The following is a 115,343-nucleotide window of genomic DNA, read 5'->3' as shown; positions in this document are numbered from 1 at the left end:
TAACGGACGTCCTTCGGACAGGGTCTTAAACCTTATAAACTTTATGAACCTTATGAACTTTATAAACTTTAATTATTATCTTTGCAGTTCAAAAGTAAATATAACCCTTAAAAGTATATAAGAATGAGTCTTGCAGAATTAAGCGAACAGGAAATTATTCGCCGGAACTCTTTGAACGAGTTGAAGAATTTGGGAATTAATGCCTATCCGGCACCGGAATTTAAAGTAACTCACCTTTCTAAAGAGATTCTTGATAAATTTGAAAAATCACCGGAGGAATTGCAGGAAGTTGTGATTGCCGGGCGAATGATGAGTCGACGCATCATGGGTAAGGCTTCATTTTTTGAATTACAAGACGCCGAGGGTAGGATTCAAGTCTACGTGAGTCGGGATGATGTGAGTCGGGATGATGTGAGTCGGGATGAAGCTTGCACGATGTATAACACGGTATTCAAAAAGTTGATGGATATCGGGGATATCGTTGGAGTGAAAGGGTTTGCGTTCCGCACGAATATGGGAGAGATTTCCGTGCACGCGAAAGAGCTGGTGATGTTGTCCAAGTCCTTGCGTCCGCTTCCGATCGTGAAAGAGAAAGACGGGAAGGTTTTTGATGCTTTTACCGATCCGGAATTGCGTTATCGTCAACGTTATTTGGATTTAATCGTGAACCCGCAGGTGAAGGATGTTTTTATCAAGCGGACGAAGATGATCAACGCTATCCGGCAGTTCTACACGGAAATGGGATGTCTGGAGGTGGAAACTCCCGTGTTGCAAGCGATACCGGGCGGTGCTTCAGCACGTCCTTTTATCACGCATCATAATGCATTGGATATCCCGTTTTATTTGAGAATCGCCAACGAGTTGTACTTGAAACGTCTGATTGTGGGGGGATTTAACGGCGTGTTCGAGTTTTCGCGGAATTTCCGGAATGAAGGTATGGACCGTACACATAACCCGGAATTTACTTGTATGGAGGTGTACGTGCCTTATAAGGATTATTTATGGATGATGGATTCCACGGAGCGCATGATTGAAGCTGCCGCTATTGCCGTGAACGGAACTACAAAAGCCGTTTTCGGGGAGAATGAAGTGGATTTCAAACCACCTTTCAAGCGGGTGAAGATGTCCGAGGCAATCATGGAATATACCGGGTTTGATATTACCGGCAAGAGCGAGGACGAGATACGTGAGTTTTGTTTGTCTATCGGTTTAAAGGTAGACGAAACCATGGGGAAAGGAAAATTGATTGACGAGATATTCGGGGAGAAGTGCGAAGGGCATTATATCCAACCGACGTTTATTTATGACTATCCGGTAGAGATGTCCCCGTTGACTAAAATGCATCGTAATGATCCGGGATTGACGGAACGTTTCGAGTTGTTCGTGAACGGGAAAGAGGTGGCTAATGCTTATTCCGAGTTGAATGACCCGATCGACCAGTTGAATCGGTTCAAGGATCAGTTGGCTCTTCAAGAGAGAGGGGACGACGAGGCGATGTTCATCGATTATGATTTCGTGCGTGCGCTGGAATACGGGATGCCGCCGACTTCCGGCATGGGTATCGGTATCGACCGTTTGTGCATGTTCTTGACCAATAGCCTGTCTATCCAAGATGTGTTGCTTTTCCCGCAGATGAAGCCGGAAAAGGTGGTTGTGAACGATCCGGACGAGAAGTTTATCGAGTTGGGTATTCCTGCCGACTGGGTACAAGTGGTGCGCAAGGCCGGATTCCAGACCGTAGAGGCTTTGAAAACGGTGGAAAATCCGAACAAGTTGCATCAAGAGTTGAGCGGCTTGAACAAGAAGATGAAATTAGGATTGAAGACTTTGTCGCAGGACGAAGTAAAGGATTGGTTCAAATAAGTTCATAAAGTTTATAAGGTTCATAAGGTCTATAAAGTTTTTGTTTTTACCTTATGAACTTTATGAACTTTAAAAACTTTATAAACTATATGATATGGAAATAGTGGATAAACCGCGGATTGGTGTTGTGGGCGGAGGTAGTTGGGCTACTGCGATCGCGAAAATGCTGACAGAAAATAACGGGCATATCAATTGGTTCATGCGAAATATTGAATCGATTAAAGCCTTTAAAGTATTAAAACACAACCCGAGATATTTGTGTGAAGCCGAATTCGACTTGGACAAGATTACCTTCACGGATGATTTGGATAAATTGGTAATGAATTCCGATGTGATCGTGTTTGCCATCCCTAGTGCATTCGTGAAAAATGTCGTTACTACCAGATTGCACCTTCCGTTGAAAGATAAGGTGGTCGTTTCGGCTATTAAAGGGTTGATCCCGGAAGAGAATCTGACTATCGGGGAGTTTCTGCATCAACAATACGAGGTGCCCTTGGAACAGATTGTGATTATATCCGGGCCTTGCCACTCGGAGGAGATTGCCTTGGAGCGTTTGTCATATCTCACTTTTGCCAGTCAAGATTTGAAAGTTGCCCGTGCTGTGGCGCAATTGTTCGAATGCTTTTACGTGAAGACCACGATATCCGATGATATTTACGGGACGGAGTACGGAGCCGTGTTGAAGAACGTGTTTGCTATCGCGGCGGGTATTTGTCACGGTTTACGTTACGGGGATAATTTTCAAGCCGTGCTGATATCCAATGCTATTCAGGAGATGGAACGTTTCGTGAACACGGTACATCCCATGCAGCGGGACATTAAGTTTTCGGCTTATCTGGGGGATTTACTCGTGACATCCTATTCGCAGTTTAGCCGGAACCGGACGTTCGGAACGATGATCGGGAAGGGCTATTCCGTGAAATCGGCTCAAATGGAGATGTTAATGATTGCCGAGGGATATTTCGGAGTGAAAGGTATTCACGAGATAAACGAAGAATTCAAGGTGCATATGCCGATCACCAATGCCGTGTATAACATTCTCTACGAGCGTATCAGTCCCACGATGGAGATCCGTTTGCTGACAGATGAACTGAGATAATTTTCAATTGTATGAGGTTTTGGAAGTGTGTACGAAAGGCCGTGCCCGTGGCAATGAAGACATCGATGTGGTTTTTGAAAATCATGTTGCCGGTTTCTTTGTTCGTGACATTGCTTTCGTATTTTAACATCCTGCCTTATATATCTTCTTTTGCGGCTCCCCTGTTCACGTTGATCGGATTGCCGGGAGATGCGGCTTTGGTTTTTGTGACCAGTATATTCACGAATATATACACGGTGATAGCGTTGCTTGCCACGTTGGATTTTTCCGTGAGGGAAAGCCTTATTATGGCGACCATGTGCTTGATCTCGCACAACTTTATCGTGGAAACCTTGGTGTTGCAGAAAACGGGATCTTCGGCAAGGGGAATGATATTCCTTCGCGTAGCGGGAAGTTTCGTGGCGGCTATCGTGTTAAATTGGATATTGCCGGAGATGGGTGGTCAGATGATGGCGGAAATGGCAGTTGCGATGAACTTGGGTGATACTTTAATCCATTGGTTGGAGAGTAGTTTGATGTTGTGCGTGAAGATCGTGTTGATGATTACCGGGTTGATGATATTGCAGCGGGTTTTGGAGGAATTTGGGGTGTTGAAGATTCTTTCCTCGATGTTGTCGCCGTTGATGCGGGTGTTCGGGTTAAAACCGGATGTGGCATTCCTGTGGCTCGTGGGTAACACGGTTGGTCTGGCTTACGGTTCGGCAATTATGCTGGAATATGCTAAAGAAGGAAAACTGGCGCATCAGGAAGCGGATTTGTTGAATTATCATTTGGCGATTTCCCATTCACAATTGGAAGATCCTTTGTTGTTTATGGTGATGGGGTTGCCTATAGGCTGGTTGATATTTCCCCGTGTCGTGTTGGCGATAATCGTGGTATGGATTAGGCGGGGAATTTATGGTTTGCGGTCGCACGTGCATCCGGCTGTAAAAGTAGAAAATGTTAGTATATAAATATATGAAATATACCATAGAAGAGGTTTTAAACGAAAAGCAGGCAAAAGAATTTCTGGTTTTGCCGGTAGCCTTGTATAAGGATGACAAGAATTGGGTACGACCTTTGGATAGTGATATCACGAAAGTATTTGATAAGGATAAGAATCCTTTCTTTAAACACGGCGAATGTACTCGTTGGTTGCTTCGGGATGAAAGCGGGAAATGTGTCGGACGTGTGGCGTCGTTTATCGACGAGGATACTTGCCGGTTAGATTCCTATACCGTGGGGGGGATGGGTTTTTTCGAATGTATTAACGATCAGGAAGCTGCTTTTATGTTGTTCGATCGTTGCCGTGCTTGGTTGGAAGAACGGGGGATGGAAGCTATGGAGGGACCGGAGAATTTCGGGGAACGTAATGAATGGTGGGGATTGTTGGTGGATGGTTTTAAACCGCCAGTATTCCAGATGCCGTACACGCACCCGTATTATGTACCGTTTTTCGAGAATTACGGGTTTCGCGATTACTTCAAGCAATATATTTATCGTACGCCGATGGTGATGGAGAGCCTCTCCGAAGTGGTGATTTGGAAATCCGAAAGGTTGTTGAAAAACGGAGATTATCGGATTATATCTTACCGGGAGATGACACCGGAACAAGCGAAATCTTCTTTTCTTACCATTTATAACAAGGCATGGAATATGGACGTGCATGGTGTGGCAGGCATGGAGAAAGAGCAAGTGGACGTGTTGTTCAAAACATTGAAGCCTGTATTGGATCCGGATTTGCTTTATTTCGCTCATTACAAAGGTGAACCGATAGGATTTTTTATCACGATTCCCGAATTGAATTATATCGTGAAGCACGTGAACGGGAAAATTAGCGGTCTAGGTATTTTAAAATTCTTGTATTATCGCTATCTAAAACCGGGACGTGTCGCCTTGGGATTGATATTCGGGGTTGCCGCGGAGTATCAAGGACGCGGGGTGGAGGCTGCCATGATTTATGCTTTCTGTAAAAGAATGATAGAGGATAAAAAACGATATGATTGGTTGGACTTGAGTTGGGTCGGTGATTTCAATCCCCAAATGATGCATTTGATGCACTACATCGGGGCGAAGCAATCCCAAACGTACATCACGTACCGGAAATTGTTCAGGGATGATATAGAATTTCATCGGTCAGCAGATAAAAAACAAATGAAATCATAAATCATAAATCATAAATCGTAAATCATAAATCGTAAATCATAAATCGATATGTCTTGGTTAGGTGACTTGTTTTTCGGGCAAGGGGTTGCACATTCTGTTTTGATGTTCGCGATCGTTATCGCCTTGGGAATCGTGTTGGGCAAGGTGAAGGTTTGGGGAATTTCTTTGGGTATCACGTGGATTCTTTTCGTGGGAATTATCTGTAGTCATTTTGGAATGCAGGTAGACGGGCATATTTTGCATTTCGTACAGGAGTTCGGGTTAATCCTGTTCGTGTATTCGGTCGGGCTGCAAGTGGGACCGGGATTCTTTTCTTCTTTCCGGAAAGGAGGAATGACGTTAAACATGTTAGCGACGGGAATCGTGTTGCTGGGTGTTGTCACTACCTATATTATTCATGTTGTCACGGGACTGCCTATCACGACGATGGTTGGAGTCCTGTCCGGAGCCGTGACGAATACCCCGGGACTGGGAGCCGCGCAGCAGGCTTACATGGATGCTTCCGGGATGGAAGACCCGACGATTGCGTTGGGATATGCCGTTGCCTATCCGTTGGGTGTGGTCGGAATTATCTGTTCGATTATGTTGATGAGGGTGCTTTTCCGGGTGAATCTGGAAAAGGAAAATGAGGCGTTGGAACGGGAAGATACGGACAAAGGAAGCAATGCGCAACAGTTTTCCGTGCGGGTGACCAATCCTGCCTTGTTTGGAAAAGATTTGAAGGAAGTAACTCGTTTGATAAACCGGAAGTTTGTATTTTCCCGGGTTTATCACGAAGATGATAGTATTGAACTTGGTTCTTCCGAAACTTGTTTGAGTGCCGGGGATAAATTACTCGTGGTGGCGGCCTTGCAAGATATTGATGCTATCACGGCATTCTTGGGCGAAAGAGTTGAAGTCGAATGGGAGAAATTGGATAAAAAACTTGTATCCCGACGTATCGCTATCACGAAAGCCGCGGTGAACGGGAAAATGTTGGGTGAGATGAAGTTGAGGAATTGTTTCGGGGTGAACGTGACACGGGTGAATCGTGCGGGAGTGGATTTGGTGGCAAGACCGAATCTGCAATTGCAGATTGGTGACCGTTTGACGGTGGTGGGACCGGAGGCGGCTGTCAATAACGTGGCAAAGGTGTTGGGTAACTCTCTACGCCGTTTGCGCGAACCGAATTTGGTACCTATCTTCTTGGGTATATTTTTAGGTATTGTACTGGGAAGTATTCCGTTTACGTTCCCCGGAATCCCGCAACCCGTGAAACTGGGATTGGCGGGAGGTCCTTTGATTATTGCTATTCTGGTTAGCCGTTTCGGGCCTCAATACGGGTTGGTGACTTATACCACCATGAGTGCGAACCTGATGTTGCGTGAAGTGGGTATCGCTTTATTCCTTGCCAGCGTGGGATTGCGTGCGGGAAACGGTTTCGTGGAAACGATTATCAATCAAGGTGGTTATGCTTGGATAGGTTATGGTGTTATCATCACGCTGGTTCCTTTGATTATCATCGGAATCATAGCGCGAGCCGTGTATAAAGTCAACTATTTCACTTTAATGGGATTGATTGCCGGAAGTATGACAGACCCGCCAGCCTTGGCATATTCTAACGGTGTGGCGGGGAATGATGCGCCTTCGGTGAGTTATGCTACCGTGTACCCGCTCACGATGTTCTTGCGGGTATTGACGGCACAATTACTGATATTGCTGTTCGCTTAGGATTCCGCCCCCGATAACCCTATCGTCCCGGTAGAACGCCACGGGTTGTCCCGGGGCAACCGCCCACGCGGGAGAGGAGAGTTGCACGAGAAGCGTGTTGTCGGGGAGCGAGGAAATTTGAGCGTAGCCTTGTGGGTTTAGCCCTAATCCCCGTACTTTTACCTCAATGTCATTCGCCTTGATTTCTTCGGGGCAGATGAAATGAGAGTCTTTCACGACTAGGCGCGTACAATCGAGGGAAGATTTATCACCCGCGATAATCCGGTTTTCGAGGGGATTGATTCGTGCCACGTACTGGGGGCGACCGTCTTTCAACGGGATGCCTCTCTTTTGCCCAATCGTGTAGTTGCCGATGCCGTTATGTTCTCCTACTATTTGCCCCGTGTTGTCCATGATTATGCCGGGGGTGAAGCAGGCCGCGGAACCGGGTTGACGGGCAATAAAATCCCTGTAATCGCTCCCTTCGAGAAAGCAAATGCTCATGCTTTCCCGTTTATCTGCCATTTGCCGGAAATCGTGTTGTTGGGCGTATTCCTTCACTTCGGCTTTCGTGTAATCTCCTAATGGTGTAAGGGCACGGGAAAGGATGTCTTCCCGGACACCCCATAAAAAATAGGATTGGTCTTTGTTGGGATCAACCCCTTTGTGCACGTAATAATGTTTATCGTGAGGAAGAATTTTCACGTAATGCCCTGTCGCGATATGGTGAACTTGTAGTTCATCCGCGAATGAACGCAAAAGTTCCCATTTGACAAAACTGTTGCAGATAGCGCAGGGATTCGGGGTAACACCGGAGAGGTATCCGCGGATAAATGGTGTGACAACCGTGTCTTGGAAGAGTTTCCGACCGTCAATCCGGTATAATTTTATTCCGGTTCGGGAGCAAAGTTCGTTTAGACTCTCCTCTTGTGACGGTTGTACCTGTGCATCCCATAACCGAAGATGAATACCAATCACTTCAAAACCTTGTTGTTGTAACAGGAGTGCGGTCACGAAGCTATCCACTCCACCACTCAGACCAACGATTATTTTTGTCATGCTTTCTTTGTTTATTGCACAAAAATAATCATTCTCCTGTTGTTTTTCTCGATTAATTTCTCTTATTTTGCAGCACGAAACACGGGAGTGGCTCAGTTGGTAGAGCATCGGTCTCCAAAACCGAGGGTCGGGAGTTCGAACCTCTCCTCCCGTGCAAAGAGGATGCCTTTTGAAGGTATCCTTTTTTAATGGTATGATTTTTATGCGGCTACGCCGATTTCATATAAAAATTCAGGTGCGAGATCTGCCCCATTAGCCCATTCTATCGTTACACGGGTTAAGCCGTATTGAACAAATTTATCTTTATCCAATAATTCTCCAAAAACTTCCCCCGTGAGATAAGGCTTTAAATTCACGATTTTTTTACTCCCGTCATTGAAAGTTATAAAAAGTTCGTAATCTTTGATATAATCCACGTCTATAACTCGTAACATGATGCTCTTTATTTTAAAGGTTCTATTTTATCAATTTTTTCTCCTCTTTGGGCTTTTCCCCATAAAGTGAGTATTTCTGTTTCATGCAAATCAAGCCATTCGTTTACTTTGGCGATAACTTTAGCCGGAGCTTGACCATCTACAATTCTATCCAAAATACTAATGGAGCATTCGTAATTCCCATAGGTAAAATGAATATGGGGTGGGTTATGATCTTTCCAATAAAGGAATATAATAATACCGAAGAATCTGCAAATTTCAGGCATACTTGCTGTTTTATAGGTTAATACTACAAAGATACGCGTAAAAATTCTTGTCTGTGATATTTTATAAATTATTTTGTTGTCTTGTTTTTATCTCTCGATCCCTTTTGTGTACTTTTGTCATTCATTAGTAATGGAGAAAAGAATATGATAAAATTGGTGATTTTTGATCTGGACGGAACATTGTTGAATTCATTGGAAGATTTAGCCGCGAGTACGAATTATGCTTTGCGGCAGCATGGATATCCGGAGCATGAGTTACCGGCTTATCGTCATTTCGTGGGAAACGGGATAAATAAATTGTTGGAAAGAGCTTTGCCCGAAGCCGTTCGTACGGTAGAAAACGTGATGAAAATACGGGAAGACTTTGTGGCTTATTACTCTATTCATAAGGCAGATTTCACGGCTCCTTATGCCGGGATAGTCGATTTGCTGGGGGAGTTAAAACTGCGGGGTATGTTATTGGCTGTGGCTTCCAATAAGTATCATGCGGCGACGGTTGAGTTGATTCCCGAATATTTCGGGAAAGGAGTTTTCGATTTTGTATTCGGACAACGGGAGGGGATTCCCATTAAACCGGACCCGACAATAGTGTTTGATATTATTAAAGCGGCAGGAGTAAATAAAGATGAAGTACTTTATGTAGGTGATTCCGGGGTGGATATGCAAACGGCAGTGAATAGCGGCGTGACGTCCGTCGGTGTAACTTGGGGATTTCGGGATCGGAAAGAATTACTGGAAAACGGGGCTTGTCATATCGCGGATCGGCCTTCGGATATATTGGAGATAATGAAATAGTGTTTGTGTATTATTTGTTGCAGAGAGAAAATTTGTTTTTTGGAATGTCCGGAATATTTTCGGGCATTCTTTTATGATTAAAACTCAGCCCGGTAATTGCGGGCGATGAAATACTCCCGTAGCTTACGGATAGCTCCGTACTTGAGAGTGCGTACGGTGTTGATGGAAACACCGATGAGTTCGGCAATTTCCTTGACATTATTTCCGGCGAGGGTCAGATGGATAATACGTTCGCTTTGCGGGGGCAATTGCCGGATTGCATGAATTAATATTTGGTTGGCCTCTTCCTCTATGATTTTATCCAGTATATCGGAATCATCTTGTTCGCCCGTGTATATTTGTTTGTAGCGGTCATTTTCTCTTTTTACACTTCGGATGTAGTTGAGGGATTCGTTTCTTGTCATGATAAACAAGAAATTTTCGACGGAATCAAGTGTTTTATATTGTTTACGATTCTCCCAAAATTTCACAATAACATCTTGCGCAATGTCTCGGGCAATGTCGGAGGAGCCGACAAATTTCAAGGCAATTGTACAAATCGTTGTATAATGTCTTTGTATAAATTGTTCTAATTCAATAGAATTGCTCATCGGTTAGTTCGTGTTGAAGATCAATTTTACAAGTACAGGAAATCTATGCAAGTATAGTTATTTTTTTTCATTCCAAATAAATTTTGAAAAAAAATCGTGTTTCCATTCATACAAATCGGATACCCTTGGTGTCTTTAGATAAAATGAACCAAGGAATGGATTATAATAAAGAAAAAATATTAGCAGAGCTTATCTTGAAAATCCGCTTCGGGACAGCCACGGAAGACGAGAAACGTAGGGTTGAGGCGTGGGTGACGGAAAAAGAGGAACATCGATTTTTGTACGAGAAGATTGTTTCGGGAAGAAGTGTTAGCGAATATTTGGAGAAAGAAACGACAGTAAAGGCTGATATCGACGTGAAGATGATTTCTGCCCGGGTACAGGAACAGATTCAAAAGAATAAGTTCCGGAAGCAACGCCGATTCCGGAGGTGGTACGGGATGGTTGGTGCCGCTTGTCTGGCAGGTATCATTCTTACCGGTTTCTTTTTCTTGAATTCCGGGAAAGATGAACCGATTCCTGTGGCAGGGATTCAGCCGGGACAACACGGGAACGAGAAAGTGATGTTGATGCTTGCCAACGGGGAAATGATAGGACTCACCCGACAGGGGAACGATAGTATATATATTGGACAGGCCACGATTATTAAAAAGAATGATCAATTGGCATACGAAAAGAATCGAGATTCTTTGGGGGGATACGTTGAAGAAGAGCGTAACCGGATTATCACGACAGTCGGGGGAGATTATTTTTTCATCCTAAGTGACGGAACGAAAGTGTGGCTGAATGCCGAGTCGGAGTTAGATTTTCCGGTAGATTTTATTAGTAAGGAACGGGTAGTGAAATTGAAGGGAGAGGCGTATTTTGAGGTGAAGTCGGATGCCGCACGTCCTTTTGTCGTCGAGACGAAAGAGGTACGGACTCGTGTATTAGGTACTTCTTTCAATATAAAGGCGTATGATAACGAGGAATGTGTGTTCACGACGCTATTAACTGGAAAAGTAGAAGTGTCTGCTGTTGAAGAGAAAGGAGAATCCGTGGTGCTGACTCCCGGTATGCAATGTGAATGGCAAAAAGAAGAACATGATTTAAGCGTGAAAAGGGTAAATGCCGAGAACTATATAGCATGGAAGCAAGGTGCATTTATGTTTGATAACGAAGATATTAGAGTCGTGACCAGAGTGCTGGAAAGATGGTATGGTGTGAAATTTATTTATAATAAGGAGAACACTCGCGAGCATACTTTTAGCGGATGCTTGAGTAAAGATGAATCTTTGGAGTCTATATTGGAAACATTGACTTACACGGGTGGTCCTCGATTTAAAGTAGAAAAAGATGTAGTACACGTGAAAGATAAAAACTAAAAATTTAAGACTGATGTTGAAAACAAAAAATGGAGCGGTTTCGCGGACCACTCCATTTTAAAAGACCTTGTGTGGAAACAAGGATAGTGTTTCATTTTAATTTACAAATCTATGAAAAAAGAACTAAACAAAAAGTTTTTTTCCAACTTTCGTGTTTGGTGGAGGTATTGTTTAACATTGTCATGTATGTTATTAACAACTATTTCACTCACGACAAGTTCTGCTTTCGGGCAAGAGAGGGCGAAAAAAATGATTTCTTTGAAATTGGAGAACGTGACCGTGTTGCAGGCATTGGAAGAAATCAATCGATTGAGCCAGAATAATGTTATTTTCAAGCGGGAAGAAGTGACTCGTGAAACGAAGAGAATTACTGTTGACCTGAAGGACGTGACAGTACTTCAAGCTGTGCAGGAATGTATCAAAGGAACCCGATTGGCTTGTACGGAGCGTAATGGCAGAGTTGCCGTGGGACCCGATACAGAGGTCAAATCGGTTCGTATATCCGGTACGGTGAGGGATGAAAGAGGGGAGATATTGCCCGGTGTAACTATTATTGTCAAAGGCTTGGCGATGGGGACAAGTACTGATAATAAGGGACAATACTCGATAAATCTTCCTCGGACGGATAACCTGTCACTTCTCTTTTCTTTTATCGGAATGGAAACCGAGGAAGTGAAATACACGGGGAAAGATACAATTAATGTGGTAATGAAGGAAACAGTGTCTGAATTGGAGGAGGTCGTGGTGAACACGGGATATGCCAGAATTGATGCTCGCAAAAACACGAGCGCAGTGACCACGATTAAAGCGGAAGATATTATCACTCCCGGCTTGCAGACGATTGACCAGATGTTGGAAGGGCATGTACCGGGAATGATCTTTATGCAGAACACGGGACAGATTGGGGCTGCTCCTCGTTTGCGTATCCGCGGAACTTCTACGATGTTGGGATCGCAGGAGCCGCTTTGGGTGGTAGATGGTGTTGTCATGGAAGACCCTGTAAATGTAGATCCCGCGAATATTAATGATTTGGACTTCGTGAATTTGCTCGGTAACGCTATTTCCGGCTTGAATCCGGAGGATATCGAACAGATCGATGTGTTGAAAGATGCTGCAGCCACGGCTATTTATGGTAAAAAAGCCGCGAATGGAGTCATCGTGATTACCACGAAGGCAGGTAAACAAGGTCCGCCTTCTGTGACTTATTCGGTAGCTGGGTCTTTTACCCAGCGTCCGAGATATAGTGACAGAAGCGTAAACGTGATGAATTCTAAAGAGCGTATCGCTTTTTCACGCGAGATGATTGAGAATCGGTTAGCTTATCCGGAGATCACCTCTTGGGTGGGTTATGAGGCTGCTTATAAAGACTATATCGAAGGTAAGACCGGATATAACGAATATAAATCGTTGGTGGATAAGTACGAAACGATGAATACCGATTGGTTTGATATTTTAATGCAGGATGCTTTTTCGCATAAGCATACATTAAGTCTAGCCGGAGGTTCTTCTGTTTTGAGATATTATGCTTCTCTTGGTATGAATGACGTTTCGGGAAGTGTAAAAGGAGAGAATAACCGGGTGTATTCAACGAATGTCAATTTAACGGGTAATTTTGACAAATTTACGGTACGTTTCGGATTACAGGGCAGTGTTTCTAAGAAAAAATATATTCCTGATGACGTGGGAGTGACAGAGTTTGCTTACAATACGAGTCGGGCGATACCTGCACGGAATGATGATGGTAGCTATTGGTATTATCAAGTAGAAAAAGAAATAGATGGGGAAACTTACTATTACCCCAAGAATATTTTGGAAGATATGGCAAACTCTTCAACCCAGATTAGGCAAAACTCTTTGACTTTTCAGGCTAATGTGGGTTATGAGATATTGCCGTCATTGAAAGCTCAAGTGTTATTGTCCTACAGTTTTTCAAATTCAAAATCAGAAACGTGGCATGGAGAAGATTCTTTTTATTGTCGCAGTTTGAATAAGTCTTATGGGGCGACAACCGAAGCTTGGTGGAAAACAAATACATTATTACCTTGGGGAGGAGAACAGAAGGATAGTCATGTAGATCGTAACGCTTATACGGTTCGTTTTCAACTGGATTACAATCAGGCTGTAGATAGAGATGAATTCCATATTATAAATGGGAGTGCGGGGTTTGAGGCAAAATCCAATAAATATAATACTTACGCCAAGACCACTCGCGGAATTTTCCGAGATCGGGGAAATGCGATACAGGCTATTCCGACGGATGATTTGAAGAATTACACGTATCAAAAGTATATTCAGTGGACCCAGACTTCTGCAGCTTTAGGGACATATACCGAGCAACTGACAAATGATGTTTCTGCATACTTGACCCTTGGTTATGGTTACAAGAATATTTATAATTTTAGTTTAAATGCCCGGGTGGATTTTTCTAATGAATTTGGTAGTCGGGCAAATGAGAAGTTTTTTCCGATTTGGGCGGTTGCCGGACGTTGGAATCTTACGGAGAATGTTTTGAAAGGAGTTCGTTGGATTAATGATTTGTCATTGAAAGCGTCATTCGGGTACCAAGGGAATGTACCTAATGTTTCGTCGAAATTAGTGATTCAAAAGTCTACCATATCCAGTAATCTATTCGATGAATTTTATTCTACGGTGTCCAAATATCCCAATCCTGATTTAAAATGGGAAAAAACGGCGAATACTAACGTGAGCCTTGATTTCTCTTTATTCAAGAGAAAGGTATCCGGTTCCGTGAGTTATTATTACAGGAAGACAATTGATGCTTATATGTCTAAATCCGTATCAGAAGTGAATGGTGTGACAGGGTATACGGTGAATCAGGGAACTGTGGTAAACCAAGGATATGAATTGACGTTAAATTTTATCCCTATAAATACAGTCGGAGCGGATGGCAAAGGATTTCGTTGGAGATTTGACCCGCAGTTAGGGCAAGTAATCAATAAGTTGATTGATAAAGCAACTTCTTCGACAGACAAGAGCTTGCGGGATGATGACGATCTCACGTATTCGGATTATTTGAATGGAAGTGTTCAGACTGTAAATCGTTCATTGAATGGTTTCTATTCTTATAGATTTTTGGGGCTGGATCCGGCAGACGGGCGTCCGATGTTTCCGAATCTGGAGCAAAAAATCATGGTAAATGGTGAAGAGGTCGACTATGGAGAACAATTTAAATTAATGACTAACGAGGAACGATATATGTCAGTGATGAAGTATTCCGGTAATCGGGTTCCCACGTTACAAGGTAGTTTAATCAATACTTTCTCGTACAATCGTTTCACGTTGTCCATAAACATGTCTTATAGCCTAGGCTCTAAAATCCGTTTATTGAAATTGTATCCGAATATAAGTTCGGCTGATGGAACAATGGCTCCTAATCCCATGCAGAATATGCGTTCGGAATTTTCGAATCGTTGGAAACGTCCCGGGGATGAGAAATATACAAATATTCCTAGTATTCTTGGTAATGATATATTTAAAGAAACTATGGATACGAATCCATGGTGGAAGAAATCCGCTTATAATGGTACTGTAAATCGTAAATTGATAGCTGAGAATATATGGCAAATGTATGATTACTCGACAGCTCGTGTTGTAAGCGGTAATTATTTGAAAATTCAAAATATAGCTTTACGTTATAATGTACCGGATAAGATATGTAAAAAAATATACATGAAATCTGCGTATATTTCTTTAACAGGTACGAATCTGTATACATTCAGTAGTAAGAAATTGAAGGGACAAGATCCAACCACGCAATCAGGTAGTTCCTCTACAATTACACAGTCGATACGTCCGACGTATTCATTTAGTTTGAATGTAACTTTTTAAGGAAGAATATTATGAGAAAGATACAAATATTATTTGTGATTGTGTTATTGGGATGTTTCTCTTGCAGTGACTTCTTGGAAGAGGATTCTCAAACACTATCTTATGTGACTGGTATTGACGACTTGGACGAGTTGTTAGTCGGAAGTGGGTATTTGCAGAATGCAACGGGTACATATTATACGATGGCATGGTTGGAAGTGATGGATGATGATACCCGACAAAAAGTAACGGGAACGCTTTCGTCGTCTAGTTCATTCAATTATTTAAATTTGTTTTATAAATGGTCGGATTATCCTTGGGATGACGATTATCCGAATCGTATGGGAGGAAATCGAGTTTGGGCCAGATTGTACGAGTCTATCGAGGTTGCCAATTTAATTTTGGGGGATATAGATCGTTTCGAGAGAGAAGACGGCTATGAGAGAGTGAAAGGTGAGGCTTATTTTATTCGGGCTTTTTGTTACTTTTATTTAGTGAATATGTGGGGACATCCTTATGCAGCCTCAACTTCTAAAGAGAAATTGGGAGTTCCGATTAAATTAACTGATTACGTGGAGGATAAAGGATTCACTAGAAATAGCGTGGAAGAGTGTTATCAACAAATTTTGTCTGATGTCCGGCAAGCGATACACTATTTGAAAGGGATAACCCCGACTACAACTTATCGGGCAGGAGAGAATGCGGCGCGAGCTTTGTTGGCTAAAACGGCTTTATATATGTGTGATTGGAATGAGGTCGTGAGTCAGTGTGATTCGATTTTTGCATCTCCAAAGGGACTTGCTTTGATTGATTTTAATACAACAACACAAAATGTTTATTCCGGAGTCGGTTCATTTAATGCATTACTTCGTTCGCACACGAGTAGTGAGGCCATGTTTGCCGGAGGTTTTTTGAGTAGTCAAGTATGTCAGATAACGTCAACGGTGTCATTTGCCGCTTCGGAAGAATTATTGAGTTTGTATGAAGCGAATGATTTGCGATATGTAACCGGAAAGAACTCTCATTTTTTTATACATAGTAACGGGTATTATGGACCGTACCGATTGTATAGTGCGTCTAAATTGACCGGGAATAGTTTGCAATTCTCTGAAGTATATTTAAATAAGGCAGAAGCATTGGCTTTACTGGGACGTGAATCTGAAGCAATTGCAACAGTCCAACTATTAAGGGATAAGCGAATGAGTGATGCCGGAACCATAAATGAAACGGGAGAAAATCTGGTGAAATTTATTCGGGATGAACGTCGTCGAGAGCTCTGTTTTGCGGGACAACGTTGGTTTGACTTGCGTCGTTATGCTGTACATCCAACTCTTCCGGAGGCAAAAAGTATTGAGCATGCTTATTATGAATGGAGTAATAATACTGCGGTATTAGTGAAAACGTATGTGTTGGGTAAATACCCTGATGACGGCGGTTGGTTAATGCCTATGCCTTCTTATGCTTTGGAATCGAATAAAGGGGAATTGGAAGACAATGTTCGCCCGGATAGAGAAAATGAATAACAATATAATAAGTATAGTATGAGGACAAAATTATTATATATTATTGGATTATGGGGATTCTTATCTTTGGTTGCTTGTAGCGACGATGATACTCTTTCTCCCTCAGACTTGGATGGGGATTGGTATGTATTGACAGATTCGGATGATGCGTTGGATCATTTGCGATATACGATTTACGAAACGTATAATGTACCGATCTTTTATAATGACACGATAGGACATCAAATACGAGGAACGGATAATGCGGGAGAAGCTATTATTTATTATGAGGTATTAAACCCGAATTATTCTATCTTGAGTTCCGATGAATATGCTAAATATGAATTATCTTATAATCGGGATGCGATAACCGTGGGTGTTGAATTTATTCGGGATAAGGTTTTTCCAAAATTGATATCTGATAAACTATATCCCCGTTCATTTTTACTGGTGAAGTCTTTGACGTTAAATGCAATGAAGACGAGTTCGTACCCGTATGCAGCGAATTCCTATCGGGGAATGATGACATCTTGTGTCGGTAGTATAGAGGAAATGGAGGGGATGACAGAGGTAGAATTGAAACGTTTGGGATGTGAGGTAGCCGCTCAGGAATATACTACTTATTTAACAGAGAGTGCATCATCATTATTAGAAGCTTTTCTGAATGTATCTCGTGCCGAGATTTATAGTGCAAATTTGTATGGATTGAGTTTGACTTCATCTTCGACACCGCCTTATGTCGCTGATTTAGAAGAATACGGATTCTTGTCCTATAATAAAGGTGCTCAGTATAATGAAACGAGTAAACGAGTAACAACTGTTAATGAATATGCAGACGTTCTGGATTATGTAACCGAGGTGCTAATGGATGATGACGAGGCTTTTGAAGTGAAGTATGGAACCTACGAATGGGTAATGAAGAAATACGAATTGATGAAGACTGCAATGGAGAACTTGAAAGCGACGTTGAAATAGCTGTATAAAATGTGTTTTAGTGTTTGCTCTTACTTCAGGATGAAGGTTTTTAAAGCCTTCATCCTGAAGACAGGGAGCCGTATTGTCTGGAAACAGGGGTTTTAGTATAATTTAAAATAGTATGTATGAACAAATGGATTGTATGTAGTCTGACCTTGTTGTGGATTCTACCGACAGTGTTTTCCGTGGAAGCTTCCGGGAGGAAGAAGAAAAAGAAAGAGGCGGATAAGGTGGAATTGAGCAGGTATGACAAGTTGTTTAAAGGGAAAAAGAGTGAAACGGCGAGGGGTGGTTTCGTGACGGTGCATAAGGTGGATGGGAAAGTGTATCTCGAATATCCTTTGCGGTATATGGGGCGGGAGTTGTTGCTTGCGGCAACGTCGACGGCATCCACGGATAATAGCGTTTGCACGAACGGGTACAAGGAAAATACCCCGATGCATATTCGGTTTACACTGGAGGATAGCACCGTGCGGATGAGAAGGGTGAATGTCGTGATAGCAACCAGATCTACGGGAGAACGGATAGATCGGATTATAGAACAGAATTTCGGAGATCCAATAATGGCGCAATACAAGGTGTTGGCTTATTCACCGGATAGTTCTGCCGTGGTGTTTGACATGACGGGGATATTCTTGGATGAAGAGGCGGCATTGTCGCCCGTGCCGAAAGGAGGCGGGTTGACCGATATAACCAAATCACTGATGAAAGATTTATCTTCTATCCGGGAGGTAAAGGCGTTTGAGGATAATATGTCCGTGAAATCTCAATTGGTTTATAAATATAGCATTACTTACAACAAAGCGAAAGTGGTGACCGATCAGCCGTTGACCGTGCTGGCTACCCGGTCATTACTTTTGTTACCGGAGAAAAAAATGCCCCCTCGTGTTTCAGACAGGCGCATCGGGGTATTTTTGACTTCGAAATCTTATATTTCTGACAAGGGTATTCCCACGGAGAGGTATTCGTATGCTAACCGTTGGTGGGTAGAACCGGATGATGCGGAGGCTCATCGTAGGGGGGAATTGACGGAACCCGTGAAACCGATTGTCTTTTACGTGGATACTTTGTTTCCCGAATCATGGAAGCAACCCATTCGGGAAGGAATATTACGGTGGAACCGGGCTTTCGAGAAGATTGGTTTCAAGAATGTAATGCAGGTACGTGATTTCCCGAAAGATGATCCGACTTTTGACCCCGATAACTTGAAATATTCCTGCGTGCGCTATGTGCCGACAGGAGTGGCAAATGCGATGGGCCCCTCGTGGGTAGACCCGACAACGGGAGAGATTTTGAATGCCAGCGTGTTGGTCTACAACAACGTGATTCAGATGTTGAGGAATTGGCGTTTCGTGCAAACGGCTCAAATTGATCCGACGGTGAGAAACAAGGATTTACCGGAAGCATTGATAAATGAATCGCTGGCTTACGTGATTGCCCACGAGATCGGGCATTGTCTTGGACTGATGCACAATATGTCAGCTTCTGCCGCGTACCCCGTGGATTCGCTTCGTTCGGCAAGTTTTACGCGGGAATACGGGACAACCCCCTCGATTATGGATTATGCCCGTTTCAATTACGTGGCGCAACCGGAAGATCGGGGTGTGCGATTGACTCCGCCCGATTTGGGGGTATATGACGAATTCGTGATTCATTGGTTATATTCTCCGGTTTACGGTGTATCCTCGATATGGGAAGAGGCTAAGATATTGGAGACGTGGGTTGACGAGAAAACGGGTGAAAACCCGATGTTGCGCTACGGGCGGCAGCAGATTGCCGGACGCTATGATCCGACCGCTTTGGAAGAAGACCTTGGTGACGATGCGATGAAAGCGGGGGATTACGGGATTAAGAACTTGAAATATATCTTGTCTCATTTGGACGAATGGATCACGGATGACCCGGAAGTCACGAGCCGTCGGGCATTGTACGTGCAAATGATTAACCAGTATTATCGTTATATCCGGAATGTGATGTATAATATCGGGGGAATTTATCTCTCGGACGCGAAAGAGGGAACCGTGAGCGAACGTTACCGTCCGGTGGAACGGGAAATACAAAAAGCTTCTGTGGTTTGGGTGATGAATCAGTTGCGGGATTGCGAATGGCTGGATAATCAAGTATTATTGAAAAAGTTTCCTTTGGGTATCATGTCTTCCCCGGTTGTGGTCGAGGCCGTCGGCAAACAATTGATGACGGCGGCCCGGCGGGTGGCATTGGCGGCATCCTTGGCGGATGAGCCTTATACGACAGAAGAATATTTCGATGATTTGTATCGGGGTATTTGGTCGAGTGCCATCGAGAACCGGAAATTAACCACGGGGGATATGATTTTGCAACGTCTGTTACTGGATCAATTGAATGAGCAGATGCGCAAGATCGGGGGAAATCGTATCGGACTTACTTCCGGTGATCCCGACGTGTTGCTGGATGAACTTTATGCACCTTCGGTTCTTGACGCGGAGTGTTACGGGGTGGATAAACTCGTTCTGACCACGAGTTTCGGTTCCGGCTACGGTTGGCAAAGATCGTTGGATGTGGCAAATATCGATGAGTCGGCAACATACTACTTCGAGATGGTGTTGCGGATTATAGATTTGTTGGAGTCTAAGATGAAAAGTTTTGACGCCGAAGACCTGCCGCATTACGAGGCAATGCTTTTCGCGATGAAACAGATGGTGGGTAAACAGGCACAAATCAAATAAAACAAGATATATGAGAAAATGGATAATACCGAATATGGTTTTCATTTTGCTGTTGTCGGGATTCTGCTCCTTGGGAAGCGAGAGAAAAGCAAAGAAAAACAAGCAGGAAGAGAAGCGACCGGGCAAGTATGAACAACTGTTTAAAGGTAAAACGTGCACGACGGTTTCGAGTGACTTTATGACCTTACATAAGGTAGACGGGAAACTCTATTTCGAGATGCCGTTGCGTGTTTTGGGACGGGAGATGTTGTTGGCTTCCACTGTCGCAAAGACCAGTAATAATATGGCGGCGGTTTGTGGCTCGACTCCGAACGCTATGCATATTCGTTTCGTGTTGGAGGACAGTACCGTGCAATTGCGCACGGTGGCTTCGACCATGACCGCGAACTTGGAGAACGAGCGAATGAAACAAGTGATGAAACAAGGATACGGTGATCCGATTCTGTTCGGCTATAAGGTACTAGCCTATACACCTGACAGCTCTGCCGTGGTGTTCGACGTGACCAGTCTGTTTCACACGGATATAGCACAATTGTCGCCCCTTGCCAAGATGACCGGGCGCTATGACGTGCAGGGACATATGAAGCCCGCGCAATCCCGGCTCGGTGAGATAAAGGCTTTTGATGATAATGTTTCGATTCGCTCCACGTTGTTATACACGGTGAACGTGTGGTATTCTATCATACCCGTGTTACGACAAGTGGCGGTGACTTTGGAAGCAAACCGGACATTGATGCTTTTGCCTGAAGAGAAAATGCATCCCCGGTTGTCGGATTCCCGCGTGGGTACTTTCCTCACGGATAAACGTTATATCCCGGAAGAAGGAAATGACATTCGTTCCTATTCTTACATACATCGCTGGCGGGTGGAACCGAAAGACGTGGAGGCTTACCGGCAGGGGGTATTGACGGAACCCGTTAAGCCGATCGTGATGTACGTGGATACGGATTTCCCGGAAAGTTGGAAGGAGCCGATCAAGAAAGGAATATTGAGGTGGAACAAGGCTTTCGAGAAAATCGGGTTCAAGAATGCGATTCGGGTAGAGGATTTCCCGACCGATGACCCCGGTTTTGATCCGGATAACTTGAAATATTCTTGCGTGCGCTATGTGCCTTACACGCACGAGAATGCAGAGGCGATTGTTCGGGTTGATCCCATGACGGGAGAAATTCTGAATGTGGGGATATTTGTTTATAACAATGTCACGTGGGCGTTGAATAACTGGCGTCTTCTTCAGACGGCGCAACTCGATCCGTCCGTGAGGACAAAGAAAATGCCCGACGATATTATGAGTGAATCGCTGGAATACGTGATTGCGCACGAGATGGGGCATTGTTTGGGATTGATGCACAATATGGCAGCTTCCAGTGCGTTTCCCGTGGATTCCTTGCGTTCGGTGTCATTTACGCGAAAATACGGCACGACTCCCTCGATCATGGATTACGCCCGTTTCAATTACGTGGCTCAACCCGGTGACAAAGGTGTGAAGTTGACTCCGCCCGATTTGGGCGTGTATGACGAGTACGTGATTAAATGGATGTATACCCCGTTTCCGGATGTGTCTTCCGTTCAGGAAGAGGCGAAGATACTGGAGGCTTGGGTGGACGAGAAAGCCGGAGACCCCATGTATCGTTACGGGAGAGAGCAGGATAGGAATCGTTATGATCCCTCTGCATTGGAAGAAGATTTGGGGGATGATGCCTTGAAAGCGGGTGACTACGGGATTGCCAATTTGAAATATATTATTGAAAATATAAATGACTGGATAGAGGAAGATGTTTCGGCAGAGCACCGCAAGCAGTTATACTCGAATCTAACCAAACAATACGAGCGTTACTTGATGAACGTGTTGTATAATATCGGGGGAATTTACTTGAATCAAGTGAAAGAAGGGACTCCCGGAGAGAAGTTCAGACCTGTGCCGAGAGAGGTGCAGAAAGCTTCCGTGAACTGGTTGCTTCGGCAATTGAGAGAGGGGGCGTGGTTGGATAACCGGGATTTGGTAGACCGTTTCGGGTTAGGGATTCCGGCATCATGGCGGGTGAGGACTTCGGTGTTGAATGCTTTGTTTAATCGTGCGGCTTGCGTCACGCTGTCATCTCACCTTTCCGATGATCCTTACACGATGAATGAATTTGCCGAGGATGTTTACCGGGGAATTTGGGCGAGCGCCTTGGAAGGTCGGGCATCGACAAGAACCGACCGGTTGATGCAGAGAACTTGGTTGAGCAAATCCAGAATGCCGGTGTCGTATGTCGGCGGGAATCGCTTCAGCCTGCAATCGGCAGCCTCGGCTTATGCCGTTACTCCCGAAGAAAGTTGGGTGTATAATCTGGAACAAGGCCATTTGACAGAGGAAATCATGGAACGGTTGTGGGAACAGGGACTGGAAAACATACCCCATGTACGGCAGCCGGAAGCGGAGTGGACAAATTTCGGGCACGGCTACGGCTGGCAGGGAGAAGTCAATAGCAAAGTGCTGAATAACGAGGATGTCTATTTTTATAAAATGGTGCGGGAATGCCGGGATATGCTGGAGAAAAAAGTGCTGACGGCTCCCGAGGAGGATCGTCCCCATTATCGGGCAATGCTTTTAATGGCACAAAAGATATTGATAGAAAGAAAGTAGTATGAATGTAATAAAATATGGTATGAAAAATTGGATTGTATTGTTAATCACTGTGTTTATGGTGAATGCCTGTTTGCTGACGGTAGAGGCTGCGGAAAGGAAGAAAAAAACGACGAAAAAAGAGGAAACGGTTGCGAAGCCTCCCGTGAAGAAACTCAGTAAGTACGAGAGGTTGTTCAAGGGAAAATCGCACGAGATGGCAAAGGGTGGTTTTATGACGCTTCATAAAGTGGACGGAAAATTATATTTCGAGATGCCGCTTGCCGTGATGGGAAAAGATATGTTACTGGCTTCTACGACCACGGAAACCAGTGATAACTCGGTTTCCACGAACGGGTATAAAGTCAAGGAGCCCATGCATATCTGTTTCACGCTGGCGGATAGTATGGTACATATGCGAAAAGTTAATTCCTACGTGAGTTATGACAAAAAAGACCCTCGTATTCAACGGGTGATTGATCAGAATTTTATCAACCCGATTATAGAGGGATACAAGGTGTTGGCTTACAATGCCGACAGTACGGCGGTGGTTTTCGAGATGACGGCGTTATTTACCGGTGGTGATGCTGCCGTGACTCCTATGGTGGATGAGGCTTTCCCGCTGGCATTCCGCAATTCGATTAACAAATCTTTGTCGATGATAGATGGTATAAAAGCGTTCGAGGACAATGTTTCTATCAAATCAGCACTTTCCTACAACGTGAGTGCCAAGTACTTGAACACGATCCTCTACGAGAATCGTCCCGTGTCAATCAAAGTTACCCGTACTCTCTTGCTTTTACCGGAAGACCGGATGCGTCCCCGTATTTCGGATTCTCGTATCGGTATCTTCTTGACAAACAAGCAATATATCGCTAATGACGCCGACCAGTTGCAACGTTATTCACTGGCACATCGCTGGCGCTTGGAGCCTAAAGATATGGAAGCTTACAAGCGGGGAGAACTGGTGGAACCCGTGAAACCGATCGTGTTCTATCTGGATAATCTTTTCCCGGAGGAGTGGAAACAACCTATCCGCACGGGGGTGTTGAGATGGAACAGGGCTTTCGAGAAAATCGGTTTCAAGAACGTGGTGCAAGTGTTGGACTTTCCGACTAATGATCCCGATTTCGACCCCGATAATTTGAAATATTCCTGTATCCGCTACGTGCCTTCCAGCACGCAGAATGCCATGGGGCCTTCTTGGGTAGACCCGATGACCGGGGAGATATTGAATGCTTCAATCTTGGTTTACAACGATATCGTGAAGATGTTGAATTATTGGCGTTTCGTGCAAACAGCACAGATAGATCCGAGAGTGCGAGGCAAAAAATTACCGAAAGACGTGTTGGAAGAGTCAATGGCCTACGTGTTGGCGCACGAGATGGGGCACTGCCTCGGACTGATGCACAATATGTCCGCTTCCGCCGCTTATCCCGTGGATTCGTTGCGTTCTGCCGCGTTCACTCAAAAATATGGAACAACGCCCTCTATCATGGATTATGCGCGTTTCAATTACGTGGCGCAACCGAATGATAAAGGGGTAAGACTTACCCCGCCCGATTTGGGCGTGTATGATTTGTATGCTATCAAATGGTTGTACACTCCCGTTCCGGAAGCTAAAGATATTTTCGAGGAAGCTAAAATTACGGAATCATGGATAGATGAAAAAGCCGGCGATCCTTTGTATCGTTACGGGAAACAACAGATGTCCAGTCGTTATGACCCGAGTGCCTTGGAAGAAGATTTGGGTGATGACCCGATTAAAGCAGGGGATTATGGTATCAAGAACTTGAAATATATCCTCAAGAATTTGAATAACTGGATACAGGATGACGAATCGGCTGAACATCGGCAGGAACTTTACAGCCAGATCGTGAAACAATACGGTCGTTATTTGCAAAATGCGGTTTATTGTATCGGGGGAATCTACTTGACGGAAGCCAAAGACGGCAGCGTTGACAAGCGATTCCGTTCTGTACCTCGTGAAAGGCAGAAGGCAGCCATGAAATGGGTGACCAGGCAATTGCAGGATAACGATTGGTTGGATAGCCGGGAAGTTTGCTCGAAGTTCAAACTCAGCACGAAAGCCTCTTCCGAACTCAATGCTTCTGTTGCCGGAATTTTGACTAAAATATACATGAACGTGACCTTATCCTCTTATTTGGCGGAGAAAAACCCTTATACGTTGCGGGAATTCTTTGACGATTTCTATACCGGGGCATGGGATGCCGCTATCCGTAACCGGAAACTCACGCATGGGGATAAAATCATGCAAAAGGCCATGCTGGACATGATGTCCCGTTCCGTGTCCTCTATCGGGGGAAACAAAATCGGATTGGTGAGTGCCAACAATATTTCGGCAGAAGTAGCTTATGCTCCCACGATTGATGAGATATGCCTGTACGGGTTGGACGAGAGCGGTATGATTGATAAGTATGCCCAAGACTTGAAAGAAGTGGAACAGCGGGAAGGGAAGGCTTATCTGGTCGGGTTGATGAAACAAACCGGTTTCGGTTATGGTTACGGGTGGCAGAACTGGGTTCGCTCGACTGCCATTGACGAATCTGCCGTTTATTATTACGAAACGGCGACCAAAATCGCTTCTTTGTTGCAACGTCGTGTTGCTTCTGCAAATGCAACCGACAAACCGCATTATCAAGCCATGCTGTTCGCCGTGAAACAGATGCTGGGGAATAAATAAAAATGAGTTCATAAAGTTTGTATTTCAGCTCCTCCTCTGTTTATAGAGGAGGTGGCTGCGAAGCAGACGGAGGAGTTTGTTGCAATACTTACTTTTCACAAGAAAAGATCCGGATATCACGAGTACTTCAACGAACTCCCTCCCCCCCCTTCGGGGTACTCCCTCTATAAACAGAGGGAGAGCTAGTTACTCTCTCCGATTCGGGAAACTTTTCATTCATATTATCTGAAAATTAATAACCTCTTCTAATGTAAAAAAGCATGAAACATACAAGATTTATTCTTCTGGGGGTGGTTTGGTTCATTGTTGTATTCGGTTGTGCGGGTAAGACGGGGCAGACAAAAGCGAAATACGTGTTTTATTTTATCGGTGACGGAATGGGTGTGAACCAAGTGATTGGGACAGAGATGTATTTGGCGGAGTTAGAGGGACGTGTCGGAACGAAAGTGCTCTCTTTTACTACTTTCCCGGTTCGCAATTACGTGACCACTTATTCCGGTACAAATTCGGTGACTTGTTCGGCTGCCGCCGGAACGGCTCTGGCGACCGGGGTAAAAACACAAAACGGGCATATCGGGATGGATCGGGAACGCAATCCGTTATCCAGTATCGCGTGGAAGGCGAAACAAGCCGGGAAGCGGGTGGGGGTTACCACGAGTGTGGCGATCAATCATGCCACGCCTGCCGTCTTTTACGCTTGTCAGCCGGATCGGAAGATGTATTACGAGATTGGGACAGATGCCGCTAAAGCCGGATTTGATTTTTACGGTGGTGCCGGATTGAAGCAGGTCTTTTCCCCCTGTGATTCTTCGGCTGTCGATCTCTATTCTTTGTTACGTGATTCCGGTTACGTGATTATTGACCATACGCGGGATTTTCAAGCATTATCCGGTGGGGCGAAGAAAGTGGTTTACGTGCAACCGGAGGATTGTGCCAACCCGTCGAGTTTGCCTGCCGTACTTGACCGGACGAGTGGTGATCTTACACTTTCGGATATTACCGAAAAGGCGATTCAGTTTTTGTCGGGGCGAAATGACGACGGTTTTTTCCTCATGGTGGAGGGAGGTATCATTGATTGGCTCTGCCATGCCAATGACGGGGCGGCAGCTTTTCACGAAGTTGTCGATTTTTCGGAGGCGATAGGGAAAGCTCTTGATTTTTACAAGGCGTATCCCGATGAAACCTTGATTGTCGTGACTGCTGACCACGAAACCGGAGGATTGGCTTTGGGGAACGGTCCTTATGAATTGAATCTGAAAGTTTTGGCAAATCAAAAAAGTTCGATTATCGGTTTAACCCGGAAACTGAAGCAATTGCAAGAAAACAAAGGGAATACACTAACTTACCGTGATTTGCGGGAATTATTGAATAAAGAGTGTGGTTTCGGTGGTGCGGTCGAGTTATCCCCGGATGAGGAACAATTATTGAAAACTGCTTGCATGAGCTCCTTTACTCCCGAGGGAATGCGGCTTTTGCGGAGCGAACACGCTTTAGTAAATCCCGTGGCACAGACCGCCGTGGAAATACTGAACCGTAAAGCTATGATTCAATGGTCAAGCGGCGGGCATTCGGCAGGGGCTGTTCCTGTTTATGCGATTGGTGTCGGGGCGGAACAATTCGGCAGTATCTCGGATAACACGGAAATCTATGGTGTGATAAAGCGGGTGGCGGGATATTAGTCCTATAGAGAACCCACTGTAATTATACCCAAGACCTAGGGAAATAAGTAAAAAGGAACGTAGTCCGGACAGTTTCGCTCTATTGATTCTATATGAAAGATTATAGGATGTCCAGAGGATAAACGGAGGAAGAACGAAAGAGGGGTATGACTTGGGTATAACTTCTTTGGGATTACAGTGGGTCTTGTATGAATCAGCCCCGGTTTCTTTTGAAAAAGACCGGGGCTGAATATATTTAATATTTGAAGGAACTTCCACCCAGAAATTCTCGAAGAATCGAGGTCGGCGGGATTTCCCGGGTCGGTACGGCTTGCACGTACGAGAAGAATTTCAGCAAGCGGGTTGCTTTAGAGTGTTCCGGGTATTTTACCAGAACTTCTTCCAACAGGGGAACGGCTTGTTGTTTCAACGCACCGAGTTCGTACGCCAATGCCGAGTTGAACATGACATCTGCTTCTTCCTGATAGGGAACGATGTGTTTTTGTTCCCCGGAAAGGACGCTTTCCCATCTTTTCAGTGTATCCAGAGCCGAGTAACCGCGGTATTTGTGATCTCTGACCATGCGGCGAATCAAGCGATTGTCCGACGGGTTAATGATATTGTGATCATCGATAGAGATAGCGGTCAGAGCCGAGATAAATATCTTGAACAGACTCTCTTGCGGGAGATATTCGGTTAATTTAGGGTTCAACCCGTGGATTCCTTCCACGATAATCACGTTGTTCTTGGATATTTTTAATTTTTCACCATCATAGAAGCGTTGTCCAGTTTCGAACGAGAACTTGGGGATTTCGACTTCCTCGCCTCGCAACAGTCGGACGATATTGTCATTAAACGTGCTGATATCTAACGCGTCAATGGTTTCAAAATCATATTCGCCTTTTTCATCTTTAGGAGTTTGTTCCCGGTTCACGAAATAATTATCCAACGAGAGATTGACCGGCTTGATACCGTTTACCAGAAGTTGGATAGCCAGTCGTTTGCCGAAAGTCGTTTTCCCGGATGAAGAGGGACCGGCGATTAATATTACTTTTAGTTTTTTCCTTCTTTTCCGGATCATGTCGGCGATCAAAGAAATTTTCTTCTCGTGAAGCGCTTCGCTGACTTTAATCATTTCGCCGGCATGGCGGTGTTCGATGGCTTGATTCAAGTGCCCGATTTGCGAGACTTCCAGTACTTTACCCCAGCGCTTGAATTCGCTGAACGTGTTATATAGTTTTTCCTGCGGGTAATATGGAAGTATCTCGGTCGGGTTCATCCGATCGGGAAGCAAAAGCAACATTCCGTCTTTATAGTCCATCAGATCGAATACTTTCAGGCATCCGGTAGAGGGAGCCAATGTCCCGTAGAAATAGTCGCACGTGCCGTCTATTGAATAAACAGAGGTGAATAGTTTACCCCGGGATGAAAGTAAGAGTTCCTTGTCTTTCAGTCCTTGGCGTTTAAATAATTTGATGGCTTCTTCCGTCGGGTATTCCGTTCGCGTGATTTCGTAGTCATGCTCAATGATGCGTTGCATTTCCGCTTTGATCGTGTCGATCCGTTCACCCGTGAGGATGATGTCCTTGTTTGCCAGACGGCAGAATACCCCGTTGGAGAGTTGATACTCCACGATTAGGGTTTTCTTCCCGAAAAGATTGATTACCGCCTTGTAAAGTACGAACAACAGCGACCGCGTATACACGCTGTACCCGTCCAATGTAGTTACGTCTACAAAGTTGACGTATTTCGGGTTATATATTTCATAATGAAGGTCACGCACCTCGTTGTTGACCAAGGCACCCAATATGTTTTGGTGATTATCGGGGAACACGATTTTTTTGAATTCTTTCAAGCTGGAGCCTGTCGGAATCTGATAGGCTTCCTGTGTATTTTCACAAAATACAATTATTTTATTTTTTTCCATGTTTCGAGTCATTTATGTAATTCACATTGACAAAGATTGCAAATAACGTGCCGCAAACTTTATTTATATGCTTCCTTGTTTTCCGGGATCAATATATAGTAAGTTTTATGTTTTCCGTTTTTTAATGATGTTTGTCTGAGCCATGGGTTGAATCGTTTCAACGTTTTGTACGTGATCCCGTGTTCTTGGGCAAAGTCCGCCAAGTCCTTGATTGATTTGGTTACCTTGACTTGTGTTGTCGGCTCGATGGGGTATTTGATCCCCACGTGGAAGTTGTACAAGTGAGGGTTTTCCATGATCTGTTTCAGCGCCATCATGCGGTAGACGTAGCGACCCGTTTCTTCCCCCATCAGCAGGTCGTAGAAGTACTTCTCTTTCTGGCGGTCTATTTGTTTGGAGAGCATATTCATCCCCCCGTTGTAGGATGCGGCAGCCGCTGTCCACGAACCGAATTTCTCGTGTGCTTTTTTTAGGTAGGCACAAGCGGCACGGGTGGCCTTTTCGATATGGTAGCGTTCGTCCACGTCGTTCGTGACTTCAAGCCCGAGTTCTTTTGCCGTGCCGCTCATCAATTGCCATATCCCGACGGCTCCCGCGTAAGATACCGCTAAGGGGTTGAGGCTGCTTTCAATGACGGCGAGGTATTTGAAATCGTTCGGTATGCCCTCTTCTTTTAAGATAGGTTCTATGATATGGAAATAGCGGGGGGCATTTTTAATTACCTGTATCGTGTGTGAATGAAGATTCGTGTTGACGATCAATTCTTTCTTGAATGCTTCAATCACGTCGATTCTTTCCAAGGGGACCCGTTCCCCCGCCAGATAGAATGTGTCGGGACAAAATACGTCTGACGGCAATAAGAAATGCGGTATATATTCCTCTTCTTCCGGTGCCTCAAACTCCTGTTTGTAGACGTAATATCCGATTATGGCGCTGTTTATTAAGACTAGTATAGTCAAGAATGTTATTATAATATTTTTTTGCACGGCTAATGAATTTATATTTTTCGAATATACGGGTTTTTCCCTACTTTTTGTTGCAAAAATAGAGAAAAAGAGTTTATAAATCCTTTTACAGTTTTTTCTGTTGCCATTTCACGTATCTCAAGTAAAACCAAGAAACGATACCGATAAGCATGCCATAGGTGACCTCGACAGTCCACACGAATTCCACGTTAGCGTGCACGACGGTGGTAAGCAGCCATGTCTGGAAAGTGTAGAACACGAGTACGAATGATTCGAGTATCAAGGCATGAGTCGTGTTACCCGTTCCGGATATGGCTTCAAAGAACGTGATCCCGAAGCAGAAGCTGAGTGCGGCTAATCCGACCACGTAAAGGGAAGGCATGGAGGCGGTAATCAGATCACTGCTGTTGGAGTAGATAGATAACACCTGTTGCGGGAAGATATAGCATATCAATAACACCGGAAGCACGCTTAGCATGGCGAGTTTCATGATCCGCCGCAAGGTAGGCATGATCTCCGGTTGCCGTTGTTCCCCGATGAGTCGGCTGGTAAGGGTATTGGCTGTCGCCCCGTAACCGAAGACGGGGATAAGTATCAGCATATAAACGCTACGGACGACGATCGTGATGGCGATAGGACGTTCGCCCATGTGCTCGATGAGCATGAAAAAGATGTACCATGTCCCGAAAGACAGTAGTTTTTGCAACATGGTGGGGAACGCTGTTTTAAGCACGGTCAGCATGAGCCATCCTTCCAGTTTGTGGAAGGAGAATAAGGCGTACTGTTTGATGGGGAGTTTCAGCAACGTGTAGAAAATAAAAATCAAGAACGCCGATATTTCAGCCATGACGGAGGCTAGGGCGGCTCCGCCGACTCCCATCTCGGGGAAACCGAATTTACCGAAGATCAACAGATAATTGAATACCACGTTGATCGTTGCCATAGCGGCAGTGGAGTAGCCTATGATTTTCGTGTTGGAGAGCCCGATATATAAAGCCCTGAACAAGAAGTTGAAGCACACGAATATAATCCCGTAATGGCGGTATGACATGTATTCCATCGCCGCCTCGTAGATATTGGGCGACTGTATGGAAGCTCCCAAGAGTACATCACTGAAATATCGTTGAATGAGGAATAGCGACGTGGATAGCAGAAACACGAAACATAACCCGTGCTCGAAAACAACCCCGATCCGGTTCAGACGTCCTTCTCCCAACCGCCGTGCCACGATGATCTGGATCCCGATGGAAAATCCCCATGCCAGTGTGGAAAACACGTAATAGTAGATTCCTGCCATGGCGGAAGCACCTAGGGCGATCTCGCTGACACGCCCCAGAAAGGCGGTGTCCGTTAAGGTAATGAGTGTTTGTGCCAAACTTCCAAGGATAATAGGGTAGGCTATATTCCAAACTGTTTTGTTCGTGATGACCGTCTTCATGTGTTCTTGTTTTGGCTGCAAAATTAACGGATAATCTTTATAAATTGCAGAATAAATCGTAACTTCGTGGGTTATAAATTTAAATTCAAGCAAAAATGACAATAGAAGAGCAAGTTAGTAAGGGCATCATGGCAGCCATGAAAGCGAAAGATACGATCCGCCTTGAGGTTTTAAGAAATATAAAGAAGGTCTTCATCGAGGCTAAATCCGTGGCAGGAGCCCCGGAGCAGATTGCCGACAGCGAAAGTATCAAGATCATCCAGAAATTGGCAAAACAAGGACGGGAGTCTGCCGAAATTTACAAGCAACAGGGGCGTGAGGATTTGTACGCTCATGAAATGGCTCAAGTGGAGGTGATGAACGAGTTTTTGCCGAAACAGTTGAGTGAAGATGAATTGCGTGTTGCCTTGAAAGGAATTATCGAGAAAACGGGTGCAACTTCAGCCAAAGAAATGGGAAAAGTGATGGGTGTTGCTACCAAAGAGTTGGCCGGAATAGCTGACGGCAAAATGATTTCCGCTATTGTAAAAGAGTTGTTGGCGTAATCACGTGCTAATAAGTCCGCGTAAGATCGGGGTATTTTATTGATTCCGTCTATGACGTGATTGAAAATAAGTATCAGGAATGGGGAGGAATTGAGTAAATAATTCCGATCTTTGTATAAGATTAGTAAAATTCATAAGGCCAAGCGTTAATGGTGTAGCCGGAGGTTTTTCCGGGGGAGATGAACCTTATGAACCGATATACTGTATGGACTTTAGGAACTAATAAATGAAAGAAATGGCTACTGTGAAAGATTGGACTGCTCATGTTATTAAACAGGCAGAGATTGATAAGTATCTGGTTGACGGGAAAGATTTTATTGACGAGGAAAAGATATTTGAAGAGATCGAAAAGGGCAAGAACCCCGATAAGCAACGAGTGCGCGATATTTTACAAAAATCGCTGGAAATAAAAATATTGACGCCTGACGAGACGGCTACTTTGTTGAACGTGGAAGACCCTGAACTCTTTCACGAGATGCAAGAGGCTGCCTTGGAGGTGAAGAAAAGAGTGTATGATAACCGTATCGTTTTCTTTGCCCCGTTATACTTGTCGAATTTGTGCGTGAATAGTTGTAAATACTGTGGTTTCCGGGCAGAAAATAAAGAGGAGATTCGCCACGTGTTGTCGATGGACGAGGTGCGGGAGGAAACGGCCGCGGTGATCGACGAGGGACACAAGCGAATGATTGCCGTGTATGGCGAGCACCCGAAAAACGGGGCTGACTATATAGCCGAATCTATCTCCACGATTTATTCGGTGAGACGGGAAACTCCTACCGGGAACGGTTTTAATAATATCCGACGGGTGAACGTGAACGCGGCACCCATGGAGATTGCCGATTTGAAGAAATTGTGGAGAGCGGGTATCGGTACGTTCCAAGTGTTCCAAGAAACTTATCACCGGGAGAGATACGCGGAATTGCACCCGGCCAACACGGTGAAAGGGAATTACCGTTGGCGTCTTTACGCGATGCATCGTGCCATGGAGGCGGGAATCGACGATGTGGCTATTGGGGCGCTGTTCGGGTTGTACGACTGGAAGTTTGAAGTGATGGGATTGTTGCATCATGCTTTGGATTTGGAACGCCAGTTCGGTATCGGACCGCACACGGTGTCTTTCCCGCGCATGCAACCGGCCCCGGGGTCTTTCTTGAGCGAGAATTCTCCTTATCTGGTCAGCAATGACGCCATGAGGCGGGTGGTTGCGGTGTTGCGTCTGGCGATCCCGTATAGCGGGTTGATCGTGACGGCACGCGAGGAACCGAACTTGAAACGGGATTTACTGACTCATTTCGGGTGCACGCAAACCGACGCTTCTTCAAAATTGGGTATCGGGGCTTACGCCAAAAAATTGAAACAGGAGGAGAATATCGAGAAAGTCCAATTTATGTTGGGTGACCAGCGTTCTCTCGATGAAGTGATACGGGAATTGGCTAACGACGGGATGATTACCTCTTTCTGTACTGCCGGCTATCGTTGCGGGCGTACAGGAGATAAGATCATGACCCTGTTGGAAAAAGGAGTCGAGGGTAAGTTTTGTAAGTTAAACGCTGTTTTGACCTTCCGGGAGTACTTGAATGACTATGCTTCTCCCGCGACCCGTGAGATCGGCGAGAAACTGATCGAGCAGGAATTAAGAGAGATCGAGGCTACCCCCTTCTTTAGTAAGAATAAATTACTCCCGACCTTCCGTTCATATTACGACCGGATCGCGAGAGGGGAAAGAGATTTATACATGTAATTTACAATTTTAGATTTTAAATTTTAGATTGAAATAATCCATGAAATTTAAAATCTAAAATCCATAAATTTAAAATTAAAACGGAAGTTTGAGCGTAATTCGTTCGGCTTCCTTTTTTCTTTTTATTTCTTCCCGTTCACCTTTGCGGAACACGTAGACAAGTCCGAAGCGTTCGCATTTTTGGCGGCGTTCTTCTTCGTCGTCTATATCGGCGTAATGTGCCTCAATTTCGTTCCACAGGGAAAGAATGTATTCGTCTGCTTCACTCCGGTATTGCGCTACTTCGGCACTACAGCGGGCAGAGTTTTGTTGGAATTGTTTTTGAGAAGCGTAGGCTTGCTTGAAGTTTTCGTAATTTACTTTAACCAAAGCGATAGAGGGACTATATATCGGATTTCCGCCCCCTTTACGGGTGCGTTCCTGTTCTCCGGCTATTATTTTTGCACCCCATTCCAACAAATCTTGGTCGGAAACGAGTGAAGGAAGTTTGGTATCATCTTCCGCTATATCGTAAAATGTACGCGCGATAGGTTTTAACTCTCCTCGTGCAATAGTAAAATTCAGCACTTGCAAAAAGTGCGATATATATAGTTTGGCTTTTTTAGTGTATTCCCCGTATTTCCGGCTATTTACCATTTGTTTTTCTCTGGCACATTGTGAATTTGTGATTGCCGTTTTGAATTTCGGTAAAAAGAATTCAATTTTTTGCCTTAGGCTCAAAGAAAACGGTAAATTATTGATATCAGAGAAATCCTCTTTGTTCAAGGCCGTTTCCAATGCCCTTATCCTCGCTGCATCTGTATTCGGTAATCTTCTGTAAGGCATGTCTTTAATAATTAATAAAATGATGATCGAAACTCTGATGCGAAGGTATGAAAAAAATAAAAGTAAATCAATATTCGCCTGAGGTATTTTTAGATTTACGATTTATGATTTTAGATTGAATGATTCTTTAACCACGAAATCGTAAATCATAAATCGTAAATCATCTTGGGATGGTATTTCTATAATGGGTATAGTTTTCGATGATGTTATTCACGAAGTTGAAGGTTTGTTTGCCGTCGCAATAGCCGTTGCGGGACAGGGTGTCCCGGTATATTTCGGGGCGGGATTTGTAACGGATGAAGTAATCTACATTATTATTCCAGATGTTCGGGTTTTTCCCGTAGGATTCGGCTAATCTCATGGCGTCGAACACGTGTCCCGCTCCGGCATTGTACGCGGCTAAAGTAAATTTGATCCGGTTTAAGGTGTCGAGGTCATATTTGGTAAACATTTTTTCAAGGTATTGGAGATAGTAACTTCCTACTTTGATGTTATCTTCCGGCTCTATGTAATCTTCGAAACCGAGTTGCAACGCGGTTTCCGGCATCACTTGCATTAATCCGACAGCCCCGTAATTGGATGTCGCTTCCGGGTCGAATCCGGATTCTTGGAAAATTATGGCAGCCAGCAAACGCCAATCCCAACCTATTTTGGCGGCTTCTTTTTTGATGATCGGGTCAAAGCTGGATATAATCCCGTTTTTTAATTTGTAGTATTTCGAGTTGTGGAGCGAAGTGACGTAACTGCTTTTGTAATAGCGGTTGTAAAGTACTGGAAACTTTTCCCTTTTCTTCATGGCACCCAACCATTGGTTTACTTCATGGAGCAGGTATTTTGCTTTTCCGGCTACTGCCCACGCCACGGGTTCCGCTCCCGATAATTCCAGAGAGTAATCTATGTGTGTCATGTATTGGGCCGCGATCTGCGCGATATTTTTATCTATCACGGTAAGTGGAAGTTCACCTTTCTCTACTTGTAGGAGGATATCTTCATAAGTAAGATATTCTACTTCCGTGATCTTTAAATTCAGTTGAAGAGAATCACTCAATTCCCGGAGAAAACTTTTGTATGTAGTACCCTCTTGAACGAAAATTTCTTTTCCACGTAAATCTTGTATGTCCCGTATTAAAGAATCTTGTTTCTTGTTTTGTACCAGTACGTTACTCGTGTAGAATAACGGGTCCGTGAAGCTGATTTGTTCTTTCCTGCCGTCCGTAACCGAAAGACTCATGGCTACCAGATCGTATTTCCCCTCGTTTAATTCCCGAAGACAATCTTCCACGTTGGAATTGACCTCGATATGTAATTTAACATCGAGAAAATCGGCGAGAGCTTTAACCAGATCGTAATGAAAACCTTTCGGGATGCCTTTATACACGTAGTAGTCTGTCGTGTTGTAATAAGTACATACATTTAAGACGCCTCGTCGCTCGATTTTTTCCAGCGTCCCGGCATCGGGTATAATAAATGGTTCTTCTTCGCGTTTTGTCTCGCAGGCCGATAAACAAAACCAGAATAACCAAGTGTATGTAATAACTCTTATTATATACATGGTGCAAAGATACGAAATAAAATGGAAATCGTGTAGTTGTTGATTTCGAGAGGTCTATTCGAGAAATAACATTGTTACCCTTGCTCTATTCTTGCTCTACCCATTCGCTACCTCATGAACGTATCATGAACGTATCATCTTCGTAGCATAGACGCTCACGAGTGTTTATGCTGCGAAAGAGTAGGGTTTTTGATATGAGTACGGGCGAGCGAATCCCTAGAGAACGGTCAAATGAACCTCGGCGGACGTTTTAATCAAAGAAATTCCAACGGATGCCGAATTTTACTTTGGCGGGGTTGATCGGGTAGGTGTAGGCGGAAAAGTAATCCCGACTTCCTAAGCGCTCGTTGGCATGCTCGTATTTCACGAACAAGTCGGCACGTTTGATGTTCAGCGTGAGGAACACGTCGAGTTTTGGGTAGTTGCCGGTCTTCTCGATATCTTGGTTGTAGAACTGCATGATACTCGGGTCGTAGGCGTTGGAATAGAACGAGGTGTTGTAGAACAAGTCTATACCGATTTGCAGTCCCAATACTTTTTTAAATAGACGGTTTTGGTAGTAATTGTGGGAGTATAGCGCAACTTTGGGAAGTTGCAATATTTCGTCCTTGTTACAGATCTGGTAGTACACTTTTTGATCGAAGTAGAATTTACCTAATCTGAAAATTTGTTTTGCCCATGCCGTGAATACGACTAGATTACCGTCATACTGACGGGGATAGGCCGTAGTGTCGAAATAGATATAGTTTTTCGTGTTGTTCAGAGCGATTCCGACTTCGGTACGGAGGCGTTTGTTGTTATAGTGTCCTTTGATGTTGTAGGCATGGATTTTGGAGAAATTCGTTTCCCATTGGTTGTGATTTCCCGTGTATTGGTCATAATAGCGGTTGGGGGTGGTTGTTTCCAATAGGGCATACGCCGTCACGGATGAATTTCTGTTTCGGCTTAGGTATTGGACGATTTTTCCCTCTAAGGAATAGTCGGCAGAATACTCCCCGGCAAGGCAGAAACTGCCCCAGATATCAAAATTGAACATGGTGGTCGAGTCCATGTTGAACGTTCCCGCGGTGAGGTAGGTTCCGGTGTATTTGTTTGTTGCCCGGTTGTTGATTGTGTCCGAAGATACACGTTGGTCGTATTTCAGGTATTTGAATTTTAACCCGGCGTACACGCCCGGCAGGTATTTGTATTTTGGATGTTCGTTTAGTATGAACTTGGCGTCTATTTCGTATTTTTGGTTGTTGGTGATGTCTTGGTTGGACTGGGTGTTTAAGTAGGTCGTGTCCCAAAAATTGGTTTCAACGCTTTCTTCTCTGAAACGGTAACGATTGTCCTCGACTTTCAAGGCGAGTGCAAATTTCATCGGGTAAGTGTACGTGGTATCCATGTTGATGGAGTCCACGGGTGTGATGATTTCTTTGGCATTTCCGAGGTTGTATTGTGCCAGCGTGCTGAGATTGAAGTTGGCTATGTTGTTTCGGGGTTCCATGACTAGCTTCGTTCCGATTATTTTTGGATCAAGCACGGTATCCCGGACTTCAGCCAAAACTTCAATACCGCCGTTCTCCGCATAATGTCCCACGTTCTGGTTCAGAAAGAAGGATACTGTCACTCTTTCTTTCTCGTATGAACTGAAAACGGAGAAGTTGTATGTTTTTGATTTCTGGTACGAGTATGCCCCGTCCGCAGACATGAGGTTGTACCGGAATCCCGCATTCCAGAACGGGTTGATGTTTTGCATGTACCATACGTCTACCCGGTCTTCTGTTTTTCCTCGTCCCCCCCCGTTAAAATAGCTGATTTGGGCGAAAGCGGTAGAGGTGTTGTAATCCAAGGCGTCCTCGGGACGGAAAAGGTAATCCCGTACCCTGTCGAGCGGAAGAAAATCTTCTCCGCGGGGGCGAAGGATGAAAACATTGGAAATATAAGGTGAGGGTAGGTTGCCGAGGTAGGTGTTAGACACGCTGTGTTTGAATATGGGGTTCGTGTTGTGTATCCCGTCGGTCAGGGTGTCCGTCATGGACATATATTGTTTGTACACGCCGTCGTGCATCCATTTCCACGCCACTCGTTGCGGTTTCACGTATCGTTGTTCTCCTCTCGTGCTATCTTGGTCAAAAGCGCTACGCCGGGGATCCTCCTCGTCCGGATGCCCGTAATCAAAATCGCTCTGCGCTAAAGACGTGAGCGACATTAAGCAGCATAATATGGTGTAAAATATATATTTCATGGCGTGCAAATATACGGAAACTTTTAAAACTCTCATAAATTAATTACCTTTGCGGTCGAATATGTTATAAAATTTTCAGTATGGATAAGAATTATCTCGTGGAAGAAGAAGGTGAAGGCAAATCGTTGAACTTCATCGAACAGATTATTGAGGAGGAGTTGGCCGAGGGGAAGAACGGCGGTCGGGTACATACGCGTTTCCCGCCCGAGCCGAACGGTTATTTGCATATCGGTCATGCAACTTCTATTTGCTTGAATTTCGGATTGGCTGCCAAGTACAACGGTAAGTGCAATCTGCGTTTTGATGACACGAATCCTTCTAAAGAGGATGTCGAGTATATTGATTCCATACAACAAGATATTCAATGGTTAGGTTTCCAGTGGGAAGGGGAAACTCATTACGCCTCCGATTATTTCCAGCAATTGTATGATTGGGCGGAGAAGTTGATCGCGGAGGGAAAAGCTTACGTGGATGACCAACCGGCAGAGGTGATCAGCGCGCAACGTATGAACCCGATGGAACCGGGAGTGAACAGTCCTTACCGGGATAGGACTCCAGAAGAAAATCTGGATTTATTCCGGCGGATGAAGGCAGGGGAGTTTCAAGCCGGGGAGAAAGTATTGCGGGCTAAAATAGATATGGCCTCGTCCAACATGTTGATGCGTGACCCTATTTTGTACCGGATCATGCACGTGGCGCATCACCGCACGGGTGATAAATGGTGTATCTACCCGATGTATGATTTCACGCACGGGCAAAGTGATTATATTGAGGGGATTACTCATTCTATTTGTACTTTAGAGTTCGAGGTGCATCGCCCGTTATACAATTGGTTTTTGGATCAGTTGTTCGACACGGAATACCGTCCTCGTCAGATCGAGTTTGCCCGTCGTAATTTGAGTTACACGGTGATGAGTAAACGCCGTTTGTTGGAACTGGTGCAGAAAGGTATTGTTGCCGGGTGGGATGATCCCCGGATGCCTACAATCACGGCTTTGCGTCGCGCGGGATACACGCCCGAGTCTATTCGTGCTTTTGCCGAAAAAGTGGGGGTGGCACGCCGGGAGATCGTGGTCGATATGGCGTTGTTGGAGTTTTGCGTGCGGGAACATTTGAACAAGGTGGCTCCCCGTGTAATGGCGGTACTTGATCCGGTGCGGGTGGTGATAGATAACTATCCGGAAGGACAGACCGAAGTGGTTGAGATCGAGAATAACCCGGAAGATGAGGCTGCCGGAACGAGAATGGTGCCGTTCTCCCGTGAGTTGTTTATCGAGCGGGATGATTTCATGGAAGACGCCCCGAAGAAGTTCTTCCGGATGACGATCGGCAACGAAGTACGGTTGAAAGGTGCGTATATCGTGAAATGCGAGAGCGTGGAGAAAGATGCGGAAGGAAATGTTACGACAATCCATTGCACGTACGATGCCGAAACGCGTAGTGGTACCGGTGCTGCGAGCAACCGGAAGGTAAAGGGAACACTTCACTGGGTTTCCGCACCCGACGCGATAGAGGCGGAGGTACGTTTATACGATCGTTTGTTTAAAGATCCGGATCCTGCCGGGCACAAGGATATCGATTTCAAAGAGTTCTTGAACGAGAATTCGTTGAGAGTGTTGACCGGGTGCAAGTTGGAACCGAGTTTGAAAGATGCCAAGGAAGGCGATCGTTTCCAGTTCCAGCGTTTGGGGTATTTCTGCGTGGATAAAGATTCCAAACCGAGGGCACTGGTGTTTAATCGTACCGTGGGATTAAAGGATACGTGGGCAAAACAAAACAATTAATACAATGAAAGTTACGAGGGATAAGTTTGCAAGAGAAGCGCGGGCGTACTTGTTGATTACGTTCGGTTTGCTGATCTATACTTTTGCCGTTACCGCGTTTTTGGCGCCGCATCGTATGGTGGGCGGTGGTGTGACCGGTATTTCGACAATTATTTATTTTCTTTCCGGGGAGGTGATTCCTATAGGGTATAGCTATTTCGTGATTAACTTTTTGCTGGTGGCAATAGCAATTAAGGTGCTCGGGCCCCGGTTCGGTTTCAAGACGATATATGCTATTTTCATGAGTTCGTTCCTGTTGAGTTTGTTACAGAATCTGATTCATGAGCCGCTGTTGGAGGACAAATTCATGTGCGCGGTACTTTCCGGTATCATGTGTGGTGCGGGTATCGGGATTTCGCTTGCCAATGGAGGCAGTACGGCGGGTACGGATATCGTGGCAATGATGATTAACAAGTACCGGAATATCAGTCCCGGTAAGATTATCATGTATATAGATGTGTTTATTATCGGTTGTAGTTATTTTATCGGGGAAAACACGACAGTCGATCCGACGGCAAAGATTGCCACGATTATCTACGGTTACGTGGTCATGGGTGTGAACTCGTACACGATTGACCTCGTGTTCACGGGACAGATGCAATCCGTGCAGTTCTTTATTTTTTCGTTAAAATACAAGGAGGTTGCCGATCTGATTACTCATGATTTGAAACGGGGTGTAACCGTCGTGGATTGTCAAGGCTGGTACACGGGTGAGGCACGCAAAATGTTAATTGTGGTAGCCCGCAAGAGTGAGATGCAGAATATTATGCGTGTGACGAAATTGGCTGATCCGGACGCGTTCCTCACGATGAATACGGTCATGGGTGTGTACGGTAGGGGATTTGATACGCTGCGGACTTAGGGAGTTCGTAAAGTTTATAAGGTTCATAAGGTTTATAAAGTTGCCATTCCTCACGAGGGGCTTCTTTATAAACCTTATTTTTTTGATAAAACACACTAATTTATAATGACGTTGTGTCTTTATGGAATTGAGTGGCACGGTGTTTGATAATTAAAAGGATTGATATGAGGTCATTAAAAAAGCATAGGAGACACATGGTAATTTGGAGTGTATTAGGCGTTGTCGCGGTGATTGCCGTGATAGCGGTTGTTTTCGTGAATCAACGAAGTTTTGGCAGACTTCCCCGGGGGGAGCGAATGGAGCGTGTGAAGCGTTCGCCTCATTACAGGGACGGACGGTTTCAAAATTTGCATGAAACCGTGATGATTGCTTCTGACAAGGGGCGTGTCGGGACTATGATTGATTTTTTATTCAGAAAAACAGAAAGGCTGCGACCGGAGACGGCAGTGCCTGTCATTAAGACAGATTTGCGGAGTATCCCCTTGGACGAGGAGGTGGTCGTGTGGTTCGGGCATTCATCCTATCTGATCCAAACGGGAGGAAAAAGAATACTGGTCGATCCGGTATTTTGCATGGCTTCCCCGGTATCATTTGTCAATAAGCCTTTCAAGGGAACGGATGTTTATAAGCCGGAAGATATGCCGGATATCGATTATCTGGTGATTTCCCATGACCATTGGGATCATTTGGACTACGGAACCGTGACTGCATTGAAGAATCGGGTTGGCAAGGTTATATGCGGATTGGGAGTCGGGGAACATTTCGAGTATTGGGGATTTGACAAGGAACGTGTCGTGGAATTGGATTGGTTTGAAGACTCCGTGCTGGATGATGGTTTTGCCGTTTATTGTTTGCCGGTGCGTCACTTCTCGGGACGGGGATTGTCTGCCAACCGGACATTGTGGGCTTCTTTTCTCGTGGAGAGTCCCTCGAGGAAGATATATATAGGTGGTGATGGGGGGTATGACACGCATTTCGCCGAGATTGGCAAGCGTTTCCCGGGTATTGATCTTGCGGTCATCGAGAACGGGCAATATAATGAAGATTGGAAGTATATTCACGTGATGCCGGATTACTTGGAACAGATCGCGAAGGATTTGGGCGCGAAAAGAGTTTTGACGGTGCATCATTCGAAATATGCTTTGGCAAGGCATCCTTGGGATGAGCCGTTGAAGAATGCGTTGAAGATGAGAGAAGATGTCCCTTTTGAAGTACTTGTACCTACTATCGGGGAAATAGTTCGGAATGAGAAGGTGGAACAATGAGGTTTTTTTCTCGTTCTCGCGATTTTATGTTATTTTTGTCTGAATAAAATGCATGATAGATGAAGATAAAAGTATTTGTTAATAATCCATGGCAGGAGAACACGATTGTGTTGTACGATGAAACGGGGGAAGCCGTGGTGATTGATTGCGGTTGTTTTTCGAAAGACGAAGAGCGACGTTTGATAGATTTTCTGGCGGAAAATCATTTGAAACCGGTAGCGTTGTTGAATACGCACTTGCATATAGATCATATTTTCGGGAATAATTTTATGCTGGACGAATACGGGTTGTCTGCCCGGGCGCATGAAGCGGATTCGTTTTGGGTGGAAGACGCGGAGAAGTATGCGGCGATGTTGGGAATACGGGGAATTACACCGCCTCCGGCATTGGGAGAATATTTGCATGACGGGGATGTCGTGAAATTCGGACATTCGGAATTGAAGGTGATCCATGTACCGGGACATTCTCCGGGGGGACTTTGTTTCTATAGCGAACAGGATAAATTGCTTGTTGCCGGGGATGTGTTGTTCCAAGGGAGTATCGGACGCGCAGATTTACCCGGGGGAGATATGAGTCAGTTGATAGACGGAATCCGGGAAAAATTGTTCGTGTTGCCGGATGATGTGCGGGTAATACCGGGACACGGCGGGTTTACCACGATAGGAGAAGAGAAACGTATGAATCCATTTTTTCAATAAAAAAAGATGAAGAAGATCGGTATAATTGTAGCCATGACTTCGGAATACGGTCTGGTGAAATCTTTACTTGACGGGGGAAAGGAACGTTTGGTTCGGGGAATCCCCTTTATCGAGGGGCGTATGGGAGAAGTTGACGTCGTGTTGGCCAAAAGCGGGATCGGTAAGGTTTGTGCGGCGGTAGGGACGTTGGAAATGATCCGGCAATATGCCCCGGAGGTGATTGTAAACACGGGTGTTGCCGGGGGAATAGACCCGTTGACACAAGTTATGGATATCGTGATCGGGGAGAACATGGTTTATCATGACGTGTGGTGTGGCGAGGGAAACGAGTACGGGCAGATTCAAGGATTGCCGGCTCGTTTTGTTTCGGATAAGAAATTGTATGAACAGGCTTTGTCCGTGAAACATGACGGGAATGTATACGGGGGATTGATTTGCAGCGGTGATCGTTTCGTGACGGAGAAAGAGGAGTTGACCGAGATCAAAAAGCGTTTTCCCGAAGGCTTGGCGGTTGATATGGAATCGACCGCTATCGCGCAAGTATGCTACTTGTGTGGCGTACCTTTCTTGAGTTATCGTATTATTAGCGATACCCCGGGAGTGAAAGATCATTACAATCAATATTTGAATTTCTGGGAAGAGGCTCCCAAACGCTCTTTCGAGATGATTAGAAAGTTAATCACTGTTTTATCAGAAGAATAAAGATGAAAAAAATACCTAGTTTTACCATAGATCATCTTCGCCTGTCGCGGGGAATCTACGTGTCCCGTAAAGATTATGTAGGAGAAGAGGTGATCACGACGTTTGATATACGTATGAAGGAGCCTAACCGAGAGCCCGTGTTGGGACAGGGGGAATTGCACACGATAGAACATCTCGCGGCGACTTATTTAAGAAATCACGAGACGTGGGGCGACAAGATTATTTTCTGGGGACCGATGGGGTGCTGCACGGGAAATTATTTTTTGATGCGGGGTGATTTGACTTCTCGTGATATCGTGGAATTGATGCGGGAAACATTCCGTTTTATTCGTGATTTTGAAGGTGAAGTTCCCGGTGTTGCTGCAAAAGATTGTGGTAATTATCTATTACATAATCTGCCGATGGCGAAATACGAGGCTGCTAAATATCTGGCGGAAGTGCTGGACGTGATCGAGGAAAAGAATCTGATATATCCGGGCGAATGAGAATAGGAATCATTTTAATGTTGGTTGCCTTGCTTTGGGCTTGTGATGAAAACAAGGATCGGGAGAAGACGATCAGCGTGAGTATCTTGCCTCAACGTTATTTCGTGGAGCGTATCGCGGGGGATTACGTGAAGGTGAACGTGATGATTCCGCCGGGGGCTAATCCTGCCGTGAGTGATTTAAGTACCGAACAGTTGAAAGCGTTGCATAATAGTTCTATCTATTTTGCTGTGGGGTATCTGCCTTTCGAGATTAGTAATTTGTATCCTTTTCTGGAAAAACAGGAGAAGCATATACAACTCGTGAAGCAATCCGAGGGGATGGAGTTGGAAGAGGGAACGTGTGATTGCGGGCATCATCATACACACCCCGGTAATTTTGACCCTCACGTGTGGATGTCTCCAAGATACGCGGGTATGATGGCGCAAACGATATGTAAGGTGTTATCTGAAAAGTTCCCGGAGAAGAAGACCGAGTTCGAGCAGAATTTCAAGCAGTTCAAACAGGAGATTGACAGTATCGATGCGGAAGCCCGAAGGATTATTCCCGCGAAGCAGAACAAGACTTTCTTGATTTATCATCCGGCTTTGACTTATCTGGCGAAAGATTACGGTATGGAACAGATCGCGATCGAGGACGAGGGAAAAGAACCCAATCCGTCACATATCAAGGCGGTGGTCGATACTTGTCGGGCAAAAGGTATAAAGATTGTATTTATCCAGAACCAGTTTGACGTGATGAATGCCAAAGCTATAGCCCGGGAGATCGACGGCGAGGTTATTGCCATTGATCCGTTGAGTGCGGACTGGAAAAAGGAAATGGAATCGTTGCTTCAGATTATAGAACAAAAAATGGAATAACCGGATGAAAGAGATTTTGGAGTTGAAGGATATTTCGGCAGGTTACGAGCAGACGACCGTGTTGCAAGGAGTGAACTTGACCATACGGGAGAATGATTTTGTTGGAATTATCGGGCCGAACGGGGGGGGGAAAACGACTTTGTTAAAGGTTATATTAGGGTTGATAAAGCCTTTCTCCGGGAAGATCATTTATCACACGTCCAAGCAATCGTTGTTCGGGTATTTGCCTCAAAACAGTAAGTTCGACGCTCGTTTCCCGATCAGTGTAAAGGAAGTAGTGTTATCCGGATTGATGTCCGAGAAAGGGATATTTCATTCTTACACGAAAGCTGACCGAGGGAAGGTGGATGAGATATTGGAAAAGTATGGCATGCTCAGATATAAAAATCGTCCAATCGGAGAGCTTTCCGGGGGACAGATGCAGCGGGTATTTTTGTGTCGGGCTATCATATCCTCCCCGAAAATACTGATTCTGGATGAACCGTCCACTTACGTGGATTCGAATTTCGAGATTGAGTTTTATTCTTTGTTGAAAGAGTTGAACGAGAAAATGAGTATCGTGATGGTTTCACACGATTTGGGAACTATTTGTTCCTACGTGAAGACTATTGCTTGCGTGAACGGGGGATTGCATTATCACGAATCGAACTTGATTACACCGGAACAGTTGAAGTTGTATAACTGTCCGATCGAGTTGATTTCCCACGGAACCGTACCGCATCGGGTGTTGTTGGATCACGACAAGGCAATTGAAAATTGAAAAAACACTGTCCTTGCGCGGTGGGAATCTAAAATCATAAATCATAAATCTAAAATTACCAAGGTGTTTGAATTATTAAGATACGGTTTTTTCCAGAACGCAATTTTGTGCACGATATTGATCGGCGTGAGTTGTGGGTTAATCGGGACATATATTGTTGCCAAACGAATGGTTTTTATTAGCGGGGGGATCACGCATGCTTCTTTCGGGGGATTGGGATTGGCTTATTTTTTAGGTTTGTCACCTCTTTTCGGGGCTGCCGTGTTTGCCTTGGCAGCGGCATTTTGTATTTTATACCTTTCGGATAATAAGCGGTTTAAGGAAGATTCTTTGATTGGTATCTTTTGGTCGGCGGGTATGGCGATAGGAGTGTTGTTTATTTATCTGACTCCGGGATACGCGCCTAATTTATTGTCTTATCTGTTCGGGAATATTCTTACGGTCACGGGGGAACAGGTGATTCTGTCGGGAGTGTTGTGTCTGGCAATTATCTTGTTTTTCGCGAAGTTTTATCGTCCGTTGTTTTATATCGCTTTTGACAAGGAGTACAGTCGGACGCATTTTGTCGCTTTAAACGGGTTGGAGATTGGTATTACCGTGCTGATAGCCTTGTGTATCGTGCTGTGTATGAAGTTGGCGGGAATTATTTTGGTGATTTCTTACCTGACGATGCCTCAAGCAATAGCGGGTATGTTTTACAAGAACTTCACGAAACAATTGGTTTTATCCACGATTATTAGTTGCGTGGGTTCTGTTATCGGGCTTTTCGCGTCAGCAGCATTGAAGCTCCCGTCCGGGGCAACGATTGTGCTTTGTTTTTTGCTGATATTTATTGTTTGTTATTTATTACGCCGCCGTAAATGAAAAGTCGAGCATTCGGCTTAAGCAGGGAGGTGTGTCAAAACACACCTCTAGTCTATAAAGTTCATAAAGTCGAGCCTTCGGCTCCTAAGGTCTATAACGTCTATAATCCAATAAATTAATGATATTCAATATAATGATACGCATACCACCCGCACGTTTGACCTTACGACCTTATGGACTTTTAGACTTTATGGACGAGAGTGCGTGTTTTGACACGCACTCCTGTTCTTATCTGTGGTGGAATTTTTTCTTTTATTCTTTGTTTATCCTGTAACTCAACGCTCCGGAGGGACATTTATTGATTTGTGCTATTAATTCGTCTGTCGTTGCATTCTCGATCTTTATCCAAGGACGTTCTTGCGGGTTATATACCTTAGGTAACATTTTTACGCAAATCCCTGCGTGTTGGCAGATTGAGGGTTGCCAGATAATGGTCAGTTCTCCGTTCGTGTATTCATACTTCTTTTCCATGATGTTCTGTTTTTATTTGATGTTTATACCTCGCATAACAATGCGCCGCCATTCGGGATGCCTCTTTATATAGGCGGCCACGAAAGGACAAAGCGGTACTAGACGCAGTCCTTGACGCTCGATATCCTTTAGCGTTTTTTCGACGAGTTGTGAACCTATTCCACGACCTTCCAGTTCCGGCGGAACTTCCGTGTGTGTAAGGTAGATTTCTCCGTTGATTGATTTTATATACTCGATTTTGGGTGTATAATTACCGATGCGGAACTCGTACTGTTGACGATGTACATCATCTTTTAATTCATAATCCTCTGTCATAACCTTAAATTTTAATGTCTATTGTAAATTAAACGTTCAGAATATGAATTTTGTTTTGATTTTGTCCTGTTATTATTTTTAAAGAAATGGGATATATATATAAAAAATCCCCTCCGTGTGACGGGAGGGGATTGGTTAGGGCTATGCCCTGTTATTGATTCGATTATTTAATGTAGTTTTGAGCGAATGCACGTCCGGCACGTAATGCTTTGAGGTTCATTTCGACAACATCGCTTCCTTTGCGTTCGAAAATGGCAGTAATACCTTTTTCGAGGTATTCGAAAGGAATTTCGATGAAGGGAGAAGCAGCTCCCAACATCACGAAGTTGCTGGCACGTACGTTTCCGGCAGCTTCTTTGGCGATGCTATCGGCGTCGATAATTACTTGATGAGGCAGAGCCTTTAAGGTTGCCATCAAAGTAGCTTCTTCCGGGTAGTTCGGGATGTTGATGAACGGGGTTGCGTTGGTTACCACGTATCCGCCTTGTTTCAAGAAAGGAAGATAGCGTAATGCTTCCATGGGTTCTACCGAGAGAATGATGTCTGCCGTTCCCTTTGCGATCAAGTCAGAGAATATCGGTTTGTCAGAGATTCTCATGAATGACTGTACGTCACCTCCGCGTTGGCTCATGCCGTGAGTTTCCGCTTGTTTCATGTACAGGTTATTGTTGAGGGCGGCAGAACCCAGTGCTGCTGCAATGGAAAGGATACCTTGTCCGCCTACGCCCGCTAATATAATGTCTGTCTTCATAATTTTAAATTTTAAATTTTAGATTTTAAATTGAATCGATTATGAGTCAATTTATTTTTTCTTTTTCTTGGCGTCTCTGGCGGCTTTCTGGATACATACTCTTCGCGGGATGATTACAGATACCCCCTTGTACTCGATCTCGTCACGGATGATCTTGCACAATTCGTCATGATTCTTCGGTACGGGAAGTAATACGCGGATGTGTTCCGGGTCAACACCGATACCTTTACAGATAGCTTCCAGATGTCCCAGTGCGGATGATTCCTGTCCTCCTGTCATAGAGATAGATTCGTTATCTGAAATGATAATCGTGATATTCGCTTTCTCGTTGACAGCATCCAACAAGCCGGTCATTCCGGAGTGAGTGAATGTAGAATCCCCGATAACCGATACTGCCGGGAATAATCCGGCGTCAGCCGCACCCTTTGCCATGGTGATAGAAGCACCCATGTCAACGCAAGAGTTGATAGCTTGGAAAGGAGGAAGTGCTCCTAAGGTATAACAGCCGATATCGGAGAATACGCGAGCGTTCGGGTACTCTGCCACTACCGCGTTCAACGCGGCGTACACGTCTCTGTGGCTACATCCCACGCAAAGAGCGGGCGGACGGGGTGCCACGATTTCAGGTACGGGAGCACCTTCAACGGACGGAAGTCCGAATGCTTTTGCCACGTGGTCGGGATTTAATTCCCCGTCTCTCGGGAGAGTACCATCCAAACGTCCGTGAACGTTTTCTTTTTCGAGGTAACCTTTCAAGGCTTCCTCGATAACGGGATAACCTTCTTCAAGAACGAGTAATTTCTCCGTGCTTTCGGCTAATTTGGTAATCATTTTTCTCGGGAGCGGGTATTGGCTTATTTTCACTACCGGGTAAGGGCAATTACCGCCGAATACTTCCATCAGGTAGTTGTAACCGATTCCGCAGGCGATGATACCCATGGATTTGTCTGCTCCGTCGATGTATTTGTTATATGGTGAATTGTCAGACTCTTCCTCGAAAGCGATTTGTTTGTCCAACAATAATCTATATCTTTTCTTGGCAATAGCGGGAAGGAGCACGAATTGGCGTTTGTCTTCCGGCAGGCGCATTTCATTTTCGGCCTTTGCCTCACGTGGTTCAACACCGGCACGGGAGTGAGCCAGACGGGTCGTGATTCTCAATAATACAGGGGTTCCCAATTTCTCCGACAAGTCGAAGCCATAGCGAGTCATATCGTATGCTTCTTGTTGGTTGGAGGGCTCCAGTATCGGAATTAAAGCAAATTTGCCGTACACGCGGGAATCCTGCTCGTTTTGAGAAGAGTGCATGGACGGGTCATCGGCAGCGATGATTACCATACCCCCGTTAGCCCCGGTGATAGCGGCATTCATGAAACAGTCGGCAGCCACGTTCATACCCACGTGTTTCATGCATACTAAGGCTCTTTTGCCTGCATAAGACATACCCAGTGCGGTTTCCATAGCCGTTTTTTCATTGGCTGACCACATCCGGTGAACGTTGCGGGCGATTGCCTGTTTCGATTCTTGAATGTACTCCGTGATCTCAGTTGAAGGGGTTCCCGGGTAGGCAAATACGCCGGATATACCTCCGTCTATGGCACCTTGTGCAATAGCTTCAACACCTAGTAATAGTTGTTTTTGCATAGTTGAAAGATTATTGATTTTAAGTTATTTATCTTTTTAGCTGGATGCAACTGTACGTTGCTGAGAGAAATTATCGGGAATAATCATTCCCGGGCGAGTTTTTATAGTCCCCCGAACAATTTTAACACTCCCACGATATAGGCCAAAACGAAATAATATTCTGATGGATCGTACATCACACTAATTTTTAAAACGTTTTCGTCTTTAATTTGCGACGAAGTTAGCATTAATATTTAATAAGAACAAATTTTTTAAACAGAAGTCTGTGATAAATTATTTTTCTATTTTTGCACGATGGAATACTAGTTTTCTTATGTTTGTTTTATGTTTTTTTGTATATTAGTGCCCTTGAATTGCTTTTAATAGAGGGTAGTTATCAATTGACGATAAATTATGTTTGCACGATATAATAAATCTTTCTCCGCGAAATTAAGTTTCTATGTAATTTCTTTTATTACAGTGTTATCCGTTATACTTTTCGGGATATTTTATCATTACTCCACGAAAACGTTATCGAAGGAGGCGGAAGATAAAATTGAAACAATGGCGGAGATCGCTAATCTGAAAGTGAGTGCTTTGTTGAGTAAGGTGGAAAAGATTCCGGATAACTTGGGTTGGATGATTGTGGCATACGTGGAAGATCCGGATTCCTTGTTTTCAATAACCAGCCGGATCGTGAAAGAGAATGAAGAGATATTCGGATGCGCTATCGCTTTCGAGCCTTATTATTTTCCGTCGAAAGGTCATTATTTCGCTCCCTATTCTTTCATGAGTGGGGATACGGTGAAGACTATGCAGGTTGGGAGTGAGGATTATAATTATTTCGAGAAGGGATGGTATAAAGGAGCCCGGGAAACCAGATACTGGAGTAAGCCTTATCGGGATGCCGGGGATCCGGACGTGATAACTACTTCATACGCCGTGCCGATCCATGGGAAAGATGGGGAACTGATTGCTGTATTGTCGGTCGATTTGACGAATAAATGGTTGAGGGATTTGGCTAATTCGATGAAACCTTACGAGGGGAGTTACACGGTGATTATCGACAAGCAAGGACGATATATCATGCGTAAAGAAGGGGAAACGACTATCGGGAAAAATATGTTCCAGACAGCGGAAGAGGCTTCGGATCCCAATGTTGCCAGACTTGTTCGTGAAATGGCGGCGGGCAAAAGCGGAAGTCTGGTAGTGAAGGATGAAAAGACATTGTCATACGTTTATTATACCGGAGTCTTTGCCACGGACTGGTATATGGCGGTCGTGTGCCCTTATGCTCAGGTATTCGGGAAGTTGAATAAGTTTAACATGTATATGTTAATCGGTTTCCTGCTGTTGTTAGTGTTTGTTTATATCATGTGCTTTGTAGCCGTGCGACGGATCACGAAACCGTTGACCCGTTTCTCCATGTCGGCAAGAAATATTGCCGGGGGAGATTTTAACACGCCTCTGCCGATTATTCGTTCTAAAGACGAGTTGGGTGAGTTGTACGAATCTTTCCAGTTTATGCAACACCAATTGACGGAATACGTGGAACAATTGCGGAATACCACGACTGCCAACGAGAAGATTCAGAGTGAATTGCGTATCGCCCATGACATACAGTTGGGAATGGTGCCGAAGCAATTTATTCCTCCTTCAGGCAGAGAAACAATAGATATACATGCGGTGTTGCGTCCGGCGAAACAAGTAGGTGGTGATTTGTACGATTATTTCATGCTTAACGAGGACGAGTTCGGGTTTGCCATCGGCGACGTTTCCGGGAAAGGTGTTCCGGCGGCCTTGTTTATGTCGACCACGATTAGTCAGATGCGTTCCGTGGCGATGTTAGATACTTCTTTGAATTACATCGTAAATGTTATCAATCGCAGCCTTATTCGGAATGGTAACACGAGTATGTTTGTTACTTTTTTTGCCGGAGTACTGAATCTGAATACCCGGCGATTGAGATTCTGTAACGCGGGACATCCTTACCCGATAATTATTAAGCCGGATGGAACGGTGGAAATGTTTAAGACTGCCGATAATTTGCCTTTGGGCGTGTCTTCCGATTATGAATACGAGGAACAGGAGTGTTATTTCGCTTCGGGTTCTCAATTGCTTCTTTATTCGGATGGGGTAACGGAAGCCCAGAACGAGGATGCTAAATTCTATAAAATAGATCGGTTGTTTCAATTTATTGAAGAAAACAAGAATTTGTCTTCAAAAGAGTTGGTTGAGAAGATTATTGCTCATGTTGATGCTTACGCCGGAAAAGCGGAACAGTCGGATGATTTAACTGTCATGAGTTTGCGGTACGAGAAACAGAAAGGGGTAAGATGGTTGTAAATTTGGAAGGGGATTATTTTTCAACAATCCCCTTTGGTACACACGCGCACTACTTATTATTTTGACCGTATTACAATGTCCACGCATGTTGCTGATCCGAAGAACTTTTTGGCAACCTCGTGTACTATCTTGGCATTCAGTTTTTCAATCGGTTTCTCGAACATCACGGGAGAGTCGATATCTTTTCCCGTTTCCGCGTAATATCGTAAGGCTTCCTGCCAGTGGGTGTTCCCCCGGCTTTCAAGTACTTGCGCACGTCCTTTTTTCATCATTAATACCATATCCTCCACGTCTTCTTCGCTTACACCCTCGGCGACGAGTTTGTCAATCTGCTCGTGGACGATGGCACGCATCCGGTCGCCTTGCTCCGTGTTGCTCTGGAAGTTGACGGCAATGGCTTGTGTGTGTTTCGGGTACGCGGTATAGGATGCGGCAACGTTTACCCCGTAGGCTCCGCCCTCGTCTTCTCGGATGATATCCTGGTAACGGTTCGAGAGCACGAAACGAATCACGTCGATAGCCAGATCCTCCACGGGTTTTAACTTCAGCGTGTTCGTGAACTCGATGTTCGTCATGTATTTGTTATCCGGGATATTAGCAGTGATGGTTTCCGTGATGGAACCTTCTTTTTTCAAGTCATGTTGTACGGCTTTCTCAACCCGGTGAATGGACGGGATGGCTCCCAGGTATTTTGCCACTAGTTTTTGTGCTTCTTCCCGTTGGATATTTCCTACCAGGTAAAAGGTAAAGTCCGAGGCATCTTGGAAACGGTCGTGATAGATGGCGACCATTTTGTCGTAATTCATGGCATCGTAGAATTTGGCATCCTGTTTCCACAAGCGGGGAGAATCTTTTATCCGTAATTTCTGCATCTGTTCCGCTATCGTGTCATTTACCGTGCGGGGTGTATTTTCCGCTTGTAGCCTGTTCAGGTACACGAACTTGTCAAAATCGTTCCGGTCGAACCGGGGATGCTCGAAGAACAAATAAATGATCTGGAGTAGCATTTCCGTTTCGTTGCTATCACATACGCCGCTCACGCCCTCGAATGTTTCCCCGAGCGTGATATTGGGCTGCACGTGATGTCCTTTCAGTATCTCTTGCATCATCTGCACGTCGTGTCTGTACAACCCGGAATACATGGCTAAGGTAGATAATGCCGAGGCTGACGGCAAGTCTTCTGCCGGGAGCAATGACATCCCGCCGGAACTTTCGCCCAGCAGGCTTACCTTGATGCCGTTTTGATCGCTGAACTTGTAGTACACCTTGCAGCCGTTCGATAACGTCCATTCCTCGGCATCCAGCATTTTGATCGGTTTCGTTTTCACGATCTCCCCGCCTTTCACCTCGTAATCCAACAAGGGAACCGCCTTGATTTCTTGGGTAGCCTCGGCGGCTTCAACATCCTTGGCTGCTTGCATGATATTCACGATTTCCTCTTTTGTCGGGAAATCATAATCCGGGTCGTTGCCCTGCATGATAAATACCCAGTTTTTGCTATCGTTGTTCCACGAGGCAATCCAATCTTGTATATCTCGTGCCGTGATTCCCGGTAATATTTCCCGTGACAGGGCGATGTCTTCCTCGATGCTCGTGATCGGTTTCCCTTCCAGGAAATTGTTCTGGTACATTTGCACGTACACCTCGTTCGGGAACTTGTCCTTGTTTTTTTCCGTTTCGTCCAATCCCGAGAGATACGCGGTAATCTGTTCCTTCACCTCCTTGTCGTTTATCCCATAGCGGTGGATGCGTTCCAGTTCTTCCATCAAATCTTTCAAGGCTTGCCGTTCCTTGTGCGGGTAAGCCTGCACGTAGATATTCCATCGGTCGTAATTCCGCACCAGCCCGTTGAAGCCGACCATGGTCTGCACGAACGCGGGGTCTTGGGTTTCGATATACTTTTGCAGGTATTTCTCCACGATCTGGTTGTAGAACAAGTTTATCAGATTCTCTTTCATCATCTCTTTCAGCGAGGCGGGCGGTGTTTGCCGTACCCGTTTGAGCAGTGTCATGGAAGATTCCGTCATTTCCTTGTCGAATACTTTCGTGTAAAACGGTTCGCTATTGTCCGGAATCTCGTACACCAACCGGGGTTTCGGGTTCTCCCGTTTCGGGATGGGGTTGAAAAGACGTTGTATTTCTGTTTCTATCTTGGCGGCATCGATGTCTCCGACAATGATCACTGCCTGCTGGTCCGGGCGGTAGAAGTCGTTGTAGTAAGCCCGTAGTTCTTCGGGAGTGAAATTGTTTATGATTTCTTCGCTGCCAATGACGTTACGAGTAGCGTATTTGCTGTTATTGAAGACGAAAGCGTCCGTTTGTTCTTTTACGCGGGCACCCAAGTTGCGGCGCATCCGGCGTTCTTCCCGGATAACTCCTCGCTCTTTATCAATCTCGTCCGGCTTGAGCAACAGGAAACCCGACCAGTCCTTCATCACGAGGATGCAGGAATCCAGCAGTTCCGTGTCGTTCGTGGGAATCCCCGTCATGTAGTACACCGTTTCGTCCTGTCCCGTTTGCGCGTTAAAGCGTGTCACTCCCCGCCGTTTCAGGAAATTGGGAATCCCTTCTTTGAAACTCTCGCTCCCGTTGAATGCCATGTGTTCCAGGAAATGGGCAAGCCCGTTCTGGTTGTCTTCTTCCATGAGTGCACCCACGTTCTGCACGAGGTAAAAGTCTGCTTTGCCCGGCTGCATGGACGTGTGGCGCACGTAGTAAGTTAACCCGTTGTGTAGTTTCCCGTGGCGGAAGATATTCGAGTCGCCCTCTTGGGCGTGTAGCATTCCCGAAACGAAAAAGCTAACCATGCATATTAATAATACTCTTTTCATAGACCTTGTAACGCTTGTTGGATGGCTTGTTGAAGTTGTTGCATCTCCATTTTGTTCTCGATTTGTGCGCTTGCTAAAAATGCCTGGTTATAAGATTGCTTTGCTTTGGCATTATCGCCCGTGTTTTTCAAGCAGTCACCCATCATCACCAGCAGGCGGGTACGGTTTGACGCTCCCACGTTATCGAATGTCAGGGCTTTGGCGATCCAGTTGATGCATTTCCGGTAAGCGTTTTCCGACAATTTTCCCTCGTACACGCTGGCGATGTCTTGCAGGGGTTGGAAATAATCGTTTAACACTGCCTTGTCGCCTTTTCCGGCAAGATAGGAGTTCATCTTCTCGAAGAACGTATTCTCGTCATGGCGGTAAAGGCTGTACGTGGCATCGGCAAGTAATGTCATGGCGTCCAGCACGGAAAGGTCGCCGAAAGAAAATTCGGAATAAACGTCTTTCAAGTCCCCATTCACCCGTTCGAGCCGTTTCTTGTAGTTCAAGTCCCCTTTCTTGCAGAGTTGAATGATATACGTGTTGTTCAAAGAAACCAAGTAACGTGCCACGTTGTCCTTCCCGATCTCCTTGACAAATTTGGAGTAGTTCTGTGCGATGTAATCGAAAATGGGGTCTTCCTTGGAAGTCGTGCGATGGTACATGGTCAGTACTAGAAAGTCTGCCCCGTTAGCCATGTTCTCGATTTTTTTGTTTTTCAGGTATTCAGGGAACAGGCTCTCGATACGGGTTCCCCATTTCTGTTGATTATAACCCTGTTGCATGGCTATAAATACCGGAGCCTCGATCAATAATTGTTGTTGTACGTCCAGATCATTTTTCTTCTTCTTGTATTTCTCGTACAATTGCTCGAAACTCAATTCCTCGCCCGCGGCAATTTTTGCTTCTTTAATAAACGATTCGGCAGGAACGGCTCCTTGTACCCGGCGTATTTCTTTGCCCTCCCGGTTGATAAACACCATGGTCGGCAACGCCGTCACGTTGTATTTCTTCGCGATGTCCTTATTCTCTTGAGCATCCACGTCCACCTGCACGCACACGAAATGCGGGTTGAAAAAATCCCCGACTTCCTTTTGTGTGAATATTTCGCTTGCCATCATTTTGCAAGGTCCGCACCATTCGGCGAAGAAATCCACGAACAAATCCTTTTTCTCTTGTTGTGCTTTCTTCAAAGCCTCGTCAAATGTACCTTTAAACAGTGTCATTTGAGCCGATAAGTTTCCCAGTACTCCTAGTGTTAGGAATACCATTAAATAAAATGTCTTTTTCATATTGAGTAAATTAAATAATAAGGTGAAAAGATTGCGACAAAATTTTGTCGCAATCTTTTAAATTATTCGCCCGGTATAGGAATGGGGGCTTCTTCCGGGACATCTTTTAAGATTACCGTGAATACATCTTCGATAATCTTCGATCTTCCTTCATTCTCTACTTCAAGGGTTAGGAGATACGTTCCGGCAGGTACTTCCGGATTATATTTTACGTTAATTTGTCCTTTCCCTTTTACCTCGACGTAATCCATAAACTTGGCTGCGTTTTCCGAATTATCGCTTTTCACGTTGATGACGCGGAAATATAAAATGTCTGTTCCCAGAACTCCGTCGATTGAGGATGAAAGATACGGGAGTTTATAATCAACCTTGTTTTGCCATGTTTCGATATCGTTTCTCAGAATGTCTAAAGAGCCAAAACCCATTTCGGTTGCGAGATTCTTCAAGTTTAAATCTAATTCATCAAGCTCTGTTTGGAGTGGGGTGATCCCGTATTCATCATCTAGTCTGGCTACTAGTTTATCGTAGGCGTCGGGATCGAACCAGTCAAAGTCGGGATCATCCATAGCCTCGTCTAGTTTGTCCCAGTAGTCCGAGTTGTTTTGGATATCATAAATTTGGTCTTGAAGTTCTTCCATTTTGTCTTGTATTTCCTGACTTTCCAGGTAAAATGACGCATCTATATTTTTCAATCTTTGTAACTCGTTTTCCGCTTTCGTGATAACAATCATTGTATCTAGGGGGTAGCCTGCCGTTTCGTCGACAATCAAGTAACCCACTGTGATATCGTGGCATGAGGATAATAATCCCGTGACAACGAATACTAATAAATAGATCAATTTTTTCATCGTTCTTTCAATTTAAAAGTTTCCCATTGTGAAGCCGTAATCCATCGAGTTCACGACCCCGGTAGTTGTCTGGATATCGGTAGAGGCAATGCGATAATTGGATGAGGTGTTCCGTCGCCGGGCAATCCAAAGGACTTTGGCTCCGGCATCCTCTAGGTCTCCATAGTCTTCGGGTACCATCCATGTAAAAATCTCATCACCATACAACGTGGTAAATGGTTTGCCGCCGCTTTCTTTATATTTACCGTTAAATACTAATCGGTTGCCTTGCGGTATGTCTTTTAACATGATTCGTTGTTCGGGCACGATTAATTTTTTCAATATAGCGGCACAAGAATCCGCCGGCATATCTTTCACTCTGTGCCAGTAGGCATTCTCGTCCACGGGTAGTCCCATGTCTTGCTTGGAGTCCAGTTCGCTGTTATGTTGCAATATAAACCTGGCAATGGTTATATCGGTAATGCCGAAAAAGGTGATCTGCTTGTATTGTCCGCTACCGTCGAAATAAGATTTCATTCCGGCGTGTTCGATCATAACCATCGTGGAATCCCAATCTTGGGCTTGATTTTCGAAATATTCCCACATTGTACAATCATGTACTCCGTTTGCTAATCCGCCGTCAATATAATTATAGTCGGTACAAGAGTATAGGCTGACCAGTAATAGGAACGCCACTCCTTTAAGTGTATTTATTATTTTGTTATCCATGTTGCCCAGTATTTATTTTGTTTCATTAATGGGTTCTTTGTAAATGCGCTTTCACTGACAGGTAAGTAAAGGGCTCCGTTTTTAATATCTTCCTCTTTCAAGGTGAGATAATTCCCGTGCAACTCTTCTCGGATATATCCATTTCTCACGATATCGTAATAGCGGCAAGTCTCTCCGAATAATTCCCGGTCTCGTTCGTTAAAAATCTCTCTCAGAAGGATTTCTTTCTCCCTAGAGCCTTTGTATCCTTCAAGCCCGGCTCGGTCGCGGATGCGATCCAAGTCATTCACGGCTTCCGGCATCATACCTAAATGAGTCCGGCATTCTGCCCGTAACAAGATCAAGTCTGCTAATCTCCAGTACACTCGGTTTCCTTCCATGCCGATTGTTAACGAGCCTTTATCGGTAAACTCAGGATTAACCGAATTAATAGGTTCTCGCCATTTGTTTAGATAGGCGTATACGGGAATACGTTCTTTATCGACGTTTACTGCATTCTCGGGGAACGGGTTCTCGCCTAGTTTTAACCAATATTCTTTACGGCGTAAGTCTTTTTCTTCCGGATACAATGCTTTCACGTCTTCCACGCTAATCCGGGTACCGGTGAATGAACCATCTTCGATATCCCACGGGTTTGTGTTTGTAGCGATATGGGGATAATTGATTAATTCAAATCCCGGGTAACGTTTTTCAAACCATGCGATGTTGTAAGTATCTTCATCTTGACTATTTATTTCTATGGCGAAAATGACTTCTGTCACGTCACGCACTTTCCCGAATGTTTTCCCGATGAGGTCTTCCATGCTTACCAAATCATAGGAGCCAACCTTGCCGTCAATCACGAGAGAGGCTTCTTCTTCGGCTTTTTTCCAGTATTTGTCCTCCTTGTATAGACCGCCCATCCATGCATAGATATTGGCGAGCAACGTGTGGACTGATCCGGAACTGGCGTATTGCCTGCTTTGGACCAAAGTACCTTGTGCATCCGTCAGTTGATCGTGTGTCGGTAAAATCAAGGCTGTTTCTGCCGCACGGATAGCATACGCGAGGATTGTGTCCACCGGACTTTTAGCTTTGGCAGTGGCATCTTCCGTCCTGGGGGCAACCGGGGCATCTCCCCACTGCCGGGCAATTTCGAAATACATGAGTCCCTTGACAAAATTTGCCTGTGCTATCCAGTAATCCGCACGTTCTTCAGAAATATTCTTGAAACGATGTCTGTTATCTTCCAGCATATTCGCCAAGTATATAGTTCCATAGTAATTCATCCAATCTTTAGGATTGACTAGATGTGCCCGTTGGTCAAAAGACCAGATTCCGTTATTACCTATACTGATATCGGTACATTTGAGACTAACTACGTCGGGTGCTGATAGAAAAGAGTTCGCTAAAAGCAGTCTTTCATAACCAAGCATGGTAATGAAAATATCTTCAACATCTTGTTCGCTTTGGAAATAATTGCGATAGGTTACGGAAACCTCCGATTCCACGTTCAACCAATCGTTGCACGAGAACAAGGGGAAAAATAGAATGAGAATTAATAATTTTTTCATAATCTAAAGATTTAAAAGTTAACAGTTAGCCCGACTGTAAATTTGCGCGGTAGCGGATAGCCGGACAGGTTATCAATCCCCGATGCTAAATCTACGATTTCCGGGTCAAGCCCCTTGTAGTTCGTGAGTAAGAATAAATTCTCTCCCGTGATGAATACGCGTGCCCCTCTTAGACCGATTTTTTTGGCGAAACGGTCGTGCAGGTTGTAGCCCAACGTGAGTTGTTTCAGGCGTAACATATTTACGTTCTCTATGTCGCAATCATATCGTCCGGTGAATTGCGAATCTTCGGTGTACATTATTAAGCGGGGATAATCCGGATTTTTACTGTCCGGACCGGTCCATGACGTCACTTTGCGGATATCAAGATTTAATGCTCCCCCGGTCGTGCCGGGTTGGATTTCACTGTCATCGTATATTCTCAATATATGTCTTCCCAGGGAATAAATGAAAAAGATGTTTATATCGAATTGTTTCCATTTGATTTCGTTGATAAATCCCCCGTGTGCGAGTGGGAGAGGACTGGCGGCAAAATACATATCACTACTAATGATTACCCCGTCGTTATTTAGATCTAATATTTTTCGTGTACCGGGAGTAAATATACCTTTCAGCCCTCTAATCGGTTGGGGCAAACCCCATGACTGGGCGTAAACGGGAATTTCGTCCATTGTATTATAGTAACCATTTGTTTTATATGCTTTTATGTTGTATAATGGTTTCCCTATAATATTCTCTTGGAAATCAAACCCGTCACTGCTTTTCTTGAAACGGTTCCAGTTGCGGGAAGTGTTAAACTTCATTCGCCATTTCACGGCTGTTTCCCGGAAGATGTCGGCTGTTAATTCCAATTCCAATCCTTCGTTCGATACGCCTAGTGCGTTTTGCCATTGGAAACTCTGGTAATTCAAATCTCCCGGTAGGGTGACCTGTTGCAATTGCCCTTTGGTATCTCGATAGTAATAGTCGAGGGTGAACTTTAGCCTGTAATCGAGAAAACTGAGATCCAATCCGATGTCGTATTGGTCGGTTTTTTCCCAACTTAATTTTTTGTTTAATAATCCTGCGGTGATATCCGGTTGCATACCCTCGTTACCTAAAAACATTTGAGTCGAACCGGAGATGATCCCGTGAGCGAGGTAAGGTTGTGAGAACTTCTGCCCGGAACGTCCCCAGCTTACCCGGATTTTACCGAAACTCAACCAATAGAGTGGTTTCATGAATGATTCGTCGGAAAACGCCCAACCCACGGCGACAGAGGGAAAAGTAGCCCAACGCACGTCTTCGCCAAATACAGATGAACCGTCACGGCGAATGGTAGCTTCGAGCATGTATTTTTCCTTGTAATCATATCTCAAACGTCCGAAATAACTATTCATACGTTCTTCTGTCAGGCTGGATTTGTATTTGAAGGCACCTCCCCATGTCGGGTTGGTTGCTTTGTCGTCTCCCGGGTTGAGATTTATAACGTCGTTGATTCCTCCCCATGTCCCTTCGGCGTAATGAACATAATCGTTCGGTCCGTTCTTAGCTTCTCCCTGGTTTAAATAATTTTGGTCTTTTTGGAAAGAGAGTCCTAGCAGGAGGTTAAAATGATGATCTTGTTTAATTTTAAAATCGTAAGTCAATAGGTTCTCGTTCAAGATGGAAATATTCTTCGTGATGGTTCCTTTGGTATAGGAGCGGTGGAAATTTTTGTCCAGTGTGCTCGGTTCAAAATTATTCTGGTTTTGTTGATTGTAATCGATTCCGCCGGATACGCGTAAGTTTAAACCGCGAATAATACTATAATCTAATACAAGATTGTAACGGAGAGAGTAACTCTGGTTTTTTTCGATTTTTGCGTTTAGATCTTTTATCATATAGTTGCTAATGTAATCTTTCCCGGGTAATAATGAGGATTGTCTTTGGTATTCGACAGTGATTCCCTCTATTTTTTCCCCGCCTGTACCTTTGCCACCACGACTCCGGTCGCTATAAGAAAGAGAAAGTTGGTTGTTGATCTGAAGGCGCTTCGCGGGATTCGCTTGAAGATTTGTGATCACGTTTATCCGTTCAAATCCGCTTGACAACATGATACCTTCTTCCTTGTAATAGCCCGCCCCGATCATGTAGTTCATGGTTTCACTTCCGCCACTTGCCTGCAGGTTTGCGTTATACACGTTGGACGTGCGGAAAGAATACCGCCACCAGTCCGTGGAATTGTTATAAAATTCATTCAGACTGTCTTGTAATGGATATGCGCTACCTGCGCCTAACGGGGTCCCGAAGAAATAATTATACATGGGATAGTTCTGATCTTTTTTGTATTTATATACTTCTTCGTATGAAGTTGGTATAACCCATTTTCCCTCGTCGTTTTCGTAAGGGTTCACCGAGTTGCGGAGAGCGTTTATGTGGTAGTTGCGGACTAAGTTCCCGCCGCTATGGTCTATCGCTTCCGGTAACCATGAAGCGGAGTACGAGGCATTGGCGGTAAATTGGGCTTTCCCTTGGCGTCCTTTTTTCGTGGTAATCAAAATAACCCCGTTGCCTGCACGTGAACCGTAAATGGCTGCTGATGCAGCATCTTTCAAAACCTCGATAGATTCAATCATGGAAGGATCGAGATCGGAAAGTGTGTTCGTACCTGTGATCGGAGAGGTGAATGCCTGCATGGGTACGCCGTCAATCACATAAAGTGGTGTGCCATACTTGCGGTCTCCGCCTTCTCCTTCCACGAAGAACGAGTTGTAACCCCGGATAGCCACGATAGAACCGCCACCACCGGGAGCACCGGAAAGGTTATTGACTTCCACACCTGCCATATGACCTTGCAACAGGCTTTCCAAGCTATGTGTCGGGAGTTCTTTCATCTCGTCGGCTTTTAGCGTGGAGATAGAACTGACAAGTGTCCGTTTTTTCTGAGAACCGTATGCCACCACTTGTACTTCTTGCAAACCGGAAACATCTTCCTGCATCTTCACCACGATTTGTTTCCCCTCGGTGTATTTCACTTTTTGGGTTTTGAAACCGATGAACGAGAATACAAGTGTTCCCTTGGGCATTGGCAAGGGCAACACGAAGTGTCCGGCAGTATCCGTGGCAGTTCCTACGGTAGTGCTGTCGAGCATGACGGTTACTCCCGGCATGGGCAGGTTCTTTTCGTCCATGACCTTTCCCTCGATGATGTACGATTTCTTTTTGTCGTCTTTCGCCTGTTCCTTGAAAAGGATGATTGTCTTGTCGAGAACCCGGAAGCCGAATCCCGTGCCTTGCAGGCAAGAGGTCAGCACTTCCTCGATGGTAGCCCCTTTGAGGTCTAGCGTGATATTCGAGATTTTTTTCACGGCGACGTCGTCGAAGAAAAAGCTATACTCCGATTGCGAGCGGATGGAATTCATCACGTTCTCCAGAGAGGCGTTTTTTACCTTCAAGTCCAGTTTTACACCCTGCGAGTAGGTGGCTGCAGAGATATGCATCACGCCGATAAATGTAAAAATAAGGCACAATTTCATAATTCTAAATTCTTTTTGCCATAATCCTCCCGAGGAATGGCCATTACTGTTCATTTTTTTCATACATTTGTAATGTTTTAAATGGAAACTAAAACAATTTTTATAGGGCATCCGGTGCGCTAACACCGGATGCTCTCGTTTTTACTACTTCAGTTGTACTGATACTGTTCTCTTGTTCACGTTGAATGTTACTCTCTCGTTGTTTTCTATTATTTTTAATATTGCGTTAAAATCTTCGGTTTTGTTGATGTCCCCCGTGAACCGGATGTCTTTCGCTTCCGGGTTGAGGTAGAACACGTGCAGGTCGTACCACCGGGACAGAATGTTGAACAGGTCTTCCAAGCGGGTATTCCGGAAAGCAAAACGTCCGTCTTTCCATGCCGTGTAGAGGTACGTGTTGACTTCTTGTTTATAAAGTTTCCCGGTTTCTATTTCGAGGGTTCCTTGTTCCCCGGGAACCAGCTTTACTTGCTGTTTGTATCTTGACGATTGCATGATAACCGAACCCTCGACCAGTGTGGTCTGTACGTTCTCTTCATCCGGGTAAGCCCGGAAGTTGAATCCGGTTCCCAGCACGGTAACCGAGGCTTTCGGCGACACGACAACGAAGGGTTTCTCCTTGTTCGGGGTCACCGTGAGGAAGGCTTCTCCCTCGAGAAATATTTCCCGTTTATCCCTCGTGAAGCGTACCGGGTAGCGGATTTCAGATTCGGCGTTCAGCCATACTTGCGTGCCGTCGGAAAGTGTCAGAAAATATTCTCCTCCCCGGGGTACTTGCAAAGTGTTGTATATCGGGGTGGCTTCACTAATCAAGGTATCTGTCGGGGTCAGATAGGATACGTTACTATTTTGTATCTTGACAATCATCCCGTTCTGTTCCTGCAACGGGGTGAACGTGCTATCGGATAGTATGATGCGTTCTCCGCCTCCCATGGTCAGTATCGCTTTGTGGCTTCCGGGTGTGATTACCTCCGATATGGCAAGCACGGGTTCCGGTTGTTTTTCACGCAACAACAAGACGAGGGCTAATCCCAAGGGCAGGATAAGGATCGCCGCATAGCGAACGAATGTTTTGATGGAAAAACGGGTTCGCTTACGACGTGTCGTGATGAATCGCTCGTAATCGCCGAGTTTGTTGACTGCGTTGTAATCCGATAGTTTTTGTCCCAGATAGCCGCCTTGCTTGAATCCCTCGTATATTTTCCTATTTTTCTTCGAGGCGGCGAGCCATTGTTCCAGTATATCCCGCTCTTCTTCACAGGCAACCCCTCGCAGGGAATTCGTGATGGCACGGGACAGGCGGAATATGTTTTTCTCTTTTTGAGTCATTTGGGTTGTTCTTTCTTGTAAAACCCCCGAGTGAGAAAAAGAGTGAGTGAAAATATGATTTTTTTTGAAATATTTTTTAGGACATGGAATATCAGTTGTTTACAAACCCATTTTTTCCAATATGAAAAGAAGAATGCTTCTTTCCACGATATGTACAAGGCGATCGTGGAGTATCTTTTTGCCGCTTTGTTTATGCGATTTGACCGTTTCAATGCTGATGTGTAAATCCGTGGCGATTTCCGGGTTCGTTTTTCCTTCCAGTATCAACTTGAATACCTTCCGGCATTGGTCGGGCAAAAGTTCGATTTCCTGCACGAGCAGCGAGTAACAAACTTCCTCTTCCAACACTCGGTTGAAGTAGGTTTCTTCTTCCGAGGGTTCATCCCGATGGGTGTCGGAATATTCCTGTTTCACTTTCTCGTGGCGCAGGTGTTTCAAGCATTTGTTTTTGACGGCAGTATAGAGGTAGGCTTTTAGCTCGTCGGGCGTCCCGAATGTTTTGGCTGATTCGATCAAAGCGAGGAATATTTCTTGAACGATATCCTTGTCTGCTTCCATGTCGGGGACATAATTTCTCGCAAACAAGACTAGCGGGGTGTAGTGCTGCTCGAATAATTCCCGAATTGTGTCACGTTCACTTGGGGAAAATGTGTTTGATATTCCTCCGTTTGATTGTTTGTTATCCATATTTTGCCGTTCCTGTTTGTTGATAGATATTCCCTATCTAGGGCAAAAATAGTAGAAAAACTGTAAAATTCAAAATTGTAGTTCATAAAGTCCTTTTAAAGGAACACCTATCGGGTTCCCGTGTCCCCATGCCGAGCAGATAAAAGCGGCTATCGTGTGGAAGGTGGGGGAGAACATTCAAGTGCTGGATTACACGCATTGAGAATGAAATCCGCGGCACTCAAGCGTTGACTTTCCACGTTCCTATATTCCGTTCGCTAGCAATAAATTCCACGCCTACTTTCACGAGTTCACGTCCGTCAGCAGAGTAAGGAATAAGATACCCCCGGTCGTCTATTTGCGCGAGGGCTTCCTCTACCGTGCCATCGAGTTTGAACTCGAACACGTAAATATATTTTGGCGTTTTCACCACGGCGTCCGCCCGTCCTTTGGCACTCCGTACTTCTGCATCGGTGAATTGTCCCATTAACTTGAACACGAGGTAGAACACTACTTGGTAATGTCGTTCCGTCCGCTCGTTCAACTCGTAAGGGAAGTCCGCGAAGAATGCACGTAAGCGGGTCATGAAGGCATCGATTTGCCCTTTTTCCAATTCCTGCACGAACTTGCCTATGTGAAACCCTTTTTCTTCGTCCGGTATAGACGTGTAATACGGCACGAGGAAGTTTATGAAACCATATCTCACCTCTTCGTTGGGGAACGCGAGTCTGTATTCATGAAAACGTTCGTCGTAATCCTTTATCGTCAGGTATCCGCTTTGGTAAATCAATGGAATCGGATTATTCATGGTCACCCGGTATTCCGTGAATGCCGATTCCGGTACATTTACCCCGTCAATTAATTCCCGGATGTCGAAATCACTTTTTTTCAGTAACTCCACGAGGAATGTCGGAGTGCCCGTGTGGAACCAATAATTGCCGTATTCTTGCTTGCTGAAACAACTCAACACGCTGAACGGGTTGAATATTCCGGCCCCTTGCGGGTGGAAGTGATATATTTAGATAGAATGATTTCTCCCCACTTGCCAACGCTTCGTTAATCGCTAAATCGGCAATCATTGAATCACTAAATCCAAGAACTCCCTCCCCCCTTCGGGGTATTGAGTCTGGAAACCGGTCTCGAACTGGCTCTTGTTCGACAGACAACGAGCAAGCTCTCTGTCTGTCGAACAAGAGCCAGGTTCCCTCTATAAACAGAGGGAGAGCTAGTTACTCTCTTCACTTTAGGAAATTTTTCATTTATAGCTATTTGGATTAATAATCTCTTTTAACGTGAAAAAAGATGTGTATATAGTCCTTAATAGTCCGTATTCTAACCCTATTACTAGGGTAATAATCTCTTCTCTCCAGAGCCTCTTCGTTTCTCAAATAGAGCAGAAATATTCCCGTGTATTTGTGCTCTGAAGAAGGTCTGGCAGGGCTACGAAAGAGGGGTATTATATCCTTGGGAATACGATTGATTTTCAGTGTGATTTCATCGAGAAGCTAAGGTAATCCTAGGGTAATACTACCTCAACTTGCTTACAAAACACTTTTAACTCGGTTACAAAATTGTTTGCCGACGGGGACGTAAGAGGCTTGTAAGTAGGTTGTAACTATGTAGAGGTAGTATTACTTTAGGATTACCTTGGGATGATTTTAGGATACTTGTATCAAGAGTTCCAGATTTTCCATGAGTATTCGGCTTGGAGATGTAGCATTTCCAGACCGTTGTGGACTTTGGCTCCTTGTTGTATGCCTTTTTGCATGAAAGTGGTGACGGCGGGGTTGTAAACCAGATCGAAAAGATAGTGATCGGGCGTGAGGTGTTCGTAGGGGATAAGGGGGCAATTTTCCACGTGCGGCCATGTTCCGAGCGGGGTGGTGTTGACAATCAGAGGGGTTTTGTCCAGTTGACGGATGATTTCCGGGTAACCGATTTCTATTCCCGTGGGGGTGCGGCTGACGGAAGTGACGGCAACACCCAATGAGGTCAAGGCATATTTGACGGCTTTTGCCGCTCCTCCGGTGCCCAAGATGAATGCCCGTTCCGGCACATGGGGAATGAAGTGAAGTAATGAATCCCGGAATCCTGCCATGTCCGTGTTGTGCCCGGTGAGGGAGAATCCGGCAGGCGTATGCTCGACTTTTACCGAGTTGACGGCACCGATAGCCCGTGCCTCGTCGCTGATATTGTCAAGGAAAGGGATGATTTTCTCTTTGTAGGGAATGGTTATAGCGAATCCTTTCAAGTCAGGAGTTTCCTCGATAATTCGGAACATTCGGGAGATGTCTTCCAATTCGAAATTCCGAAATTCGGCATTTATTTTTTCTGCTTTGAATTTTTCCGTGAAATAGGTTTTGGAAAACGAATGTCCCAATGGAAAACCGAGGAGGCCGAAAAGATTCATGAGTTTGTAAAGTTTATAAGGTTTATAAAGTTTATAAAGTCATATTGCAGTTCGAGGTTTGAATATAGTGTTTCTACTTTACGAACTTTATGAACCTTATAAACTTTATGAACTATTTTTTTAGTGTTACGGCCAATCTTTCAATCCCCCAGATGAGGAGAAAACCGATAAGGCACATCAAGAGTACATGCCACGTGAGCGGATCGTTTCCCGCTTGTTCGAAAGTTCCCGGGAGAACGTTTCTCTCGATCTCGAAAGATGTGCCGTTGATTAATTCCGTGTCGGTAAGTTTCCAAGGCCATATTTTGTTTAAGGAACCTACCATGAAGCCGGTCAATAGGGCGACAGTCATGCCGTGGTAGTTTTTCAATAACCACGAGAGCAAGTGCGAGAAGGATATAATTCCGGCAACAGCTCCGACCAAAAACACGAGTAATATTCCGATATTGAAGTCGCTCACGGCGGTGATGATGTACTCATATTTACCTAATAATAATAGTATGAACGCTCCCGATATTCCCGGAAGGATCATGGCACAGATGGCGATAGCCCCGGATAAGAGGACGAACCACCATGTTTCCGGTGTGCTGGTGGGGGTTAGTACGGTGATCGTGTACCCGACAACGGCTCCCACGACCAACGAGGTGATGGTAAACAAATCCCATTTTTTTACTTCCTTGGAAACGAGTAGTGCCGAGGCTATAATGAGCCCGAAGAAAAAAGACCAGATGTAGAGAGGATGGAATTCTAGTAGATATTTCATCAATTTTGCCAACGAGAATATGGATATTGCGATTCCCGCGACCACGGAAACCAGAAAATTACCGTTGATATGCTTCCAAAATTCTTTGAATTTGAATGTTCCCAAAAGACGCAATGCCTGTAAGTCGATGGAACGGATGGAATTGATTAATTCTTCGTAGATACCGGTGATAAATGCTATTGTTCCCCCTGATACGCCGGGAATAACGTCGGCAGCACCCATGGCACATCCTCTCAGCACTAGTAGTAGATAGTTTTTTTTCTTCTCCATGAACGAATTTATGATTTATGGTTTATGATTTTAGATTTACGATTTATGATTTCATTTAAAAAGAATCATAAATCGTAAATCATAATTTTTTTATTCGATTTTGAACACGTTGCGATGTTCGAAACGTAACAAGTCAAAGACGGTTTTTACCGGGGTGAAGGTGGATAACGGTACTTCGACAAACACGGTATTCCAGTTTGCCATCGCTCCATTCCACAACCCGGGAAGTTCTTGTACTTGTATGTCTTTTCCCTCGAAAGATTTACTGGTAATGAATCCTTGTGTGTTATCAATAAAGTCTTTCAGGTCGTACTTTTTACCTTTATAGTTATACGTGCTGCACACGATATCTACCGGGTTAAAGTGGGTCGATTGGGTGAATATTTTTTTCTGGTTCTTGTCTTTTTGGTTCACCTGTGCACTTTCCACGATCATCAAACGTTTACCGTGTTCGGCATCTTCCACCCAGAAGGGGCCGCCACCGGGTTCTCCTTCATTCTTAACCATCCCGCATACCCGTAATGGGCGGTCGAGCAGGTTTTTCAAGTATTTTGCCCTTTCTTTCAAATTAGGGTGAACGAGGTCTTCCTTGGGTTTGTACCCGAGATTGTCATAGATAAATTGTTCGATTTCGTTCAGATTCTCTTCGGTGATACTGCTTTTCTTGTTCAAAATCTTCATGTAATCGAAGATTCTGGCTTGTGTTTTTAACAGAACCCCGGCGAGTATCTTTTTGTATTTCACGGTGTCTGCCTTGTTGCGATCGGGAGTAACGTTGTCGATGTTTTTGATAAAGATGAGGTTCTCTTTCAGATCGTTCAAGTTGTGAATCAAAGCACCGTGTCCCCCCGGGCGGAATACGATGTTACCATCGTTGTCCCGTAGCAGGTCTCCTTTCGAATCCAGACTGACCGTATCGGTCGAGGGCGATTGGATGGAGAACGTGATGTCGTACTTGAGATTGAATTCTTTCTGGTAATCTTTGAGCACGTGTTTCAAGAGGGCTTTGAATTTGCCCATGTGTTCTTCGGATACCGTGAAATGGATATGTGCCATTTTGCCGTCATTGGCATAAAGGGCGGCTTCAACCAAGTGTTCTTCCACGGCGGTACGGATGTGATCTTTATATATATGGAAATCGATCAGTCCCTTGGGCGTGGAATTATAGTTTAATCCCTTATCTGTCAAGATATATTCCAATATCGTGATGAGTTCGTTTTTCCAGAGAAGTTTGTCCAGATCGAAACGGTCTTTGTAGAGAGCTTCTTTCAAGTGGGTGTAAAAGGGAAACTCTTTTAGTTTTTCGAAGAAGGAGAATATGCTTCCCGGTTCTTTGTGCAACCGGAAATTCAGGTAGTCTTCGTCACTTCCCGTGTAGGTGTTTAAAAATGAATTTAATGTTTTGAACATACGAGAAGCGGAACCGGATGCCGGAACCATCTTCATGATTTTCAATGTGTTTCTTTTCTCCTCGAAGATGCGAATGAATTCATCAGCCTGTTCGTCATTCAGACTATGGATCCCGTTACCTATTGTCGCCGCATCTCGGATTTGCACAAAATTGAAACCGTTCTTGAAGTTTTCAAGTTGGCTATCAATTTGTTCGGGCTTAATCCCCCTGCGCTTAAATTGCTTGAGATCACTTTTCGTGTACATAATTTCGGGTTTGTAGGTTATGTAATAATCCGGCAAGTTACGAATTTTTTTTACAAAAAGCAATTTATTACTTTTTGTGTTACAGGTTACAAGTTGAGCCTTCGGCTCTGCAGGTTGCAGGTTTGTTGTTATTGTTTTTTGAACTTGTAACTTGTGAACCTGTAACTTGTAACATGGCGAAGACGGCAATTAGTTGTCGTCTTCGTCATATAGTTCTTCTTGATTTTCTAGCTCGGTTTCAAAGAAATCTTCTGCTTCTTCAAGTAGAGACTCGATATCGTCCGTGCAAAGAGGTTCTTCGTCAATCCAGTAAATTTTTTGGTTGCTGTAGAAACCGTCTATGTCACATTGGATAATGCATTGAGGCTTTTCCGTGTGCACCACGTACACGAGATCGGGTGCTTCTTGGGAATTGTCCGCAATTAGAAATTTTGGTAACATGGTGTTATACTGTTTTAAAGTTTACGCGGCAAATATAGGAATAATTGAAAATCGAATATTGAAAATCGAAAATTATTTTAATGGAGGAGTTGAATAGAGAAAAAGATGTATCTTTAGGGCGAGAAATGGATTAAACGATTTCTTGATTGAGTGATTTGGAGATTTAAAGAATATGATAGCAGAAGGATTATTATCGAATGTGGTTCCGGTATTGAAAAAGAACGATACATGCGCCCAAGCACTGGGGTGGATGGATTTGTTCCGGGTATCCCATTTGCCGGTGGTTGAAGGAAGTTCTTACGTGGGTTTGTTATCAGATGAAATCATGTATGCGCACGGGTGTTTGAATGATCCGATCAATAGTTTGGAGATACCGAGAGAATCGACATTCGTGTACGATGATATGCATATTTATCACGTGATCGAGGTCGCGTCTTCCTTGGGATTGTCAATAGTTCCTGTTTTAAGCCGGAAAGAGGTTTATCAAGGTGCTATTTTGTTGTCGGATATTTTGCATAGCGTGGAAAAAATGTTGTGCGTGGATGACGCGGGTGGGATTATCGTGTTGGAGGTGAATAAAATTGATTATTCGTTGGCCGAGGTGGCGCAGATCGTGGAATATAATGAAGCCAAGGTGTTGAGTTGTTTCGTGACATGCACCCCGGACTCGAACAAGGTTGATATTACTGTCAAGGTGAATACGCCTAGGATTGAACCGATTCTGGATACCTTTGTCCGTTATCGTTACGTGATAAAAAGTACTTTTGTGCTGGGTGAAGATGTCAATGATGAATTGCGTGACCGCTATGGGCAGTTGATTAAGTTTATGGAAATGTAGAAAATTTAAAGTTTAGAATTGAAAGAGAGTTGGTTCGTGGAGGTGGAATCTAAAATTTAAGATCTAAAATAAATTAGATGTGTCTGAAAATTAATAGAGTGGCTATATACGGACGAGTGATCCATGAGGATTTTTTTCCTTATTTCAAGCAAATGTTACGTGATCTGGATGAGCGTGGCGTGAAGTTGTCTTGCTATCGGCCGTTTTTTGATTTCTTGAGTGAGAGGTGGGATGTTCATTCTTATTTTCAATCTTTCTATGATACGGATTTGGAGCCGGATACCGATATTTTATTTAGTGTCGGGGGGGACGGTACTTTTTTGGATTCAGCAGTCCGGGTGAAAGATTCCGGGGTACCCGTGCTTGGTATAAATAGCGGTAGGCTGGGATTCCTTGCCAATATCGCCCAAGAGGAGATTCCTCAGGCTATACAGTGGTTGTGTGCCGGGAAATGCGAGGTAGAGCAGAGAGCTTTGGTGAAATTGGAAATGGAAGACAATCCGTTCTCTAATTTTAATTATTCTCTGAACGAGATTAGCGTGCAGAAAACGGAACGCTCTTCTTTATTAAAGGTACACGCTTATATCGGGGGGGAATATCTCACGACGTATTGGGCGGACGGCTTGATAGTGGCAACTCCTACCGGTTCGACGGCTTACTCTTTGAGTTGTGGCGGTCCGATTATTTCCCCGAGTTCGGATAATCTGATTATTACCCCGGTAAGCCCGCATAACCTGAATATGCGTCCTTTGATTTTGCCCGGTGACGTGAAGATTCGTCTGAAAGTGGAAAGTCGTTCGGGAGATTTTATGGTGAGTGCCGATTCCCGAACTCGGACAGTGCCGGATCATTACGAATTATTTATCTCTTCCGGTGATTTCAAAATAAACGTGGTAAAGATGCCCGGGCATAGTTATTACGAGACGTTGAGAAATAAATTGAACTGGGGGGAAGACAAGAGGAATAAGAAGATTTAGTGATTCAATGATTGGCGATTACGTGATAAAAGAAAAACAAGTAATATAAAGATAAGGAAAACGTTATTAAATAATGAGTTGAAGAACGAGAATGTATTATTATTATGAGTAGAGAGAATATACCAGAGCACGTGGCAATTATTATGGATGGAAATGGCAGATGGGCAAAACAGCGGGGATTGGAAAGATGGGAAGGACACAAGGAAGGCGTGGAGGCCGTGAGGAGAGTTCTTGAGGCTGCCGGGAATGCCGGAGTGAAGTATTTGACTTTATACGCTTTTTCGATAGAGAATTGGAATCGGCCGAAAGAGGAGGTGGATATTTTGATGGGTTTGATGGTGGATGCTATAGTCGCTGAAACGGATAATTTGATGAAAGAGGGTATACAAGTTCGGGCTATCGGGAATTTGACGGATTTGCCGGACAAGGTGCGGCAAAAGTTGAACGGGTTGATAGAGCAGACTGCTTCCAATCATCATCTAACGGTGGTGCTTGCCCTAAGTTATGGCGCAAGGTGGGAAATATTGAATGCCGCGAAACAGTTGGCAAAAGATTGTCAGACGGGTAAAGTGAAAGATGTAGAGGCGATTACGGGGGATGTTTTTTCCGATTATTTGACAACGGCGGGGATTCCTGATCCGGATTTATTGATTCGTACGAGCGGTGAATGTAGGCTCAGTAATTTTCTTTTATGGCAATTAGCGTATACTGAACTATATTTTCTTGATAAATTTTGGCCTGATTTTGAAAAAGAAGACTTATATTTGGCCATTCGTAATTTTCAAAAAAGAGAGAGACGATTCGGTATGACCGGAGAGCAACTAAAAAAGTGACTCAAATGACAGGAAAAATAACGCTTGTATTAATATTTATATTGTGTATTTGTGGAGCAAAAGCTCAAGTTGCAGATACTGTGCAGCAACAAGTTGATATCTATTATTCTTCCCCGAAGACCTATGAATTGGCAGGTGTAAAGGTTGTCGGCGGAGATTATGACGGGTTGGCATCTATAGCCGGGTTGACGATAGGAATGCCTATTCAAATTCCGGGTGAAACGATAACGAGAGCGATCAAGAGGCTTTACGATCAAGGTTTGTTTTCGAATATATCCATTGCTGTCGACCGGATTGAAGATGACAAGGTATATTTGACCATGTACATTCAGGAACGGCATAAGCTTTCGAAGATCAATTACATCGGTTTGAAGAAATCCGAGGAAAACAAGATTAAGGAAAAAATGAACTTGGGGGTTGGGTCGCAGGTCACGGATTTCATGAAGACGACCTTGAAAAGCCAAGTCGAGAAATACTTGAAAGAGAAAGGATATTATAACACGAATATCAAGATTATTCAACGGGATGATCCAAAAGAGAAGAATTACGTGGTTCTGGATGTCATCGTGGAAAAACACAATAAAATAAAGATTGCCGACATTATCATTAACGGAAACGAACAAATGAAAGACGGTCGTCTGAAAGCTGCCATGAAGAAGACGAAAGAAAAATCATTGGTTAATTTCTTTAAATCGTCAAATTATATCGAGAAGAATTATGACGAAGATAAGTATCATCTTGTCGATAAATATAACGAGAAAGGTTTCCGCGACGCGGTGATTGTTTCCGATAGTGTTGTCCAGATATCCCCGAAACGGGTGAAGATCTATATTGATGTGCAGGAAGGAAATAAATACTATTTCAATAATATCTCTTGGGTAGGTAATACAATATATGATTCAGAGACGTTGAGCCGTATATTGAATATCAAAAAAGGAGATGTATATAATAGTAAGTACTTGAACGAACGTATTACCACGGACGAGGATGCCGTATCCAATATATACCAGAATAACGGGTATCTGTTCTCTCGTCTGATGCCGATCGAAACTATCGCGGGTGAAGATTCTATAAATCTGGAAATTCGTGTTGCCGAGGGTACTCAGGCCACGATTAACAAGGTAATTATTCAAGGTAATAACCGTACGCACGAGCACGTGATTCGTCGGGAATTGTACGTGTACCCGGGTGAGTTGTTCAGCCGTGAAGATATTATACGAAGCGCACGTGAATTGGCGAATATGGGACATTTCGATCCGGAACAAATAGCACCGGACTTGGTGAATGTTAATCAGGAAGCGGGAACAACGGATGTCATATTCAAGTTAGTCGAGAAAGCGAATGATAAGATCGAGCTTTCGGGAGGTTGGGGAGCCGGTATGATCATCGGTTCGGTAGGATTGACCTTCACGAACTTCTCTATCCGTAATATTTTTAATTGGGATACTTATCGTCCTCTTCCGCAGGGTGACGGTCAGACGTTCAGTTTGAAGGCCCAGACGAACGGTAAATATTATACTTCATTCAGTTTATCATTCCGTGAACCTTGGCTGGGAGGAAAGAAACCGAACTCGTTGAGTGTTTCTTTGTATTTCTCTCGTCAGACAGGTTATTCCAGCAGTTACCGGAATTCTTATTACGCTCAGGCGGCGAACGCGTCCGACTATTACGACACCCGTCAGTTGATGCTTACTTATGGATTCAGCGTGGGATTGGGACGTCGTATCAAGTGGCCGGATGACTGGTTCACGATGTATAACGAGATTTCATTCCAGAGATATCAGTTGAAGAATTGGCCTTATTATATATTTAGTAACGGAAATTCGAACAACCTTTCTATTGCCACGGTGATCAAACGGAGTTCTATTGATAACCCCTTGTTCACGAAAAGAGGTAGTGAGTTTACCTTCTCGTTGGCATTGACTCCGCCTTATTCTTTGTTCTCTAGCCGTCATTTCGAGGCAGAGAAAGATCAGATTAAATACAGGTGGATCGAGTACCACAAATGGAAATTCAGTGGAAAGATTTTCACTCCTCTGACTCATAGCGAGAAACGTCCTTTGGTACTTTATGCTTCTGCCCAGTACGGTTATTTGGGACACTATGATAAAAACCGGAAGTCTCCGTTCGAGGGATTCGAGATGGGAGGTGACGGAATGTCCGGTTATAGTTTGTACGGACGTGAATATGTCGGTTTGCGTGGTTACGAGAACGGATCATTGACGAACGCGGGTTCCAGCTTTATGGCTCCGCAAGGGTCTGACGCCAGCTTGTATTCCAAGTTCACGCTTGAATTACGTTACCCGATCTCTTTGGCTCAGTCGGCAACGATCTATGCTTTAGGGTTCTTGGAAGCAGGTAACTCGTGGTACGAACTGAAGGATTTCGAACCGTTTAACTTGTATCGTTCCGCGGGAGTCGGTTTGCGCGTATTCCTGCCGATGTTCGGTTTGCTCGGTATCGACTGGGGATATGGATTTGATGATGTACCCGGACGCTCCGGTGTCGGTGGTTCACAATTCCACTTTGTGTTGGGACAAGAATTCTAATATTTTAGATTTACGATTTCAGATTTTAGATTAATTTTTCACTTGAATCATAAATTGTAAATCATAAATTGTAAATTATAGCATACATTATGTATGCAGGCTAGGAATGGGAAATTAATTTTATTATTTTTGTGAGACATTTTAAAGACAAACATTATGAAGAATACAATTAAATTATTTGCCTTGGTGGCATTTATATTTGTAGCATTTGCTACTTCTGCTCAAACGGCAAAACCGATCAAATTAGGTCATCTTGACGTGCAAAAAGTGATGGCGATAATGCCTGAAACTAAGAAAGCTGAAGCTGAATTACAAGCAAAACAGGCAGAGATTGAAAAAGAATTAAGATCAATGACCGAGAATTACCAGAAGGAGATTCAAGAATATCAGGCGAATGAAAAAACATATTCAGAATTGACTCGTGCTAATAAAGAGCAGTCAATCAGAAGTCTGGGAGAGAGAATCCAGAGTTTCCGGGAGTTAGCCGATCAACAAATGCAAGAAACTTACAATAAGTTGATGGGTGAGATCATGGATAAAATACAGAAAGCTACACAAGAAGTAGGTAAAGAGAATGGGTTTACTTATATTTTTACCCAGAATGCTTTATTGTATGCAGCTGATAATAGCGAAGATGTATTGCCCTTGGTAAAGAAAAAGTTGGGACTTCAATAATCGTATATATTAAAGTAAATAAAGTCGCCTGAAAGGCGGCTTTTTTTTTGCATTAATTGCGAATAAAAGGTATATTAGCAGCTATTAATTTAAATAAATTTAGATACATGCATAGTCCGATAGGGGTGTTTGATTCTGGTTACGGGGGATTGACAATATTGAAAGATATTGTGAAAGAGATGCCGGAGTATGATTATATCTACTTGGGCGACAACGCTCGTACCCCTTACGGTACACGTTCTTTTGACGTGGTGTACAAGTATACGCGGGAAGCGGTGTTGAAATTGTTCGATATGGGATGCCGATTGGTTATCCTTGCCTGTAACACGGCTTCGGCAAAGGCGTTAAGGACAATACAACAAGTCGATTTACCACGGATAGATGCCGGACGGAGAGTGTTGGGTGTCATCCGACCTAGCGTGGAGGCGGTCGCTGATTTTACGCGTAACGGGCATATCGGTGTACTCGCTACCTCGGGTACGGTGGCTTCCGAGTCTTATTTGCTTGAAATAGCGAAAATCCATTCTGGAAAAGGATTTGAAGTGACGCAACAAGCCTGTCCGATGTGGGTGCCTCTCGTTGAAAATAACGAGATTGATTCCCCGGGGGCAGCTTTTTTTGTGCAGAAATATATAGATCTTTTAATGCAGGCGGATCCCATGATTGATACGGTTGTACTGGCATGTACACATTATCCTCTTTTGCGCGGGGTAATTGACCGTTTTATTCCCCGGGGAGTAAAAGTTATTCAGCAGGGAGAGATCGTGGCCCGGAGTTTGAAAGACTATTTATATCGTCATCCTGAAATGGAAGGAATGCTTTCACGAGGGGGACAAGTGGAGTTCCTTACCACTGAAAAAGGAGGGATGTTTGATAAAATGGCAGCTTTATTTATGCAGGCGGATGTGGTGTCGCGGCATATAGAAATATAAGATTTACGATTTATGATTTACGATTTATGATTCGAGGGACAGGGAGTGGGTAGGAATCTAAAATCTGAAATCAATAAATCTAAAATTGGAGACGGTTATGAACGAGCAGGAAATGATTAACGCGGCTTTCGAGGATTTGTTACAATCTTTGCGAAAGGGAACGACAGAAGAGAGTATAAAATTAATTCGCACGGCTTTCGAGTTTGCCCGGGAAGCTCATCAAGGGGTAAAACGGAAGTCGGGGGAGCCTTATATATTGCACCCGATCGCGGTAGCGAAGATTGCGGCTAAAGAGATCGGTTTGGGAACCAAGTCGGTTATCGCCGCGTTATTGCATGATGTCGTGGAGGATACGGACTACACGGTAGAGGATATTGCTAATTTGTTCGGGGCGAAGATTGCTTCTTTGGTGGACGGGTTAACCAAGATCAGTGAAGTTATGGGAAGTGATACCACCAAGCAGGCTGAGAGTTTTCGGAAAATGATACTGACTCTGGCGGATGATGTACGTGTTATTCTAATCAAGATTGCCGATCGTTTGCATAATATGCGCACGTTGGATGCCATGCCGGAACACAAGCAGGTAAAGATTGCCAGTGAAACCTTATATATATACGCTCCTTTGGCTCACCGGATGGGATTGCACGCCATCAAGACGGAGTTGGAAGATTTGAGTTTAAAATACGAAAATCCGCTTGAATATCAGGAGCTGGAAAAGAAAATTCATGCTTACCGGGACGAGAATACCGGGTTATACCAACAGTTTATAGCCCCCATTCGGGAACGCCTGACGGAAAGCGGTTACCAGTATGATATCACCGCCCGGACAAAGAGCGTGTATTCGGTGTGGTCTAAGATGCAGCGCAGGCATATTTCTATCGAGGAAATTTATGATTTACTTGCCGTGCGTATCGTGTTTGAGCCCAAGGACAATCAGCCGGAGAAATGGCAGTGCTGGAATATTTATTCTTTGATTACGGATATGTATAGCCCGAAGCCGGAGAGAATCCGGGATTGGGTAAGTGTGCCCAAGGCAAACGGCTATGAGGCATTGCATCTGACAGTTATGGGACCCGGAGGTAAATGGATAGAGGTGCAAATCCGTTCCAGAAGGATGGATGAAATTGCGGAAAAGGGATTGGCGGCTCACTGGAAATATAAAGGCGATAATGCCGAGGCTAGTAACGAGGTGGACAAGTGGTTGGCGGGGATTAAAGAGATGCTGGAACAGCCCGGAACGGATGCTTTGGAGTTCTTGGACGAGTTCAAGCTAAATCTTTTCGCTAAAGAAATTCGGGTTTTCACTCCTAAGGGAGATATGAGAACCTTACCGAAGGGAGCGACCGTGTTGGATTTTGCTTATGATATTCACACGGAGATCGGGAACTCCTGTATCGGTGGAAAGGTTAATCATAAATTGGTGCCGATGAGCCATGTGCTGCAAAGCGGGGATCAGGTGGAGGTGTTGACAAGTGATAAACAGAAGCCGCAGAGTGATTGGCTGGACTTTATCGTGACGGCAAAGGCGAGGAATAATATATTGATGATTTTCCGTCGGGAGAAAAAGGAACAGGTGAAGATCGGAACGATGATGTTCGAGAACCTGTTGGAAGATATGAAATTGCCTTTTGGTACGGAGAATCTGAACAAGGCTCTGCTGCATCTGAAATTGGATAATAAAGATGATCTTTATGTCAGTTTGGCGAAAGGGAATTTGAGTGTCGAAGACGTGCGGAAGGCATTGAAGAAAAAGTCGGAGAATAAATTCGTGAAGTACTGGAAATTGCAGTTCTTCAAAAGCGATAAAGAGAAAGCCCCGGTCGAGAAAGAAGAAGGGAAGATCATTAATGACGTGACGGAAGATGCTTCGGATTTTATCATTGCTCCTTGTTGTCACCCGATTCCCGGTGATGATGTAGTCGGGATGAAGATCGAGGGAGATAAGATCACCGTGCACAAGCGTAAATGCCCGGAAGCCATACGACTGATGTCCAGTTACGGGGATAAGATTGTCCCGGTGAAGTGGGTTAGCCACAAGATCATGTCTTTCCTTGCGGTAATTAAATTGAACGGGATTGACAGTATCGGAATCGTCAGCGATATCACGATGATTATCTCGAAAGAGAGTAACGTGAATATGCGTACCGTGCATTTTGAAACGAAAGACGGGATATTCGAGGGAATGATTCATCTTTACGTGCATAACACTGCCGATTTGAACAATTTAATGATGAAAATCTCTTCTCTGAAGGGCGTCGAGAACGTTTCAAGAGTGGAGAATTTGGATGTCTAAATTAAATTTCGTCTAAATAGTGAGTTTTCTTCGGATAAAAGTTGTAACTTAGCCATGTTGTAAATTGAATTAGCTTTGGACTCAATGGAAAAAATAAAGGAGACGGTAAAAGAGATTTTTACCACTTACCTGCAACAGCAAGGACATCGGAAGACGCCCGAGAGGTATGCCATTCTGGATGAGATTTATTCACATGCCGGGCATTTTGATATCGAATCCCTATACGTTTTTATGAAGAACAAGAACTACAGGGTAAGCCGTGCCACTTTGTATAACACGATCGATTTATTGTTGGAATGTAAATTGGTTATCAAGCACCAATTCGGGAATAATATCGCGCAGTTCGAACGGGCTTATAATAACAAGAAGCATGAGCATATCGTGTGCAAGATATGCGGAAAAGTGGAAGAGTTCTCGGATTCCCGCTTGGAGGAGATCGTGGAACACGTGGAGGAAAAATATGATTTTTCCGTGCATCATCACATGCTTTATATTTATGGGATTTGTCACGCTTGCAAGTTGGCCGGAAAGAAATAAATATTATTTTTGCATGTTTGTTTTTTAAGAAGTTAAAATTATATCAGATGAAAGTAGATGTATTGTTGGGATTGCAATGGGGAGATGAAGGAAAAGGGAAAGTAGTTGATGTACTGACCCCTAGGTATGATGTCGTGGCTCGTTTTCAAGGAGGACCTAATGCCGGTCATACACTTGAATTTGAAGGGCAGAAATATGTACTTCGTTCCATCCCGTCCGGGATATTTCAAGGGGATAAGGTGAATATTATCGGTAACGGAGTGGTAGTTGATCCAGCTTTGTTTAAAGCGGAGGCCGAGGCTTTGGCCGCTTCCGGACATGATCTTAAAAAGAAACTTCATATATCAAAGAAAGCACACTTGATTCTGCCGACGCACCGGTTGTTGGATGCAGCTTACGAGGCAGCCAAAGGGGATGCGAAAGTGGGGACTACCGGAAAAGGTATCGGACCGACATACACGGATAAAATCAGTCGTAACGGTGTGCGCGTGGGAGATATCCTGCATGATTTCGAGAATAAATACGCTCGGGCAAAAGCTCGTCACGAACAGATATTGAAAAGTTTGAATTTCTCTTATGACCTGACGGGGATAGAGAAAGAATGGATGGAAGGTATTGAATACTTGAAGCAATTCCAACTCGTGGATAGCGAGCATGAAATAAATCGATATTTGGATGACGAGAAATCAATCTTGGCGGAAGGTGCACAGGGAACAATGTTGGATATCGATTTCGGTTCTTATCCTTTTGTGACTTCTTCCAATACGGTATGTGCCGGTGCTTGTACCGGGTTGGGAATAGCTCCCCATCGTATCGGTGAAGTGTACGGAATTTTTAAAGCATATTGTACCCGCGTGGGAAGCGGACCTTTCCCGACAGAGTTGAGTGACGAAACAGGTGAGAAATTGTGTGACTTGGGACACGAGTTCGGTTCCGTAACCGGACGCAGACGTCGTTGCGGTTGGGTAGATCTGGTAGCTTTAAAATATGCCATCATGATTAACGGGGTGACTCAACTGATCATGATGAAGAGTGATGTGTTGGACTCCTTTGACACGATACAGGCTTGCGTGGCTTACGAGGTAAACGGGGAGGAAGTTGATTATTTCCCCTTCGATATCACGGAAGGTGTAAAACCGATTTATACCGAATTGCCGGGATGGAAATGCGATATGACTAAAATGACTTCGGAAGATGAATTTCCGGAAGAATTTAATAATTATCTGGCATTCCTTGAAGAAGAAACCGGAGTGCCTATCAAGATTGTATCCGTGGGACCCGACCGGGGACAAACGATCGAGAGATATACAGAGTAGAAAAAGAGCTGCGATTGCAGCTCTTTTTGTTTGTAAAGTTATAAAGTTCATAAGGTCATCCCATGACTAAAAAAGTTTACATTTAGGCATACTTTATGAACTTTATAAACCTTATGAACTTTATAAACAGATATAATATATACCTATTCCCGCCAGATACCCGAGAGTAGCAATCCATGTAATGTGCTTGAGGTACCATGTGAAATTGATTTTTTCCATACCCATAACAACTACTCCCGCGGCAGAACCGATAATCAGAATACTGCCGCCTATACCGGCACAATAGGCGAGGAGTTCCCAGAAAGTTCCGTCCGTGGTGAAATTCATCATATAAGCGGAGAGGTGTGTACCGTCGGCATGAGTAAGCGGGTACATCCCCATGGCTGCCGCCACGAGAGGAACGTTGTCAATGACGGAGGAGAGAAAGCCGATAATCGTGTTGATAAAATAGACATTGTGTATTCGATCATTCAAGAAAGTTGCCATTTGGTCTAAAATTCCCACGACTTGTAATGCGGCAACGGCCATTAATATTCCAAGAAAGAATAGTAGTGTGGAATAGTCGACTTTCGAGAGAATGGAAGGAATGCGATGCGTGTTTTCTCGCGTGATATTTTTTTTGCGGTTGTATAGCATCTCCGTGTATATCCATACACAACCTAATGCAAACATGATACCCATGAATGGTGGCAGGTTCGTGAGTTCCTTGAACACGGGAACGAAGATCAGACTGCCGATGCCTAGAGCGAGAATCGTGATTTGTTCTTTGTGTGAAATACCCGGGAGATTCGAACGAATACTAGCGGATTGATCTTGAATTTCACCTTTCAACCAGAATGTCGCGATGCCGACGGGAATAAGTAGAGAAACCAGACTGGGCAGAAACAGGTGGCGGATAACGTTCATGGACGTGATATTGTTGTGAATCCATAACATGATCGTGGTCACGTCCCCGATGGGAGTCCATGCACCCCCCGCGTTGGCGGCAATAATGATGATACTGCCGAAAATCCAACGTTCTTGCTGATTTGTAACAAGTTGGCGCAGGAGCATAATCATCACGATAGCTGTCGTTAAATTATCCAGAACGGAAGACATGATAAAGGTGATGAATGCGATGAGCCAGAGTAGTTTCCGTTTGTTTCTCGTTGTGATGTGTTTGGTAATCAGATTGAACCCTTCGTGCGTGTCTACCCATTCGACAATCGTCATGGCTCCCAGTAAGTAGAATAAAATTTCTGCGGTATTCCCGAGGTGTTCTATAATTTGAGTATTTACATCCAGTTTTGTTTGAAACAAAGCGAATACCCATAACGTGATTCCCAAGATAAGAGCTATGGCGGTTTTGTTGACGCCGATTTGTCGTTCCAGTGCGATCAGAGTGTATCCGAGGATAAATGTGATAATGATGGTTAGTATCATGTCTGTGAACTTTTTGGACTGAATTGTATCTTTCATACGCAATTTTGCGTAGATTGGTTTATCTTTGTGGTGAACATGAGGTTAAAATAAAATGTAACACGATATGATGACATGGGATTTTTTCTTGCGGTTGTTGGTAGCCGGGATACTGGGGGCGCTGATTGGTTTGGATCGTGAGTACAGGGCAAAAGAAGCCGGATTCCGAACTCACTTCCTCGTTGCTTTGGGAAGTGCCCTGTTTATGATTGTTTCGAAATATGGTTTCTGGGATATCTTGGGGGACACGGGTATAGGACTCGACCCCAGCCGTATCGCGGCACAGGTGGTAAGTGGTATCGGTTTCCTTGGAGCGGGAACAATTATCATACAGAAATTATTTGTACGGGGATTGACCACTGCTGCCGGGATATGGGCAACTTCCGCTATCGGTTTGGCGGTAGGTGCCGGGCAATATTGGTTGGGAATATGCGCCATGTTATTAACATTGTTGGGATTGGAAGGTCTGGGGTATTTATTCCAGAAGTTTAGCCAACGGAATGTTTTGTTAGTGTTCACAACGTCAAGTCAAGAAGTTATAAAAGAGATAACCGACGAGATCAAACGGAAAAAACACCAGATAGGTTCTTACTCCACGGAGTCAGGTAAATTAGGGGATATAACCACTTACCGGGTAACTATGGTCATTCGGACGCATAAGACGGGAGATGAAACTTTATTGTTTCAATTCATTCAGCATCTTCCGGATGTGATTCTGGACAGAATGGAATAAAAAAGCGACCGAAAGGTCGCTTTTTTATTAGTTTCCATGTTTGGAATGTAATTTCAATCGCATCAGTCGGAGATCTTCTTCTGAATAGTCGCCGTCAAATTCATCGTAAGCGTCACCGATATTATCGCTTTTCGCTTCCATGAAATAATCCATGATTTCTTGTTGTTGTTCATCATCCAGAATCTTATTGATATAGTAATCAATATTCAGTTTTGTCCCGGAGAAGACGATGGCTTCCATTTCCTTGATGAGTTCTTCAAAAGTTAATCCTTCAGCAGAAGCGATGTCTTCCAAATCAATTTGGCGATCAATATTTTGAATGATATATACCTTGAATTTCGATTTGTTGGCAACTGTTTTTACAACCAGATCTTGGGCTCTTTCGATCTCGTTGTCTTCAACATACTGTTTGATGACCTCAACGAATTCCTGCCCGTACTTCTGGGCTTTTCCGGTACCGACACCCTGAATGTTGGCTAACTCTTCCAACGTGATCGGGTAATTGGTACACATGTCTTCCAAAGAAGGATCCTGAAAAATGACGTATGGTGGCAGGTTATTTTTCTTGGCAATCTTTTTCCGTAAGTCTTTCAGTATGGCAAACAGAGTGTTGTCAAGTGCTGATACACCTCCCTTTTCCTGAAGTTTCTCTTCAGATTCTTCAAAATTATGATCTTCCATCAGCATAAAGTCTTTAGGTTCCTTTAAAAACTCGTGGCCTTCTTTTGATAATTTGATGACCCCGTATTGTTCAATATCTTTCTCTATATAATTACTAATAAGCGCTCGTCTGAAAACCATGTTCCAGAATTGTGAACTTTTGTCGGAGCCGATACCAAAAGATTCCAGCTCGTCATGATGATACGATTTTATCATTGAATCGGTTTCCCCGATCAAGACTTTAACCAAATGGTCGACCTTGAATTTTTCTTTTACTTCAAGTACGGCGTTGAGTGCGTCAATCAAGAATTCCTTGCCCTCGAACTCTTTCTTTGGGTACAGGCAATTATCGCAGGCGCCGCAATTCTCCTCATCGTAATTTTCCCCAAAATAGTGTAGTAACACTTTTCTCCGGCACAAGGATGTTTCGGCGTAAGAAACCGTTTCCATCAAGAGTTGCTTCCCGATTTCCTGCTCGGCAATAGGTTTGCCCTGCATGAATTTTTCCAACTTCTGAATATCTTTATAGCTATAGAATGTCAAGCAGTACCCTTCTCCGCCATCCCGTCCCGCACGTCCTGTTTCTTGATAGTATCCTTCCAGACTTTTAGGAATATCATAGTGGATCACGAAACGTACGTCCGGTTTGTCAATGCCCATACCGAAAGCGATCGTGGCTACAATCACGTTTACTTCCTCCATCAGGAATTTATCTTGATTGCTGCTACGGGCAGCGGCATCCATTCCTGCGTGATAACTGGCAGCTTTGATGCCGTTCACGCAAAGCAATTCCGTGAGTTCTTCCACCTTTTTACGGCTCAGGCAATAGATGATACCGGATTTCCCCTCGTTGTTTTTTATAAACTTGATGATATCTTTGGCCGGATCAGTTTTAGGGCGAACCTCGTAATAAAGATTCGAACGGTTGAAAGAGGATTTGAAAACCTGAGCGTCGAGCATATCCAGATTTTTCTGAATGTCGTGTTGTACCTTCGGGGTAGCCGTTGCCGTCAAGGCAATGATGGGGGCTTTCCCGATTTGTTCGACAATCGGTCTGATTTTACGGTATTCCGTACGGAAATCATGTCCCCATTCCGAAATACAGTGAGCCTCATCAACGGCAAAGAAAGAGATTCGAACTTTACGGAGAAATTCGACATTACTTTCCTTGGTCAAGGATTCCGGAGCCACGTATAGTAATTTGGTCTTCCCGCTTAGGACATCCTCTTTTACACTCAAGATGTCACTTTTACTGAGTGAAGAATTCATGAAGTGGGCAACCCCCTCTGATGCGCTGAAGGAACGCATGGCATCTACCTGATTTTTCATAAGAGCAATCAAGGGAGATATCACGATAGCTGTTCCGTCGAGTATTAGTGCAGGTAGTTGATAACATAAAGATTTACCCCCTCCTGTCGGCATCAAAACAAATGTGTTATTCCCGGCAAGGACATTCTTTATTATCTCCTCCTGATTCCCTTTGAAACTATCAAAGCCGAAATACTCTTTTAATTTAGCATGTAAATCTATCTGCAATCCCATTGTTTTATTTAAATTTTCACACACCCTGTTTTTAGACGGGTGCGCAAATTTATAACTTAATTTGTTTTTCCAAACAAAATATTCAATAATAAATCTATCACCACTCGTTTTTAAGCTATCACAAAAAATGATACTTTTGTCCCTAGTAAAGTTATAGCAAAAAATGATAAGTACAATAGTTTTTTGTTTTTTTTGCTTGGTTCATGGTGTTAAATAGAATAATTTTAATCGAAAGAGATGGTAGATATAAAAGCATTTGCGCGAAAAGTAATTCAGGATGAGACAGAAGCCATCCAAAATCTGGCAAACTACATAGATGATGATTTTGAGGCTGTCGTTAAGTTAATTTATGAAAGTAAAGGGCGTGTCATCATTACCGGGATAGGAAAGAGTGCGATTATCGCGACAAAAATCGTGGCAACGATGAATTCCACGGGTACTCCGGCGGTATTTATGCATGCCGCGGATGCTATTCATGGAGATTTGGGAATGATTCGGGAGGAAGATGTGGTGATTTGCGTGTCCAAAAGTGGAAATACACCGGAGATAAAAGTATTGATTCCTCTGATCCGTAACAACGGAAACAAGAATATTGTCGCGATGGTGTCCAATACAGACTCGTTTCTGGCGAAAAATGCGCTCTATATATTAAAGGCCAAAGTAGAAAAAGAGGCTTGTCCTTTAAATTTAGCTCCCACAAATTCAACTACGGCACAGTTAGTGCTGGGAGATGCATTAGCGATGTGTTTGATAGAATGTAGAAGTTTCTCTAGTAGGGATTTTGCCAGATATCATCCGGGAGGGACTCTTGGGAAACGGCTTTATACGCGGGTTGCAGACGTTTATGATGGTAGCAATCGACCGAATATCAAGAGCGAAGCCGGAATACGTCCGGTAATTCTAGCCATGTCGAAAGGGCGTCTGGGAGCCGTGGCGATCGTGGACAACGAAGAACATTTGCTCGGAATTATCACGGATGGGGACTTGCGACGGATGATGGAGAAGTACGAGGATGTCGACGGTTTGACGGCGGGAGATATCATGTCCGGAGCACCCAAAACGATTTCCGAGGAAGAGTTGGCTTATAATGCTTACCGGATGATGGAAAAAAATAGTATCACACAGTTGGTGGTGGTAGATCGGGAGAATCACTATAAAGGAATGGTACACATACATGACATATTGCGCGAAGGAGTGGTATAATATTTGATTTTAAATTTTGAATTTTAGATTGAACGGAAGTCAGTTTGAATTTAAAATTTAGAATTTGAAATTTAAAATGGATAATTTCATGGGACGTGTAAAGTTGTGTTTATTATTTTTCTTGATGATATGGGTTTCTGTGTTGAACGCCCAGACAACAAAGGTGAGGGGAACCGTGACAGATGCGGAAACGGGCGAGCCGTTACCTATGGTGACCTTATTATTCGTGGGTACGACAATTGGCGTGACAACGGATTTTGACGGGAATTACTATCTCGAAACGCGGGAGAACGTGAGCGAACTTATGGCAGCGTACGTGTCATACGAGAAACAGACGAAGCCGGTCAATAAAGGTGCTTTTAACACGATTGATTTTAAACTGGTTCCGATTGTCACCGGTTTGGATGAAGTGAAGGTGACACCGGGAGAGAATCCCGCCCACGCGATATTACGCAACATTTCAAAGAACAAGAAAAGAAATAATCCGGCAGAAAAAGAGGCTTACAGCTACTCCACCTACACGAAAATGGAATTGGATGTGGCCAACTTGAAACCCCAGTTCAAGAATAAAAAGTTACAGAAGAATTTCGGGTTTATTTTCCAGTACATGGATACGTCCGCGATCACGGGAAAAGCTTATCTGCCCGTGATGATTTCGGAGGCTTCGGCGGATTATTATTATCGGCGGTCACCCCGTTTGTCCCGGGAGATCGTGAAAGCGAGCCGAATTTCCGGAATTCAGGAGGATTATAGTCTCGCTCAGTTCACGGGACATTTACACGTGAACGTGAACTTGTACGATAACTATATCAATATTTTTGAAGTGAATTTTGTCAGTCCCTTGTGTGATCACGGTTTGCTGTATTACAAGTATTTTCTGGTAGATAGCTTGCAAAAGGAAGGCAGAAAAATATACAAGATTCGTTTTCATCCCAAGGGAAAATCTACGCCCGTGTTTGACGGGGAGGTGAATATTGACTCCACGACTTGGGCGTTAGAGTCTGCCCAGATGCGCATGATAAAAGGTTTGAACGTGAACTGGATTAAGGATCTGGCGATAGAAACGACGAATGAATTGATCAATGATTCGACTTGGTTCTTGAAACAGGATAAGATATTGGCGGACTTCACCGTGCAAATGCGGGATTCTTCCAAGTTGATTTCGTTCATGGGACATCGGCAGATAGACTATTCCAACGTGACCGTGAATGAAGCGATCCCGTCCGAGATTTTGAAACTGGACAGCGAGGTCACTATAAATAAGAATGTCCTCCAGAATGACGAGAATTATTGGCAGAATGTACGACCTTACCAATTGTCGGAAAAAGAACAGAATATATATAGTATGGTGGATTCGATTAAAAATGTTCCTCTCTACCAGAATATATATGACATGATCCAGACGGTATTCCTTGGGTATTATAACACAAAATACGTGGGTTTCGGACCCTACTATAAGCTATATAGTTTTAATAAACTGGAAGGAAACCGTTTCCAGCTGGGGGCAAAGACAACCAGTGATTTCAGTAAGCGTATCCGACTCTCGGGCTACGGGGCGTACAGCACGAAAGACCAGAAATTCAAGGGAGGCGGTACCGTGGAATACATGTTCAATAACCAACCGACCTCGAAACTTACCGTGAGTGGCAAGCATGACGTGTTTCAACTTGGCGCGAGCGAGAACGCGTTCACGACAGGTAATATATTGAGTTCGATTTTCTCCCGCGGGAATAACGAGAAGTTGACGATGATTAATGAATTTGATTTCCGGTACGAGAAAGAATGGTGGCAAGGATTTTCCAATAGTTTCGCTCTGGAATATCGTCAGATGTACCCGACGAAATACGTTGATTTTATTCGTCCGGACGGGAAGGAACTTAACCAGATACATACTACGCAATTCCGCTTGGGAACCCGTTTGTCGAAGAACGAGATCGTGGTGCGGCAGGATTTTGACAAAGTGTCCATGGGGTCGGATTTCCCGATCGTGGGTATTGACCTCGTGGCAGGTTTGAAGGGTGTGCTGAACAGTGATTACGAGTATTACCGGGCGGAAATATCCGTGCAACATGACATGCATATTGCTCCTATCGGGTATAGTGACTTTATGATTACGGGTGGAAAGATTTTCGGGAAAGTGCCTTATCCTTTGTTGAAATTGCACGAGGGAAACGCTACCTATTTCTATGACCCGTATGCGTTCTCGTGTATGAATTTTTACGAGTTTGCGTCCGACCTGTGGGCGGCGGTATTCTGGGAACATCATTTCAGGGGATTCTTCTTGAGCAAGATCCCGTTGATGAAACGGTTGAAATGGCGTGAGGTCGTCACGGTGAAAGCGTTGTGGGGGCGGTTGTCCGATAAAAACAACGGTAGTTTATCCGATACCCGGGCTATACTATTGTTCCCGGAAGGTATGTCGTCCGTGTCCAAGCCTTATATCGAGGCGGGTGTCGGGGTGGAAAATATCTTGCGTCTGATCCGGGTGGATGCCATCTGGCGATTGACACATCGGGGCGACCGTTCGGGACAGAAAGTGGATAATTTCGCCATAAATTTCTCGATACATCTAAATTTCTAGTAATTTTCAATTTTCATTTTTCAATTTTCAATTGTAAAAGACTATCTTAGCGCGGTAAAACTGAACGATATGAAATTAAGAGCCGAGGACCTTGTAAAAAGATACAAAAGCCGAACCGTTGTAAAAGGGGTTTCCGTGGACGTGCAGCAAGGAGAGATCGTTGGTCTGTTAGGACCTAACGGGGCAGGGAAGACCACCTCGTTTTACATGATCGTGGGATTGATCAAGCCGAATGGCGGGCGTATTTTTTTGGATGACCGGGAAATCACGAAAGAGCCGGTGTACCGTCGGGCACAATTGGGAGTGGGGTATCTGGCGCAGGAGGCTTCCGTCTTCCGTCAATTAAGCGTGGAAGATAACATCAAAGCGGTGCTCGAAATGAGTACTTTCCCGAAAGATTACCAGCGCGAACGTCTGGAAGAGATGCTCGACGAGTTCGGTCTGCAACATATCCGGAAGAGTAAAGGGATACAATTGTCGGGAGGTGAACGTCGGCGCACGGAGATTGCCCGGGCATTGTCGATTGCCCCGAAATTTATCTTGTTGGACGAACCTTTTGCCGGGGTAGACCCTATCGCGGTGGAGGATATCCAGAGTATCGTGCAGAAATTGAAAGAGAAAAATATCGGGATTCTGATCACTGACCACAACGTGCAGGAAACATTATGTATTACCGATCGGGCTTACCTTTTGTATGACGGTCGTATCCTGCAATCCGGAACGGCAGAGGATTTGGCGAATGACCCGGAAGTTAGACGGGTTTATCTCGGTAAAAACTTCGAGTTGAGAAGAAAGAAATAAAAAAAGGGGCAAATCATTTTGCTTTTCATGAAAAAGCAATATATTTGCACCGTCAAAATAGCAAGCGGGCGTGGCGAAACTGGTAGACGCACTAGACTTAGGATCTAGTGCCGCAAGGCGTGGGGGTTCGAGTCCCTTCGCCCGCACTTGAAGAGAGGACCGCCTTAAACAAGGTGGCCTTTTTTGTTTTGTTTGTTTTATCATAAATAGTTTTATACATAGAGAAGTATGAATGTAACGAAAAACCAAATCGATGATCTTAATGCAACAATTAAGATTCAATTGGATAAGGATGATTACGCAACTCGCGTGAGCGACGCGTTGAAAGAATACCAGAAAAAAGCGGTGATCGACGGTTTTCGCAAGGGAAAAACTCCTTTCGGGATTATCAAAAAAATGTATGGTAAAGCCGTTTTGATTGAGGAAATCAACAAGTTGATAGGAGAGAGTCTGTCTAATTTTATCCAAGAGAACGATTTGCACATCTTGGGAGAGCCGCTTCCGAGCGAAACGGATCAGAAAGAATTGAATCTGGATGCTGAAAGTTTCGAGTTCGTATACGATATAGCTATGGCTCCCGTGATGAACGTGAAGTTGAGCAAACGGGAGAAGGTTCCTTATTACATCATCAAGGTGGACGAGGAAATGATAGACAAACAAGTTGAAAGTATCTGCAAGAACAACGGCGAATTGAGTCCCGTGGACGTGATCGAGGGATCGGAATACGTGAAGGGTGAATTGATCGAGTTGGGCGAAGACGGAAAACCGAAAGAAGGCGGAATCCGCGTGGAAGATGCTTCATTGTCTTTGGCTCACATGAAAGATGAAGAGCAAGTAAAACTTTTCGAGGGTAAGAAAGCAGGAAATGAAGTGGTATTCAATCCTTCCAAGGCTTATCCCAACAAAACGGATTACGCTGCTTTGTTACAAGTGAATAAAGAAGAGGCCGAACATATTACTTCTGATTTCTGCTTTATCATTAGCGAGGTTAAACGTTATATCGATGCGGAAGTAAATCAGGCTTTATTCGATAAAGTATACGGCGAAGGCAACGTGAAGAGCGTTGAGGAATTCCGTGCACGCGTGAAAGAAGATTTGGCTAAACAATTCAAAGCTCATAGCGAATATCGTTTGACGGTGGACGCTCGCGACAAGATGTTGAAGAAGAACGAAGACGTTGTTCTTCCTGAAGCATTCTTGAAACGTTGGATGTTAGCTACCAATGAAAATATGACTCCCGAAGCGGTCGAGCAGGATTTCAACGCTTACCGTGACGAATTCAAATGGCAGTTGATCAAAGGCGACATGATCAAGGATAACAACCTTCGGGTAGAAGACGAGGATATGAAGGCTGTCGGTCGTGAAGTTGCTGCCGCTCAATTGCAACAATACGGGTTGTACGGTTTGTCAGACGAGCAATTGGACGGTTTTGCCGCTCGTTTGTTGGAGAACGAAAAACAACGTTCCAGCTTGTATGACCGTGCCTTGGAAAACAAGATTTTCGACACGATTAAAGAGAGCGTGAAATTGGAAGAACAAGAAATCTCTATGGATGATTTCGGTAAATTGTTCGAGAAGAAATAGATTTATCTTTTCCGATATAAAACCCCGTCTGAGAAGGCGGGGTTTGTTTTTACCGGGCGATAAATGGAAAATATCGGTCACGTGAAAATCCACAAATCAAGCCAGAACATCCCACCACATGAAGTCCTTTTTCTACCGAAATCGACTCCTTCTCTCGATATTCAATCGTTGTTGAACCGTTGTTAGCACGTTTCGAAATGTCTGAACCCCGAATAAACAACAAACGAATGACAATATCAGCACCCGGGTGCTTCGTGTTCGTGTCGCTACTTGTACGAATTGCGTGAAGGAATATTCCTTTTGAGCGGAAGTTTGGGGAACAGTTTCCTGAAACGAACCAGATAAGTGGTTACGTTACTTCCGGCGATGATTAATGTTACAGCCAAAATGATCATCAATATACCGCAACTTAATCTCAGTGTCAGAGATTCTCCGAAAATGGTGACCCCAAAGAAAACTGCCGTCAGAGGTTCCAGAGCCCCAAGGATGGCGGTCGGGGTGGAACCGATGTATTGGATTGCCTGCGTGGTACAGAGGAATGATATAGCGGTGGGAAAAATGGCTAACGCAACCAAATTACCCCACAGGTACCATGTGTCGACAACATGAAGGCTTTGCCCGAAATCTACGCGTACGAAGAATAGCGAAAGCCCGAAAAGCAATACATAGAAGGTCAGTTTAAGGGTTGCTATGTCCTTTAGTTTCGGGCGGTTCACGCTTACAATATAAATAGCATACGAGAGAGCCGATGCCATAACCAACATGATGCCCGTCAGGTTGAGGGTGTTACCGTCGCCCCCTTTGTAAAGCAAGCCGATACCGCCCAATGCCAGCATGATACATAGGATTGTCTGTATGGTTAATTTCTCTTTGAAGAGAATAGCCATGATCAGCGCAACCATGATCGGGTAGACAAATAATAAGGTCGATGCGATACCCGCTTCCATGTAGTTATAACTTTGAAACAGGGTAAGTGAGGATAGTGCCACCAACAGTCCCATGATAATCAACGGTAATATCTCTTGCTTTTTCAGTTTGAAACTTCGTCCTCTTGCTTTGAGCATGATACCTAACACGGGAATCGCGAACAGGTATCTGAAAAAGAGTACCGAATCCGGGTTCATGCCCGCTTCGTACAAAGGTAGTGCGAACAAGGGATTCATACCATAAGTCGCCGCGGCAACTGCGCCTAAAACATATCCTTTAGCCTTTACATTCATAACATCGGAACTAGGCGACAAAATTACTATTTTCTATTCGTGTTGATATTCTTTTTTGAAATAAAAAAGGCATGCATCGAATGCACGCCTTCTAAATAAGCATTATTGAATGTGAGAGTTATTTCATGTTCAATTGAGCGCGGGTGATGTACTTCTCGATCTCTCTGGCTTCCATGGATGCCGGGTATTCTTTCTCCAGTTTCTCGTACATCGCTAATGCGTTCTTGTAGTCTTTTGCTTTTTCGTATGCCAGTCCGGCTTTCATCAAGATAGAAGGGGTGGTCAACAGATTCGTGTTGTCACTACTTGCTTTCTGGTAGTATCCGGCAGCTTTCTTGTATTCGCCCAATTGCATGTAGGCATCCCCGATATTGGCCTTTGCCAAAGTGGAGAATATCATATCATCGGTCGAAAATTTCTCGAGGAATTTAATGGCATTCTGGTTGTCACCCAAGTATAGATAGCATAGACCTGCATAATATTTAGCGAGGTTCCCGCTGGGAGTGGAGCCGTAGTCCTCGATAATCTGCAAGAAACCGGGATTGTTGATGTTTCCGTTAAGGGCCAAATTGAAAGAATCTTTTTCAAATAAAGTTTCTGCCACGAACATTTGCTGAAGAGCCTCTTTTTCGAGGGGTTCCTTGTAGAATTTGTGGTAGCCGAAAATAGCGGCAATAACGATAATAACAACAAGAAGACCTCTGACCAATAATTTTGAGTTTCTCTCGATAAATTGTTCTGTTGAGATCGTGGCTTCCTCAATCTGCTCGAAGCCGTCCGCACGTTTCTGGTTATTTTTTGACATTGTTATATGTTTTTATTATTTACTTTTTTATTCCTACGACGCATCCATCGTCAACGTGCAAAATTAGTTTTTTTTTTGATAACAGAAGGGGGACAGCGAAATTTTATGCAAAAAATTATACATTCGTCGGAATCTAAGCTTCTTTTACTTACTTTTGGTGATCGGTCGCGGGTAGACTTTTTATCTTGCGATTTATAACCAGTAACCATTTATTGGCATGATTTTAAAGGATTTGAATATTGTCAACTACAAGAATATCGCCGAGGCAAGTATCGCTTGTTGCCCGAGATTTAATTGTTTTATCGGGAATAACGGGGTGGGGAAAACGAATATTCTGGACGCCGTGTATCATCTCTCCATGTGCAAGAGTTATTTCAATTTGCCCGACGCGCAAAGTATCCGGCACGGGGAGGCTTTTTTCGTGTTGGAAGGGATGTACGAGCGGGACGGGGAAGACATTGACGTGTATTGCGGGGTGAAGAAAGGGGTGAAGAAGGTATTCAAGAAAAATAAAAAGTCGTACGAACGACTTTCGGATCATATCGGTTTATTGCCTCTGGTCATGATTTCCCCGGCAGACGTGATTCTGATAGACGGGGCCAGTGAAGAACGGCGTCGCTTTATCGACGGGGTGATCAGCCAGTGTGACAAAGAATATCTACAAGTACTGATCCGGTATAATCGGGTGCTGGCGCAGCGGAACAGTTTCTTGAAAGAATATGCCGGAATGCCGATAGATGCTGATATGTTATCCGTGTGGGATGAACAGTTGGCTGACAACGGTCGGGTGATTCTGGAACGGCGCCTTGCGTTTATCACGGAATTGGCGGAGGTGTTTCAAGTGTATTATGATCGGGTGGCGTTGGGAAGAGAAAAGGTAACCTTGGAGTACTCCACCACGATAAAAGAAAATGATTACCTGCAATCGTTGCGCGGTAATTTCGATCGGGATAGAGTGTTGACTTACACGACGGTGGGGATTCACCGGGACGATATCACGCTGAGTATAGAAGGGTATCCCGTGAAGCGGTTGGGTTCGCAGGGGCAGAAAAAGAGTTTTCTCACGGCTTTGAAATTTGCCCAGTTCGCTTATCTGGCTCAACAGAAAGGGGTAAAGCCTTTGCTGTTGCTCGATGATATTTTTGACAAACTGGATGCTGACCGGGTGAGCCAGATTATTCGCATCGTGTCGGAAGAGAATTTCGGGCAGGTTTTTATCACCGACACGAACCGGGGGCATATTGATGAAATATTGCGATTGCACGCTATTGATTATAAAATCTTTAAAGTCGATCAAGGGGTTATCAGTGATTTTAAATTTTAGATTTATGATTTCAAATTGATTAGAAAGTAGTATTTTTGTAGAATAACCAATAAAATAAAGATCGTGAAGCAGGGAAAGACTTTGACAATGGATGAGTTGGTAGAAATGTACTTGGAAGAGATGGGATTATCCCGTCAGTTCAAGGAGAGAGAGGTTTGTCAGGTTTGGCCGGACGTCGTGGGGGGAATGATTGCTTCCCGGACGAAAAGTATACGGATTACAGACGGGAAGATTTTCGTGAGTTTCACTTCTTCCGTGGTGAAAAATGAAATACTGATGGTGAAGGAAGGGCTGATAAAAGCCTTGAACGACAGAATCGGTAGTGATATAGTGAAAGATATTATAGTGTTCTGAAAGGGACATTTAATGCAAAAGATAAATGAGATTAATTGACGCGAATGATTTATTGACAGCCCCGTGGGGTTTAGAGCGTTTCAGGGGAAGTTTGGTTTCCAAGTTGGTCATGTACCTGTTGCGGCTGAACAAGTTGGATAAGCTGAGCACGAAGGTGAACAGTGATGATCCCGAGCTGGTGATCGATAGTTTGATGGAGGCTCTGGGGGTAACCGTCGAGATAAACGAGGAAGACCTTGAAAAAATACCGAAGGAAGGGGCGTTTATCACGGTGTCCAATCATCCGTTCGGGGGATTGGACGGTATTATTTTGATTAAGTTATTGTGCAAGATTCGTCCGGACTATAAAGTGATGGCGAATTTTCTGCTGAAGAAGATTACCCCGATACAGGATTACGTGCTGGGACTGGAACCGGCTTCCCGTCGGAAAAACCCGAATACTCGGGTGATCAAGGAGGCCGTGCGTCACGTCATAGATGGTAAACCGTTGGGTATATTCCCGGCGGGGGAGGCTTCTACTTATCAAGTGGATTCGAATCATGTCGAGGATAAGGAGTGGGATACTTCCGTGTTGAAATTGGTCAAGATGGCGAGAGTCCCGGTCATTCCCATTTATTTCAAAGGTTCGAACAGTTTGTTATTTTACCTGTTGGGACTGATTCACCCGATGTTGAGGAATATGAAGTTGCCTTCAGAATTATTGAATAAGAAGAATCGGGTGGTGAAATTGCGAATCGGGAACCCTATCGGTTTGGATTCGCAGGATTCATTCCATGATTTATCCCAGTACGGGAAATTTTTACGTGCCAAGACCTATTTACTTGGCTCGGCACTAGAGGTAAAGAAGTTTTTCATTAAATCACAAAAAGCTATGCCTAAAGCGGAACCTATCGCGGCGGAAACGGATAGTGCGGTGTTGAAGAAGGAGATCGCGGGCATCGCTGACGATTACTTGTTATTTAACATGAAGAACTACGATATTTATTGCTCCCCGTCCGTGAAGATCCCGAACGTGTTGAACGAGATCGGGCGTTTGCGGGAACTTACGTTCCGTGCTGTCGGCGAGGGTACAAATCGTAGTATTGATTTGGACGAGTTTGACTTGTATTATTATCATCTTTTTATCTGGGACAAGGAAGAGGAGAAGATCGTGGGTGCTTACCGCGTGGGAAAAGGGAAAGAAATTATCGACCGCTACGGGATAAAAGGATTTTATATTCATACCTTGTTCAAGATGCGGAAGGAGATGCTGCCGGTATTGTACGAGTCCATAGAATTAGGGCGTTCTTTTATCACGGAGGAATATCAGCGGAAGCCTCTTCCCTTGTTTATGCTGTGGAAGGGTATTCTTTATTTCTTGTTGAAGAATCCGGAGTACCGTTATTTAATAGGTCCCGTCACGATTAGCGGGAAATACACGGAAGCCTCGAAGGAGTTGATAATGAAATTTATTCAAGCGAACCATTATAGCCACGAGTTAGCGAAATACGTGGTACCGCGTTCAAAATATCAAGTACATTCGGAGGAACCCGGGGTACAGGTCATGTTGGATGCGGCACGGCAGGATATTGGCGTGTTGGATAAGATGATCGGTGATATAGAGCCGTCGAGTGATAAATTGCCGGTATTATTGAAAAAATATATTTCTCTGAATGCTAGAATTATCGGTTTTAATATTGATCCGAAATTTAATATGTGTTTGGACGGTTTACTTATTTTAGATATTTTTGACGTGCCGATGAAGACGATCGAGTCGCTGTCGAAGGAGATTAACGACGATACGATATTGAGCAGGTTCTCGTCGGATAACGTGGAATTATAAAATTGATGGATTTTGTGATTACCGATTTGATGATTCAGTGATTGAAAATCACTAAATCTAAAATCTAAAATCCTTAAATCTAAAATTAGAATGGGATGTACGATATATTGTATCTATTCAAGGGAATGCTGGTGGGACTGATGGTATCTATTCCTTTAGGACCCATGGGGGTGTTGATTATCCAGAAGACGCTGCATAAAGGAGCGTTATCGGGTTTTATCGCCGGGATGGGTGCGGCTTCGGCCGACCTTTTCTACGCTGCCGTGGCGGCATTCGGGTTGGGATTCGTGATTAATATCGTACAGGCTCATGAGTTGTTACTACAAATTATAGGAGGGATATTCCTGATCGTGATAGGATTGAAGATTTATTTCGACAACCCGATACGGCAGATTCGCCAGCGTCGTCAGGGACGGGTGAGCAAAACCGGACTTTTGGGTGATTATCTCTCGCTTTTCTTTCTGACGGTTTCCAATCCCATTACGGTGGTGGTGTTTATGGCGGTTTTTGCCGGGATGTCGGTGTTCGGGGAATCGTCTTCTTTGCTGGGAGAAGTGTTGGTGGTTGCCGGCGTGTTGTTGGGCGGTGGTGTGTGGTGGTACACGCTTTCCACGCTGGTGAATATTTTCCGGAAGAAATTCCGTTTGCGCGTACTTATAACTATCAACCGGGTATCCGGGATGATAATTACTATATTGGGGGCTTTGGTTATTCTTTCTGCTTTTGCCCCGTTCAAGAATTTAGTGATTCAGTGATTGCTGATTTATCTTTGCTTGACTGTTAGTTAATGGGTGGGTAACCTTTGCTTAACCTCATGGACGTATCATAGACGTATCATGAACGTAGCATCAACGTAAATTTACGTTGATGCTACGTTCATGATTGGATAGTGTTTGGTGTTTATGGTTAGGGAAGGGTTAAGCGAGGGGTGGGGACGTGGAGTGTTTCGATTGAAAATGTCGCGAGTCGCCCCATGCGCCATAGGCTACTTCGCAGCCGCTTTTAAGGATGCTTTCTTCCAGTTTGCGCATGGATTCTGCCGCTCCTTCATGGATGCCCGGTTTGTTCTCGTAGAGTTTATAAAGGGTTCGGTTTGTCGTGGGAGTAATATTGGGCATGACAACGTTAGCTCCTATTTCCAGCGCTTTTTCCCGACCGTCCGCTTGTATGGCTTGCAGGGCGGTGGTTGCCGCGATGTTGATGTCCGGCATGAGTAGGCGGAGGGCTGCCACCATGTGGATAGACAGACGTAGGCGTTCTTCCAAGGGAAGTAACAAGTGACGGTATTGATATAACGGGGTGGCGTGGTGTTCCAGATAGGGACCCATGCCCACCATGTCGATATCCATGGATTGTAGAAACAATAAATCATTTGCCAGATCGGTGATGGTCTGAAAGGGAAGGCCAATCATGACTCCGGTTCCCGTTTGATAACCTGTTCGCTGTAACCTTTCCAAGCATTTTAAACGAGTGGCGTGGGAATGTAGTGCGTTGTTCGGGTGGATTTTCGCGTAAAGTTCCGGGTTGGAAGTTTCGATACGTAGCAGGTAACGGTGTGCGCCCGCGTCAAACCAACACTTGTACGTGTCTTCCGTTTGTTCCCCGAGGGAGAGCGTGATTCCCAGTTCGTTATTACTGTTTTTTTTGATTTCTTTTAATAAACGGGTGATGCGCTCCGTGAATTCCCGGTCGGAACGCTCCCCACCTTGAAGTACGATAGAACCGAACCGGTGCGTGTACGCGAAATCTGCCGCCTCGAGGATTTCCTCGTCCGATAAAGCATAACGTGCCGTTTCCGTGTTTGATTTCCGGATACCGCAATAGAAACAGTCCTTGGTGCAGATGTTGGATATCTCGATTAACCCCCTCAAGTACACCTTGTTCCCGATGGTTTGATTTTTTATTTCTTTTGCTTCCGCGTAGAGCCGTTCTTCATCTTCTCCCCGGCAAATCAACATCTTTTCCAGTTTCTCTATCATGTGTGAGTTTATAAAGTTTATAAGGTTCGTAAAGTTTATAAGGTATTTTACAAACTTTATGACGGGAAAGGCTTAGCCTTTTCTAAGAACAAATTTAGTAAAATCAACTCTTTTTCCTACTTTTGTAAAAAGGAAAATTAAGGCGATAAGGAACTTTATAAACTTTATGAACCTTATAAACTTTATAAACTGCTTTGACTATGGTGAAAAGAATTGCGTTAATCATATTGGGTGTTGTTCTCTTGGGGGGAATCTTGGTTGCGTTATGGTGGGTGAACGAGCGGGAGCGGGATGCTGATGTCCCGAAAGAGTCGTTTATCCCTTATAATTCTGCCGTGGTGGTTAATGTAAATTCCAACGCGAAGCTGTTACCTAAAATCGAGAAAGCTTTCGAGAAAGAGATAGCGGCATACAAGTCCGGTTTGGCGCACCGGGTGGTGGACACTTTGTTGAAGCAACGTTTGGTTGATTCTGCTTCACACGTGCTGGCGTTTCGGGTAGAGGGGAAACAGGCTGTTCGTGGTCTGTACGTGTTGAGCAGGAGCGGGATGTTTGCTCGCGGAGAGGTAAATAATTTGTTGTCGAAGATGTTTTCGACGGGGGAAATACAGGAACGGAAATACGATAACCGGTATTTGTACTCCGTGAGGCGGGGAAAAGAGAGCGTGTGCTATGCCGTGATTGGCGGTATGGTGCTCGTGTCGGATTCCGAGTTGTACGTGGAGGACGCTGTCAAACAATTGAATGACAAGAGCGAGGGTAAGAAAGATGATGCGCCCCGTTACGCGAACGTGAACCGTTATTTTTCAGCGGGGGCGGGATTGAACGTGTTTTTGAATACGACCTGTTTCACGGATGTATTACCGCTGTTGTTGCAGAAAGATTTTATATCCAAGCAGACCGATGTATCCAAATGGTTTCAATGGGGTGCTTTGGACGGGGATGTCAGTGCTGATGGAATCAGTTTTAACGGGTTCATGCATTGCGACGGTTTGCGAGCCTCTTATCCGGCCGTGTTGAAAGGTCAGGCACCTAAGACATCGCGTTTGGACGGGGTGTTGCCTGTCGATGCGAAAAGCGTGAGTTTCTTGACGTTGAGTGACGTGAAGCTGTATTTGGATGCTTTGGATACCTATCGTTACGGGGCGGGTAAAGCGGAGAGGGTGCGGAAGCGGAAGCAGGAATTTGCCCGTCTGTTCGGGGAGAAGAGCGAGGCGGAATGGCAAAATTTGTTGAAAGGAGAATGGGGAAAAGGGGTGCTTGCCTATGACGCGTCCCGGAAAAAAGATGACGGGGTAATTGTCGTGCACGTGAAAGCGGGAAGCCTCGCGAAAGAGTTGCTCGACAGGATGCTGAAATCGTACGCGGCAAAAACGGGAGTTGGTGACGGTTCTTTGAAATGTACTTTTCAACTGGATAAAGATAAAACGGTCGGTTATTTCAAAATGCCCGTGTCGGATTTTGCCGGGGTGATGTGGGGCTATATGTTTGACGATATCGCGACGAATTACGTGCTGGTGGAAGATAATTATGTCGTTTTTGCTTCTTCCGAGCGGGCGATACAATCTTTTGCCAAAGATTATATGCGTCGGTTGAGTGTGCGGGATCAGGAATGGTACAAGAAATTGAGAAGCAAGTTGTCGGCGAAGTTCAATTGGATGTATTTGTCGGAGATGACTTCCATGCTGCCTTACTACGAGAATATAACGAAAGGGGCGTTGCATGCTCTGTTGGAACGGAATAAAGAGAATATGGAGGTATTTTCCTCTTTAGCGTTACAGTGGGTATGCGAGGGCAGTATGTTCTATCACACTTTATTCTTGAGCACGGAAGAGGTGGAGCAGAAGCAGGCTCAAGTGATGTGGCAGACCAAACTGGATGGCAAGCTCACGATGAAGCCCGCTATCGTGATAAATCATAACACGAGAGAACGGGAACTTTTCGTGCAGGACGAGAGCAATACGATTTATTTGATCAATGACGTGGGGCGTATTCTTTGGAAGTTGCCGATAGAGGGGAAGATTAACAGTGAAATTTATCAAGTGGATATGTTCAAGAACGGGAAGTTGCAATATCTTTTCTCCACGCCGACTCATCTTTACTTGATAGACCGGAACGGGAATTATTTGCCCCGTTATCCGTTGGCGTTCAAATCTCCTTGCGAGCGGGGTATTTCGATAGCCGATTACGAGAACAACAAGAATTACCGGATTTTTGCCCCGGGTGCGGATCATAATATTTATCTCTACGAGTTGTCGGGTAATTTCGTGAAGGGATGGGATACGCCGAAAAGTGATAATGATATTGTATCGAAGATTTATCATTTTCGGGTAGAGGGAAAAGACTATATCGTGTTTGCCGATCGTTATCGTTTGTATATCCTTGACCGACGCGGAAAAGAGCGGGTGAAGATATCCACTTTGTTGAATTTACCGACGAACACGATGCTCTACTTGACCAAGCAGGGAGGAAATTTCTGGATTGCTTTCCCGGACGCGAACGGAGAGATTTTGTTGGTCGATCTCTGGGGAACCCTGCAACGGGTGAAGGGTGAAAAGATGACCGGCGGTGGCTGGCTGAACGTGGAAGACGTGAATAGTGACGGACGGGACGAGTTCGTGTACACGTCGGGAAATACTTTGCGGGTATATGACGGTCAAGGGAAGTTGCTGGCAGAACGCCAATGGGATAATGCCGCGTTGGGCTACCCGTACACCTATCGTTTCTCCGCCAGAGATGCACGAATCGGTCTATTGGATGAGCGAGGGGAACGTTTATTCCTGCTCGATATGAAAGATATGTCGAAAGGATTCCCTATTCGCGGAAATTCACCTTTTTCGATCGCTTTCTTCGATCAGGGAAATGCTTCCGGGTTCTACTTGTTTGCCGGGAGTGACGGAAATCATATTATAAAATATAGGGTGCAACGATAAAAGTTATATATTTGTCCGAGTTTTACGAAAGTCGGTGATGTTATGAGTAGTGGTAATAATTTTGATACTTTTTTCAAATCTTTTTTCAATCCGGTTTGTTTGTTTATCGAACGGGTAATGGGAGAGGAAGAAGGAGTTACCGACTTGGCTCAAGACGTTTTTTTGAAGGTGTTCGAACGATGGGAAGAATTTGACTCGGAGGAGAACGCGAAAGCTTTTTTATTTGTTTCTGCCCGTAATATTTGTTTCGATCGGTTGAGGCGAAAACAAGCGGAGAGTAATTATGTTTCCCGTTATTTGCAAGAAAATGAATTTAAGACTTCTACCTTTTTGCAAGAGGTGATGCGTCAGGAAACTTTTCGTATTCTTTATTCAGCTATCGATAGTTTGCCGGAACAAACCCGGCAGGTGATTTTATTGGGGATGGACGGGAATTCCAATCAAGAGGTGGGGGAATTGCTCGGGGTGTCGATTAATACGGTTAAGACGTTGAAAAAGAATGGATATGCTGCACTTCGGGAAATATTATCTAAAGAATATTTAGTCTTGTTATTGATTTTGTTGGGAGAATTTTAAAAAAAATTACTTCTTCATTCACCCGTTTTTTGGGAGGTTACGTCTTTACTTGTAAAATAATGATGCATGAAGGAAGATTTAATAGATACGTTTAAAATTTCTCGTTTGGTTGCAGCGGATATAGCCGGATGTCTTGACGATACGGGACGTCGTGAATTGGATGCGTGGCTTCGAGAGTCTGATGAAAATCAGGCCGTTTATCGGGAGATAAGGGGGGATTTCGAGAAAGGAAAAAGGCAATGGCCTTATTCCGAGAGGCAGGTGGAGCAACAGTTGGCGATGTTTCATCGGTACAGGCGGAAGAAGAGTTCTCGTGGAATTGGTGTTTGGTGGCGATATGCGGCGGTGTTGGTATTGCTACTTGGCATAGCCGGAGTGATTCGTTGGCAAGCGGGTAGTAGAGAGAGGGAAAAAGAGCTTGTTCCCATTCAAATGGCTCAAGGAAATGCCGTGTTGGTTTTATCAACGGGTGAGAGAATCGCATTGGATGATACGTTGCGCTCGGTGAGAGGAGAGGCATCCGTGGATATTCGGGTTGCTGATCAAAAGGTTTCTTACCGGAAAGAGAATGAGTCTGCGCTTGAGCAAGTGTATAATACACTCGTAGTTCCTCGTGCCGGAGAGTTTAAAGTGGAGTTGGCTGATGGGACAAACGTGTGGTTGAACGCGCAAAGCGAGTTGCGCTATCCAGTGCAATTTTGTGGTAAACAGCGGGTTGTTTATCTGAAAGGTGAGGGGTATTTCGAGGTGGCTTCTGATCGGGAGAAGCCTTTTATAGTGAAGACTTTTTCGGATGTTGACATAAGAGTGTTGGGGACAAAATTCAATGTATCGTCTTACGAGAATGATGCCTATGTGACGACCACGTTGGCGGAGGGGAGTGTGGAAGTGATTATGCCGGAAGAAAGCGTAAAGATTTCTCCCGACGAGCAGTTGGTGTTCAATAAAAATAATAATTTGTTCCGCCTTCGTGAAGTGGATGCATCTATTTATTCCGCGTGGAAGGATGGTCTTTTTATATTTGAAGATCAACGGTTAGAACAGATTATGGAGCAATTGAAACGCTGGTACGAGATGGATGTATTTTATTCCGGTGAAGAGGTGAAGAACTATCAATTCTCGGGTGATTTGAAAAAATATGACGGCTTCGAGAAGATTGTAAAAATGTTGGAAGAAGTGGCGGGTGTGAAAATAGATATTAAAGGTAAATGCGTAACAATCGGGGCTAAATAAAAAAACGGAAAGGCTCCTACCCCTTTCCGTTTCATGAACATTTAGTCCATAATTATAAATTCAGTATTACAAAACTATGAAAAAAAAGCGAATGTATGCATACCTTCGGGGAAGGTGCGTGTTAAAAATTTGTAAGATTATGAGATTTGGAATTTATTTGTTGTTGTTGACCACGTTTGTTGCGAATGCCAATGGTTTTTCCCAGAATACTAGGGTTACCTTGGATTTGAAACAGCGTTCGATGCTGGAAATTATTCAAGAGTTGCGCAAGACGTTTGATTATCGTTTTCTGTACAAGGGGGAAGATTTGGAAAAGTGTGGAAAACGGGATTTGAAAGTGAAAGATGCCGGGGTAGATGAGGTAATGAATCAGTTGTTGTATGGTACGGGATTGACTTGGCGGTTGGAAGATGGTGTAGTATTAATAAAAGCATCGCAAGCAAAGGCTGTGGAACCGGAAAAGAAATCTATTCGTTTGAAAGGATTCGTGTACGACACGAAAAAGCAACCGATTCCGGGAGTGACGGTGAAGGTATCCGGAGTGGCCTTGGGAACGTCCACGAATGCAGACGGGTGGTTTGCCTTGGATTTACCCATGCTGAAAGGGACGTTGGAATTTTCTTTTATCGGTTTTAAAAGGGAAACATTGGACTTTTTCGAGAGAACGGCAAAGGATACACTTCGTGTTACCATGAAAGAGGAGAGTCAGGAACTGGATGAGACAGTGGTCGTGGCGTTCGGTACGCAGAAAAAAGAGAGCGTGGTATCGGCTATCACGACGGTACGTCCGATGGATTTGAAATCCTCTAACAGCGATTTGACTTCAAGTTTTGCCGGTAAAATCGCCGGAATGATCGGTTGGCAAACGGGAGGTCTTCCAGCCGCCTTGACCGAGGAAGAGATGAATACAAAATTTTATATCCGTGGAATCACGTCATTTCAGACCGGGGCGAATATAGACCCGTTGATCCTGTTGGACGGAGTGGAATCTTCCAAGTTGGACTTGGCACGCATTGCCCCGGAGGATATTGAGTCTTTCAGCGTGATGAAGGATGCCTCAGCCACGGCTATGTATGGCGCCCGTGGAGCAAATGGTGTGATTTTAGTGACCACGAAGAAAGGACAAGAGGGAAGCGTGTATGCCACGGCTCGTTACGAGGCTGTATTTTCGATGCCGACAAAAGAACTTGATGTGGTGGATCCGATTGATTACATGAAAATGTATAATCAGGCTTTGCTTGCTCGCGACCCATTGGCAACTCCTAAATATAGCGTGGAGCGGATAAACCGTACAGCCTCTGGTAAGTATCCTTCTTGGGTGTATCCGGCTAACGACTGGTATAAAATCATGTTTAAGGATTATAATACAAACCATCATTTAGGAGTGAATATTCGTGGGGGTGGAAAAGTGCTTCAGTACTATGCTTCCGTGAATTACAATCGTGATATGGGTATGTTGAAAACGGACAAATTGAATGATTTTGACTGTAATATCACGAATAATCAAACTTCGTTCAGGGCTAATTTGAATATAGATTTGAAAGCCGGTATTAAGTTGGTGGTAAATTCATCAACGACAATAGATAAGTACCATGGTCCGCTAGAGAGTGTTACTCAAGCTTATTCGTTAGCGTTTAATGCTTCTCCCGTGGATTTCGCTCCTCTTTATCCCGGGGATGATACTTACAATTGGCCTCACCTTCGTTTTGGAGCAACGGAGTCTGAGAAGCAAATCAATCCTTATATGCTATTGCATAGAGGGTATCTGGAAAGGACGCGCTATTCTACAACGAATCGAGCAGAATATATTCATAATCTTTCCAGTTTAGTGAAGGGGTTGGAAGCGAGAGCGAGTGTTTCCGTGTCGCAAGCCGGTTATTATACTACCGGTTTTAAGACAGTTCCGGCTGAATATTCCCTGCTTAATTACGATTTTGAAACGGGTAAACATACTTTACAAGATTTATCTACAACGTCTTATAGGGCTTTAACGATAGATTCTGATGCAAGGGTTTCAACAACTAACACGAGAGTAACGTATGAAGCACGCTTACTGCATACGGCGGCTTGGAAGGAACATCAAACTTCCTTAACGGCTGTTTTTCAAGCTTCGGAATATACTTATACACCGATTCAGAAAGTATTGGATGGAATGCCACAACGCAACTTGACGTATTCTATGCGTGGGAGTTATGGGTATAAAGACCGTTATTTTGTTGAAGGTAGTTTTGGATACAACGGGTCTGAACGTTTTGCCGAAGATAACCAAATGGGCTTTTTCCCTGCTGGTGGGATTGCATGGGTTGTAACCAGCGAGCCTTTTATGGCGTCGACGTCTAAATGGTTGGATTTTTTGAAGTTCAGGGTATCCTACGGGCAAGTCGGTAATGACGGTATCGTGGCCTCTCCCCGCTTTGTTTATTTGCCTAATTTAGTGGGACAAATGGGATTTACGGATCCGGAATCCGGTACAGGAGGTAGTGCTTTTGTGGCTAAAAAAGTACTATATTATGCTAACGAGAAAATTAAATGGGAAATTGCGGAACAGTTAAATTTGGGTATCGAAACGAAGTTGTTCAAAGGTCTTGTAGAATTTACTTTAGATGCTTACCAAGAAATCAGGCATAATATTATAGGGTACCGTACGAATGTACCGGCAAACATGGGTATCGAGTATTCTCAATTGGATAATATCGGTAAATCCCGTTCTCGTGGGATTGATTTTTCCGGTAAAATACAACATGCTTTCACGCCTGATTTTTGGATTATTTTGAATGGAACCCTTACCTATAATAAAGTGGTGTATAAAGCTATTGAAGAAGCCAGTGACAAACCTGTATGGCAAAAGAAGGTAGGAAAAGAAATTTCTCAAGCGATAGGGTACATTGCGGAAGGGGTATTTCAAGACCAAGCGGAGATAGATAATTCACCCAAACAAAGTGGTGGTAGTGGTGTGAAGCCCGGGGATATCCGCTATCGTGATATCAATGGTGACGGTATGATTGATGTGAACGATGCCACGTTTATCGGTTTTCCTGAGACACCCCGGTTGATATATGGTTTCCACGGATTTATCAATTATAAAAATTTTGAATTCAGTTTTGCGTTTCAAGGCTCGGGCAAGCGTTCGTTTTTCATGAATCCGGAGAAATTATCGCCCTTTGTTGATGACCACGCTATGCTGACAGCTATTTATAAAGACCATTGGTCGGAAGATAATATGACAAAGAAGCCGTTTTGGCCCCGGTTATCGACATATAATTTAATACAGCATAATCCCGAGGAAAATTGGTATGATAGTAAGGCGTCTGAAGTTCGTAAGAGTACATATTTTATGCGGGAATGTCGGTTTTTGCGTTGTACTTCTCTGGAGATGGCGTACAATATGCCGCGGAAATTGATGGAGCGATGGAAATTGCAGAACGTGAAATTTTTTGCACGTGCCAATAATCCGTTCTTGATATCCAATTTTAAAATATGGGATGTTGAATTAGGTGAGAACGGTTTTAATTATCCGATTCAAAAAACCTATACGGTAGGCTTGAATTTTAGTTTCTAATTTTAATGCACGATGATTATGAAGCATTTTTATTCGTTATTGTTGATATTAACCATACTTTTTCCCGGGTGTAACTACTTGGATGTCGTTCCTGATAATGACATTGAAACGATTGAAACTATTTTTGAAAAACGAGATCAGGCAGAAAATTGGTTTAAATTTTGTCATACCTTCTTGGCGCCTTATACTACTTCTATCATTTCTAACCCGGCTTACACCGGGGCAGATGAGGTGGTTGCCGGCGACTTTATTCGGCAGCAATTCGTGTATAATTGGGCAGGTTTTTATATAGGAGATGGTTTACAGATGACAGCGGATCCTTACGGGAATATTTGGCGAAAAGATGCAGCTTACAATGCAATCCGCTATTGTAACACTTTTTTGGAGAAGATTGGTGGGGTATATAACATGGAAGAACAAGAGAAAGTATTGTGGTCTGCTGAAATAAAGGCTCTTAAGGCGCATTATTATTTTGAATTGCTTCGTCGGTACGGACCTATTATCTTGGTTCCGAAGAATGTTGCCACAAATGCCGGTATCGGGGAAATGAAACAATCTCGCGCTCCGTTTGATACTTGTGTCGAAGAGATCGTTACTTTGTTGGATGAAGCGATGAAGGATTTGCCCCCGATGAATCAAAAATCAGTAAGCCGTAGGGCTTATCACAGTTTGGAATCGGCGGCGGCACTTAAGGCTATGACTTTGTTTTATGCGGCTTCCCCTTTGTTTAACGGCAATCCGGCTCTGGCGAATTTTACCAGTAAGAACGGGGAAAACTTTTTTAACCAAACTCCTGACCGGGAAAAGTGGAAACGGGCAGCGGAGGCTGTCGATACGGCTTTGATGATTTGTTTGGAAAATGGTAAGAAACTTATATCGAGTAAGACGGACAGAGTGGGAGAAGATGACAGAGGATTACGTGATATTATGTTAGACATAGAGGAATCTTCTTTAGCGAGGAATTTTGAAAGTAGTGAAGCCATTTTTATGATTCAGTATGAAAATCGTGCGCTGACATCATGGACAAGGTGGACACGCCCCTATTTCAGAAGTGGGACGCCAGATTATAATGGGGAGCTTATCGGGTGTATTGCCCCGAGTATTAAAATGGTTGAGATGTATTACACCGAGCATGGTGTGCCCATAGATGAAGATCGTACATGGGATTATTCTTCCCGTTATCAAATAGGAAAAGAGACAGATACCAAATACAATAATGTCGTTTTGCTTGATGCTGATAGCGTGTTGCGTTTACATCTTCGCAGGGAACCTCGTTTTTATGCACATGTTGCGGCAGATCGCTGTTATTTCCAAAGGGGAGAGACTATTCATGCGGAGAATGATCTTGTGAGAGCCTATCAAGGTGAACGATTCGGGACGTTATATACACGAATTTCCAATTCTCAAGCGCAGAATTTGACGGGATATTACATGAAAAAAGGTTCTCGTTCCTCTCAAAGCAATCTAGATTACAAAAATACGTTCTTTAATGAAGAGGCTTGTGTGCTTATCCGTTTGGCAGACCTTTATTTGATGAAAGCGGAGGCTTGGAACGAGTATTTGGAGGTTCCCGATAAGGAACACGTCTATGATCCGTTGAATGCGGTGCGTGAAAGGGCCGGAATTCCTGATGTGGAGGAGGCATGGCAGAATTACTCTACGGATCCGGGAAAGGTGAGAACGAAGCTCGGTATGCGTCAGATTATTAGGCAGGAGTGGAACGTGGAGTTTGCTTTTGAAGGCAGGCGTTTTTGGAATTTACGTCGTTGGTTGACGGCTGCCGAAGAATTGAACGCGAAACTTTACGGGTGGCTTGTTACCGGGAAGACCCAAAGACAATTCTATAATAATTTCGAGGGACCTGTGGTGGTGTGGTCTAAAAGACAATTTATAGCCCCGAGAGATTATCTTTTCCCGATTCGTAGCGAGGAGATTCTTATTTCGGGTTGCGAGCAAAATCCCAATTGGTAAATAGATAAAAGATTGAAAAGTATGAAAAAGTTGATGTATATATTATTGGCGCTTTGGGCGTTTTACGGTTGTCAGGATGACGATGCTTATTTTGAAACCTCGATACCGGCTGAAAATTTGTCTTTTACTCCTATCCCGGGAGGAGCTATTATGCATTACAAGTTACCTTCCAATGGGGACATTCTTTATATTCGTGTACGTTACGAGGATGCTTTCGGTAAAGCGATGATTTGCTCCGGTAGTTACGCATGTGATTCCTTGGTGTTATTGGGTTTTAATGAAGCGCAAAAGGGGGTACCAGCCCGAGTGACTCTTTGTAATAATGATGATTTGGAGTCGGAACCCGTGGATGTAACTTTTGACACGAAAGATTCAGGACCTGTATCCTTTTTTGAGCATTTGGAAGTTTATCCTGCTTGGGGTAGTATTTATCTCAACTATGATATAAAAGAAGAGTCGAAGGGAATGGCGCATGTGTTTTATGTTGGAGAAGATCCCGTGAGTAAACAGCCGGACACGCTATTAATTAATAGTTTTGTTTTGGCTAAAGGAGTCGGTTCTTTACAAATAACCCCTCAACAAGTTCGCCCTTCTTACGATGTTGTGGTGCGTACGGAAGATTTTCGTGGATATATGGTGAAAGAGAAGGTGTGGCAAAATGTAGAACCTTTGCAAATTGAAAAATTGAATCCTGCCGATTTTGATTTTTATGATCCGGAAAACTTTTCAATAGAAGATCCTGTTTATAGATTGGGCAAATCGTACTTGTTTGATGGAGATTTGAAAGGAGAATCCTGTTTCGATTGGGATAGATGGGATAATTTCTGTACTTATCTGTCGAAAGAGCATTGTCTCGGTAAACCGTTATTTATTATTGATATGAAGGAACAGAAACTTCCTGCTGAATTTAGGCTTTATGCTATGTTGTTTGTGCGAAATTCTTTTCCCTATGGGCCTAATGATTACTATGACGATCTTGAATACGGAGATATTTGGACGAGTTGTTATGCATCTAAATTGCCAAGTAGTGTAACTGTTTACGGCTCCAATGATATGGCGGATGATACTTCATGGGAAGAAATAGTGCATTTTGAGCAAGATCGGGAGATTGATAATGAATTAAGATGGTGCAAGCGTTGTAATGATGGGGATTATGAATATCAAATTCTAAGTTTGGATGCCCTCTCTTTTGCGGAGCCTTGTTATATGCAATTAAGTTGTCCGGCTACCGGGAGTGAATATCGTTATTTGAAATTCGTGATAAATGAAGTATTTTATAATCCCGCAGGTTTTGAAAATGCCATGAGTGGTTCTAATTATAACAAACATGTAACTATTCACGAATTGGAAATTTATACAGCAAAATAAGGTCGTGTTATGAAATTGAAAAGATATTTATGGTTTATCGTTTCCCTGTTATTTTTTGGGGGATGCGAAAGTTTGGAAGATACGTATAGTGATTATGCCGGGGAAGGTACGATTCGTTATCTGGGAAAGTGCAATGATTTATCTGTGAAGCCCGGTTGGCAAAGATTAATCGTAACGTGGACGAATCATGTAGATCCGGCAATAGACAAGGTTAAAGTCAGTTGGACATTAGATGGGATTACGAGAGATTCCTTACTAGAGAAAGGAACCACGGAATGTAATATACGGAATTTGGAAAATGCAACTTATGAGGTTGCCGTGTGCAGCGTGGATAAAGATGGGAATTGTTCGTTACCTGCTTTAACTAGCGAACGACCTTATACGCTTGACCACGAGAGTATAAAGTCGTTCACTCGAATGTTTGACAAATATTTCTTTGTTGGGAAGCATTTGGCGATTGTTTTTAGCGAGTGGCAAGGTGATGTCGAAACAGCTAGTTTAAATTATTATTCGGGAGGAGAACGTAAGATTTTAGAATTAGATAGTGTTTTTGTTACCGATAATAAATATTGTTTGGTTCCGGATGAGATAGATGCGGGAACAAAAGTAACGATTAACCGTAGTGGGCGATTGACTGGATGTTCGGATTTGATTGTTTTCAATCCTTATGAGTTGACACGTGATAACCGAACCTATACACCCGATTTTAAACAATGGCTCCGGGAAAAATATGGACAGTCGGAAATTACGGAAGCATTCGTGAATGCCCGAACAGAATTGGAAATAGATTATGATATAAATTCGTTTGAGGATATATTGAATTTCCCGAATTTGAAAACGTTGGTCTTGGGGAAAAATCGTTATTTGAGTGAAGACAACTTGGGTAAAAATAAGAATGCGAGTAAGGTTTCCGATCTTGAAATCAGTACGTTTGCGCTGGATGTCGCTTGTAAAGTAAATGGATTGAAGGTGGAACGCTATAACGAGCATTATTTCCCGATTGGGGAACATTCTTTTATCCATGATCTGCCTAATCCAAAGCTTCCGGAAGACTTATCTTTCCTTAGTAGTCAAAATTGGACGTATTCTTGTTCGAATGAAGAATACGAGTATGGAATTGATTTTATATTTGACGAAAGCTCCACGAGAGGATGGCAACCGTCAATACATTCTAAACTTCATACTTACGAGATGGTTGTAGATATGCAAGAAACTCAAACCGTAAATGGAGTACTGGTTACCCAGAAATTGTCGGTTCCTTCTTCCGCATACGAGAAATGTATTGCTAAGAAAATCCAGATTAAGGTATCTGTGGATAATAAAACTTGGAAAGATGCAACTCGTGTAATAGAGAATACTTTGGGAAATACGGTAGGAGAAAGTACAATGATTATACTCCCTGTTCCCTTGCATGTTCGTTATTTGAAATTTGTTGTAAGAGATCAAGCCTACAACAAAACTTTCTATACTATATCATTGGGTAAAATAAAAGTGTTTTAAGCGTGTAAGGTGTATAATTAAACCTATAAGTAAAGACCGACCGAAAAGTAAAATTTTCGGTCGACTCTTTTTTTATTCTCTTCTGGGTAAGAAAAAAGGAGTGTATTAAATATTTCAAGTTTGTTTGAAATTACAAAGCCTCGATTTCTTCCAAAGACAACCCGGTCACTTGGGCAATGGATTCCGTGGACATACCGAGTGTTTTCATGTTGCGGGCTACTTTTCGTTCACCTTCTTTAATACCTTCCTTGATACCCTTTTTAATACCTCGAGCTAATCCTTGTTGCTCGGCGCTGTAAAATAATGTTTTTTCCGTGCTAATGGTATCCCAGAATTTTTCATAGCCAAGAAGTTGTGCGGGAGTAAATGCCGCTTCCTCGATAGCTTTGACAGCTTTGTTTACCTCTGGGTTGGATAATAAATCCTCAGGAACGAAAACGGTGTGTTCGTCAATTTCCGTGAGGTATCGTAGCCAAAGAGCCTGCATTTTCTTTTCGGTATAGGTGTGCGGTGTAAATTTGGGTAGTTCCACGAACACGAGTTGCAAGCCATTAATCACTTTGTTGGAATCTTTGTCATGCACGAGTTTGTAATGATGATAATATTCCTTCATCTCCGGTTCGAAAATATCGTTCACGAGATTGAGTGAATAAACAGGTTGTAACAAGTGATAATTTTCCCCGTTGCCGATTTGTCGCACGTAGGCTTTCGAGGCGTTGAACAGCACCCTGTACTTGAATTCCGGCGACCATATCATTTGCATCTCGACGATAAATTGCCTTCCCAACTTGTCTTTGCATCTCACGTCAACGATACTGTTTTTTTTCCATGGATTGTCAGGCACCATTTCAGTCGGCAAATACTCTATGTCCGTGATTTCTTCCCCGGGAGCGAGAGGAAGCAAGGCGTTGAGTAAACTCATTACCAAATCGGGATGTTCTCCAAATACCCGTTTGAATGTTAAGTCTGCTTTGGGGTTCAAGTATTTCATGGCGTCTTGTTATTTATTTGTTGTTCAATCAATACAAAATTAAGGATTTAAATTGAATCTTGCAATTATAGCTGGTATGGAATCAGGTATGTTTTTCGTTGAGAACGGGAAGAAAAGAAGGTGAGAATAGGAAGAGAACGGGCTATAACTCCAGAGATACTCCCGAGCACCATTTGACTAACACCGGATACGTCCATTGGAATACGATTGGTATAGTGCTGGAGTTACTCGGGTGAATCTTTATCATATCACGACTTCCTTCCGTTTACGAGGAAAACTGGACGAGAAGCATGGATGATTTATTTTCTTTTTTGTTTGCTTGGTTTTTTTAGTAGATTTTCTTAAATTTGGGAGGATTACATGATTAACGAAGATGTTTATGGTGAGTCAGGGGAAACAGACGTGTAGAATCTTGAAAGAGATTTGGAAACAAATAGCGGTGAGTATATCATTTCGAGGTGCTAGTATAAAGGTGATTGCTTGGGTACTTATGTGAATGAAGAAATAAAATATGATAACGGATGGATAATTCGGGATTGGCACCAAAAGTTATAGGGATTGAACGCCACCGCTTGCAGACGGATGGGGAAGGGGTTTCCACGTTGGTGGCGTTTCATGGTTGCCCGTTGCGTTGTCGGTATTGTTTGAATCCGCAATCTCGGGATAAGGGAAGGCGATGGAAACGGTACGATTGTAATGCGTTATATGACGAGGTGAAGGTGGATACGCTTTATTTTTTAGCAACTGGCGGAGGGGTGACTTTCGGGGGAGGGGAGCCGTGTTTGCAGAGTGAATTTATCCGGCAATTTCGGAAGGTTTGCGGGAAAGATTGGTTGTTGTCGTTGGAGACTTCGTTGAACGTGGAGCGAGAACATGTCGAACAATTGCTACCGGTTGTCGATCGTTTCATTGTTGATATTAAGGATATGAATCCCGCCATTTACAAGCGGTACACGGGGAGAAACAATGAGGCGGTGGTGTGTAACCTCCGTTTGCTGGTGGAGCGGGGAAGGGCGAATGACATGCTCGTGCGAGTGCCCCTTATCCCCGGTTATAATACCGATAACGATAGGGTGGAGAGTTGTCGGGAGTTGGAGATGATGGGGATAAAACATTTTGACCTTTTTACCTAATATAATAGATAGACATCATGAACCGGGGAAAACAAACGTGTAGGATCTTGAAAGAAATTCGGAAACAAATAGCGGAGGCGAATGACATAGAGTATATTGTTTCGGAGTGTCAATATAAAGGTGATTGTTTGGGTACCTGTCCCAAGTGCGAGGAGGAGGTGCTTTACTTGATGCGAGCTTTGGAGCTTAGGCGTTTGGCGGGGAAGGTGGTTTCGTTAGTGGGTTTGTCAGTGGGATTGATGGGGCTTCCGCGGGCGGCATGTGTGGCGGGTGAGGGGATGCTTGGCGTGCGGGATGAGGTTTGTGTGGGAGAGGAGGAGATTGTTGTCAAAGGGCGGGTGACGGATAGTGTGGGGAACCCGTTGGTGAGTGCGCATATCGTGGAAAAGGGGACAACGAGGGGTACATGTAGTGACAAAGATGGGTGTTTTGAATTACGGGTGTCGGGTAGGCTGCCGATATGTATTTCATACGTGGGATAT

Annotated in this window: 85 protein-coding genes, 2 tRNA genes and 1 pseudogene (1 of these 88 cut by a window edge); 55 read left to right on the top strand and 33 right to left on the bottom strand. The window is 44.1% G+C overall.

Going from position 1 to position 115,343, the window contains the following annotated elements:
* Positions 1-123 precede the first annotated feature (123 nt).
* The 5 genes from lysS to CS948_RS20195 all read left to right on the top strand — a co-directional run bounded on the left by lysS (position 124) and on the right by CS948_RS20195 (position 6,817).
* The gene (lysS, locus tag CS948_RS20215; RefSeq protein ID WP_099294039.1) at positions 124-1,863 is read left to right on the top strand and encodes a lysine--tRNA ligase; all 1,740 of its coding nucleotides are present in this window, start codon (positions 124-126) and stop codon (positions 1,861-1,863) included.
* A 94-nt stretch (positions 1,864-1,957) separates the two neighbouring features.
* Positions 1,958-2,962 carry an NAD(P)H-dependent glycerol-3-phosphate dehydrogenase gene (locus tag CS948_RS20210; protein WP_099294037.1) on the top strand — a complete coding sequence of 335 codons (1,005 nt, stop codon included), beginning with the start codon at positions 1,958-1,960 and terminating at the stop codon, positions 2,960-2,962.
* A gap of 11 nt (positions 2,963-2,973) precedes the next feature.
* The gene (locus CS948_RS20205) at positions 2,974-3,915 is read left to right on the top strand and encodes a nucleoside recognition domain-containing protein (protein WP_255302094.1); all 942 of its coding nucleotides are present in this window, start codon (positions 2,974-2,976) and stop codon (positions 3,913-3,915) included.
* A gap of 4 nt (positions 3,916-3,919) precedes the next feature.
* Entirely contained in the window at positions 3,920-5,107 is a 1,188-nt protein-coding gene (locus CS948_RS20200; protein WP_099294741.1) for a hypothetical protein, read from the top strand.
* 48 nt (positions 5,108-5,155) lie between these two features.
* The gene (locus CS948_RS20195; protein ID WP_099294035.1) at positions 5,156-6,817 is read left to right on the top strand and encodes a putative transporter; all 1,662 of its coding nucleotides are present in this window, start codon (positions 5,156-5,158) and stop codon (positions 6,815-6,817) included.
* Here the strand turns inward: CS948_RS20195 and mnmA are convergent.
* A complete protein-coding gene (gene mnmA, locus CS948_RS20190) occupies positions 6,794-7,855 on the bottom strand; it encodes a tRNA 2-thiouridine(34) synthase MnmA (RefSeq protein ID WP_176555149.1) in 1,062 nt (353 codons plus the stop codon). The two genes, CS948_RS20195 and mnmA, sit on opposite strands and share 24 nt — an antisense overlap.
* An 81-nt stretch (positions 7,856-7,936) precedes the next feature.
* Between mnmA and CS948_RS20185 the strand changes: the two genes are divergently transcribed.
* Positions 7,937-8,009: transfer RNA gene (locus tag CS948_RS20185), tRNA-Trp, on the top strand.
* 46 nt (positions 8,010-8,055) lie between these two features.
* Here the strand turns inward: CS948_RS20185 and CS948_RS20180 are convergent.
* Positions 8,056-8,289, bottom strand: a complete 234-nt coding sequence (locus tag CS948_RS20180) for a DUF2442 domain-containing protein (RefSeq protein WP_099294031.1) — start codon at positions 8,287-8,289, stop codon at positions 8,056-8,058.
* A gap of 8 nt (positions 8,290-8,297) precedes the next feature.
* A complete protein-coding gene (locus CS948_RS20175) occupies positions 8,298-8,555 on the bottom strand; it encodes a DUF4160 domain-containing protein (protein ID WP_099294029.1) in 258 nt (85 codons plus the stop codon).
* A gap of 144 nt (positions 8,556-8,699) precedes the next feature.
* On the opposite strand from CS948_RS20175, the gene CS948_RS20170 reads away from it, so the two are divergent.
* Positions 8,700-9,350 carry an HAD family hydrolase gene (locus tag CS948_RS20170; RefSeq protein ID WP_099294027.1) on the top strand — a complete coding sequence of 217 codons (651 nt, stop codon included), beginning with the start codon at positions 8,700-8,702 and terminating at the stop codon, positions 9,348-9,350.
* A 77-nt stretch (positions 9,351-9,427) separates the two neighbouring features.
* Here CS948_RS20170 and CS948_RS20165 read toward each other — a convergent pair whose 3' ends face one another.
* Positions 9,428-9,940 (bottom strand): RNA polymerase sigma factor, encoded by a 513-nt coding sequence (locus CS948_RS20165; protein ID WP_099294025.1) that lies wholly within the window; start codon positions 9,938-9,940, stop codon positions 9,428-9,430.
* A gap of 155 nt (positions 9,941-10,095) precedes the next feature.
* Here CS948_RS20165 and CS948_RS20160 point away from each other — a divergent pair, with 155 nt between their 5' ends.
* The 8 genes from CS948_RS20160 to CS948_RS20125 all read left to right on the top strand — a co-directional run bounded on the left by CS948_RS20160 (position 10,096) and on the right by CS948_RS20125 (position 27,305).
* A complete protein-coding gene (locus tag CS948_RS20160; protein ID WP_176555148.1) occupies positions 10,096-11,304 on the top strand; it encodes a FecR family protein in 1,209 nt (402 codons plus the stop codon).
* A 186-nt stretch (positions 11,305-11,490) separates the two neighbouring features.
* Positions 11,491-15,153 carry a SusC/RagA family TonB-linked outer membrane protein gene (locus tag CS948_RS20155; protein WP_255302093.1) on the top strand — a complete coding sequence of 1,221 codons (3,663 nt, stop codon included), beginning with the start codon at positions 11,491-11,493 and terminating at the stop codon, positions 15,151-15,153.
* A gap of 11 nt (positions 15,154-15,164) precedes the next feature.
* Positions 15,165-16,655, top strand: coding sequence for a RagB/SusD family nutrient uptake outer membrane protein (locus CS948_RS20150; protein WP_099294021.1), 1,491 nt, complete (start codon positions 15,165-15,167; stop codon positions 16,653-16,655).
* A gap of 18 nt (positions 16,656-16,673) precedes the next feature.
* The gene (locus tag CS948_RS20145; protein ID WP_099294019.1) at positions 16,674-17,609 is read left to right on the top strand and encodes a hypothetical protein; all 936 of its coding nucleotides are present in this window, start codon (positions 16,674-16,676) and stop codon (positions 17,607-17,609) included.
* Positions 17,610-17,734: 125 nt separating this feature from the next.
* On the top strand, positions 17,735-20,314 hold the full coding sequence (locus tag CS948_RS20140) for a zinc-dependent metalloprotease (protein ID WP_099294017.1): 2,580 nt from the start codon (positions 17,735-17,737) through the stop codon (positions 20,312-20,314).
* Between the two features lie 10 nt (positions 20,315-20,324).
* Positions 20,325-22,943: a zinc-dependent metalloprotease gene (locus tag CS948_RS20135; protein WP_099294015.1), complete on the top strand. Its 2,619-nt coding sequence runs from the start codon at positions 20,325-20,327 to the stop codon at positions 22,941-22,943.
* A 22-nt stretch (positions 22,944-22,965) separates the two neighbouring features.
* Positions 22,966-25,626 carry a zinc-dependent metalloprotease gene (locus tag CS948_RS20130; RefSeq protein ID WP_099294013.1) on the top strand — a complete coding sequence of 887 codons (2,661 nt, stop codon included), beginning with the start codon at positions 22,966-22,968 and terminating at the stop codon, positions 25,624-25,626.
* 260 nt (positions 25,627-25,886) lie between these two features.
* On the top strand, positions 25,887-27,305 hold the full coding sequence (locus CS948_RS20125) for an alkaline phosphatase (RefSeq protein WP_099294011.1): 1,419 nt from the start codon (positions 25,887-25,889) through the stop codon (positions 27,303-27,305).
* Positions 27,306-27,540: 235 nt separating this feature from the next.
* On the opposite strand, the gene CS948_RS20120 is transcribed toward CS948_RS20125, so the two are convergent.
* The 3 genes from CS948_RS20120 to CS948_RS20110 form a co-directional block, all read right to left on the bottom strand.
* Positions 27,541-29,211, bottom strand: coding sequence for a nucleoside kinase (locus tag CS948_RS20120; protein ID WP_099294009.1), 1,671 nt, complete (start codon positions 29,209-29,211; stop codon positions 27,541-27,543).
* 59 nt (positions 29,212-29,270) lie between these two features.
* Positions 29,271-30,197 (bottom strand): lytic transglycosylase domain-containing protein, encoded by a 927-nt coding sequence (locus CS948_RS20115; RefSeq protein ID WP_099294007.1) that lies wholly within the window; start codon positions 30,195-30,197, stop codon positions 29,271-29,273.
* A gap of 85 nt (positions 30,198-30,282) precedes the next feature.
* Positions 30,283-31,614 carry an MATE family efflux transporter gene (locus CS948_RS20110; protein ID WP_099294005.1) on the bottom strand — a complete coding sequence of 444 codons (1,332 nt, stop codon included), beginning with the start codon at positions 31,612-31,614 and terminating at the stop codon, positions 30,283-30,285.
* A gap of 95 nt (positions 31,615-31,709) precedes the next feature.
* Here CS948_RS20110 and CS948_RS20105 point away from each other — a divergent pair, with 95 nt between their 5' ends.
* Both CS948_RS20105 and hydG read left to right on the top strand, forming a co-directional pair.
* Complete coding sequence (locus tag CS948_RS20105; protein ID WP_099294003.1) at positions 31,710-32,159, top strand: GatB/YqeY domain-containing protein; 450 nt, start codon at positions 31,710-31,712, stop codon at positions 32,157-32,159.
* A gap of 235 nt (positions 32,160-32,394) precedes the next feature.
* Positions 32,395-33,900, top strand: a complete 1,506-nt coding sequence (hydG, locus tag CS948_RS20100; protein ID WP_099294737.1) for a [FeFe] hydrogenase H-cluster radical SAM maturase HydG — start codon at positions 32,395-32,397, stop codon at positions 33,898-33,900.
* 75 nt (positions 33,901-33,975) lie between these two features.
* Here hydG and CS948_RS20095 read toward each other — a convergent pair whose 3' ends face one another.
* From CS948_RS20095 to CS948_RS20085, 3 genes are all read right to left on the bottom strand, one after another.
* A complete protein-coding gene (locus CS948_RS20095; RefSeq protein ID WP_099294001.1) occupies positions 33,976-34,725 on the bottom strand; it encodes a hypothetical protein in 750 nt (249 codons plus the stop codon).
* Between the two features lie 160 nt (positions 34,726-34,885).
* The gene (locus tag CS948_RS20090) at positions 34,886-36,277 is read right to left on the bottom strand and encodes a transporter substrate-binding domain-containing protein (protein WP_099294000.1); all 1,392 of its coding nucleotides are present in this window, start codon (positions 36,275-36,277) and stop codon (positions 34,886-34,888) included.
* A 250-nt stretch (positions 36,278-36,527) separates the two neighbouring features.
* Positions 36,528-38,507, bottom strand: a complete 1,980-nt coding sequence (locus CS948_RS20085; RefSeq protein WP_099293998.1) for a putative porin — start codon at positions 38,505-38,507, stop codon at positions 36,528-36,530.
* Positions 38,508-38,587: 80 nt separating this feature from the next.
* On the opposite strand from CS948_RS20085, the gene CS948_RS20080 reads away from it, so the two are divergent.
* From CS948_RS20080 to CS948_RS20040, 9 genes are all read left to right on the top strand, one after another.
* A complete protein-coding gene (locus tag CS948_RS20080) occupies positions 38,588-40,291 on the top strand; it encodes a glutamine--tRNA ligase/YqeY domain fusion protein (protein WP_099293996.1) in 1,704 nt (567 codons plus the stop codon).
* A gap of 4 nt (positions 40,292-40,295) precedes the next feature.
* The gene (locus CS948_RS20075; RefSeq protein WP_099293994.1) at positions 40,296-41,192 is read left to right on the top strand and encodes a YitT family protein; all 897 of its coding nucleotides are present in this window, start codon (positions 40,296-40,298) and stop codon (positions 41,190-41,192) included.
* Positions 41,193-41,356: 164 nt separating this feature from the next.
* A complete protein-coding gene (locus tag CS948_RS20070; protein ID WP_304364617.1) occupies positions 41,357-42,457 on the top strand; it encodes an MBL fold metallo-hydrolase in 1,101 nt (366 codons plus the stop codon).
* Positions 42,458-42,516: 59 nt separating this feature from the next.
* Positions 42,517-43,155 (top strand): MBL fold metallo-hydrolase, encoded by a 639-nt coding sequence (locus CS948_RS20065; protein WP_099293991.1) that lies wholly within the window; start codon positions 42,517-42,519, stop codon positions 43,153-43,155.
* A 6-nt stretch (positions 43,156-43,161) separates the two neighbouring features.
* Entirely contained in the window at positions 43,162-43,857 is a 696-nt protein-coding gene (locus CS948_RS20060) for a 5'-methylthioadenosine/adenosylhomocysteine nucleosidase (protein WP_099293989.1), read from the top strand.
* A gap of 2 nt (positions 43,858-43,859) precedes the next feature.
* Positions 43,860-44,342, top strand: a complete 483-nt coding sequence (locus tag CS948_RS20055; RefSeq protein WP_099293988.1) for an S-ribosylhomocysteine lyase — start codon at positions 43,860-43,862, stop codon at positions 44,340-44,342.
* Positions 44,339-45,202 carry a metal ABC transporter solute-binding protein, Zn/Mn family gene (locus CS948_RS20050; RefSeq protein ID WP_099293986.1) on the top strand — a complete coding sequence of 288 codons (864 nt, stop codon included), beginning with the start codon at positions 44,339-44,341 and terminating at the stop codon, positions 45,200-45,202. The genes CS948_RS20055 and CS948_RS20050 overlap by 4 nt, the downstream gene beginning before the upstream one ends.
* A gap of 4 nt (positions 45,203-45,206) precedes the next feature.
* Positions 45,207-45,962: a metal ABC transporter ATP-binding protein gene (locus CS948_RS20045; protein WP_099293985.1), complete on the top strand. Its 756-nt coding sequence runs from the start codon at positions 45,207-45,209 to the stop codon at positions 45,960-45,962.
* Positions 45,963-46,025: 63 nt separating this feature from the next.
* Positions 46,026-46,826 (top strand): metal ABC transporter permease, encoded by an 801-nt coding sequence (locus CS948_RS20040; RefSeq protein WP_099293983.1) that lies wholly within the window; start codon positions 46,026-46,028, stop codon positions 46,824-46,826.
* Between the two features lie 252 nt (positions 46,827-47,078).
* Here CS948_RS20040 and CS948_RS20035 read toward each other — a convergent pair whose 3' ends face one another.
* From CS948_RS20035 to CS948_RS20020, 4 genes are all read right to left on the bottom strand, one after another.
* Positions 47,079-47,297, bottom strand: coding sequence for a (4Fe-4S)-binding protein (locus tag CS948_RS20035; protein WP_099293981.1), 219 nt, complete (start codon positions 47,295-47,297; stop codon positions 47,079-47,081).
* A 12-nt stretch (positions 47,298-47,309) separates the two neighbouring features.
* Positions 47,310-47,612, bottom strand: coding sequence for a GNAT family N-acetyltransferase (locus CS948_RS20030; protein ID WP_099293980.1), 303 nt, complete (start codon positions 47,610-47,612; stop codon positions 47,310-47,312).
* Between the two features lie 163 nt (positions 47,613-47,775).
* Entirely contained in the window at positions 47,776-48,363 is a 588-nt protein-coding gene (locus CS948_RS20025; RefSeq protein ID WP_099293979.1) for an indolepyruvate oxidoreductase subunit beta, read from the bottom strand.
* 51 nt (positions 48,364-48,414) lie between these two features.
* Entirely contained in the window at positions 48,415-50,007 is a 1,593-nt protein-coding gene (locus CS948_RS20020) for a thiamine pyrophosphate-dependent enzyme (RefSeq protein WP_099293977.1), read from the bottom strand.
* Between the two features lie 393 nt (positions 50,008-50,400).
* Here CS948_RS20020 and CS948_RS20015 point away from each other — a divergent pair, with 393 nt between their 5' ends.
* Positions 50,401-52,332 carry a SpoIIE family protein phosphatase gene (locus tag CS948_RS20015; RefSeq protein WP_099293975.1) on the top strand — a complete coding sequence of 644 codons (1,932 nt, stop codon included), beginning with the start codon at positions 50,401-50,403 and terminating at the stop codon, positions 52,330-52,332.
* A gap of 56 nt (positions 52,333-52,388) precedes the next feature.
* Here the strand turns inward: CS948_RS20015 and CS948_RS20010 are convergent, their stop codons facing one another.
* The 13 genes and pseudogenes from CS948_RS20010 to CS948_RS19945 form a co-directional block, all read right to left on the bottom strand.
* Positions 52,389-55,163, bottom strand: coding sequence for a pitrilysin family protein (locus CS948_RS20010; RefSeq protein WP_099293974.1), 2,775 nt, complete (start codon positions 55,161-55,163; stop codon positions 52,389-52,391).
* Complete coding sequence (locus tag CS948_RS20005) at positions 55,160-56,440, bottom strand: thioredoxin family protein (protein WP_255302092.1); 1,281 nt, start codon at positions 56,438-56,440, stop codon at positions 55,160-55,162. Before CS948_RS20005 ends, CS948_RS20010 begins: the two co-directional genes overlap by 4 nt.
* Before the next feature lie 62 nt (positions 56,441-56,502).
* On the bottom strand, positions 56,503-57,288 hold the full coding sequence (locus CS948_RS20000) for a hypothetical protein (protein ID WP_099293971.1): 786 nt from the start codon (positions 57,286-57,288) through the stop codon (positions 56,503-56,505).
* A 12-nt stretch (positions 57,289-57,300) separates the two neighbouring features.
* Positions 57,301-57,996, bottom strand: coding sequence for a hypothetical protein (locus CS948_RS19995; RefSeq protein WP_099293970.1), 696 nt, complete (start codon positions 57,994-57,996; stop codon positions 57,301-57,303).
* Positions 57,981-59,549 (bottom strand): RagB/SusD family nutrient uptake outer membrane protein, encoded by a 1,569-nt coding sequence (locus tag CS948_RS19990; RefSeq protein WP_099293968.1) that lies wholly within the window; start codon positions 59,547-59,549, stop codon positions 57,981-57,983. The genes CS948_RS19995 and CS948_RS19990 overlap by 16 nt, the downstream gene beginning before the upstream one ends.
* An 11-nt stretch (positions 59,550-59,560) precedes the next feature.
* Entirely contained in the window at positions 59,561-63,109 is a 3,549-nt protein-coding gene (locus CS948_RS19985; RefSeq protein WP_255302091.1) for a SusC/RagA family TonB-linked outer membrane protein, read from the bottom strand.
* Positions 63,110-63,190: 81 nt separating this feature from the next.
* Positions 63,191-64,375: a FecR family protein gene (locus CS948_RS19980; RefSeq protein WP_099293966.1), complete on the bottom strand. Its 1,185-nt coding sequence runs from the start codon at positions 64,373-64,375 to the stop codon at positions 63,191-63,193.
* 99 nt (positions 64,376-64,474) lie between these two features.
* Entirely contained in the window at positions 64,475-64,999 is a 525-nt protein-coding gene (locus tag CS948_RS19975) for an RNA polymerase sigma-70 factor (protein ID WP_255302110.1), read from the bottom strand.
* 283 nt (positions 65,000-65,282) lie between these two features.
* Positions 65,283-66,032: pseudogene (locus CS948_RS19965) on the bottom strand (PD-(D/E)XK nuclease domain-containing protein); the annotation flags it as partial.
* A gap of 681 nt (positions 66,033-66,713) precedes the next feature.
* Positions 66,714-67,451, bottom strand: a complete 738-nt coding sequence (locus CS948_RS19960; RefSeq protein ID WP_099293962.1) for a shikimate dehydrogenase — start codon at positions 67,449-67,451, stop codon at positions 66,714-66,716.
* Between the two features lie 112 nt (positions 67,452-67,563).
* Positions 67,564-68,484: a DUF368 domain-containing protein gene (locus CS948_RS19955; protein ID WP_099293960.1), complete on the bottom strand. Its 921-nt coding sequence runs from the start codon at positions 68,482-68,484 to the stop codon at positions 67,564-67,566.
* Between the two features lie 90 nt (positions 68,485-68,574).
* Positions 68,575-70,140 (bottom strand): DUF4301 family protein, encoded by a 1,566-nt coding sequence (locus CS948_RS19950; RefSeq protein WP_099294733.1) that lies wholly within the window; start codon positions 70,138-70,140, stop codon positions 68,575-68,577.
* 189 nt (positions 70,141-70,329) lie between these two features.
* Positions 70,330-70,581: a hypothetical protein gene (locus CS948_RS19945; RefSeq protein ID WP_099293959.1), complete on the bottom strand. Its 252-nt coding sequence runs from the start codon at positions 70,579-70,581 to the stop codon at positions 70,330-70,332.
* 172 nt (positions 70,582-70,753) lie between these two features.
* On the opposite strand from CS948_RS19945, the gene CS948_RS19940 reads away from it, so the two are divergent.
* From CS948_RS19940 to CS948_RS19900, 9 genes are all read left to right on the top strand, one after another.
* A complete protein-coding gene (locus tag CS948_RS19940) occupies positions 70,754-71,419 on the top strand; it encodes a CBS domain-containing protein (RefSeq protein ID WP_099293957.1) in 666 nt (221 codons plus the stop codon).
* A 77-nt stretch (positions 71,420-71,496) separates the two neighbouring features.
* Positions 71,497-72,396, top strand: coding sequence for an NAD kinase (locus CS948_RS19935; RefSeq protein WP_099293956.1), 900 nt, complete (start codon positions 71,497-71,499; stop codon positions 72,394-72,396).
* A 104-nt stretch (positions 72,397-72,500) separates the two neighbouring features.
* A complete protein-coding gene (locus tag CS948_RS19930) occupies positions 72,501-73,229 on the top strand; it encodes an isoprenyl transferase (protein WP_099293954.1) in 729 nt (242 codons plus the stop codon).
* A gap of 5 nt (positions 73,230-73,234) precedes the next feature.
* Positions 73,235-75,778, top strand: a complete 2,544-nt coding sequence (locus tag CS948_RS19925) for an outer membrane protein assembly factor (protein ID WP_099293953.1) — start codon at positions 73,235-73,237, stop codon at positions 75,776-75,778.
* A 156-nt stretch (positions 75,779-75,934) separates the two neighbouring features.
* Positions 75,935-76,453 (top strand): OmpH family outer membrane protein, encoded by a 519-nt coding sequence (locus CS948_RS19920; protein ID WP_099293951.1) that lies wholly within the window; start codon positions 75,935-75,937, stop codon positions 76,451-76,453.
* A 107-nt stretch (positions 76,454-76,560) separates the two neighbouring features.
* Positions 76,561-77,385 carry a glutamate racemase gene (gene murI, locus CS948_RS19915; RefSeq protein WP_099293950.1) on the top strand — a complete coding sequence of 275 codons (825 nt, stop codon included), beginning with the start codon at positions 76,561-76,563 and terminating at the stop codon, positions 77,383-77,385.
* 97 nt (positions 77,386-77,482) lie between these two features.
* Entirely contained in the window at positions 77,483-79,678 is a 2,196-nt protein-coding gene (locus tag CS948_RS19910) for a bifunctional (p)ppGpp synthetase/guanosine-3',5'-bis(diphosphate) 3'-pyrophosphohydrolase (protein ID WP_099293948.1), read from the top strand.
* Positions 79,679-79,762: 84 nt separating this feature from the next.
* The gene (locus tag CS948_RS19905) at positions 79,763-80,215 is read left to right on the top strand and encodes a Fur family transcriptional regulator (protein WP_099293947.1); all 453 of its coding nucleotides are present in this window, start codon (positions 79,763-79,765) and stop codon (positions 80,213-80,215) included.
* Between the two features lie 47 nt (positions 80,216-80,262).
* On the top strand, positions 80,263-81,531 hold the full coding sequence (locus CS948_RS19900) for an adenylosuccinate synthase (RefSeq protein WP_099293945.1): 1,269 nt from the start codon (positions 80,263-80,265) through the stop codon (positions 81,529-81,531).
* Positions 81,532-81,651: 120 nt separating this feature from the next.
* Here CS948_RS19900 and nhaD read toward each other — a convergent pair whose 3' ends face one another.
* Positions 81,652-82,953, bottom strand: a complete 1,302-nt coding sequence (nhaD, locus tag CS948_RS19895) for a sodium:proton antiporter NhaD (RefSeq protein WP_099293943.1) — start codon at positions 82,951-82,953, stop codon at positions 81,652-81,654.
* Positions 82,954-83,059: 106 nt separating this feature from the next.
* On the opposite strand from nhaD, the gene CS948_RS19890 reads away from it, so the two are divergent.
* Entirely contained in the window at positions 83,060-83,722 is a 663-nt protein-coding gene (locus tag CS948_RS19890; protein ID WP_176555178.1) for an MgtC/SapB family protein, read from the top strand.
* A 27-nt stretch (positions 83,723-83,749) separates the two neighbouring features.
* Here CS948_RS19890 and recQ read toward each other — a convergent pair whose 3' ends face one another.
* Positions 83,750-85,924, bottom strand: coding sequence for a DNA helicase RecQ (gene recQ, locus CS948_RS19885; RefSeq protein WP_099293941.1), 2,175 nt, complete (start codon positions 85,922-85,924; stop codon positions 83,750-83,752).
* 237 nt (positions 85,925-86,161) lie between these two features.
* On the opposite strand from recQ, the gene CS948_RS19880 reads away from it, so the two are divergent.
* From CS948_RS19880 to tig, 5 genes are all read left to right on the top strand, one after another.
* Complete coding sequence (locus tag CS948_RS19880) at positions 86,162-87,127, top strand: SIS domain-containing protein (protein WP_099293940.1); 966 nt, start codon at positions 86,162-86,164, stop codon at positions 87,125-87,127.
* A gap of 64 nt (positions 87,128-87,191) precedes the next feature.
* Positions 87,192-89,708 (top strand): DUF5686 family protein, encoded by a 2,517-nt coding sequence (locus tag CS948_RS19875; protein WP_366842294.1) that lies wholly within the window; start codon positions 87,192-87,194, stop codon positions 89,706-89,708.
* Between the two features lie 69 nt (positions 89,709-89,777).
* Positions 89,778-90,509, top strand: coding sequence for an LPS export ABC transporter ATP-binding protein (lptB, locus tag CS948_RS19870; RefSeq protein ID WP_099293939.1), 732 nt, complete (start codon positions 89,778-89,780; stop codon positions 90,507-90,509).
* Between the two features lie 64 nt (positions 90,510-90,573).
* Positions 90,574-90,655 (top strand) — tRNA-Leu (locus CS948_RS19865).
* An 82-nt stretch (positions 90,656-90,737) separates the two neighbouring features.
* Positions 90,738-92,093, top strand: a complete 1,356-nt coding sequence (gene tig / locus CS948_RS19860) for a trigger factor (protein WP_099293938.1) — start codon at positions 90,738-90,740, stop codon at positions 92,091-92,093.
* Positions 92,094-92,359: 266 nt separating this feature from the next.
* On the opposite strand, the gene CS948_RS19855 is transcribed toward tig, so the two are convergent.
* Entirely contained in the window at positions 92,360-93,313 is a 954-nt protein-coding gene (locus CS948_RS19855) for a DMT family transporter (RefSeq protein ID WP_099293937.1), read from the bottom strand.
* Between the two features lie 118 nt (positions 93,314-93,431).
* Positions 93,432-94,118, bottom strand: coding sequence for a tol-pal system YbgF family protein (locus CS948_RS19850; RefSeq protein ID WP_099293936.1), 687 nt, complete (start codon positions 94,116-94,118; stop codon positions 93,432-93,434).
* A gap of 217 nt (positions 94,119-94,335) precedes the next feature.
* Here CS948_RS19850 and CS948_RS19845 point away from each other — a divergent pair, with 217 nt between their 5' ends.
* From CS948_RS19845 to CS948_RS19830, 4 genes are all read left to right on the top strand, one after another.
* Positions 94,336-95,442 (top strand): DNA replication/repair protein RecF, encoded by a 1,107-nt coding sequence (locus CS948_RS19845; RefSeq protein WP_099293935.1) that lies wholly within the window; start codon positions 94,336-94,338, stop codon positions 95,440-95,442.
* A gap of 63 nt (positions 95,443-95,505) precedes the next feature.
* Complete coding sequence (locus CS948_RS19840; RefSeq protein WP_255302090.1) at positions 95,506-95,796, top strand: DUF721 domain-containing protein; 291 nt, start codon at positions 95,506-95,508, stop codon at positions 95,794-95,796.
* 25 nt (positions 95,797-95,821) lie between these two features.
* Positions 95,822-97,618, top strand: a complete 1,797-nt coding sequence (locus CS948_RS19835; protein ID WP_099293933.1) for a lysophospholipid acyltransferase family protein — start codon at positions 95,822-95,824, stop codon at positions 97,616-97,618.
* Positions 97,619-97,713: 95 nt separating this feature from the next.
* Positions 97,714-98,373: a LysE family translocator gene (locus CS948_RS19830; RefSeq protein WP_099293932.1), complete on the top strand. Its 660-nt coding sequence runs from the start codon at positions 97,714-97,716 to the stop codon at positions 98,371-98,373.
* Between the two features lie 162 nt (positions 98,374-98,535).
* Here the strand turns inward: CS948_RS19830 and hydE are convergent, their stop codons facing one another.
* Entirely contained in the window at positions 98,536-99,597 is a 1,062-nt protein-coding gene (hydE, locus tag CS948_RS19825; protein ID WP_099293931.1) for a [FeFe] hydrogenase H-cluster radical SAM maturase HydE, read from the bottom strand.
* A gap of 200 nt (positions 99,598-99,797) precedes the next feature.
* Between hydE and CS948_RS19820 the strand changes: the two genes are divergently transcribed.
* From CS948_RS19820 to CS948_RS19790, 7 genes are all read left to right on the top strand, one after another.
* On the top strand, positions 99,798-102,530 hold the full coding sequence (locus tag CS948_RS19820; protein ID WP_099293929.1) for a hypothetical protein: 2,733 nt from the start codon (positions 99,798-99,800) through the stop codon (positions 102,528-102,530).
* A 42-nt stretch (positions 102,531-102,572) separates the two neighbouring features.
* Positions 102,573-103,106 (top strand): RNA polymerase sigma factor, encoded by a 534-nt coding sequence (locus CS948_RS19815; RefSeq protein WP_099293927.1) that lies wholly within the window; start codon positions 102,573-102,575, stop codon positions 103,104-103,106.
* Positions 103,107-103,172: 66 nt separating this feature from the next.
* On the top strand, positions 103,173-104,339 hold the full coding sequence (locus tag CS948_RS19810) for a FecR family protein (protein WP_099293925.1): 1,167 nt from the start codon (positions 103,173-103,175) through the stop codon (positions 104,337-104,339).
* Positions 104,340-104,478: 139 nt separating this feature from the next.
* Positions 104,479-107,898 carry a TonB-dependent receptor gene (locus CS948_RS19805; RefSeq protein ID WP_255302089.1) on the top strand — a complete coding sequence of 1,140 codons (3,420 nt, stop codon included), beginning with the start codon at positions 104,479-104,481 and terminating at the stop codon, positions 107,896-107,898.
* Positions 107,899-107,916: 18 nt separating this feature from the next.
* Positions 107,917-109,869, top strand: a complete 1,953-nt coding sequence (locus CS948_RS19800) for a RagB/SusD family nutrient uptake outer membrane protein (protein WP_176555147.1) — start codon at positions 107,917-107,919, stop codon at positions 109,867-109,869.
* Between the two features lie 21 nt (positions 109,870-109,890).
* Complete coding sequence (locus CS948_RS19795) at positions 109,891-111,237, top strand: DUF4959 domain-containing protein (protein ID WP_099293923.1); 1,347 nt, start codon at positions 109,891-109,893, stop codon at positions 111,235-111,237.
* Between the two features lie 9 nt (positions 111,238-111,246).
* On the top strand, positions 111,247-112,737 hold the full coding sequence (locus CS948_RS19790; protein ID WP_099293921.1) for a DUF4998 domain-containing protein: 1,491 nt from the start codon (positions 111,247-111,249) through the stop codon (positions 112,735-112,737).
* 130 nt (positions 112,738-112,867) lie between these two features.
* On the opposite strand, the gene CS948_RS19785 is transcribed toward CS948_RS19790, so the two are convergent.
* The gene (locus CS948_RS19785; RefSeq protein ID WP_099293919.1) at positions 112,868-113,728 is read right to left on the bottom strand and encodes an Rpn family recombination-promoting nuclease/putative transposase; all 861 of its coding nucleotides are present in this window, start codon (positions 113,726-113,728) and stop codon (positions 112,868-112,870) included.
* 521 nt (positions 113,729-114,249) lie between these two features.
* Between CS948_RS19785 and CS948_RS19780 the strand changes: the two genes are divergently transcribed.
* A complete protein-coding gene (locus CS948_RS19780) occupies positions 114,250-114,861 on the top strand; it encodes a radical SAM protein (protein ID WP_099293917.1) in 612 nt (203 codons plus the stop codon).
* Positions 114,862-114,878: 17 nt separating this feature from the next.
* Positions 114,879-115,343: the 5' portion of a carboxypeptidase-like regulatory domain-containing protein gene (locus CS948_RS19775; RefSeq protein WP_099293915.1), read on the top strand. The gene runs 423 nt beyond the window's last position; 465 of the gene's 888 nt are visible here — the first part of the coding sequence; its start codon is at positions 114,879-114,881; its stop codon lies beyond the right edge, outside the window.

The organism is Butyricimonas sp. Marseille-P3923 (assembly GCF_900184685.1).
Classification (GTDB): Bacteria; Bacteroidota; Bacteroidia; order Bacteroidales; family Marinifilaceae; genus Butyricimonas; species Butyricimonas muris.
Note: the sequence above shows the minus strand (reverse complement) of the source record. Positions and strands in the feature narration are given on the sequence as shown.

Excerpts from the sequence above, each read along its gene's own strand:
- lysS (WP_099294039.1), top strand. The coding sequence starts at position 124 with ATGAGTCTTGCAGAATTAAGCGAACAGGAAATTATTCGCCGGAACTCT.
- CS948_RS20210 (WP_099294037.1), top strand. The coding sequence starts at position 1,958 with ATGGAAATAGTGGATAAACCGCGGATTGGTGTTGTGGGCGGAGGTAGT.
- CS948_RS20205 (WP_255302094.1), top strand. The coding sequence starts at position 2,974 with ATGAGGTTTTGGAAGTGTGTACGAAAGGCCGTGCCCGTGGCAATGAAG.
- CS948_RS20200 (WP_099294741.1), top strand. The coding sequence starts at position 3,920 with ATGAAATATACCATAGAAGAGGTTTTAAACGAAAAGCAGGCAAAAGAA.
- CS948_RS20195 (WP_099294035.1), top strand. The coding sequence starts at position 5,156 with ATGTCTTGGTTAGGTGACTTGTTTTTCGGGCAAGGGGTTGCACATTCT.
- mnmA (WP_176555149.1), bottom strand. The coding sequence starts at position 7,855 with ATGACAAAAATAATCGTTGGTCTGAGTGGTGGAGTGGATAGCTTCGTG.
- CS948_RS20180 (WP_099294031.1), bottom strand. The coding sequence starts at position 8,289 with ATGTTACGAGTTATAGACGTGGATTATATCAAAGATTACGAACTTTTT.
- CS948_RS20175 (WP_099294029.1), bottom strand. The coding sequence starts at position 8,555 with ATGCCTGAAATTTGCAGATTCTTCGGTATTATTATATTCCTTTATTGG.
- CS948_RS20170 (WP_099294027.1), top strand. The coding sequence starts at position 8,700 with ATGATAAAATTGGTGATTTTTGATCTGGACGGAACATTGTTGAATTCA.
- CS948_RS20165 (WP_099294025.1), bottom strand. The coding sequence starts at position 9,940 with ATGAGCAATTCTATTGAATTAGAACAATTTATACAAAGACATTATACA.
- CS948_RS20160 (WP_176555148.1), top strand. The coding sequence starts at position 10,096 with ATGGATTATAATAAAGAAAAAATATTAGCAGAGCTTATCTTGAAAATC.
- CS948_RS20155 (WP_255302093.1), top strand. The coding sequence starts at position 11,491 with ATGTTATTAACAACTATTTCACTCACGACAAGTTCTGCTTTCGGGCAA.
- CS948_RS20150 (WP_099294021.1), top strand. The coding sequence starts at position 15,165 with ATGAGAAAGATACAAATATTATTTGTGATTGTGTTATTGGGATGTTTC.
- CS948_RS20145 (WP_099294019.1), top strand. The coding sequence starts at position 16,674 with ATGAGGACAAAATTATTATATATTATTGGATTATGGGGATTCTTATCT.
- CS948_RS20140 (WP_099294017.1), top strand. The coding sequence starts at position 17,735 with ATGAACAAATGGATTGTATGTAGTCTGACCTTGTTGTGGATTCTACCG.
- CS948_RS20135 (WP_099294015.1), top strand. The coding sequence starts at position 20,325 with ATGAGAAAATGGATAATACCGAATATGGTTTTCATTTTGCTGTTGTCG.
- CS948_RS20130 (WP_099294013.1), top strand. The coding sequence starts at position 22,966 with ATGAAAAATTGGATTGTATTGTTAATCACTGTGTTTATGGTGAATGCC.
- CS948_RS20125 (WP_099294011.1), top strand. The coding sequence starts at position 25,887 with ATGAAACATACAAGATTTATTCTTCTGGGGGTGGTTTGGTTCATTGTT.
- CS948_RS20120 (WP_099294009.1), bottom strand. The coding sequence starts at position 29,211 with ATGGAAAAAAATAAAATAATTGTATTTTGTGAAAATACACAGGAAGCC.
- CS948_RS20110 (WP_099294005.1), bottom strand. The coding sequence starts at position 31,614 with ATGAAGACGGTCATCACGAACAAAACAGTTTGGAATATAGCCTACCCT.
- CS948_RS20105 (WP_099294003.1), top strand. The coding sequence starts at position 31,710 with ATGACAATAGAAGAGCAAGTTAGTAAGGGCATCATGGCAGCCATGAAA.
- hydG (WP_099294737.1), top strand. The coding sequence starts at position 32,395 with ATGGCTACTGTGAAAGATTGGACTGCTCATGTTATTAAACAGGCAGAG.
- CS948_RS20095 (WP_099294001.1), bottom strand. The coding sequence starts at position 34,725 with ATGCCTTACAGAAGATTACCGAATACAGATGCAGCGAGGATAAGGGCA.
- CS948_RS20090 (WP_099294000.1), bottom strand. The coding sequence starts at position 36,277 with ATGTATATAATAAGAGTTATTACATACACTTGGTTATTCTGGTTTTGT.
- CS948_RS20085 (WP_099293998.1), bottom strand. The coding sequence starts at position 38,507 with ATGAAATATATATTTTACACCATATTATGCTGCTTAATGTCGCTCACG.
- CS948_RS20080 (WP_099293996.1), top strand. The coding sequence starts at position 38,588 with ATGGATAAGAATTATCTCGTGGAAGAAGAAGGTGAAGGCAAATCGTTG.
- CS948_RS20075 (WP_099293994.1), top strand. The coding sequence starts at position 40,296 with ATGAAAGTTACGAGGGATAAGTTTGCAAGAGAAGCGCGGGCGTACTTG.
- CS948_RS20070 (WP_304364617.1), top strand. The coding sequence starts at position 41,357 with ATGAGGTCATTAAAAAAGCATAGGAGACACATGGTAATTTGGAGTGTA.
- CS948_RS20065 (WP_099293991.1), top strand. The coding sequence starts at position 42,517 with ATGAAGATAAAAGTATTTGTTAATAATCCATGGCAGGAGAACACGATT.
- CS948_RS20060 (WP_099293989.1), top strand. The coding sequence starts at position 43,162 with ATGAAGAAGATCGGTATAATTGTAGCCATGACTTCGGAATACGGTCTG.
- CS948_RS20055 (WP_099293988.1), top strand. The coding sequence starts at position 43,860 with ATGAAAAAAATACCTAGTTTTACCATAGATCATCTTCGCCTGTCGCGG.
- CS948_RS20050 (WP_099293986.1), top strand. The coding sequence starts at position 44,339 with ATGAGAATAGGAATCATTTTAATGTTGGTTGCCTTGCTTTGGGCTTGT.
- CS948_RS20045 (WP_099293985.1), top strand. The coding sequence starts at position 45,207 with ATGAAAGAGATTTTGGAGTTGAAGGATATTTCGGCAGGTTACGAGCAG.
- CS948_RS20035 (WP_099293981.1), bottom strand. The coding sequence starts at position 47,297 with ATGGAAAAGAAGTATGAATACACGAACGGAGAACTGACCATTATCTGG.
- CS948_RS20030 (WP_099293980.1), bottom strand. The coding sequence starts at position 47,612 with ATGACAGAGGATTATGAATTAAAAGATGATGTACATCGTCAACAGTAC.
- CS948_RS20025 (WP_099293979.1), bottom strand. The coding sequence starts at position 48,363 with ATGAAGACAGACATTATATTAGCGGGCGTAGGCGGACAAGGTATCCTT.
- CS948_RS20020 (WP_099293977.1), bottom strand. The coding sequence starts at position 50,007 with ATGCAAAAACAACTATTACTAGGTGTTGAAGCTATTGCACAAGGTGCC.
- CS948_RS20015 (WP_099293975.1), top strand. The coding sequence starts at position 50,401 with ATGTTTGCACGATATAATAAATCTTTCTCCGCGAAATTAAGTTTCTAT.
- CS948_RS20010 (WP_099293974.1), bottom strand. The coding sequence starts at position 55,163 with ATGAAAAGAGTATTATTAATATGCATGGTTAGCTTTTTCGTTTCGGGA.
- CS948_RS20005 (WP_255302092.1), bottom strand. The coding sequence starts at position 56,440 with ATGAAAAAGACATTTTATTTAATGGTATTCCTAACACTAGGAGTACTG.
- CS948_RS20000 (WP_099293971.1), bottom strand. The coding sequence starts at position 57,288 with ATGAAAAAATTGATCTATTTATTAGTATTCGTTGTCACGGGATTATTA.
- CS948_RS19995 (WP_099293970.1), bottom strand. The coding sequence starts at position 57,996 with ATGGATAACAAAATAATAAATACACTTAAAGGAGTGGCGTTCCTATTA.
- CS948_RS19990 (WP_099293968.1), bottom strand. The coding sequence starts at position 59,549 with ATGAAAAAATTATTAATTCTCATTCTATTTTTCCCCTTGTTCTCGTGC.
- CS948_RS19985 (WP_255302091.1), bottom strand. The coding sequence starts at position 63,109 with ATGAAAAAAATGAACAGTAATGGCCATTCCTCGGGAGGATTATGGCAA.
- CS948_RS19980 (WP_099293966.1), bottom strand. The coding sequence starts at position 64,375 with ATGACTCAAAAAGAGAAAAACATATTCCGCCTGTCCCGTGCCATCACG.
- CS948_RS19960 (WP_099293962.1), bottom strand. The coding sequence starts at position 67,451 with ATGAATCTTTTCGGCCTCCTCGGTTTTCCATTGGGACATTCGTTTTCC.
- CS948_RS19955 (WP_099293960.1), bottom strand. The coding sequence starts at position 68,484 with ATGGAGAAGAAAAAAAACTATCTACTACTAGTGCTGAGAGGATGTGCC.
- CS948_RS19950 (WP_099294733.1), bottom strand. The coding sequence starts at position 70,140 with ATGTACACGAAAAGTGATCTCAAGCAATTTAAGCGCAGGGGGATTAAG.
- CS948_RS19945 (WP_099293959.1), bottom strand. The coding sequence starts at position 70,581 with ATGTTACCAAAATTTCTAATTGCGGACAATTCCCAAGAAGCACCCGAT.
- CS948_RS19940 (WP_099293957.1), top strand. The coding sequence starts at position 70,754 with ATGATAGCAGAAGGATTATTATCGAATGTGGTTCCGGTATTGAAAAAG.
- CS948_RS19935 (WP_099293956.1), top strand. The coding sequence starts at position 71,497 with ATGTGTCTGAAAATTAATAGAGTGGCTATATACGGACGAGTGATCCAT.
- CS948_RS19930 (WP_099293954.1), top strand. The coding sequence starts at position 72,501 with ATGAGTAGAGAGAATATACCAGAGCACGTGGCAATTATTATGGATGGA.
- CS948_RS19925 (WP_099293953.1), top strand. The coding sequence starts at position 73,235 with ATGACAGGAAAAATAACGCTTGTATTAATATTTATATTGTGTATTTGT.
- CS948_RS19920 (WP_099293951.1), top strand. The coding sequence starts at position 75,935 with ATGAAGAATACAATTAAATTATTTGCCTTGGTGGCATTTATATTTGTA.
- murI (WP_099293950.1), top strand. The coding sequence starts at position 76,561 with ATGCATAGTCCGATAGGGGTGTTTGATTCTGGTTACGGGGGATTGACA.
- CS948_RS19910 (WP_099293948.1), top strand. The coding sequence starts at position 77,483 with ATGAACGAGCAGGAAATGATTAACGCGGCTTTCGAGGATTTGTTACAA.
- CS948_RS19905 (WP_099293947.1), top strand. The coding sequence starts at position 79,763 with ATGGAAAAAATAAAGGAGACGGTAAAAGAGATTTTTACCACTTACCTG.
- CS948_RS19900 (WP_099293945.1), top strand. The coding sequence starts at position 80,263 with ATGAAAGTAGATGTATTGTTGGGATTGCAATGGGGAGATGAAGGAAAA.
- nhaD (WP_099293943.1), bottom strand. The coding sequence starts at position 82,953 with ATGATACTAACCATCATTATCACATTTATCCTCGGATACACTCTGATC.
- CS948_RS19890 (WP_176555178.1), top strand. The coding sequence starts at position 83,060 with ATGACATGGGATTTTTTCTTGCGGTTGTTGGTAGCCGGGATACTGGGG.
- recQ (WP_099293941.1), bottom strand. The coding sequence starts at position 85,924 with ATGGGATTGCAGATAGATTTACATGCTAAATTAAAAGAGTATTTCGGC.
- CS948_RS19880 (WP_099293940.1), top strand. The coding sequence starts at position 86,162 with ATGGTAGATATAAAAGCATTTGCGCGAAAAGTAATTCAGGATGAGACA.
- lptB (WP_099293939.1), top strand. The coding sequence starts at position 89,778 with ATGAAATTAAGAGCCGAGGACCTTGTAAAAAGATACAAAAGCCGAACC.
- tig (WP_099293938.1), top strand. The coding sequence starts at position 90,738 with ATGAATGTAACGAAAAACCAAATCGATGATCTTAATGCAACAATTAAG.
- CS948_RS19855 (WP_099293937.1), bottom strand. The coding sequence starts at position 93,313 with ATGAATGTAAAGGCTAAAGGATATGTTTTAGGCGCAGTTGCCGCGGCG.
- CS948_RS19850 (WP_099293936.1), bottom strand. The coding sequence starts at position 94,118 with ATGTCAAAAAATAACCAGAAACGTGCGGACGGCTTCGAGCAGATTGAG.
- CS948_RS19845 (WP_099293935.1), top strand. The coding sequence starts at position 94,336 with ATGATTTTAAAGGATTTGAATATTGTCAACTACAAGAATATCGCCGAG.
- CS948_RS19835 (WP_099293933.1), top strand. The coding sequence starts at position 95,822 with ATGAGATTAATTGACGCGAATGATTTATTGACAGCCCCGTGGGGTTTA.
- CS948_RS19830 (WP_099293932.1), top strand. The coding sequence starts at position 97,714 with ATGTACGATATATTGTATCTATTCAAGGGAATGCTGGTGGGACTGATG.
- hydE (WP_099293931.1), bottom strand. The coding sequence starts at position 99,597 with ATGATAGAGAAACTGGAAAAGATGTTGATTTGCCGGGGAGAAGATGAA.
- CS948_RS19820 (WP_099293929.1), top strand. The coding sequence starts at position 99,798 with ATGGTGAAAAGAATTGCGTTAATCATATTGGGTGTTGTTCTCTTGGGG.
- CS948_RS19815 (WP_099293927.1), top strand. The coding sequence starts at position 102,573 with ATGAGTAGTGGTAATAATTTTGATACTTTTTTCAAATCTTTTTTCAAT.
- CS948_RS19810 (WP_099293925.1), top strand. The coding sequence starts at position 103,173 with ATGAAGGAAGATTTAATAGATACGTTTAAAATTTCTCGTTTGGTTGCA.
- CS948_RS19805 (WP_255302089.1), top strand. The coding sequence starts at position 104,479 with ATGAGATTTGGAATTTATTTGTTGTTGTTGACCACGTTTGTTGCGAAT.
- CS948_RS19800 (WP_176555147.1), top strand. The coding sequence starts at position 107,917 with ATGAAGCATTTTTATTCGTTATTGTTGATATTAACCATACTTTTTCCC.
- CS948_RS19795 (WP_099293923.1), top strand. The coding sequence starts at position 109,891 with ATGAAAAAGTTGATGTATATATTATTGGCGCTTTGGGCGTTTTACGGT.
- CS948_RS19790 (WP_099293921.1), top strand. The coding sequence starts at position 111,247 with ATGAAATTGAAAAGATATTTATGGTTTATCGTTTCCCTGTTATTTTTT.
- CS948_RS19785 (WP_099293919.1), bottom strand. The coding sequence starts at position 113,728 with ATGAAATACTTGAACCCCAAAGCAGACTTAACATTCAAACGGGTATTT.
- CS948_RS19780 (WP_099293917.1), top strand. The coding sequence starts at position 114,250 with ATGGATAATTCGGGATTGGCACCAAAAGTTATAGGGATTGAACGCCAC.